This is a genomic window from Haloferax gibbonsii, assembly GCF_001190965.1.
Taxonomy (GTDB): Archaea; Halobacteriota; Halobacteria; order Halobacteriales; family Haloferacaceae; genus Haloferax; species Haloferax gibbonsii.
Window position 1 is genome coordinate 2,490,768 of record NZ_CP011947.1, and the last position, 107,405, is coordinate 2,598,172.

A 107,405-nucleotide genomic window follows, 5' to 3' on the forward strand; every position below is an offset into this window, starting at 1 on the left:
AGTTCGTCGGGGACGAGCGGCGCGTCGCCGACCGCGACGCCGCGAACGTCGTCGGTTTCCTCGGCCAGTTCGCCAAGCGGGCCGAGGTTCCCGTTCTCGGCGAGTTCCCTGATGGCGTCGCTCGCCGGGTCGCCGACGGCGAACAGTTCCACGCCGGCGCGGTGGGCGACCACCGCGGGCGGGGTGAACGGCTGTCCCGTCGTCAGGTTCGCCACGGTCACGCGGTAGGTTCGCGCGGACTGGCTGTTTCCGTTTCCGGCCGATTGGCCCGGCAGGCTCGCACTACCCAAACAGCCGGCGAGGGCGGCCAGCACGCCCGCGCCGGTCAGTCCGAGTACGGTTCGTCGCGTCGTCGGAGTCGTCGTGTCCGTCATTGGTCTCACGTGTGGTCGATGCCACGACAACGAAGACGCGAGACCGGCTAAAGGCGGTTTTTCGAGATTCGGGGTGACTCCGTGACGAATCGGGGTCGACTCTGTACCAAATTCGGACCGGGCGAGGGCCGAAGGTCGAGACCGCCGGGCGCTCACCGGACCGTCACGTAGGTCAGGAACGCCAGCGCGACGAGTTGGAGGCCGCGGAGGACCAACACGGCCTGCTGGACGTGGGGGTCCCCGGAGTAGAGGCTCTGCATGGTGAAAAAGAAGTAGAGCGCGACGGCGTTCTCGACGAGCATGACGACGGCGAACGCGAGCAGGCCGAGGACGAGCGAGGTGCGGAACGTCCGGTAGTTGCGAATCCACACGGCGGTCAGCGCCGCGAGGAAGACGATGTTCGCGCCCGAGAGGGCGCTGGCCGCCATGATTTGGGTGTCCATTGCCATGGTCATTCGAGGTGTGTCGTGATTTCTTCGAAGGTGTCGCGGTACCGTTCGAACTGGTCGGTGAGGAAGTACAGCCGTCCGTACTTGTCGCCGCCGGCCTCGACGACCCCGTGGGATTCGAGGGCGTCGAGGTGGTGTCTGACGGTCTTGTAGCCCACGTCGAGCTCGTCGGCGAGGCGGTTCGCGTTCTGCGGGCGCTCCGAGAGGGCGCGGATGATGCGGACGCGGTTCTCACCGCCGCGAGTCGCCGTGAGCAGATACCAAAGCGCCTTCTCCATCGACTGTTCGTTTAGTTGATTGGTCGAGCGCGGTAATATTCTCGCGGGTGCCGTTCGACGCGACGAGTTCGACTCGGCGACGACCGTACATGAGCGTTGTTCCAGTTCCGTACCAAATTCGGGTGGAGTCTCCGGACGCGTCGAGTCGGTCGGTGCCGCCGCCCCGACGGCGCTCGCCGGTGTCCGAGACGGAACCGACTCGGCCTCACCGGCGGACCGACTCGAACCGGCAGGACCCCCCGACGGCAGTAAGGGATATGTCGGTCGCGTCCTACGAAAACTCGTATGGACGACGACACCGGACGGAACGCGTGTGCCATCGAGTCCCCGAAGGGACGGCCCTGTCCCTTCTGCGGCACGTCGATGGACCACCGCCACTGCAAGTACGTCTGCCCGGAACACGGGGTCGTCTACGACTGCAGCGACACGTTCTGGTAACGAAACCTGACAGGAGACGCCCGCGCTGGTACCACTGCGAAGTCGGCGGGTTCGCGGGTTGATTTCACGACAGCACGAAGCGTTATGTCGGCGGAGACCTAACGAATGACTGTCCTCCCCGGTCAGCTCAGTTGGTCCCGAGACGGATGCGGCCACGTACACGAAACGATGCTCAACGAATCACAGGTCGAGGCGGGAAAAGACATCCAACAGCGGACGGGAAAGACGTTTTACTTCGCGACGCGCCTCCTCCCGGAGCGCGTCAGACACGCCACGTACGTGCTGTACGCGTTCTTTCGGGTCGCCGACGAGGTCGTCGACGCCGAGGAGACCGCGCCGCCGGCACAACAGCGCGAGCGTCTCGAACGCCTCCGCGCCGAGGCGCTCGGCGAGGTCGAGACCGACGACCCCGTCCTGTCGGCGTTCGCCGAACTCAGAGAGCGCTACGGTATCGACCCCGACGACGTGAACGTCTTCATCGACGCGATGGAGTCGGACATCGAGAAGGACCGCTACGAGACCTACGACGAACTTGAGACGTACATGGACGGGTCGGCCTCGGCGGTCGGTCGGATGATGACCGACGTCATGCGTCCCGACGACCCCGAGGCGGCGCTCCCGCACGCGACGGCGCTGGGACAGGCGTTCCAGATGTCGAACTTCCTGCGCGACGTGGGCGAAGACGTGGTCGAGCGCGACCGGGTGTACCTCCCGCGGACGACGCTGGACCGCCACGGCGTCGACGCCGAGCAGATACTCGCCCTCGAGTTCGACGAGCGCGTCGCCGACGTGATGCGCGACGAACTCCGCCGAACGGAGTCGCTGTACCGCGACGGCGTCGCCGGCATCGAGTACCTCCCGGCGGACTGCCAGTTCCCGGTACTCCTCTCGGCGGTGCTGTACGCCGACCACCACCGTTCGATTCGGAACCTCGGCTACGACACGCTCGCGACGACACCCGAACTGAGCTTCGGGCGGAAGCTCACGCTCCTCGCGAAGACCGCGGCGTACTGGGCCGTCTGGCGCGACCCCGTGGCCGTGTTCAAGGCCGTCAGCGTCGTCCCCTACCCGGACGACGACGACCTCGACGCGGAGTTCGGCCCCGGTTCGACGCGGGCCACCCGCCCCCGACGCAGCGGGCGCGTCTCCGGCTGGCTCCGGTCACTGAACCGCTGGGGCTCGGACTGAGCGACGCGCGATTTTTCCGCGACTGAAAGATTTAGTGGGCGGCCGAGAGAGCCCTCGGCATGCATCGCGTCACCCTCGACACCCGGTTAGACGACTGTCCGCTGGGACGGGTGACCGCCGCGCACGACGTGACGCTGACCACGCCGTACTGGAATCTCTCGCCCGAAACCGGCCAGTGCGACCTCTGGGTCGAAGCCTCGTCGCCGGGGCGGTCGCAGTTGGAGGCCGGCATCCGCGCGCTCAGAGACGCCGACGGCGTGCGCCGCTTCGAACTGAAGTGGAAGCGCGGGTCGCACGCGACGGCCCACGTCGTGCTCGAAGAGACCGTCGCCATCGAGACGGTCATGGCCAACGGCGGCGCTGTCATCGCTCCGTTCCGCGACAGGGACGGCTGGGAACGGTGGCACCTCGGGTTCGCCGAGCCGGATGCCGCGGCGGCCACCCTCGACTCGCTCGACCGCCGCTACGAACTCACCGTCGTCGAGCAGACGCCGCTCACGGACTCGGGTGCGGCCGCCGTCTTCCGGAACTTCCACGAGGCCGCGACGCTCCTCGACGGCTGTGAGCGACTCACCGAGACGGAGGCGCGGGTGCTTCGAACCGCGGTCGAACACGGCTACTACGAGACGCCGCGGGGCGAGTCGCTCGCCTCCCTCGGCGACCGCTGTGGCGTCTCCGACGTCGCCATCTCGAAGACGCTCCGCCGCGCGGAGCGAAAGCTCCTCGGGGCCGCCGTCTCCGCGCTCGCCGGTCTCGACGCCGACCGCGACCCGCCGACCGGGCGGCCCGGCGACGGGGGTTAGCATCCTAACCCTCCGGTTCTCCCGGCTCGCGGGCGTAGGTCACGGTGATGAGCGCACACGCCGACGCATCGCTCTCGACCGCCGACGAGCCGAGATCGATTCTCGACACGCCACCGCGAACCGCTGACTCGACCGCGCCCGCGACCCCGGGGGTCCCCGATCAGCCGCCCCATGGTCGGTGACCAACTCCTCCCCGGTCGGTACCGAAACGCCGTCCTGTTCGTTATTCTGGCGGCGCTGTGGGGCGGGACGTACCCCGCGGTGACGCTCGGGCTGGGGTCGTTCCCGCCGATTCTGTACGCCGCGTTCCGACTCGACATCGGGGCGGCGCTCCTGTTGCCGTACGCGGCGTGGCGCACCGACTACTGGCGGCCCCGCACGCGAGGCGACTGGGCGGCCGTCTCGGTCGCCGGTCTCCTGACGCTCGCGGGCTACGGGGTCCTCCAGAACGTCGGCCAGCAGACCGTCCCGAGCGCGGTCGCGTCGGTGCTGGCGGGGCTGATTCCGATACTGACCGTCGGCTTCGCGAAGCTGTTTCTCCCCGACGAGCGGTTCGGCCCGGTCGAACTGCTCGGCGTCGTCGTCGGCTTCCTCGGCTTAGTCGTCATCACCGACCCGGACCCGTCGAACCTCCTCGGGGCGAACGCCGCGGGGCAGGTGATACTGGTGCTCGCCGCCGCGTCCTTCGCGCTCGGCGGTGTACTCGCCCAGCGAATCGAGACCGAGATGCCGTTCGCCGCCCAGACCGCGTGGGCGATGGTCGTCGGGGCCGCCGCGACCCATCTCGCGAGCGCGGCGAGTCCGACGGAGTCGCTGGCGGGGGTCGATGTGTCGGTCGCCGGCGTCGTCGGCCTCGTCTACCTCGGCGTCTTCGCGAGCGCGGTCAGTTACCTGCTGTACTTCTCGCTTCTCCCCCGACTCGGCTCGGTCGAGCTCAACCTCGTCACCTACGCCATCGCCGGCTTCGGGACGGTGTACAGTTGGCTTCTGTTCACGGAGCCCGTCACCGCGGCCACGCTCGTCGGCTTCGGGTTCATCCTCCTCGGCTTCGGCCTGCTCAAGTGGAAACGGCTCGGAGCCGCCTATCGGGGCCGGCGTCGCGGCGTCGAATCCGACTGAGAGACAGCGCTGGGGTCGCGACAGACGGGCGCGAGCGCGAGCGAACCCCGCCGCTCAGGAGCGCCACGGCAGCCGCCGCGGAAGCCGCAGAAGCCGCGAGTCGAACCGGTCCGTCTTGAGCAGTCCGACGCCGAACAGCGCCGCGACCGCGACGGGAATCCAGTTGCCGAACCACGCGTTGATGCCGCCCCAGAGGATGACGAAGCTCACCAAGTCGTCGAGCATGAACTCCGTGCGGTCGAGCCGCGCGAGGAGCGCCTCGCGGTCGAACGACCAGTCGAGCGCGACGACGGCGACGGTCGCGCTGACGACCCAACCGGCGTAGTTCGAAAGCGGGACGCCGTAGAACAGCACCGCGTCGTCGGCGAGGCGGTAGTACTCCCAGAAGCCGAGCGCGACCGCACCGGGGTCGAGCACCACGTCCATGGCGAGGACGGCCGCGATGACGACGCCGAGGCGGACGGCCCCGTTGCGGGCGCGGTCGCCCAGCAGGAGCAGACACAGCAGGTAGGCGTTCATCACGAGCGGGATGAAAAACACCGGCAAGCCGATCGGAACGCCGGCGACCGTCGGCCCGAGGTCGACGCCGTAGTGGAACCAGCCGTACGGCCAGCCCGTGGTGACGCCGGTGTACTCGATGGCGTAGGCGTACGCGGTGAGCGCGCCGACGCCGAGGGCGGCCCGCCGGGTCACGAGCGGGAGGACGCCCACGATGAGCGGCGAGCGCATCACGAACGTCCCGAGGAGGATGAGAAACGCGTTGAACGCCAGCGGGTCGGGGAGCCAGCCCATCGCGCTGGCGACGAGGAGCACCGCGCCGTTCAGCGGGAAGAACACCGAGATAGTAAAGCGGTTGTCGCGCACGAGTCGGTCGAGCGCCGCCTCCGCTTCACCGCGGGTAGACGGCAGCCGCGCTCGCAGGTCGCTCGCGCTCACGGCCGCACCTCCGGTTCACCCATTGACGAGTCTCCAGAGAGCCCCGAGGGTGATGAGCATGCCGACGACGGTGTTGATGACGGGGTACCACCAGTACGCCCGGTCCACGTCGACGCCGGAGGTGGCGATGCCGAGGACGACGACCGGATAGGCCGCCAAGAGCGCGCCGAGTCGGAGGTCGACCGCGGCGAAGGCGACAGCGGCGAGACCCCACGTCGCGGCGCAGTACCAGTAGGTCCGGCGCTCGCCGAGAGCCGTCGCGGTCGTTCGAATGCCGGCCTCGCGGTCGGGCTCGATGTCGGGAATCGCGGAGAACGTGTGCATCCCCATCGTCCAGAGCCACGCGCCCGCGACGGCGAGCATCGGGGGGTTCGACCCCGAAACGGCCGCGTAGGCGGCGACGCCCGGCAGGACGTACAGGCCGTTCGAGACCGAGTCGAGAAGCGGCGTCGTCTTGAACCGAAACGGCGGCGCGCTGTACTCGACAGCGAGGAAGAAGTGCGCGGCGAGCCACGGCCACGCCACCCGCGGAACGACGGCGAACAGGCCGACGCCGAGCAGGCCGCTCGCGGCGACGACGGCGGTGTTGACGGGGTCGCCGCGCCAGCGGGCCTCGCGGTCGTCCTTCTTCGGGTTCGCCTCGTCCACGTCGGCGTCGAACACGTCGTTGACGCCGTAGAGAAAGACGTTCGCGGGGACGAGGAAGTACGCGAACAGGGCGACCGGTTCGAGGCCGAACAGGTCGGCGGGGGCGCTCGCGGCGGCCGCCACGCCGACGACGACGGGGCCGGCGAGGTAGAGCCAGAAGCGGGGCCGCGAGAGGACCGCGAGGTAGACGAGCCGGTCTCGGAGACCGCCGTCTGCTCCCCCGTCGTCGCCGCCTTCGCCGGACTCGGTCTGTGCGGCCATGTCGGCGCTCATCTCGCGTCGTCGGCCATCTCCTCGGCGGTGAGTTGACCGCTGATGAGGCACATCGGGACGCCGATGCCCGGCGTGGTAAACGAGCCGGTGAAGTAGAGGCCGTCGACCGCCTCGGAGCCGTGGGGCGGGCGGAGGAGGGCCGTCTGGAACAGCGTGTGCGCGAGGCCGAGGGCGGTGCCCTGCGTGCTGTTGTAGCGCTCCTTGAAGTCGTTCACGCAGAACGACTCCTCGACGACGATTCTGTCGCGGAGGTCGACGCCGGTGTTGTCGGCGATGTCGGCGAGGACGAGGTCGCGGTAGCTCTCGCGGAGTTCCGGCGTGTCCTCCAGCCCGGCCGCGATGGGGACGAGCGCGAACAGGTTGCTGTGGCCCTCCGGAGCGACCGTATCGTCGGTCTTCGAGGGGACACAGAGGTAGTACGCGGGGTCGTCGGGCCACGCGGGGTCTTCGAATATCGTCTCGAAGTGGTCGTCCCAGTCGGTGGGTAACACGAGCGTGTGGTGGGCGAGTTCGTCCACGTCGCCCTCGACGCCGAGGTAGAGCAGGAACGCCGAGGGGGCGTAGGTCCGAGAATCCCAGTAGTCGGCGTCGTACTGGCGCTTCTTCTCGGGGAGGAGCTCCTGTTCGGTGTGGGCGTAGTCGGCGTCGGAGACGACCTGGTCGCAGAGGAACTCGCGGCCGTCTTCGGTGCGGACGGCGAACCCGCCGCGGCGACCCGCGATTTCGGCCACGGGGGAGTCGGTGTGGAACTCGACGCCCAGCTCCTCGGCGAGGTCGACGATGGCGTCGACGACGCCCGCGAGACCGCCGTCGGGGTAGTAGACGCCCATGTTGAAGTCCACGTGGCTCATCAGGTTGTAGAGCGCCGGGGTGTTGTTCGGCGCGCCGCCGAGGAACACCAGCGTGTACTGCATTATCTGCTGGAGCTTCGGGTGGTCGAAGTACTTCTCGACGTGGTCCTGCATCGAGCCGACGAGCGACAGCCCCCACGAGTACCGGAACACGTCGAGGTCGATGTAGTCGGTCAGCTCCGGGCGGTCGGTGTAGACGAAGTGCTCCATCCCGATGCGGTAGTTCCGCTCGGCCTTCCGGAGGTAGTCGTCGAGCCTGTCGCCCGCGCCGGGCTCGTAGGACTCGAAGGTGGCCTTGTTGGCCGCGACGTCGGGAAGCATGTCCACCCGGTCGCCGTCCTTGAAGAAGATGCGGTAGTGCGGGTCGAGTCGGGTCAGCCCGTAGTAGTCCTCGGGCCGCTTGCCGAAGTAGGCGAAGAAGCGCTCGAACACGTCGGGCATGAGATACCACGACGGCCCCATATCGAACCGGAAACCGTCGCGTTCGAGCGTGCTGGCTCGGCCGCCGAGCTGTTCGTTCTTCTCCAACAGCGTCACGTCGGCACCGGCGTCCGCGAGGTAGCACGCCGTCGAGAGGCCGCCGAACCCGCCGCCGACGACGACGACGGACTCGCCGGCGAGGGAGTCGAGAGCCGAGACAGAATTCATGTCCGTTCGTAAGGACGTAGAGGACATAAATCGACTGACCGAATCGACCGCCGTCGGGGGGTAGCTTTAGGCTCGGTCCCTCCTTACGGCCCCGCATGAACGACACCACCGCGGTGGTCACGGGTGCGAGTTCGGGAATCGGCGCGGCGGTCGCGCGCGCCCTCGGTCGCGCCGGCGCGACGGTCGTCGCCTGCGCCCGCGACGGCGACGCCCTCCAGTCGGTCGTCGACGACATCGAGGCCGGCGGCGGGACCGCGAGCGCCGTCCGAGCCGACGTGCGCGACGAACTCGACATGGAGCGCCTGATGGAGACGGCGGCCCGCGCCGGTGGGCGCATCGACGTGCTCGTCGCCAACGCGGCGGTCGCCCACGGCACGCCCGGCGAGATGCCCGCGCCCGAGGAGTCCTACGCGGCGTTCGACGACACCCTCCGAACCAACGTCCGCGGCGTCTTCGCGGCGGTCAAAGAGGCGCTCCCGCACATGGCCGACGACGGTCGAATCCTCGTCCCCTCCGGCTCTATCGCCCGCGAGGCGAAGCCGGGAATGGGGGCGTACGCCGTCTCCAAGGCGGCCGCCGAGGCGCTCGTCCGGCAGTTCGCCGCCGACTGCGACCGGACCGTGACGGTCGTCGACCCCGGCCTCGTCGCCACCGACCTCACCGGCGGGCAGGGCCGCGACCCCGACGACGTGGCCGACCTGTTCGTCTGGGCGGCGACCGACGCCGACCCCGCCGAGTTCGACGGCGACATCGCGGACCTCAGAGCCTGGAAGAAAGCGACGCGGTGAGGGTTCTTGCCGCTTCGACTCCCCCATCCCGCCGGAACCGCGCCCCTTATTAATCAGAACCAGTTCGTTCACAATATGAACCGTTCGACGGCCATCGGCGTGGGGAGCGTCGTGGCACTCGTCGCGCTCTCCGCGTACGCCGCGAGCGCCGAGGCGCGGAACCTCCTTATCGTCTCGTGGGCCGCTTTCGGCGCGATGGCCCTCGCCGCACCGTTCGGCGCGCGCAGCCGGGCCGAACACGCCGAGGGGCTCGTCTGGGGCTACGGTCTCGCCAGCGGCGCGATGGTGACGAGCGCCGCGGTGTTTCTGGTCCCGCAGGCGCTCGGTCACCACCCCCAGTTCGGTGGCTTCGGCATCGCGTTCGGTATCCTCGTCGGCTTCGCCGCCCACACCGTCGGCCACCGCTTCGCCCACATGGACCTGCCCATCGACCGCACCGTGGCCGAACTCTCGGCGCACGCGGTGTCCGCGGGCGCGATTATCGGCATCGTCTACGGGAACATCGACGTTGGCGTCGGTCTCGGCCTCGCCATCGTCTCGCACAAAGGGCCGGCCGGCTACGCCGCCGCCCGCCGGCTCTCGGGACGAGGTGAGTCGGTCGCCCCGCTTCTCCTCCCCGCGGCGGGCCTCGGCATCGCCGCCATCGTCTCAAGCGCCGTCTCGCTTCCGGCGACCGGCGCCTTCCGCGGGCTCGTCTTCGGCTTCGCTTCCGGCGTCTTCCTCCACGTCGCCATGGACTTCCTCCCGCGCTGTGAAATCGGTAGCGAGATACACGAGCTGCTGTCAGTCGAAGACGACCACGCCCACGCGATACTCGACCGCCTCCGGGTCCACGCCGCGCTGAGCACCGGCGTCGGCGGCCTCGCCGTCTTCGCCGCGTGGCTGGTGCTCAACTAATCGACTCCCGACGAATCGACTACTCGCCGGCCGGCCCGAGGTAGCCCCACGCGAGCAGTCGGTCGCCGTCGCCGTCTACCCAGCGCTCGCCGATGTCGTCGCGGTAGTACAGGTTCGGGATGACGATGTCGTCGACGCGGTCGTACGCCCGTTTTCTCGCCTCCTGCATCGTCTCGCCCTTCCCGGTGACGACGAGCGGGATGCCGCTTTCGCCGGCGGCGCGCCACTGCCCGTCGACGAGTTTCGCGTCCTCGATGTGGACGCCCTCGCGGCTGTCGGTCTCGAAGACGACCGCCGCGTTCCGCGAGTTCTCGTCGTAGGTCTTCTCGTCGGTGAAGGGAAACGGCGGCAGGACGATGCGGACCGCGATTTGGTAGCCACCGTGGACCGATAGCTCGGGGTCGTTGCCGTGGGCGAGGTCGTAGAAGAACTGCGCCGTCGACGACTCGAAGGACTCCTCTTGGAGCGTAATCGTCGGGTAGCCGAACCGCGGCGTGAACTCCAGCGGATAGATGCCGTGTTCGTTGACGATGCAGTTGATGTCGATGCTCCCGACGTAGCCCTCCTCGGCGAGCCACGGTTCGAGCCGACCCAGCGTCTCCTCGAACAGCCGGTTCCGCCCGGCCCAGAACATCGACGTGCCCATCTCGCCGGTCGAGGGGCCGATGTTGCCCGGAAAGAGCTTCTTGTGCTCGAAGTTGAAGTTCACCGGGTCGACGAACGTCTCCCCGTTGAAGAAGCCGCAGACGGCGATTTCGACGCCTTCGACCTTCCGCTGGAGCTGAAAGCCCTTCATCCGGTGGCCCCACGCCTGCTTGTACGCGCGGAGCACCTCGACCACGTCGCTCCCGTCGTCTTCGTTGCCGACGTAGAGGAGTCGCTTGACGTTCTGCACCTCGCCGAGCGGCTTGATGACGTACGGGGCGCGGTTCTGCCGGACGTACTCGATACCCTCGTCGAAGTCGTGGAAGACGCGCTGTTCGACCGTGTTCACGCCGTGGGACTCCAGTACGTCCATCGCGTAGCCGCGGTCCTCTTCGAGGCGGTCGGTGTTGGGCGTCCCGCCGACGACGGCGTGTCCCTCCTCGCGGAGTTCCTGCGCCAGCGCGCCGGTGCCGATGTCGGAGCCGACCCAGATGTCGTCGAAGACGGTCACGTCGGCCCACTCGACCTCCGCGCGCCAGTCGTCGGTCTTCGGGACGAAGCCGTCGCCGATCTCTTTGTCGCGCTCGGCCTCGATGTAGTACCGAACGTCGTGGCCCTCCCTGTGGACCTGCCACGCGAGGTCGGTGATGAGCGCGGCGTCCGCCGACACGAAGAGAAAGTTCATATCCCACGACTCGGGCGGCGGCCTGAAAACTGTGTGTGTGGTGAGAGGTAGCTCGGCAACCGCTCAGTCGCTCGCCAGTCGGCGAAGCTGGACCGAGACGCCGAGCGCCGCCCCGAGGAGCAACACGAGGTTGAACGCCGCTTGGAACGGCGCGCGGTACTCGGGGTTCACCCACGTCGTGATGGTCTGGCTGGCGTTGAAGTAGAACTGTAACGCCGCGATGAGCGCGAGCAACAGCAGCCCCGCGAGGACCGCGTAGTCGAGGTAGCGTCGCATCCGCTCCGCGAACTCTCGGTTCTCGCTTTCTTCCTCGTCGGTCGGCTCCGGGGTGGGCTCTCGAAGCCTGTCCACCCCCGACGCGTCATCGTCGGCCGTCGGTGGCTCGTCGGTCGTCGACTGCGCTGTCTCCGTCGGCGTCTCGTCGCTCATTTCGACCACCTCCGGGCGGCGAAGACGGCCGCGAGCAGTCCCACGACCGCCACTATCGGCCCGAAGCCGGGTGCCTGCGAGGAGGTCTCGGTCTGCTCGTAGTCGGTTCGCTGCGGCACGTCGCCGTCGCCGTTCTCGAAGTCTTCGACGCGGAGTTCCACGTCCTCTCTGGTCTGGTTCACGCTAATCGTCCTCGTTGGGTTCAGGTTCGCCGCGCCGCGGGCGGTGTCGATGACGACCCCGTCGCGGAGCAACACGGCGTCGATGTAGTAGTTGTAGTCGTTCGGGACGCTCGCCGACGCGTCCACCGTCTCGGTTCGGCCGGCCGCGATGGTCCCCGCGTCGACCGTCGTCCGGGAGGCCACGATGTTCGATTCGGCCTGCCGGAGGACGAACATCACCGAGAGGTCCTCGGCCGGGTCGTCGCCGGCGTTCGTCAGCGTCGCCGTCAGGTCGAGCGTCGTCCGGTCCTCGCCGGCCTCGGCGACGGCGAAAGAGACGGGCGGGAGCGCCTCGCTGTCGGTGAACGAGGTGGTCGACCGGAGGTACGGCGGCTTGATGGCCGAGACGCCGCGGACGCTCTTTCGCGCCTGGTCGACCCGCTCGTCGTCGCTGTAGAGGACGACCTCGATGTCGTAGCCGCCCTCGCGGGGGACCGTGAGGTTGGTCGTCGTCGCCACCTCACCCGTCTTCGAGAGCGTCCCGACGTCGAGTTCCTGCGTCGTCGTCAACAGCCCCGACTCGGCGTCGACGGCGCGGACGAGGACGCTCACGTTCTGCGTGGGATTTCCTCGGTGGTCGATGCGCGTCTCGATTTCGAGCGTGACCGTCTCCCCCGTCGCCTGTCCGGCCGCGATGGAGACGCCGGCGACGTCTACCGGTCCGGGACGGACGGGCCCGTCGTCGGTCGGGTCCGCGACGACCCCCGGAACCACGGCGGCGGCGACGAGCGCCACGACGACGACGCCGACCGCCCCGGCGGTGAGGAGGGCGTTTCTTTCCATACCCGACTGACATTTACGGCCGGGTATATGTTTTGTCCCCGATAGGTCGGCGGAGCGGGCGACACAACGGCGACGCCGCGGCCATAGAGACACCGCGGCCGTGGGGACTCGCCCGTCAGCGGGAGTGTCACGACGAGTGTGAACACACGCTTTGCTCTCGGGGCGCCTATCTCTGCTGCCATGTCGAAGGCGATGCAACAGGCGACGTGTTCGTGCGGGTTCAGCGTGACCTCCGAGAACAGAAACGAGGTCGTGAAAGTGATTCAGGAACACGCCCACGACGAGCACGGGAAACAGATGACGAGAGACGACGTGCTGGCGATGATGAAGCAGGCCTGACGAGCGCGGTCGGGCGTGGATTTTTATAGGACGGCGTAGCGATATGTGGCATGGCAACATACGTTATCGGGACGAACTCGGTCCACACCAGCGCCGAAGTCTGCGACTATCTCTCCCGGCGAATCGACGCCGGCGACGTGCTCCACGTCGTCAACTCCCACCGCGGCGGCGACGAGACCGACAGCGAGGACGTTCGCGACGGCGAGGACGCCCTGAACGTCGTCGTCTCCCGTCTCGGCGACCTCGTGGACGTGGAGACTCACCAGTACATCCGCGGTAACGACGCCGCCGACGACATCCTCCAGTGCGCCGACGAACAGGACGCGGACGAAATCGTCATCGGCGTCCGAAAGCGCAATCCGACCTCGAAAATCGTCTTCGGCAGCACGGCACAGGACGTGCTGTTGAACTCGAACATCCCGATGGCGGTCGTCCCGCTGGAAAAAGTCTAATCGTCGCGTCCGAGGTCGACCGCGGCCGCGTTAGTCTCCGGCTCGGTACTCGACGAGTACCATCTCGAACGCGGGCTCTTCGTCGCCTTCCTCCTCGTAGAACGCCATGTAGCCCGGCAGCGGGCTCTCCGGCGTGACGCAGCTCTCCCAGAAGACGCTCCCGTTCGTCCGGACGACGAAGTTCGCGCACTCCAGGCCGGCGTAGGTGGATATCTCCTCGACTTTGAAGCTCACGTTGCCGTTTTCGCCCGAGGCTTCCCAGCCGTCGCCGACGCGGAGCGTCTCGCCGTCGACCCCGCTGTAGTACGGCGAGTCGAAGCCGATGGTAGCGACCGAGCCCGACGGGCTTCCGGCGAGTTCGCCGTAAATCTCGTCCGGCGGCGCGCTCACGGTCTGCTCGCTCGTCGTGTTGGGCGTGACCAGTTTCGTCCGAATCGTCACCTCGTCGTCGGTCGCGGAGACGACCTCCCACTCGTAGGTGGCGGTGCCGTCGATGCTCGGACTCGTGATGTCGTAGCGGTAGTACTGCCCGGTCCGGTACCGCTGGTCCCACGTCCCGTTGAACGAAAACGAGGACCGTTCGGCGTCGCCGTCGCCGCTCTGGTCGGCCGATTCGCCGTCGGTGGCTGTCGCGGTCGCGTCTGTCGCACCCGTCGATGCGTCGGTCGCGGTCGTGGCGTCGCCGCCGACGCCGCCCCCGCACCCGGCGAGGAGAACCATGAGTGCCGCGAGAAGCACTCGCGCTGCTGTGGGTTGCATACAGGACAGAGAGGCCACCCGGGGTCATAATAGACACGTCAGACGGGGCGGCGCGGGGCGAACCGCGAGCGACCCGTTCAGTTCTCGCCGTCGGCTTCGAGCACCTTCTCGGCGAGCGTCGGCACGAACGTCCCGATGTCCGTGACCATGCCGATGGCCTGCGAGGAGCCGCGGTCGAGCAGTTGCGTGACGGTCGCGGGGTTGATGTCCACGCAGACGGTCTTCGCCGTCGAGGGCAGGCAGTTCCCGACGGCGACCGAGTGCAGGAGCGTCGAGAGCATGAGCACCATGTCGGCGCGGTGGGCCTGCTCGCGGATGGCGTTCTGCGCCTCGATGGTGTCGGTGATGGTGTCGGGAAGCGGGCCGTCGTCCCGAATCGACCCCGCGAGGACGTACGGCACGTCGTTTTTCACGCACTCGTACATCACGCCCTCTTTGATGAGTCCCTCCTCGACGGCCTCGGCGATGCCGCCGGCGCGGATGACCTCGCTGATGGTGTAGATGTGGTGTTTGTGGCCCTTTCGGGGGTGTTCCATCGTCTCCATGTCCATCCCGAGTGAGGTGCCGTACAGCCCGCGTTCGATGTCGTGGGTGGCGAAGCCGTTGCCGGCGGAAATCATGTCCACGTAGCCCTCGCGGACGAGTTCTGCGAGCGCGTCGCCGCCGCCCGAGTGGATGAGCGCCGGCCCGGCGACGACGAGGACGTTCCCGCCGTCTGCCTTCGTCTCGCGGAGCGCGTCGGCCACCTCGCCGATGAGCGATTCCGAGGGTCGCTCCGAGGAGACGCCGCCCTGCATGAACCCGAAGGGACCGGAGGCGTCGCGGGGCCGTTCCGGCGGCTTGACGCGAATCCCCGCCTCGTCGGTGACGACGAGGTCGCCCTCCTCGATGCCGTTGAGTACCTTCGTGTAGGCGCGCGGCCCGGTTTCGGTCTCCTCGATGACTATCGCGCAGTCCATCTCGATGTCCTCGACCGGGAGCCACTCGCCTTGATACCGAACGTCGGTCGGGTGGTTCGTCGTCGAATAAAAGCCCACGGGGACGACCCGGTCGGCCGGCGAGGCCTCGACGCGGGCGTCGACGGGGTCCGTGAGGTTCGCGCCGATTTGGTGGAGTTCGTGCAGTATCTCCTGGAGCGTCTCGCGGTCGTCCGCGGACACCGACATCCGGCAGTAGGAGGTCTCGTCTTTCTGCCGGCCGACGTCGAACTGCTCGACGTCGAAGTCCCCCCCGAGGTCCATCACGATGCCCATGGCCTGTTGCATCATCCCCGAGTCGATGATGTGGCCGTCGAGTTCGACCGTTCGCGTGAACGTCATCGACGGAGAGACGGGAGAGGCGGCAAAGTGGGTTACGGACGCGATGACGCGGAGAAAAGACGGAGTCGGACGGAGTCGGACGGAGTTCGGTTCGGCCCGTGTTCAGAGGAAGAAGCCCTTGAACGTGTTGGCGACGGTCCAGACGACCTGGTCGACGGGGTGGCCCTTCTCGCCGGAGACGCGGATGCGGTCGTCGGCGAGGGCGTCTTGAACCTCCGCGAGCGGGTCAGGCGAGTCGGCGATGGTTTCGAGGGTCTGTCGGTCCGTCGTGATTCGGGTCGACGCCTCGTCGTTGGGGCCGGTGGAGATGTCGTCGATGCGCATGTCGTCTTGCACCGACGCCGAGAACACGTGGGTCTCGTCGCCGTCTTCGACGTAGACGTTCACCGTCTTCCCGGCGATGAGGCTCCGCGCGAACGAGACGTCGAGCTGTTCGACGTTATCGTTGTACAGCGCGACGCCCTCTTCGAGGAGCTGTTGCATCTCCTCGTCGCTCGGCGTCTCGGACTGTGCGAACACCGGGGCGGACGCGGCCACCGCGACGAGCGCGACGGCGAGGAACAACGAGACGAAACGTGTGGATGTGGACATTTCTGTGTGGTATAGGCCGGGCGAGGACATAATGGTTCGCGCGAGCGTTCAACGAGGTGACTCGTCCCCGTCAGCGAACCGTTCGGAGGAACGACAGGAGGTGGCCGAACGTCTGTTCGAACGCCCGGTCGTAGTGGTCGAAGTGACCGGCGGGGAGTTCGACCAGCGTCGACTCCGGTAACTCGTCGGCGAGGGCGGCGACCGCGTCGGCGGGCGCGAGGTCGTCGCGCGTCCCCGAGACGAGGAGCGCCGGGCAGGTGACGGCCTCCGGGTCGGGGAGCGCACGGTAGCGGAGCAGCGAGAGGAACAGCCGAGCGGGTGTCTCGTCTCGCCACGCGCTCCCCGGGGGCACGAGGTCGCGGTAGGCGGCGCGCACGCCGGGGTCCTCGAAGACCGCCATCGACGAACCGTCGCCGACGACGGGGACGCGATACGGGCCGAGGAGCCGCGACTGGAGTTTGTCGCGGACGGCGGCGGCAACCGCCGCGAGCGTCCCTTTGACGCCTCGGCCCCGCGTGACCCCCTTCCCGTCGAGCATGGGGTTCTGGGCGACGACCGCGGCGACCCGACCGTCTTCGGCCGCCGCGCGGAGCGCGTAGCCGCCGGAGAGCCCCGCCCCCCAGAGGACGAGCGAGCGCGAGTCGATTTCGTCGCGCCCGCGGAGTCCGTCGAGCGCGGCGTGCCAGTCGGCGACCTGCGAGTCGGGGTCCACGAGATTCCGGGGTTCCCCGTCGGAATCACCGGTGTTCCGGTAGTCGAAGAGGAACGCCGCGTAGCCCGCCTCGGCCAGTCGCTCGGCGTAGGGGCGGAGACCGAAACGACGCTCCGCGGCGAGTTCGCCCGCCATGACGACCACCGGCGGCGACTCGACGCCGTCGGGGCGGTAGAGCCAGCCCGCGCAGTTCGTCCCCTCGCTCTCGAAGGTCAACGCGACGCGGGAGTACTCGAAGTGGGAGGGTCGGCGCGGACCGCGCGCGGCGGGCGGCTCGCCGCGGTGACGCCACGCGCTCACGCGTCTCCCTCCTCGTAGAGGCTGTCGAGAACGCGTTGGGACAGTTCCTCGTCGTCCAGCGAGTAGTCGTTGTACGCGCGAATCCAGTCGGCTTCGAGCGTCCACGTCGCCTGCACGTCGCCCTCGCTTCGGAGCACCGTCGCCTCGACGGTCCTCGGGTTGAACTCGTCGTCGCGAGCGAGGTCGAGGAAGGCCGTGACGGCCCGCCCCACTTCGCCGTGGTCGGGTTCGACGTCCGGAAACGCCGTGAGATAGGTCAGCGAGACGGCGTCGTCGAGCGAGACTGACTCGACGCTGATACCGTTGCCGCGGAGCGCCTCCTCGACGGCGGCCGTCGGTTCGAGGTCGTTCATACCACGCGATACGACTGCCGGCGGCTAAACGTTTGCCGCGAGACAGGACGACGCGCGGGTCCGACCGACGGTGTCGAGCCGGGTCGGCAGGGGGAAACGATTCAGTCCGCGGTCGCGCCGGCCCGGCGGAGCGCGTCGTGGAGCGAAAACAGCGGTTCGATGTCGCCGGCGGCGTAGTCGACGAGGAGCCGAGTGAGTTCGGCGTGCGTCCGCGTGTGTCCGAGCCCCGCGACCACGCCGTCGACGTACGCCTCGCCCAACGCCTCCCCGACGTGGGCTCCCTTGACGTGGCCGTCCTCGATGCCGAGGCGTTCGAGGTAGCCCGCCGGGAGGTCGTAGTCGTCGTACCAGACGGTCGGCTGGTCGACGCCGGCTTCCTTGCACGCCTTCCACAGCGCCGGAATGTCGCGGTTCGGACGGACCGCCTCCGGGTACGCGTCCGCGGCGAGGGTTCCGAGGTCGACGTGGTCGGCGAACAGCGCGTCGATTCGACGCGGCGCGTCCGCCCAGACGCCGGCGTCGGCGACTCGGTCGGCCCACGCGCGGAGGTGGTGTTCGTCGAAGTACTCGCCGTTGTAGGTGACGACGCCCTCGTCGCGCGCCTCGCACCACTCGACGACCCGTCGGAGGAGGTCGGCGGTGTGTTCAAGCGACCAGTCGCCGTCGCGGAGGAGCACTTCGACTTCGACCTCGGGGTCGTCGCCGTCGCCCCGGTGGCCGAGGCCGACGGCGACCAACTCGAAGTCGTCGGTGTTCCGGAAGTCGCTCGGCGGGCCGTTCGGGCTGGCCGTCTCGATGTCGACTGCGAGTCGCCCCTCGTGCATACCCCGCTGTTCCGGCGGCGGCAGTCAAAAGTGGCCGGATTGTCCGGCGGTACGGTGGTTCGAGGCGGTCGCGCCGCTCTCGGTGCGAGCGCGTCAGAAATGAGGTGATGTGGAAGTGACGTTCGCCGCGAGCGTGCGGCGGCAGTCGAGCGCGTCGGTGCTCGCTATTCGGAGCCGAACATGTTGCGCATCATCGGGTGCATCTCCATGAGCTGTTCCTCCGCGATCTCCTCGTACAGCTTGTACGTGATGGAGACCGTAAGGAGCAGCCCCGTCCCGGAGACTGCGCCGATGGTGCCGAGCATGTTCGCCATGACGGCGAGCAGGCCGACGAGCGCGCCACCGATGACGGTCACTTGCGGGATGTACCGCTCCATGACCTTCTCGATGACCTGCGGATTGCGTCGGAACCCGGGAATCTGCATCCCGGAGTTCTGAATCTGTCGCGCGGTCGATTCCGGACCCATGCCCGTCGTCTCGACCCAGAATATCGCGAACACCGCGCCACCGACGATCATGAAGACCAGGTCGATGAGCACGCGGATGGCGATGTCGAGCGGGTCGGCCGACGTGAGCCCGAGGAACCACATCCAGTCGGACCGCGACTGGATGGGCGCGAGGTAGTAGAACAGGCCACCGGTGACCTGCCCGCTCGTGTACTGGCCGAGCCACGCTGGCATGGCGGCCCACGAGTTGTTGAGGATGCGCCCGAGGAACTGGATGTTCGCCTGCAGGGCGCGGACGAGGATCATCGGCAGGACGCTCGCGTAGATGAGCTTGACCGGGAAGCGACCGCGGGCACCCTTCACGCGGGCGTGCGAGAGGGGAATCTCGACGCGGACGCTCTCGGCGTAGACGACGATGCCGAAGATGAGCACCGTCGTGACGAGCGCGAGCAGCTGTCCCTGACCGAGGAATATCGTCGACAGCAGGTCGGTCGGCGAGGCCGGCAGTTCGATGGCACCGGTGACGATGCCGATCCACGTCGGGAAGAACCCGGACGCGCCGCCGAGGCCCTCCCAGCTGAACAGCCCACCGACGAGCTGCTGGCTGACGCCGGCGATAATGAACAGGCCGACCCCGGAGCCGACGCCCCACTTGCTGACGATCTCGTCCATGAACAGGATGAGGACACCACCGACGGCGATCTGCGCGAAGATGAGTCCCTTCACGCCGAGCGTACCGATGCCGAGCGACGCCGCTACGGCCTGGTCGGCCGGCAGGAAGTTGCCGGCGAACACCATCGGTAGACCCGTCAGGACGATCATGACCCCGACGAGCAGCTTCTGCAGACCCTGATAGAGGATCTGGTCGCGCGGGTTGTTGTCCGTGTCGAGCCCGAGCAGGTCAGCACCGCCAAGCAGTTGTAGGACGATGCTCGCCGTGACGATTGGACCGATACCCAGTTGGAGCACCGAGCCCTGCTGGCCGGCCAAGATGGACCGGAACTGACCGAACAGGTCGTTCGCGGTCGCGGCGTCGACGCCGAACAGCGTCACGTTCGTCAGGAAGAAGTACAGAACGAGGATACCGCCAGTCCACCCGAGCTTCCGGCGGAACGGTACGTGTCCCTCCGGTCGGGCGACTGCGGGCATCCGCGCCAGCACTGGTTCGGCGGCGTCCTTCCATCCCATGATTTATTCCTCGTCGTCCTCGTCGGCGTCGGCCGATTCCTCGGCCTCCGCCGCTTCTTCGGCGCGTTCGGAGAGTTCGGCGTTGCCGCCCGCCTCTTCGATGAGTTCGACGGCACCGGCGGTGAAGGCGTCGGCGACGACGTGCAGTTCGTTACGAACCTGCCCGCCACCGAGCACCTTCACGACGTCCGCTTCCCAGCCGTCCTCGGCCACGTCGCGGGCGTCGATGGTGTAGGTGTCGCCGTCCTTCTCGGCGACTCCGTCGGCCGCGAGGAGCGCCGCGTCCTCGTCGAGCTTCTGGATCTTGACTTCGGCGACGTCGTCCTGCAGGACGTCAGGTCGCTTGAAGCCGTGCTTGCCGAGCGGCTCGTAGTTGTGGAACTCGTGTTTGTCGCGTCCGGCGCGGCCGCGACCGCCGCGGTGACCGGCACCGCGTCGGTTCTTGTGCGTACCGCCGCTGTGCGTGCGGGAACCGCGTTGGCGTCGCTTCTTGGACGTCATCGCATGTCCTCCAGGAGCTCGTCGATCTGTTCGGTGCTGTGCTTTCCGAGTTGGCCACCTTCCTTGGTGACGTGCTTCTGTCCGCGGTGACCGCCGCGCGGCGGGTGCAGACGGAGCACGGGGGAGACGCCCTGCTTTCGCAGCGTCGTCTCCTCGTCGACGATGGCCTGCGCGAGCGCGGCCACGTCGTCGTAGTCGGTGTTCTCGGAGACCCACTCGTCGGTGATGTCGCCGTCGCCCTGCTCGGGCTCGGCGCGCGTGCTGATGAGGGTCTCGACGACGTCGACGCTCGGCTCGCCGTGCGCGACGAAGTCGTTGACCTTCGAGATCATCCCGCGGTAGGCGTCCGTTTCCGGCACGAACGTCGCGTGGTTCACGCGGTGGATGTTGAGCATCGAGAGCGTGTCGCGGACGTCCTGTGCGATGTTGACCTCACCGCGAAGCTGAACGATAGCCTGCATTATTCGCGCACCTCCTGACGCACTTCACGAGCGCGCTGCGGCGTACGAGACTGCGACGCGTTCTTGAGCGCGTTGTAGGTCGCCTTCGCGAGGTTGACCGTGGTCCGGGTGTTCCCGTCGCTCTTGGTCCAGGCGTCCTGGATGCCGGCGAGTTCGAGGATGTTCCGGACGGTCTCTGCGGCCGCGAGGCCGAGACCCTGCGGGGCGGGGATGATGCGGACCGTCACGGAGCCGGCCTTGCCCTCTGCCTTGCGCGAGAGGGAGTTGAGGCCGCCTGCGCGGTCTTCCCACGACCCCGAGCCGCGGTCTACCTTGATGATGTTCAGTTTCGCCACCTCGATGGCTTTCTGGATGGCACCGCCGACCTGGTCGTCGCGGGCCTCAGCGTAGCCGAGGTAGCCGTCACGGTTCCCGACTGCGACGACACACCGGAACTTCACCCGGCGGCCGGAGTCGGTCATGCGCTGGACCATGTTGATGTCGAGCACCTCGTCGTCCAGTCCGGGAAGGAGCTGGTCGACGAGCTGGGGTTCCTTGAGCGGAAGTCCCGTCTCGAGCGCCTGGTCCATCGACGTGACGTCGCCGTTCTGCACCATGCGGCCGAGCCGCGTTCGCGGCTCCCAGCCGTTGTTATTTCTGCTCATTCGTCCTCCTGAAGGTTCCCGAGCACTTCGTCGAAGTGGTCGGGGAGGTTCGTGGCATCGAAGTCTCCACTGTAGAGCGGCTCGTCGAGCTGCTCTGCGTACTCGGCGATGTGGACACCGCGGTTGCGGTCCCAGTCAGCGAGTACTGCATCGTTGTGGGGGATTTCGAGGCCAGCGTCGATAGCACCCTCCTGCACCGCGAAGACCTTGTTTCCGGGCGTGGCCGTGTTGAGGCCGATGTCGAGGACCGCTTCCTCGACGCCGGCGGCCAGCGCCCGCTTACCTGCCAGATACCCCGTGAGGTACGCGCTCGGGAGGTTGCCCGTGGGGGCTTCCCAGCCGTACTCGTCGAGGTCGGCAGAGGTCGCTGCAGCGTGGGTCTCGTCGCCCTGCGGGCCCGGAGTGACCAGCTGCGCCCTGACGTGCTTGTTGCTCACGCGAGCAACGAGGCGGGGCTTGCCCGATTTCAGCAGGCGCAACCTTTGATGGTAATCGGTCCGGACTTCGCGGCGACGCCGCATCGGAACCTTGTATCGTGGTCCGGTCGCCATTATTGAATCTCCACCTGGTAGTTGTTCTGAATGTACGCTTCGAGCCGGTCCACGCTATCGAATTCGCCACCGGACGCCTTGTTGTAGAGCGTGCGGTACTGGGAACGGTCGAGCGTTCCGTCCTCGCGAAGCTCCTTCAGGCGACGGCGCTGGGCGCGGATTCGGCTGACCCATGCGTCTTTCTTGTTCTGTCGAGCGCCGGAACGGCCCTTGCGGGAGCCGGCACCCTTGCGGTGACCGTAGGAACGCTTGGCGGCGCGCTCGCGTGCGCGACCCTTCGAGTTGCCCTTGGCGTCCTTGGCGCGAATCGTGCCCTCGTCGACGAGTTCACGGATGTCTTCGCGCGTGATGGCCTCCGCGATTTCGGCCTGTTCCTCTGGGTCGAACCAAACTCGACCCTTGCCGACGTCGAGGACGTCGGCCGCCATTCGCTTCTGCGCTTTGAGGTCCGTCATCAGTTGTCCACCTCGACTTCGACGTAGGTGGGGTTGAGGACGCGAATCTCGCGGTCCTCACACGCTTCCTCGATGCGCTCGCGCTTGCGCGCGCCGACCGAGGAGGCGATGCGAACTGCCTGCGTATCGCCGTCGATGCCTTCGAGGTCGTCCGTGTTGAACACGCGGACCTCCTCGAAGCCCGACGGGTGCAGGCCGCGGGCGGCCTTCGGCGTGCGGTAGCCCGCCTCGACCTTGGGGCCCTTGCCCTTGATGCCGATACGCTGTTTGGAGAGCCCACCACGGGGGCGACGCCACGACGTGGGCGTGCGCTTCTTCTTGTGGTGGTCCTGCCGGTTGAACTGCGGCTTGCCCTCGCGGCGCTTCTGCGCCAGGGCTTCCGCGGTTTCCTCGTCGAGCTGGGGCTTCTTGTCCGCGTGACCGCGGGGCTGAAGCTCCGTCTCGACCTCTTCGGCTTCCTCTTCCTCTGGCTCGGCTTCGGACTCGTCTTCGACTTCGGCCTCGGCCTCGTCGGAGACCTCGAGGCCACCGACGTCGGCTTTGATACGCGCGGCGAGCGCGTTACCGATGCCGTCGACCTCGGCCAGTTCGGACTGGCTCGCGGCCTGTACGTCGTCGACGCTCTCGAAGCCGGCTTCGCGGAGTGCGTCGGCCTTCGACGGGCCGACGCCGCTGATGTCTTCGAGTTCGGTGATTTCTTCCGACATTAGGCATCACCAGTCTGCGGTTTCTGGGTGATGTACACGCCGTCGGTGAACACGCGAGTGTCCTTGTCCTTGACGCGGGTGAGTTGTTCGATGTCGGCGGCGGTCTGCCCGACGTCCTCCTTGTTGGAGCCCGTCAGGGTGAGTTCTTCGCCGTCGACCTGTACGTCCGTGTCGCCGCGAATCTGCGCTCGTCGCGGGGACTTCTCGCCGAGGAAGTTCTTGATGACCACGTCGCTCCCTTCGACACTAACCTGCATCGGGAAGTGAGCGTAGTGGACTTCCATCTTGTACTCCCACCCCTCGGTCGCGCCGTGAAGCATGTTGTTCACGTGGCTCTCGAAGGTACCGATGGTCGCGTTGGTCTTCGCGTTCTCGACGTCGCTCTCGATGACGATTGCGTCGTCTTCGGCGGAGACCGAGACGTTCGGGTACCAGAGGCGCTTGGTGACGCTTCCGTTGGGGCCCTCGATGGTGAGCTCGAGGTTTTTGACCTCGGCGGATACCTCGTCCGGGATTTCGATTTCTATTCGGCTCATTGTTCTAGTAGACGTAGGCGATGATCTGGCCACCGATGCCCTTCTCGCGGGCCTCGTAATGGCTCATGACGCCGTGGCTCGTCGTGACGATGAGCGCGCCGTAGTCACGGGCGGGGAGGAATCGCTTCTCCCATTTCTCGAAGTCGTCGGCTCCGGCGGAATACCGGGGCTTGACGACGCCACAATCGTTGATTGCGCCTTTCAGTTCGACCTCGAACAGACCGGCCTTGCCGTCGTCGACGAACTCGAAGCCGTCGATGTACCCGCGGTCGTAGAAGACCTCGAGGACGGAGCCGATGATGTTGGAGGCGGGCTGGATCTCGTGGGACAGATGTCCGACGCTCTCGGCGTTGTCCACACCGGAGAGAGCGCTACTGAGTGGGTCGTTGTCAGCCATTGCTTATCGGTACTTCTTGAATCCCATCTCGCGGGCGATCTCTCGGAAGCACTGGCGGCACAGGTTGATGTCGTACTTGCTGACAAGTCCCTGCTTTCGACCGCAGCGCCGGCACTCGTTCTCCTGGCCGGTACGGCGGGATGCGTGCTCGCCCGTCTGTTCTGTTTCGCTATCGCTCATTCTTCAACCTCCACGTCGAACGTGGACTCGATGAACGCGACGGCGTCCTCGACGGTCATCCGGTGGGACGACGGAATCTGGCGGGAACGCTTGTCGCGCTTTTTCACTCGGTAGCCGGGGCGGACGAGGTTGACCGTCACGTCCAGCCCGTAGATACCGATCTGCGGGTCGTACTCCTGGCTCGGGAACTCCGTGTGCTCTTCGACGCCGAAGCCGAAGTTGCCCGTCTGGTCGAACGACGAGACGGAGAGGTCCGCGATGGGGAGTGCGGTTTCGAGGAACTCGACGGCGGTGTCACCACGGAGGGTGACCTTCGCGCCGACGGGTTCGCCGCGGCGGACGCCGAAGTCCTGCGAGGCGCGGCCGGAGATCGTGCGAACGCTCTCCTGACCGGTGATCTCCTCGAGGATGTCCTCGGCCTTCGCGAGTTCGCGACCACCTTCGCCGACGCCCATGTGGACGACGACCTTCTCGATGCGCGGGTCGCGCATCGCGTGGAAGTCAGCCTCGCTCATTCGTCATCACCCGTGAAGTTCTCGTCGATGACGACGACGTACTGTTCGACCGTCTCGAACTCGCCGTCTTCGGTCTCGACGACAACGGAGTTGTTCCCGCTGCCGGGCGTGACGATAATCTCGGTGATTTCGCCGATCTCGCCGGAGTGCCGTCCGTTGACGGCCGTGACGAGCGCGCCTTCCTCGTAGGGGAAGTGCGCGACGACGTCCTTCGTCTCGTTGTCGACGACGATGGAGTCCTTGCCGCTGTACTCCGAGGCGTCCTCGACGATGAGGGTCGCCCCGTCGTGGAGCGTCAGCTGGAAGTCGCCACCGCCGACCTGCGTCTTGTTCACGATCTTACCGAGACGGCTGGATGCCGAGTCGGCGTCGATGGGGGTCAGCGCCAGGCGGCCTCCCTCGTCGGGGAAGACGCGGTAGTACTCCTCTCGCTGGACGAACGCCAGGATGTCGAACATCCCGATGGGACGGCGGACGTCGGAAGCCACGTCGCCGTTGACCAGAATGCTCTGGTGGTTGAGGGCGTACTGGGCCTCCTTCTTCGAGTCCACGTAGCCGAGCACGTCGCGCAGGACGATGAGGAGGGGAACCCCCTCTTCGCCGTGCGGACCCGCTCCGGCCTTGACCGTGAACGTGCCTGTCTTGCGCTCGACCGGCCAGGACTTCGGTACGGACAGTCGCTTCTGGTGTCGAGTCATTCGTTATCCTCCTTGAGTCGGGCCTCGCGCACGTCGTCTTCGAGGTCCAGTTCCGTCACGCGGACGTTACTGGCCTGAAGGGGGCGTGGGACCTCCTCGCCGTCGGCTTTCTCAACGGTGACGCCGTCGACGTAGATGACGGCGTCGGTGAGGTCGACCTCGGTGACTTCGCTTTCTTCGCCGGCGAAGTCGCCGCGGAGCACCTCGACCGTGTCGCCCGCGTTGACGCGGACGTTACGGCTGCCGTACTCCTCGCTGAGGTCGTCCGACAGCGGTGCGCGGACCTGCTTTTGCCGCTCGTGGAGCGGCGCGTCGCGAATCTGGGTTCGCTGTTTGCGCGGTTGTCGAGTCATACTATACAATCATCGTAGCCGTCGATGCGATACTCCCGAAGCGCTCGGCGACTTCGCGTGCGACGGGACCCTTGATTTCGGTCCCGCGAGGCTCTTCCATCTCGTCGATGATGACGGCGGCGTTGTCCTCGAACTTCACACGCGTGCCATCGGGCCGGCGGATGGATTTCCGCTGGCGGACGATGACCGCTTCGAGCACCTGGCGGCGCATCTCGGGGGTACCCTTGGTGACTGAGACGGTCACCTTGTTCCCGATGCCTGCCTTGGGGTGGCGGTTCTTCGTGCCGGAGTAACCCGCGACGCTGATAATCTTCAGTTCACGAGCGCCGGTGTTGTCGGCGCACGTGACCAGCGAGCCACGGGCGACACCCTTGGTGATGTCCGCTTTGAGCGCTTCCATCACTCGTCACCTCCGATAATCTCGACGACGACGTGGGATTTCGTCTTCGAGAGAGGTCGGGTCTCCGCAATCGTTACTTCGTCACCGACAGCGACGTCGTCGAGCACGCCCGGCACGTGTGCCGGGATGCGGGAACGTCGCTTCATGTAGCGGTCGTACTTCGGAACGAATACGTCGTACTCCCGCTCGACGATGACGGTCTTTGCCATGTCCGTCGAGACGACTGTCCCCTCCAGGGTCTGACCCCGGACGGAGAGCGAGCCGTAGAACGGACATTTTTCGTAGTCGTAAGCCTCGGAATTGTCTGGTTCCGGAGGCATTGGAACGTCAAGTCCTATCGCCATTTCGAGTCACCTGTAGTTTCGGTGCGCAGGGCGGGTCGTGAGAGCAGTTGTGCGCCATCCACCGTAACGTAGGCCGCGCCCTCGCAATTCCCGGGACGGGAAGCCGCCGATGATGAGTCGGCGAGCCGATCAGACTGACTGGCATCAAATCCGCCAGTAGTATCCGACCGAAGTTTGGACGCGGTCCCCGACGCCTTCGCGGCGCCGGCGGCTTCATCTGTACGCGGAATCTCGAATTCGAAGGTCGCCCCTCGTTTCGGCACCTGCCGCACCCGGGACCCGTCGTCGACCATGAGCGTGTGCATCGTCTCGACGACGATGCGACCGGCTATCCCGACGAGGTCGGGGTTCGCCGCGTCGACGACCTCCACGTGGAGGCCGTTGAGCTCGTGTCGCGTGAGGGTCTCGGGTGTGAGTGGCATTTTATTCTTCGTCGAGGTCGCCTTCTTCGCCCTGAATCGTCTTGATTCGGGCGATGGTCTTCTTCAGTTCAGAGACGCGGCCGGGGTTCTCCGGCGCGCCACCCGCGGCCTGCACGGCCTTCGCGTTGAGCAGCTCCGTCTCGAGCTCTTCGAGCTCGGCGGTGCGCTCTGCGGGCGTCATGTCGCGAATCTCTTCGGTGTAGAGGATCGCCATTTATTCTTCCTCCGTTTCTTCGTCGTCGTCTTCCATCTCCGCGACGAGGTCGGCCGCCTCTTCGGCGACGTCTTCGTCGAGTTCTTCGTCGTCGTCGACGACTTCCTCGACCGCTTCGTCGTCCTCGTCGTCGGCTTCGTCGACGACTTCTTCTTCGACCGCTTCGACGGCCGCTTCCTCGACGACGTCTTCGTCGACTGCGTCCGTCTCGGCGTCGGCCTCCTCGGAGACGTCCGGAACTTCCTCCGGCTCCTCTTCGAGGAGGTCCTCGACGCTCTCGGTCTCTTCGATCTGTTCGACCGCTTCGGGGTTCGCGTCTTCCTCGACTTCGAAGTCGTCGGGGAGCTTCGCACCCGGCGGGATGATCTTGACCGTCACGCCGATGGTGCCGAGCTTCATGACTGCGACGCCCTGGCCCTCGTCGACGATCTCCTGTGCGGGCTCGCCGTTGTGCTTGATGTAGCCGCGGTTGAACTTCTCGACGCGGGAGCGAGCGCCCGTGACCTTACCGGAGAGGACGATTTCGGCACCGAGGGCGCCGGCGTCCATGATGCGGTCGATGGTCGTGTGGCCCGCCTTACGGAAGTACCAGCCGCGCTCGAGCGCGTTGGCGAGGCGGTCGGCGACGATCCGGGCGTTGAGGTCCGGCTCGTCGACTTCCTGCACGTCGATCTGGGGGTCGTCGAGGTTGAATCGCTCTTCGAGTTCGCGGGTGACCTTACGGATGTTCTTCCCGCCTTTCCCGATGACCATCCCGGGCTTTTCGGCCTTGAGCACGATCTGGGTGCCCATCGGCGTCTTGGCGACGTCCATGCCGCCGTAGCCCGCTCGGCCGAGCTCTTCGGCGAAGAACTCGTCGATCTGGGACCGCTGCAGTCCGTTCTCGATGAATTGGTGTTCGTCAGCCATTATTCCTCGACCTCTTCGATGATGAGTTCGACGTCACAGATTGGGGTGTTCCACGGGTCCGCCCGACCGAAGGCGCGGGGCTTGCGACCCTGACGTTCGCCGACCTTGTGGGCGGCGACGTGCTTGATCTCCATGGCCGGTCCGTCGAACCCCTGTTCGGTCGCGTTGTTGCGAACGTTTTCGAGGAGTTCGAGGAACGCCTTGGACGCCTTCTCGGGGTACCGTCCCGCGTCCCAGCCGTCGATGTCGCTTCGGTGACCGACACCGGAGTTGTGCTGCTTGAACGGAACCGACCGCTCGCCGTCGATGACGGCTTCGAGGTACTCCTCTGCGTCGGCGACGGGCATCCCCTTGATGGCTCGGGAGATGGCCTTGCTGTGCTTGATGCTGATGGGCCGGTCCCGGAGCATACCCTTGGCCGTGGTGTCCGGGTCGGCCTCGACGCTGTAGTTGATTCCCATGGTTTACTTGAGGGGCACGAACTTCGAAGACCGGGTCGCGCCGATACCGGCCTGACCGTGCTCGACCGAGCTACGGGTCAGCTGGAACTCGCCCAGGTAGTGACCGATCATCTCGGGCTGAATCTGGGTGCGTTCGAACTCCTGGCCGGTGTAGACGGCGAAGGTGAGACCGACGAATTCGGGGAGAATCGGCATGTCACGCAGGTGCGTTCGAATCGGCGTGTTAGCCGTCTCCTCTTCCGTCTTGTCCTGAGCCTTCGCGAGCAGTTTCTCGTGCTCGGCCGACAGGCCTCGGGTGATGGTTCGCCGCTGACGAGCGGGGAGCAGTTCCGCGACCTCGTCGAGCTCCATGTCCTGCAGCTCGTCGAGCGTGTAGCCGCGGTAGGTGAACTCACCTTCGCGGCCGGTGCGGTATTGCGTACTCATGGTTACTTACCTCCCTTGCCACCGCGACCGGTGCGTTTGGAGGCGATGTCACCGACCTTCCGGCCCGGCGGAGCGTTCCGCGAGACGGACTTCGGCTGACCGGGGTGCTGCCGGCCGCCGCCACCGAACGGGTGGTCGACGGCGTTCATAGCAACACCACGCACGCGCGGCCACTTGATACCGCGCGCTTTCATCTTGTGGTACTTCTTGCCTGCCTTGACGAACGGCTTCTCCGTGCGGCCGCCACCGGCGACGACGCCGATGGTGGCTCGGCAGTTGGGGTTGAGGCGCTTGACCTCGCCCGACGGGAGCTTCACGATGGCGACCTTGCGGTCGTGCGAGAGAAGCTGCGCGCTCACGCCGGAGGCGCGGGCGAACTTCCCGCCGTCGCCGGGCTGGTGCTCGACGTTACAGACGGGGACACCCTCGGGAATCTCGGCGAGCGGCAGCGTGTTGCCGGGCTTGATTTCGGCGGAAACGCCGATCTGAAGCTCTTCGCCGACGGTGACACCCTCGGGCGCGAGAATCATGCGCTGTTCGTCCTCGAACTCGACGAGGGCGATGGGCGCGCTGCGTGCGGGGTCGTGCTCGATGCCGACGACCGTGCCCGTGATGGTGTCTTTCTCCTCGGACTTCTTGTGCGACAGTTCGGCCTTGTAGCGGTGCGACGGCGCCCGGAAGGTGGACGTACCGCGACCACGACGCTGGCCCTGAATTCGGCGTCCCATGGTTAGAACACCCCGATACGCGACGCGACTTCCTGCGCGTCGTCGTCTTCAGAGAGACGAACTGTTGCTTTCTTCTTGCCTTTCATCGTGACCTGCGTGTTGACCTTCTCGACGGTCACGTCGTAGCGCGACTGGACTTCGTCCTTCACGTCGGACTTCGTCGAGTCGATGTGGACGATGAACTGGAGCTTGTTGTCGAAGTCCATCTGGTTCATCGCCTTCTCCGTGACCAGCGGGTGTTCGATGATGCTCATCGTTCTGCGACCTCCTCGAGCGCGCTCTCGGTGAAGAGCGTGAGGCGACCGGCGTGGGTGCCGGGCGCGAGGTCCTCGGCGGAGACGTTCGCCGCGGTGGCGACGTCGACGCCGGCGAGGTTGCGAGCGGCCTTCGAGGGCTCCTCGGCCGTCACGAAGAGAATGGACTTCGGACGGGTGTACTTGCGACCGCGGAGCTTGCCCTGGCCGCCTTTGACCTTCTTGTTCTCCTCGGAGCGCTCGATGTCGTCGTAGACGCCGAGCGACTGCAGGAGGTCGACGACCTCCTTCGTCTTGACGAGGTCCTCGAAGTCGTCGGAGACGACGAGGGGGAGCTCGACGTCGTCGTCGAAGCGGTGACCGCGCTCGGCGACCAGCTCGGGGTCCGTCGTGGCGGCGAGCGCCGAGCGGACGGCGAGCTTACGCTCCTTCGTGTTGATCTCCTTCCCCTGGTCCTTCTCGGCCTTCGGCGGGTGAGCGCGACGGCCGGAGACGGCGTGCGGGACGCGTCGGGCGACGCCGTTCTGGCGTGGGTCGTGGGACATCCCACGGCCGCTGCCCATGGACTCTGCCGGGGTTCGAAGTCCGGCGTAGGGGTCGGCACCGTACGGCTGTTTTCGGTTTGCCTGCGCGGCGATGACGGCACGCTTGATGAGGTCGGGACGGTAAGCCGTCTCGAAGACCTCGGGCAGGTCGATGCTGCCCGCGTCGTCGCCGTTCAGGTCTCGGATAGTTGCCTGCATGGATTATCCCTGGTTCGATGCGGTAGAGACGTAGCGCACCTCGGGGTCGAGGCGCGGCTGGTCGTTCGGCCGGATGGCCGGGCGGAACCGCAGAAGGCGCTTGTTGGGGCCCGGCAGCGAGCCCTTGATGAGCGCGTAGGAGCCGTCGACCTCGCCGTAGTTGACGAAGCCACCTTCGACGGAGGCCTCGTCACCCTCACCGAGGTCGATGAGGCGCTTGTTGAGCTCGGTGCGCTGGTGGTAACCAGTCTGACCGAGCTGCGGAACCGTAGAGCGGACACGGGACGGGTTCCAGGGGCCGAGGTTGCCAATACGGCGTCTCCAGCCCTGGCGGGCGTGCTTGCCCTTACGCTTCTGGACGCCCCATCGCTTGACGGGACCCTGCGTACCCTTACCCTTCGTGACACCCGCGGCGTCGAGGTACTCGCCGGCGCGGAACACGTCGGACATCTCGTGTTCGCCGCCCTCGGCAACGAGGTCGAGGGCGAAGTCGGCGCGCTCCACCATGGAGCCGCCACCGACGCGAGTCTCCATCACGTCGGGCTTCTTCTTGGGCACGTTCGCGAGCTCGGCGGGCACCGTGTGCGTGATGACGCGGAGGTCATCGACTTCGCCGGCCTCGACGGCCTCGCGAAGCGCGTCGGCGTCCGAGTCGAACGTGTTCTCTGCCGGCAGGTCGAGGACGCGGTCGAGTTCGTCGTGGAACTCGTCCGTCCAGACCTCGGTCTGCGGCTTCATACCGTACGGCGTCTGCTCGTAGGCGCGAAGGGCGACGGCGCGCATCGGCGGCGTCTCGACGACGGTCACCGGGACGGACTCCTCCATTCCCTCGCGGGGGGAGTCGGCCTCGTCGTTGACCATCATGACGTGGGTCATACCGGCCTTGTAGCCAGCGAATCCCTGCAGTGCAGGGGAACCGTCGTCACTTGGCCACGACTTGATACGCGGGACCTCTTTGGTCACACGCTTGCGGGGGCTGAAGCCCATCGAGCCTTTTCGTGGTCTGCTTGGTTGTGGCATGGATTCACTCCGTGAGTGTCAGGGAGGCGAGGGAGGCGAACATCGCTTCTTCTGTTCGCACGACCTCGCTGCCCTGTCGCGGAATCGTATTGAGCCAGAGGTCGAACCCCGGACCAACGGAAGGTTCGACGTCTGCAACATCCTCGGGAGACATCCCGAGCATGTCCGGAAGCCCACGGCCCGGCGACCCGAAGACGACGGTCATGCCGCCGGCATCGGTGATGCGGGCCGTCAAGTCGCCCAATGTGGGGACCGACAGCGGTTCGCCATAGCGAGACGTGGCGATTCGCACGCCCGCATCTGGCCTGCCGAGTGCTTCCGTGAGGTCCATGCGGGATACGTCGAAGCCCGGGAGGGGCTCGTCGACGATCCGCGCACGGACCGGTTCTCGCGAAGAGATCCTGACAGCGACGCGCTCTCCCTCTGTGAGGTCCATCCCGGGAGGGACGAACAGGGAGATCGGGTGTTGCATTCCGCAATTGACCCGAACGCGGTCGTCAGGTCCGACCTCGGTCACGATTCCTTCTCGCAACGCGGGCGACTCGTCAGAGTCGTCCGCGGTCGTAGACGCCACGAGAACGGGCGGCAGGATACCAGCGTAGCGGAGTTCGTCGCGCTTGCCCCAGACCTCCTTGCGGAGGTAGGGGGGCGTCGCGGCGTACCGAAGTACGGTTTCGACGAACTCGCCGCCCCACTTGTTCTCGCCGTCTTCGTCGGGGAAGACGACGAGTTCGTTCGCCCGGAAGACCGCCGCCGCGCGGGCGACGTAGCCGAGTTTGCGAGTTGCCTCGCGTTGATCTTCGGCTTCCCGGACGAGTGAGGACGGCACGAGTACGCTGAGTTTCATGCCGGGTTCATCCTCGTCTCGTCTAGACTGTGGCGTTTGTACCGGGGGCCTACCTAAAAGAGTAGCGAATCCGTTCTGGGGTGGTAGAGCGTCCCACGACCCAGTTTGTGGACGATTGGCGAATGACGCGTGGTACGTAATTACACGGTCGACGACAGGTCGGCGAAGGCGAATCTCACGTGGTAGCAGGTGGCGCGCCGTCGCCCGATTTCTCCCCCGTTTCGCAAGTCTTATTTATCAACCCGACACTATCGAGTAACGCAGCAGCACGCCACGATACACGCGGAATGCGCTGGTAGTGTAGTGGTATCACGTGACCTTGCCATGGTCACAACCTGGGTTCAAATCCCAGCCAGCGCACTTCCACCACATGCGTCGGTAGTGTAGTGGTATCACGTGACCTTGCCATGGTCACAACCTGGGTTCAAATCCCAGCCGACGCACTTCTACAACGAATCTACCTTCCGAGCGACCGCTGTGCGTGTCGCTCGGACTGTGAGTTGTGAATGCGGGACGCTGGGATTTGAACTAGCGAGCGAACGCGAGTGAGCGAGTGGAGTTCAAATCCCAGCCGACGCACTTCTCTGAACGAAACTCAGTCACCGACGCGTCCCCGAGAACTCACGTTTCGTCCCGCGCCCGCCACCACCAGACCATCGCGGCCACGCCGACGACGAGGACAACGACGGCGAGCGCGTCGAGGGCGTAGTTGAGCGGCGTTCCCGTCGGCACGGTCCCGGACTGCGTCACCTGTAAGAGGGCGTACGAGAGCCACGTGAGACACATCCCGACGAGGAGAACCGCCCGCGGAGCGGAGAGCGTTCCGCGCCGGTACTGCACGGCCGTGCCCGCGAGGAGCAACAGGTACGCGACGAGCAGGAAAACGCCCCCGAGTTCGGCGAGCACGCTCATGAGTCGATCGGAACCGTCACGAGGACGATAGCGGCCGCGAACACGACGAGTAGCGCGCCGAATTCGAGCGGCGACCGGGTGGCGAGGCGTGTGATGAGCGAGGCGGGCGCGGTACTCTCACGGAGTTCGATGCCGAACTCGCTGGCGGAGAGCGCGGCGGACGCGCCGACGGCGGCGGCGACGACGCCGACCACTCGCGTGACGCGGGAATGGAGGGAGACCATACGGAACGTCCGCAGAGAATACACTAAACAGTTGACAACAGTCGCGGTTCTGGCCTCGCACGCGTGGGCGAAGAATCAGTAGCCGAGCGTGTCGACCGTCTCGATTCGCTCGATACCGTCGAGTTCGCAGAGGTCGGTGACGGCCGACTCGGCGAGCGAGACCACGACGCCGCCGAACCGGAGTTCGCGTTCGAGGCTGCCGCCGAGCGACTCGACGCGGGTTTCGAGCGCGGCGCGGGCGTCGTCGTCCGCGGGTTCGACGCGGAGTTCCGCGACCTCGTCGTCGAGGGGGTCGTCGCGCATGCGACGGACGGGGTGAGAGAGATACATATCCGGGGGTCGTCGGCCGGCGGGAAAACGGTCGCGGTCGGCCGGTGGCGGACCGCGCTCGACCGAGGCGTCAGTCCTCGGTGAAGTAAAACAGCGCCTCGCGACCCGCGCCGCAGTCGGGACACCCCGACGGGAACGAGGTCAGTGAGCCGAGTTCGCCGCAGTCGTCACAGCGCCAGACGAGCCGCGCCTCGCCGAAATCCTTCTCGGGCAGTCGCCGGTGTTCGACGACGGTCGGAGGCCGAACCGCGCGGGAGGCGGTCTCGGCGGTCGTCTCCACGGCCTCCCACCTCGTTCGGTCCCCTTCGAGCGGTCGCGCCGGCTGAGTCGGTCGGGCAGGGGTCTTTATTGCCATAGTGTCGCATACGCACGCCAGCCTCATAACGCCCGTCGTCACTCCTCCTGACTGTCAGGCCACGAGGACCATCGGAGTTCCAGTCTGACAGGCCCCTCCGGCAGGAACCGACTGGTTTCGGTGTCGGCGACGACCCGTTCGGGCCGGGGGAGCGTGACGGACTCGTCGCCGACGCGAACCGTCAGGTCCTCGTGCGGCGCGGCCGCCACGAGGTGGTCGAGTCGTTCGATGGCCGCGGTCACCTCGCCGCGAGTCACCGCGTCGGTCTGCGAGTCGAGGGGGACGCCGCCGAACAGCGGGCGGACGTTCACGTCGCGCGAGCGGTTCGACAGCACCGCGTTGACGGCCGCGCCGAGGAGGATGACGAGCCCGCTGAAGTAGAGCCACGTCAGGAGGACGAGGATGCCGGCGACGACGCTCGACTCGGGCGCGCGGCTACTGAACTCGACGTAGAGCCGGAACAGCGATTCGAAGGTCGTCAGCCCGACGGCGGCGACGAGGGTCCCGGGAACGACTTCGAGGTAGGTCACGTCCTCGTCGGGGAAGATGTAGTACATCGGGTAGAACGTCACGAACAGGACGACCACGAGGAGCCCGCGGTAGACGGCCCACCCGAGCGCCCCGTCGAGCGCCGGGAGCGCGGACTCGATGAGCGCGCCGGCGACGACGGCGACGGCGACGGTGACGAGCACGACGATGCCGTCGGAGAGTTGGTCGGCGAAGGTGTTGGCCGCCTCCGACTCGTAGATGTCCGAGAAGGCGGTGTCGAGGCCGCGGAAGATGCGAAGCGTCCCCCACACCAACACGAGCACCCCGACGACCGAGAGGCTCGCCAGTTGGGTCGACGACTCCAGTTCGGCGATGATAACGTCGCCCGCGCCGGGAGTCAACACGGACTGGATGACGGCGATGACGCCCTCGCGGAGGCCGCTGTCGCCGGTGGCGGAGACGGCCGCGAGGACGAGCAGGAACAGCGGTAACAGCGAGACGAACGCCCCGTAAGCGATGCTTCCCGCCATGAAGGTGAGCCGCTCGGTTCGCACCTCGTAGACGATGGCCCGGCCGAGCGTGAGCGCTCTCGTGACACGTGGATTCATGAACGCTGATACGTCGGCCGACGAGAAAAGCGCGATGCGCCGCCAAGTCGGGGATGCGGAGGCGGCTATCGCCGGGCGGCGAAGACGGCGACCGCCAGCCCCAAGATGGCTCCTGTCGCGGTCCACTCCGCCGCGTAGCCGACCGTTCCGCCGATGGCCGAGCCGAGGGTCACCCCGCCGACGACGTTCGCCCCCGCGACGAGTGCCACCCGAGTGAGTTCGCTCTGGAACATATCGGAATCTGTGGCTGTTCGAGGAGATAGCCTCGTCGGTTCCGTCATCGAATCGGCAGCCTCGGGCCACTCCGTTTTACTACCGCGTGGCGCGTGGGTTCGACCATGACAGTCATCGCGATGCTGAGCGTCGCACCGGTCGTCGAAGGGAGCATGTCGGGCGAGGTCGCCAAGGCGGTCGCGGCTCTCGACGACTTCGAGGTGTCCTACGAGACGAATCCGATGGGGACGGTCATCGAGGCCGACGACATCGACGAACTGCTCGCGGCGGTCGGCGCGGCCCACAAGGCGGTCGACGGCGACCGCGTGAGCACGTTCCTGAAGATAGACGACAAGCGCACGAAGGACCAGACGGCCGCCGACAAGGTCGACGCGGTCGAAGCCCACCTCGGTCGGGAAGCGAGAAGCGACCGCGAATAGTGTCGCACGGGGGTGCGGCGACCCGCCGGGCATTCCCGCGACGCGCCCCACGTGGCACGTCCACGCGCCCCGGAGCGGTGGGTGACTGACAAACCCTTTAGCCGAAGGCGCGCAATCGCCTCGCATGGACAGCATCAATCGGATGGCCATCGAACTGGTCGACGAGGCGCTCGATTTCGCCGGGGAACTCGGCATCGAGGGCTACGAACTCGACTCGGGCGCGACGGTCATCGACTTCGGCGTCGACGCCGACGGCGGTGTCGAGGCGGGGATGCTCCTCGCGGAGATTCAGACCGCGGGTCTCGCCACGGTACAGACGCGGATGGGCGAGGTCGCCGGCACGCCCCGCCCGCACGTCGAACTCTCCACCGACCGCCCCGCGCTGGCCCTCCTGTGCTCGCAGAAGGCCGGCTGGGAGCTCACCTTCGACGACTTCGACGGCCTCGGCTCCGGCCCCGCACGCGCGCTGGTCGGCGAGGAAGAGGAGTTCCACCACCTCGGCTACTACGACGAGTTCGACCTGACGGTCCTCTCCGTCGAGAGCATCGACCTCCCGACCGACGAGGTCGCGGAACACGTCGCGGAGACGACCGGCCTCGAACCGAGCGCCGTCTTCCTGCCGACCTACGCGACCGGCTCGCTCGTCGGGAGCGTCACGGGCGCGGCCCGCGCGGCCGAACTCGCCGTGTTCAACCTCTTCGAGGCGGGCTACGACCCGACGAACGTCCTCTCTATCAACGGTTCCGCCCCGCTCGCCCCCGTCAGCTACGACGAGAGCGTCGCCATGGGACGGACGAACGACGCCGTCGCCTACGGCGGGCGCGTCCACGTCACCGTCAGCGAGGACTTCGACGACTTCGACCGCGCGATTTCCACGGCCGGACCCGACTACGGCGTGCCGTTCGAACAACTGTTCGAGGACGCCGACTGGGACTTCGGCGAGGTCGACCCCGACGTGTTCGGCCCCGCGCAGGTCACCGTCGACGTGGTCGACGGCCCGACGTACGCCCTCGGCGAGACCGACGAGGACGTGCTCGCCGACTCGTTCGGACTGTGAGGCGCAAACCGGTCCCGCCCGCGCCGGACTCCCTCGACCGACTGTGGGACGCCCACCGCGCCGTCCCGCTGATTCCGGGCTCCGAAGACGACTGCTGCGGCCGGGTGGCGAACCGACTCAACGTGACGCCCGACGAGGGCCGCGACTGGCTCGTGTTCTGCCAGTCGCTCGCCCTCGCCCGCGAGGTGAGCCGCGGCTTCGAGCGCGTCCGCGAGGACCCGACGCGGGACGACTTGCGGGCCGCCTTCGAGGCGAACGTCTTCGGCGCGAGAGAGGTCCTCGACGCCCTTGGCGACGAGCCGAGGTCTGCGGACGCGGTCTTCGACGCGTTCGAGCCGACCGTCCCGAACTGGGAGCGCCACCGCGACCCCGACGGGTGGGAATCGCGCTGGCGAAACAGGGTCGCGCGGCTGCTCGACTGGGCGGTGCTGTTCGGCGCGGCGGCGAGAAAACCGGACGGCTACGTCGCGGTCGAGGAATCAGCCTGACCGCCGGCGGGGACGAACCCGCGTCGCCGCCCGTGTTACGTTAGTCGACCTTGGTCACGGTCCCGACGCCCTTGGACCGGCCCTCGCGGAAGACGAATCGCTGGCCCTCCTCGACGAAGTACGGTCGGAACTTGAACTCCACGCGGGTCGTGCCGGTGTCGCCCGGCAGGAGCCGCCCCCCGTCGGGGTGGAAGACGGCCGCCTCGGAGATGGTTTCGAGGTGGACCACGGGCTCGTAGCCCTCCTGAATCCGCGTCGGGTGGTTGAGTACCATCACGTCGGCCTCGAACTCGCGGACGGCGGTGGGCTCCGAGTCGGCCGGGAGGAGCACCATCCCCCGTTCGATTTCGGACTCGCGGACGCCCTTGAGGGCGATGCCGACGATGCGGCCGGCGTTGGCCCGGTCGACCCGGTGGTAGTGCATCTCGATGGAGCGGACCTCGACCTCGCGGAACTCGCCGTCGGACATCGGTCCCAAGAGCAGTTTGTCACCGGCCTCGACCGCCCCGGAGTTGACCGTGCCCGAGGCGACCGCGCCGACGCCAGTGACCGAGTAGGTCCGGTCGATGTACATCTTGAAGTCGCCCTCGGCGGCGCTGCGCTTCGGGAGCGACTCGAACAGCCGGTCGAGGTCGTCGAGGCCGTCCATCGTGACCGCGCTCGTCAGGAACAGCGGGACGACCGACTCGCTTATCTCGTCGACTGCGGCGTCGACGCCGTGGCGCTCGACGCTCAGGGGCGTCCGGCCCACGTCGCGGAGGAGCCGCTCGACCTCGCGTTCCACCTCGGCGGCGCGCTCCTCGGAGACGGCGTCGACCTTCGTGATGGCGACGACCGTCGGTAGCTCCATCGCGAGCAGGATGCCGAGGTGTTCGCGGGTCGTCCGCGTCGGGCCGTCGTCGGCGGCGACGACGAGCAGGCCGTAGTCGAGACGCTGACCGACGAGGCCGCGAATCGTCGTCCGGAGCCACGGCTCGTGGCCCACAGTATCGACGAACGAGACCAGCCGGTCGGCCTCCTGAACGATTTGCGCCCGGTCGGACTTCCGGTGGGGGTTTCGCATGTGGACCAGGCCGTCGTCGGAAAAGCCGTAGACGGCGTACGAGAGGTCCGCAGACAGCCCGCGTTCGACCTCGTGGGGCTGCACGTCGAGGAACGACCGCGTGCCGCCGTTGCCGTTGTCGGCCTGCCCGGTCACGAGCGAACCGACGAGGGTGGACTTCCCGTGGTCGACGTGGCCCGCGGTGCCGACGACGATGTGGTCGTCGTCCACGTCGAGCATCGCCCCCTCGCGGATGGTCGCGACGCCGACGAGGCCGCGCTCGGCCGAGTCGCCGACGCCCCACGTCTCCACGTCTTCGATGTGCGCGCCGGCCTCCTCGGCCAGAAGCGACAGCACGTCCATGGTCTCGGAGAAGTCGTCCGGCGGGATGCCGGCGATGCCGCCGTCGTCGGTGACGCCGACCACGTAGGTCGCCACGCCGTCGCCGGAGAGCACCCGGTGTCGGAGCTGAGCCGCGAGCGACTCCATCCGGCCGTCGGACAGGTGAACGGCGCGGGTGAGGCGTTCTTTGAACTCGACGTTGCCGCCTTCTTCCTCACCGCGCTCGAGGGCCTCGTCCAAGAGAGCCCGATCCGCGCTCATGGAAGCGGGTAGGAAACCGACCGTGAAAACGCTTTCCGCGGTAGCGATTACCATGAGAACGTACCGCAATCGAGACGGAACCGACGCGGGGGCGCTCGTCGAGGCTCGTGCCGGTCGAATGCGGGTGAAAAGGAAACCGCGTTACTCGGTCAGGCGCTCGTAGGCGCGGTTGACGCGCTTGAACGCCTCCTCGTCGCCGGTCTTCGAGTCCGGATGGGTCTCCTTGACTCGCTTCCGGTAGGCCGCCTTCACCTCGTCCTCGGAGGCGTCGTCGTCGAGGCCGAGCGTTTCGAGGGCTTTCTGCCGACTCATGCCGCGCCGCGGCGGGCGGACCCGCGTCCCGCTTCCGTCGCGGGCGCGCCGTCTCCGCCGACCGCCGTCGAATCCGCCGCCGGGGCCGGCGTTCGGGCCGAATCGACCGGTTCGCGGTCCCTCTTGGGGGTCGTCGCGGGGACCCGCGCCGAAGCCGCCGGTCTCCCGGCGGTCGCCCCGCCGCCGGTCCGACCGGAAGCCGAACCCGCCGCGCCCGGCGTCGGCGCGGACGCGGGTCCTGCGGAACCGCTCTTCGAGGCGGCCGCTGACGTGGGCGTACATGAAGTACGTCGTCGCGCCGAAGGGGACGGCGACGAACAGCAACAGGAGCTGTTGGTAGGCGAACGCCAACACGACGAGGAGCATGGTGATTCCCGCGAACACCGCCGCGAGCCCCATGACGAGTCGGTCTCGGTCCACGAGCGCAGTTAGGGGCGCACGGTGGTAAACGTCTCGCCGGGGAGTCACCCGCCGAAGAGTCACCCGCCGAAAATCGAGCGCCCGCGCCGACTCAGCGGTACTGGTTCAGCCGCTTTTTGAGGCGCTTGGCCGCCTGTCCGGCGGCCTTGTCGAAGTCCTCGCCGTCGTCCTCGCCGGCGAAGATAATGCCGCGCGAGGAGTTCACGAGGCCGACGCCGTCGGCGAGGCCGAACTCGACGGCGGCCTCGGCGTCGCCGCCCTGCGCCCCCACGCCGGGGACGAGGAAGGGCAGGTCGGGCACCTGTTCGCGGAGGTGTTCCAGTTCGTCGGGACCGGTCGCGCCGACGACGAGACCGACGTTCCCGTGTTCGTTCCAGAGGTCGCAGAGCGCCGCGACGCGCTCGTAGAGGGGTTCGCCCGAATCGAGTTCGAGCGACTGGAGGTCGGAGCCGCCGGGGTTCGAGGTCCGACAGAGGACGAACACGCCCTTGTCCTCGCGGGCGAGGAACGGCTGGATGGAGTCGCGGCCCATGTAGGGGTTGACCGTGATGGCGTCGGCGTCGTCGAGCAGGTCGGCGTACTTGCGGGTCGTGTTACCGATGTCGGCGCGCTTGGCGTCCAGCAGGACCGGCACGCCCTTGCCGTGGGCGTAGGCGACGGTCTCGCGCAGGGAGCGCCAGCCGTCTTCGTCCTCGTAGAACGCCGCGTTCGGCTTGTACGCCGCGGCGTGCTCGTGAGTCGCGTCGATGATGCGGCGGTTGAACGCCCACCGCGGGAGGTCCTTGTCGAGGAGGTGGTCGGGGATGCGGTCGATGTCGGCGTCGAGGCCGACCGAGACGACGCTGTCTGTCGCCTCGATGCGGTCGCGGAGGTCGTCGAAGAAGCCCATTGCCCGCGAGTGCGACGACCGGCAGTAAGGGGTTTTCCCTTCGCTCCGGGTGGACCGGCCGGCTCACCCGGTCCGGAAGGAGAAGTCCGAACTCGGCGCGCTGTGGGTGAGCCAGCCCATCGACACCACGTCGACGCCGGTGTCGGCGTAGGCGGGGAGCGTCTCCGGCGTGATGCCGCCGCTGGCCTCGGCGATGACGCCCTCGGGGAGCCGGGAGACGCCCTCGCGGACCGCCTCGGGCGGGAGGTTGTCGAACAGGACGATGTCGGCTCCGGCGGCCGCGGCGCGCTCGCCCATCTCGGGCGTCTCGACTTCGACTTCGAGCTTCGTCGCGAACGACTTGCGCTCGGCGAAGCGGCGGACGGCTTCCTCAAGCCCGAGTTCGGCGACGTGGTTGTCCTTGACCATCACCATCCCCGAGAGCGTGAGGCGGTGGGTGTCGCCGCCGCCGGCGACGACGGCGCGCTTTTCGACGCCGCGGAGGCCGGGCGTGGTCTTGCGGGTCGCGGCGACCCGGACCGAGTCGGAGACCTCGCGGGCGGCGGCGACCGCCTCGCGAGTCGTGGTCGCGACCCCGGAGGCGTGGCCGACGACGTTGGCGGCGACGCGCTCGCCGCGGAGGACGCTCCGGGCGTCGCCGTCGACTCGCAGCACTTCGTCGCCGGCTTCGACCGCGTCGCCGACTTCGACCGCTCGCTCGGCCTCGACGCCGAGGTAGTCGAAGACGGCGACGGCGGCGTCGAGACCGGCGGCGACCGCCGGCTCCTTCGCCACGAGTCGCCCGGTGGTGTCGCCGGGCACGTCGTTCGTCACGTCGCGGTGGCCGACGTCCTCGGCCAGCCAGCGCTCGACGGTCTCAGTCGTCAGCACGCGGGGTCACCCCCCGTCCGGCGTCGTCGCTCTCCTCGCTTTCCTCGCTTCCGTCCGGGTCGACCAGCGAGTGACAGCCGGCCGACGGCGCGTCGGCGGCCGCGCGGGCGACGAGGAGCGACGAGACGCAGGCGTTCCGGAGTTCGTAGATGGACCGCGAGACGCGGGTGCGGGCGTAGGCGTCGACCTCGCCCTTCAGGCGGCGGAGCCGAGCCCGCGCGGTCCCGAGCCCGTCGGGGGTGCGCTCGATGCCGACGAACTCGTCCATCGTCCGCCCGAGGCGGTCGAACTTCGTGTCGGCGAAGGCGTCGGGCAGCGCCGGGTCGGAGTCGCGCGGCGGCGCGTACTCGACGGCCTCGGCGTCGCCGCGGCCCCGGTCGGCCGCGGTCTCGCCGGCGCGGACGCCCCAGACGAGCCCTTCGAGCAGGCTGGTCGAGGCGAGTCGGTTCGCGCCGTGGACGCCGGTGCGGGCGCACTCGCCGGCGGCGAACAGGCGGGACAGCGAGGTCCTGCCGCGGTCGTCGACGGCGACGCCGCCGCAGAGGAAGTGCTCGCTCGGGGCGACGGGGATGCCGGCGTCGAGGTCGACGCCGCGGTCGTCACAGAGCGCCGCGAGGTCGGGGAACTCCTCGCGGAAGTCGAGGTCGGACACGTCGAGGACGACGCGGCCGGTTCGGTCGCGAGCGCGGGAGACGGCGCGGGCGACCACGTCTCGGGGGGCGAGTTCGGCGTCTTCGTGCACGTCAGGCATGAATCGGCGGCCGTCGGCGTCGCGCAGGGCCGCGCCCTCGCCGCGAACGGCTTCGCTGACGAGGAACGGTTGCGCGTCGTCGTCGGCCTGGGGGTCAGTCCGGGGGTCGTACGCCGTCGGGTGAAACTGGACGTACTGCATGTCCGAGACGGTCGCGCCGGCGAGCGCGGCCATCGCCACGCCGTCGCCGGTCGCGCCCGCGGGGTTGGTCGACCGGGCGTAACAGTCGCCGATGCCGCCGGTGGCGAGGACGGTCGCCCCGGCGAACACGGGTTCGACCTCGCCGTCGGCGAGGATGGTCGCGCCGCGGACGGTTCCCTCCTCGGTCAGGAGGTCGAGCGCCGTCGCGTCGTCGACGATGCGCACGCCGTCGCGGGCCGAGAGGTGCTGAAGGAACGGCCGGAGGACGTGCGCGCCGGTGCTGGCGTCGACGTGGAGGATGCGGCGGCTGGAGTGGCCCGCCTCGCGGGCGAGGTCGAAGTCGGCGGCGTCGGTGCTGTCGGTGCTGTCGGTGCCGTCGGCGCCGCCGCCCACCGCGTCGAACTCGACTTCGAGCGTGTCCAAGAGCACGTCCTCGACGACGGCTCGGGACTCGGAGACGAGCGTCTCGACCGCCTCGGGGTCGGCGGTGTCGTCGCTCGCGCGGCGGATGTCGGCGGCGAACTCCTCGGGCGCGGACTGGGTGACGGCGATGCCGCCCTGCGCCCAGTCGGACGCGGCGTCCTCGGGCTCGGTCGCCTTCGTGACGACGAGCACGTCGGCCCCCTCGCGGGCGGCGGCGAGGGCCGCGGCGCAGCCGGCGATGCCGGAGCCGACGACGAGCACGTCGGCCTTCATAGTTCGAGCATGCGGTCGAGCGCGACCGCGGCGAGTTCCTTCTCCTCGGGCGCGACCTCGACGACGTTGGGTTCGCGGCCCGCGGCGAGTTCTTCGAGCACCCACGTCAGGTAGTTGGGGTCGACCTGCCGCATGGCGTTGCAGTCCATGCAGGCGTCGCCGCAGAGCGGCCGCACGTCGACCTCGGGGTGCCAGCGCGCGAGGTGTCGCGCGAGGTGGACTTCGGTGCCGATGGCCCACGTCTCGCCGGGGTCGGCGTTCTCGATGACGTCGCAGATGTGGCTCGTCGAGCCGACCTCGTCGGCGGCCGCGACGACGCTCGGGCGGCACTCGGGGTGGGCGACGACCTTCGCGCCGTCGGCCTGCGCCTCCTCGACGTGATCGACGCGGAAGCGCTCGTGGACCTGACAGTAGCCGTCCCAGAGGATGACCTCGGCGTCGCCGAGGTCGGGAATCTCGGGGTCGACCTCGCCGGCGGCGCCCATCGACTCGGCCACGTCGCCGGCCCACGGGTCCCACTCGACGACCCCGTCGATGCCGAGGTCGTCGGCCGTGTTGCGCCCGAGGTGCTTGTCGGGCAGGAACAGCACGGCGTCGCCCCGTTCGAAGGCCCACTCGAAGGCGTCGGCGGCGTTCGAGGAGGTGCAGATGAGCCCGCCGTGGGAGGCGCAAAAGGCCTTCAGATCTGCGTAGGAGTTCATGTACGTCACGGGGATGATGTCCTTGCCGCCGGACTCCTCGACGAGCGTCTCCCACGCGGAGTCGACCTGCACGGCCTCGGCCATCCCGGCCATCGGACACGACGCCTCCATCGACGGGAGAATCACCGTCTGGTCGTCGTCGGTGATGATGTCCGCGCTCTCGGCCATGAACGTCACGCCGGCGAAGACGACGTACTCGGCATCGGACTCGGCGGCGCGCTTCGAGAGTTCGTAGGAGTCGCCGATGAAGTCCGCGTGCTCGACGATTTCGCGTCGCTGGTAGTTGTGTCCGAGCACGATGACTCGGTCGCCGAGCTCCTCGCGGGCGGCGGCGATTCGCCGGGAGCGGGCGGCCTCGTCGAGGTCGCGGTGGCTCTCCGGAAGCTGTTCGAGCGTGTCGTATTTGAACAGGCTGAGCTCCGACTCGAACCCGACCGACTGTAATTCAACCACGATTGGTCACCACGGTGGAAGTCCAATCATCGGACCTTATTGAAAAATATTTTTCTTCAATACTCGCCACCTACCCGTAAAGATTCTCTACAGCCCCGATTGGTCGGTGGTACTTTCGTCTGATTGGATTCAGAACCCGCGAACGTCGTCTACTCGGTTGAAGAATAATTTTCTTCGAATGTACTCCCCCGTCGATGGCGATTGTTCGCTCAGTCGCGTTCGAAGACGACGCGACCGTCCACGACGGTCATCGAGACCGCGACGTCGCGAATCGAGTCGGTTTCCCACGGCGACTCGTCGAGGACGACGAGGTCCGCGGCGGTGCCGACCGCGACGGTTCCCAGTCGGTCCTCGTCGAAGCCGGCGTAGGCCGCGCCGGACGTGTACGCCCGGAGCGCCTCGGTGACGGTGAGCGACTGGTCGGGGTTCGGGTGGTCGGTGGCGAGGTCGACGCCGAGAAGCGGCCCGAGCGGCATGCAGTCGCTTCCGAACGCGAGGTCGACCCCGGCGTCGAGCAGGTCGCGGTAGCGGTTGGTCCGCAGGCGTCGCTCGCCGAGGCGGGCGTCGTAGAGGCCGCCCTCGTCGGCCCACTTCAGGAAGTTCGGCTGGACCGAGGCGACGACGCCCAGTTCGGCGAAGCGCTCGATGGCCTCGTCGGAGGCGAGTTCGACGTGTTCGACCCGGTGGCGGGCCGAGCCGGGGTCGTCGGTCTCCTCGTACGCCGCGAGAACCGCGTCGATGGCCGCGTCGCCGATGGCGTGCGCGGTGAGCTGGTAGCCCGACCCGTCCGCGTCGGCGACGAGTTCCCGGAGTTCTTCGGGGTCGACGACCCACTGGCCCGTCTCGTCGTCGGCCGCGTCGGGGTCACCCGCGGCGTCCGCGTACGGTTCGGTGAGCTTCGCGGTCCGGCCGCCGAAGCTCCCGTCGGTGAACGTCTTTATCGCGCCGACGGCGACGAGATCGCCGCGGCTCCCGCCTCCGTGGTTCGTCCGCAGACCGACCTCGCGGAGCGCGTCGAGGTGGTCCGACCAGTAGTTGATTCGGACGCGGAGGTCCAGTTCGCCGGCTTCGTCGAGGTCGCGGTAGACCTCGGGCGCGCGGGAGCCGCGGACCATGTCGTGGACGCCGGTGACCCCGCGGGCGGTCGCGTACGACTGCGCGGCGCGGACGAGCGCCGCCATCTCCTCGCGGCCCGGTTCGGTCGCCTCGCGGAGCACGTCGACCGCGCCCTCGACCACGACGCCCGTCGGCTCGCCGGCGGCGTCGCCGTCGACGACGCCCTCGGAAGCAGCGTCTCCGCCGGCGGTCTGCACGCCCGAGTCGGGCATCTCGTCGGCGTAGCGGTCGAGGACGACCGAGTTGACGCCGGCGGTGTGGAGGTCCTCGCGGAAGGCGACCACGGGAAGCGACTCGGAGACGGCGTCGAGGTCGTCGCGGGTGAGATATCTGGATTCGTCCCACGTGCTCTCGTCGTAGCCGTAGCCGAGCACCCAGTCGGTCTCGTCGCCGGTCCCGTCGCCGCTGGCCCCATCACCGCCGGCTCCGCCATCGTCGGCTTCGACTTCGGCGGCTCGCTCGCGGAGCAGTTCGACCGCCTCCGCCGGGGAGTCGGCGGCCGAGAGGTCGGCGTGGACGAGCGACCGGCCGACCATCGGGAGGTGCGTGTGGGCGTCGATGAAGCCGGGGAGGACGACGCGGCCGCCGCAGTCGACGACCCGCGTCTCGACGCCGACGAGCAGTTCCACGTCGAACGCGCGGCCGACGCGGACGACCTCGCCGTCGCGGACGGCGACGGCTTCGTGCGTCTCGTCGGGCGAGCCGAGCGTGTGTACCTCCGCGTTCGTCAGTACGAGGTCCGCTGCCGCGGTCATACGTTCGACCCCGACGCGGGAGGGCAAAACGGTTCGGGAGGCGGCGGGGTGGCCGGGCGGTGGCCGGGTGGTCTCGGACGGGGACAGACGGCGACCGTTGAAAGAACCGGAACGCGTTAGGGCCGGCGCGGGAAACGTCGGGGCATGACAGACGCCGCGTCCCTCGCCGACCGCGTTCGGGAGGGCGAACTCCGCCTCCACGAACTCGAAGCGCACGCCGACGCCGACACCGCCGCCGAGGCGCGCCGGCTGCTCGTCGAATCGCAGTCCGGCGCGTCGCTCGACGCGGTTGGTAACTACGGCTTCCCCGCCGAGGCCGCCGAGTCGGCCATCGAGAACATGGTCGGCGCGATTCAGGTGCCGATGGGCGTCGCCGGCCCCGTCAGCGTCGACGGCGGCTCCGTCTCCGGCGAGAAGTACCTCCCGCTCGCGACCACCGAGGGCGCGCTCCTCGCGTCGGTCAACCGCGGCTGTTCGGTCATCAACAGCGCCGGCGGCGCGACCGCCCGCGTCCTCAAGTCCGGGATGACCCGCGCGCCCGTGTTCCGCGTCGCCGACGTGGCCGAGGCCGAGGCGCTCGTCTCGTGGACCCGCGACAACTTCGCGGCGCTGAAGGAAGCCGCCGAGGAGACGACGAACCACGGCGAACTCCTCGACGTGACGCCGTACGTCGTCGGCAACTCGGTCTACCTGCGGTTCCGCTACGACACCAAGGACGCGATGGGGATGAACATGGCCACCATCGCCACCGAGGCCGCCTCCGGCGTCGTCGAAGAAGAGACGAGCGCCTCGCTCGTCGCCCTCTCGGGCAACCTCTGTACCGACAAGAAGCCCGCCGCAATCAACGCCGTCGAGGGCCGCGGCCGGAGCGTCACCGCCGACGTGCGCATCCCGCGCGAGGTCGTCGAAGAGCGCCTGCACACCACGCCTGAAGCGGTCGCCGAACTCAACACCCGCAAGAACCTCGTCGGCTCCGCGAAGGCCGCGAGCCTCGGCTTCAACGCCCACGTCGCCAACGTCGTCGCCGCGATGTTCCTCGCCACCGGACAGGACGAGGCGCAGGTCGTCGAGGGCGCGAACGCCATCACGACCGCCGAGGTGCAGGACGGCGACCTCTACGTCTCGGTCTCCATCGCCTCCCTCGAAGTCGGCACCGTCGGCGGCGGCACGAAGCTCCCGACGCAGTCCGAGGGCCTCGACATCCTCGGCGTCAGCGGCGGCGGCGACCCCGCCGGCTCCAACGCCGACGCCCTCGCCGAGTGCATCGCCGTCGGCTCCCTCGCGGGCGAACTCTCGCTCCTTTCGGCGCTCGCCTCGCGGCACCTCTCCAGCGCCCACGCCGAACTCGGTCGATAACTCGAACCGGGTTTCAGTTTCACCGGCACCGGACACAGCTGAACTGCTTTTCTCAGCACACTCCCGCACTATACTAGCGTATTCGCATCTCTCTGTTCACTTTCACTTTCACCCCGCACCCGTGGCTCGCGTTTATTCCGTTTCCGCGGAAACGATGAAAACGCGCCCGTCGGGCAGCACCCGCGGGCGTGTCCACACCCCATCCCCTCCCATGCCACTCTCTACACGCAGTACCGACCCCGAATCGCCCGACGAGTACGACGACGCGCGGCGGTTGGCGCTCGCGCTCAGGTTGGTGAAGTTGGCCCTCGGCGTCGTCGCCTCCGCGCTGACCGTGGCGAAGTTGCTCGGCGCGCTCTGAGGTGCTCGCGCTCGCGGCCCCTTCCTACCGGTCGCCCGCCGCGACGCTCAGACCAGTCGGTGTCGGCCCCGCGACTCCGACACCTCGCCGCGCCGCCGGAGTTTGTCGAGCAGGTCGCGGGCGCGGTCCTCCGGGACGCCGCGTTCGACCGCGGTCGCGACGATTTCCTCCTCGGTCGGCCGGTCGCCGTCCCGAACCGCCTCGCGAACGACCGTCAGGCGGTCGGGCGACCCCGACGACGAGTTCCGACCGCGAGAGGCGGCCTCGCCCGCCTCGAACACCTCGTCGGCGTCGAGCCCCGAGCCCTCGAGGTACTCGCGGTCGTCGACGCCCGACTCCTCGACCCGCCGGTCGAGTTCCGAGACGTGTTCGACCTGCGCGAACGCCTCGCTGTCGCCGTGTTTCTTCGCCAACAGCGCCGAGCGCGCCTGCCGCGCGGCGTCCCTGTCGTCGGACTCGAAGAAGCGCCGGAGCTTCTTCGTCTGGTGTCGCCTGCCGCACCGCGGACACGTCGCCGTCTTCGACCCGTCGGGGTCCGAAAGCAGCCACATGTTCGCGCAGTCCGTACACCCTACGACCGCGTACATACGCCGATGTTCCGCGGCGTCGGATTTGAACGTTCGGGAGCGGGAGCGACCGCGGGCCCCTCGCGGGTGACGACCCCCGCCGCGCCTCCCCGGCGGATTTATCCCCGTTCCCTGTGGCTTGCCACCATGGACCGAGTTTCACTCGACGACGCGCCGTCCGCCGAGGCGGCCGACGGCGTCTCCCTCTCGCTCCTCGCGGGCGGGGAGAAGATGAACGTCCAGCACTTCCGCATCGAACCCGGCGCGGCCGTCCCGGTTCACGACCACCCGCACGAGCAGGTCGGCTACATCGTCGCCGGCGAACTGACGTTCCTCGTCGGCGACGAGGGCGAGGAAGTCGCCGTCGGTCCCGGCGACGCCTACTCGCTCGCGGGCGGCGAACTCCACGGTGCGGAGAACCGCGGCGACGAGACCGTCGTCGGCATCGACGTGTTCTCGCCGCCGCGGGAGAATCCGCCGTGGCTAGACTGACGCCGAGTGCGACCCCCCGTTAGAACCTCTCTTACGGGCCGCCGGGGTGGGGTCTCTCGAACGAGTCACGGAACGTTTCGTTCGAAACACATGAGGAGAAAGCATTTATCAGTCCGGTGTCACCATCCGGTAGACGGTAGTCCCTAACTATGCCCCTCCCCCGCGTACTTCCTCCATGGATAGCGCCCGGCGCGCCGAACACCCCGGATACCCCGCCGAGCAGCGGGCGACCATGAGTCACTCGAAGCTCGCACGCGAGCCGTGGCTGTGGGTGTTCGTCGGCGTCTGGGCGGCGGTCGTCAGCGCGCTCCACTTCGGCGGGCTCGCCTACGACATCTACACGCGTATCTGGTGGTGGGACGTGCTCACCCACTCGCTCTCGGGCTTCGGCGTCGCGGGCGTGTTGTTCCTCGTGTTCCCCCGGACCTTCCGGGGCGCTCGCGCCCCGGTGGTCGTCGGTGGCATCATCCTCGCCATCGGCGCGGGGTTCGAGGTGTACGAGTACCTGTTCAAGGACTTCTGGTGGGGCTGGTCGATGGCCTACTACGTCGAGGACACCGCGATAGACCTCGTGGTCGACGTGGTCGGCGGCCTCGGCTTTTTCGCCCTCGTCGAGGGCGTCCTCAGGTCGCGGACGCGGGCGGATAGCCCCCGCGGCGACTCGCCGCCCTCCTCCGGTCACCTCCGCTCAGACGGCGGCGAGAAGGCGGACGACGACTCCTCATCGGACCGCTGACTCCGGACGCGATGCTCCCGTCGGGAGGGTTAATTTAACCCCAAACGTGTTGCTCCGTCGGGATAACGTACATATCGATGATGTCCTATCTCTCGTCTATGCTTCCGCTCGCAGCAGGCCCGGCACCGACCCTCCTCACCGTACTCGGCGCGACTCGCGCATCCCCCCGCGCATGCTGAGGCGCACCTGGGACGAGATGGTGCTGGCCGGGTGGGAAGAACGCCCCCGAGAGATGGCCGCCGTCGCGGTGTTCGGGAGCGTCGTCACCGCGACGCACTTCACCAGCATGGCGCTGTTTCTCTACACCCGCATCTGGTGGTGGGACATCCTCGTCCACGCCGCCTCCGGGTTCGGCGTCGCGGCGGTCCTCTACGTCCTCAACCCCCGCCTGCTCCACTCGCGGGTCGCGCTCCTCGTCGTCCTCCCGATGGCGGTCGCCGCCATCGGCACGTGGTTCGAGGTGTACGAGCGCCTGTTCACTAGCTTCTGGGTCGAGTGGCCCCGCTCTGTCTACTTGGAGGACACGGGCGTCGACATCGTCGCCGACACCGCCGGCGCGGTCGTCTTCGGGTTCGTCAGGCCCCTGTGGAACCGGATTCAGCGCTGGCGGGACCCGAATCGACTGTAGTCGGCGCGAAAGAACTGCGGCGTCGATGCCGCGAGAGAGAAGTGGTGTGTTCGTTTACGCGAGTTCGTTGATGTTCTCGACGACCTTGTCGGCGTACTCGCTCGTGGCGAGCTTGTTGCCGCCCTCGATCTGGCGTTCGAGGTCGTAGGTGACGTCGCCGTCCGAGATGGTCTTCTCGACGGCGTCGCGGATGAGCTTGCCGGCGTCCTTCCAGCCCATGTACTCGAACATGAGACGGCCGGAGAGAATCATCGCGGTCGGGTTGACCTTGTCCTCACCGGCGTACTTGGGCGCGGAGCCGTGGACGGGCTCTGCGAGACAGAGACCCTCGCCGAAGTTCGCGCCGGGGGCGATGCCGAGACCACCGATCTGCGCGCCGGCGGCGTCGGACATGTAGTCGCCGTTGAGGTTCATCGTGGCGATGACCTCGTAGTCGGCGGTGCGGGTGAGAAGCTGCTGGAGCATGTTGTCGGCGATGCGGTCCTTGACGACGACCTTGTCCTCGGGCTTCTCGCCGTCGTACTCCTCCCAGAGCTCGTCTTCCGTGATGGTGACGTCGCCGAACTCCTCTTCGGCGAGTTCGTAGCCCCAGTCGCGGAACGCGCCCTCGGTGAACTTCATGATGTTACCCTTGTGGACGAGGGTGACGGAGTCGCGGTCGTTTTCGAGGGCGTACTCGATGGCCTCGCGGACGAGTCGCTTCGTCCCGAACTCGGTGATGGGCTTGATGCCGATGCCGACGGGACCGTCGTGGATGACGCCGTCCGCGCCCATCTCGTCTTCGACGAACTCCTTGACCTGCTGGACCTCGTCGGTACCGGCTTCCCACTCGATGCCGGCGTACACGTCTTCGGTGTTCTCGCGGAACGTGACCATGTCCATCGCCGAGGGGTTCTTCACGGGCGACGGGACGCCGTCGAGGTGGTAGGTCGGGCGGACGTTCGCGTAGAGGTCGAGCTTCTTGCGGAGCGCGACGTTGAGCGAGCGGAAGCCGGCACCGACGGGCGTCGTGAGCGGGCCCTTGATTGCGACGCGGTGGTTGCGGATGGCGCTTACCGTGTCCTCCGGGAGGTTCTCGTCGTACTTGTCGCGGGCGGACGAACCGGCGTAGACGCGCATCCAAGAGACAGAGCGGCCGGTCGCCTCGGCGGCGGCGTCGAGGACCTTCTGTGCGGCGGGGCCGACGTCCGTTCCGATTCCGTCGCCGTGGATGATCGGAATAATCGGGTTGTCGGGGACGGAGAGCTCGCCCGTCTCCTCGTCGACCGTGATCTTCTCGCCGTCGTCCGGAACCTCAATCTGGTCGTAGCTCATGAACAATTTGGGTTTTCCAGTGCGGTGTAAAAGTCCTGCCGTTATCGACGGCGAAGTGCAAGTATCGCTCCATTCATCGGTCGATACGTTTAGGACCACGCTCCGAAGACACCCTCGTATGCGAATTATCCTCCACGGCGGTGCCGGCGGTATCCCCGGCGAACCGGAACCCAGACAGGCCGTCTTGGACGACGCGGCCGACGCGGGCGCGAGCGAACCCGACCCGCTTTCGGCGGTCGAGACCGCGGTCCGCGTCCTCGAATCCGACCACCGTTTCAACGCGGGCGTCGGCGGCGCGGTCCAGTCCGACGGCGTCGTCCGCACCGACGCGGGCGTCATGCTGAGCGACCGACGCGCCGGCGCGGCCTCCGGCATGGAGGGCGTCGAACACGCCGTCTCCGTCGCGCGGGCGGTCCTCGAAGACACCCCGCACGTCCTCCTGACGGGCGAGCCGGCGGTCGACTTCGCCGCCGACGCGGGCGTCGAGACCGGCGTCGATCTCTTCACCGACGAGACCCGCGAGCGCTGGGAGAACGCGGACGCGCCCGAGGGGTCGCCGACGGAACACCTCGCGTGGCTCGCGGACCGCTTCGGCGGCAGCACGAGTGACCCGACGGCCGAGGCGGGTGACGGCTACCTGCCGGCCCGCGAGGAGACCTCAGCAAGCAGTGACCGCTCGGCTCACGATGTTCGCCTTCCCGGTCACGACACGGTCGGCGCGGTCGCCACCGACGGCGAGACGTTCGCCTCCGCGACCTCGACCGGCGGCCGCTGGTTCGCCCTCGCCGGCCGTGTCGGCGACGTACCCCAAATCGGCTCGGGTTTCTACGCCTCCCCCGCGGGCGGCGCGTCGACCACGGGAGCGGGAGAAGACATCGCGCGCGTGACGCTCGCACGTCGCGCTGTCGGCCACCTCGAACGCGGCTGCGACGCCCAGACCGCGGCCGACCTCGCCATCGAGGAGTTCGGCGAACTCACCGGGTCGTCGGCGGGCATCATCCTCCTCGACGACGAGGGCTTCGGCTCGGCGTACAACTCCGACGGGATGCAGACCAGCACCGCGTCGAAGTAGTCCCAATCGGGCGTCTACGACCGTTCGTCCGGCCGCGCCGGCGGTCGCCGCCACGGTTTACTCGGTTCGGTCCTTGGAGTTCCCCATGAGCGATTGGACCGCGGCCGACGCCCCCGACCTCTCGGGGAAGACCGTCGTCGTCACCGGCGCGAACAGCGGCCTCGGCTTCGAGGCGACGCGCATGTTCGCAGAGAAGGGCGCGCACGTCGTCATGGCCTGCCGGAGCCTCGACCGCGGCGAGGACGCCATGGCCGACGTCCGCGACTCGGTGCCGGCGGCCTCGCTGACTCTCTCGGAACTCGACCTCGCCGACCTCGACTCAGTCCGGGGGTTCGCCGACGAGTTCGCCGCCGAGCACGGGGCGTTACACGCCCTCTGCAACAACGCCGGCGTGATGGCGATTCCCCGGCGGGAGACCGCACAGGGCTTCGAGACGCAGTTCGGCGTGAACCACCTCGGTCACTTCGTCCTGAGCGCCCGCCTGTTTCCGACGCTCCGCGACACGCCCGGCGAGACGCGGCTCGTCACGATGTCGAGCGGCCTCCACGAGCGCGGCCGGATGGACTTCGACGACCTGCAGGGCGAACGCGACTACGACGAGTGGGACGCCTACGCCCAGAGCAAGCTCGCGAACCTGCTTTTCGCGTTCGAACTCGACCGCCGGCTGACCGCCGCGGGCATCGACGACGTGCTGAGCGTGGGCGCACATCCCGGCTACGCCGACACGAACCTCCAGTTCCGCGGCCCCGAGGCGTCCGGGTCGACGCTCCGGTACTGGATGAGCAAACTCGGCAACGCGATATTCGCCCAGTCGGCCGAGATGGGCGCGCTCCCGCTCCTGTACGCCGCAACCTCGCCAGCCGTCGAAAGCGGGGAGTACGTCGGCCCGCAGGGGCTGTTCGGCATGCGCGGCACCCCCGGCATCGCGGAGTCGAGCGACCGCGCCAGAGACCCGGAGACTGCCGCACGGCTCTGGGAGGTCTCGGAGGAACTCACCGACACGCGGTTCCGACTGGCCTGAACCGCGCCGGGCCGAGCGGCGCGGCGACCGGGTGGTGGGAGAGGCGAGACGGCCAAATACTGTGGCGTGCTATCTACCCCCGTGACCGAATCAACGCCGACAATCACCGGGAGCGTCGCCGACGCCCTCGTCTCCACCTGCCGAACGACCCTCGGGGACGCTCTCCGAAGCGTCGTCCACTTCACCCGCGACGACTTCGACGTGCTGTACGTCCGGCGGGACCTCTACGGCGGCGACGAGGCCGCGGCGCGCGCGGCCAAATCCGAACTCGTCGAGAGCGAGCGCACCGGGTTCGGACCGCAGGAAACCTACAACGCCGGCAGGAACGGCGAGCGTCCGGAGTTCGGCGAGTACGAGTTCACCCTTCGCGTCTTCTCTGCCGGGTTCGTCGGCCGCGTCGTCGCCGGAGACCGCGGCGTCATCGTCACTACCGACGAACTCGAACTCTCGGAGTTCGAGGAGATGGAAGTCGCGCTCCGTCGGATGCTCGAAACGAACACCGCCGGGTGAACCGACTCGCCGGCGGGTGCGACGACCCTTCGAGCGCTGTCGGTCTCGTTGGTCGCTCGTCCGGCCCTACACGCCCTCGACGAGTCGCTCTAGCTGTTCCGGCGGAACCGCACCTCTCGCGGCGTAGCCCTCGTACGCGAACGTTGGGACGCCGGTGACGCCGTGTTGCTGGGCCTCGCTGAATCGTTCGCGCACCTCGCTCCGAAGCGTTTCGTCGCCGAGCGCGGACGTGACTTCCTCGCCGTCGACGCCCACCGATTCGGCGAGTTCGACGAGTACCGCCTCGTCGCCGATGTCTTTGCCGTCCTGCCAGAGCGCCTCGAAGACCGACTCGTCGAACGCGAGCCACGTCTCGTAGTCGGCGTGTCCCTTCAGGTAGTACGAGACGACCTGCGCCGGAAGCGAGTCCACGTCGGTCCCGAGTTCCAGGTTCATCTCGACGCCGTACCGCTCTTGTAACCGGCGGACTCCCTGCTTCGCCTGCTCGTAGTAGTCTTCGTCTTTTCCGTCGTCGACCGAGAAGTCGATGCTTCCGTCGGGGCGACGCTTCTGACTCCGCAGGTCGAACGGATGCCAGTCGATGTCGAGTTCCTCGTCTCTCGTCTCTTGGTACTGCGACAGGGACTGCCTCCCGAGGTAGCAGAAGGGACACACGTAGTCCGAGTAGACCGTTATCGCCTGGTCGGCGTCTGAGCTCATACGCATTTGTCTCTCCTACGGTTACAAAAACGGCGCGGTCGCCGGCGACCAGTTCGAATGCCGACGCTACTGAGTGGCAGAGAGCGAACGGCCGCGAGGAGAGTAGCCGACCGCCTCAGCGTCCGAACAGACGCTGTCTGAGGCTTCGGTCGGTGGCGCGCTCCACCAGGAGAACCGCGTGGTCGGTGTCGTTGACCACGTCGAGGTGCAGCGAGTCGGTCAGGAGTCGAGTGAGAAGGCCCTGTTCGGTCGCTCCCATCAGCACCATCGAGTGGCTGTCGGCCCGGTCGGCGATGGCTCGTTCGATGTCGCCGGAGTCGTCGACGATTCGCGCCGCGTCCTGCAGGCCGTGTTCGGTCGCCCAGTCGGAGAGGAACGCCTCGCCCCGTTCGCGGTCGTCCGGGCCGTCGACGACGTGAAGGAGCGTCACCTCCGACCCGACGGTCGAGTGGAGGGACTTCGCGACCTCGGCGCTCAGCGCCGAGTGGGCGCTATCGACCGTCGGCAAGAGGAGTCGGCTGGTGTCGTAGTTCCGGTCGTTGAGGACGAGGAAGTCGCAGGGCAGGCGACTCGTCAACTCGCTCATCGTCCGCTCTGCACGTCCTCCCGCCCAGATTCGGTCGTTGCTCCAGCCCATGACGACGAGGTCCGCGTCTTTGCGGCGGGCGACGGTGAATATCTCCTCGAACGAGCGGTGTGAGACGACGGTCGACGTGCGGGCTTCGATATCGTAGCCGGCAGCGCGTTCGCGGGCGTCTTCGAGCTGCTCGTTGGAGTGTGCGATAATCCGCTGGTTCTGTGCGGCACCGTAGCGTTGCGAGACGCGCGAGGGGACCTGCACCACGTGGACGATGTCGACGATGGCGTCCTCTTTCGACTTCGCGAGCGCGCAGGCGAGTTCGACGACGTGCGACTCGGTCCGCGGGTTCGCGATGGGGACGACGACCCGGTAGGAGTCCGGGTGGTCTTCGGTTCCCTCTTCGGTCTCGATGAGCGGGACGTACGACCGTCCCGCGAGTCCACCCAGCACCCACTCGCGAATCGAGAGCTGCCGTTTCGCCCCCTCGAAGCGAGCGGATTCCAACCGGTTTTCCGTCGTCTGGAAGTAGTTGACGACGGTGACGAGGACGACGCCGCCGAAGGTGTTGCCCAACAGGACGGGGACGACGAACTCGGTCAGGCCGACGAGGAACGCCAGCTGGCCGTTCATCACGAGGTAGACCATCTCGGTGTAGGAGACGACGACGTGGAAGAGGCCACCCAGCGGGACCGCGAGGAACGCGAGGTAGACGACGACGAGACGAGAGATGGTGTCGCGGGCGGCGAAGGTGACCCAGACGACGCCGGCGACGATGAGGCCGGCGAACGCGGCCTTGAAGAAGAGACTCCACCATGGCGTCTCGACGCCCTTCTGAGCGAGTTCGAGCGCCGCGTTCGCGGCTTCCGGCGAGAGGACGCCGCCGAAGGCGAGAGCGGCCGCACCGAGCGTCCCGCCGAAGAGGTTCCCCGCGAGGACGACGACCCAGTTACGCAAGAGCGCGGGGATACTGGCCAACCGCTCCAGCGTCAACGCGACCGGCGGGAGCGTGTTCTCGGTGTAGAGCTGATAGCCCCCGATGATGATGTAGATGAACCCGAGCGGGTAGAGCATCGCACTTAACACCGGGTCGCCGCCGGTGGACGCCTTCATCGAGACGTAGAGGAGGAACGTGATCGTAATCGCGAAGCCCGCGGCGAGGGCGCTGAAGAACAGTTCCCGCGCCCCGGAGGTTATCTCCTCGTCCGCGGCCGCGACGATGCGCTGGAACACCTCGTCGGACGAAAACCGGTCGCGAACCACCGAACCGACCGCCGGCGCGCCGCTTCGTGACCGTTCGACGGCCTCGCGAACGGATTCGTCGAGCTCCGTCGACTCGGGTTCTGTCATTGAGCGGTGTTTTTCGAATAAACCGTTCTAAACGTACCGGTTCAGGCCGTCTACAACAGTTCGGTCGCGTCGGAAGCGGCCACCCATGTGTGTCGAGTATCATCTACGACGTATCCGTACCCACGACCAACAGACGCCACCGCTGCAACCGCTGCGGCCGCGGTTTCGACTCCGGGGGCGACTCGACGAACACGTCGAGCGCCGCCACCCGAAGGAGGACGTCCGCTGGTGGGTCGTCGTCGAAGACCCCGCGAAGGACCGCAAGTTCTCGCGCTGACCGTCCCGACCCCCCGCTCCGCGGTCGCCGGCGACCGCAGGCGACGCCCTCAGCCGAGGTGGCTCTCGAACCAGTCGGCGGCGAGGTCGGCCACCTCGTCCAGTTCGTCCGGCCCCTCGAACAGGTGGCCCGCGCCGGCGACGACCTCCAACGACTTCTCGCAGTCCAGTCGGGCGAACGCGTCGCGGTTCAGGCTCAAAACCGGCTCGTCGGCACCGCCGACGACGAACAGCGTCGGTGCCGTCACGTCGCCGAGCCGCGACTCCGCGAGGTCGACGCGCCCGCCGCGAGAGACGACCGCGCCGGCGTCGTCGCCGAGGTCGGCCGCCGCGAGGACCGCCGCCGCTGCGCCGGTGCTCGACCCGAAGTAGCCGTAGTCGAGGGCCGCGACGTCGTCGCGGCCGCGGAGCCACTCGGTCGCGCCGAGCAGTCGCTCGGTCAGAAGCGAGATGTCGAACCGCGTCTCGTACGTCTCGTCTTCCGCCTCCGTGAGCAGGTCGAAAAGGAGCGTCCCGAGCCCGCGGTCGCGGATGACCTCGGCGACGAAGTTGTTCCGCGGGCTCTTCCGACTGCTGCCGCTGCCGTGGGCGAACACCACGAGCCCCGACGCCCCGGACGGAACGCGGAGGTCGCCCTCCAGCACCGCGTCGCCGACGGGTATCGAGACGAGGTTCGTCGTCGTGTCGTTCATACGAGACAATACGCTCGAACCGGGCTTAGACCTGTCTCGACCCGTCGCTTCGCGTGAATCCGCAGTCCGTTCGTTCTGATGGTCATGACTTACACAATTAATGTTAATAGATACTCGGGAGTACACCCGCACGCCAACTATGGTGAGTGTTACCGACCTACAGACGATGTACGAGCAGATGGTGACCGCTCGGCACTACGAGGAGCGACTGGTGGACGAGTACCTCGTCGGCAAGCAGCCGGCGTTCGACATCTCGGCGGGGCCGATTCCCGGCGAACTCCACCTCGCGGCCGGCCACGAGGCGTCCGGAGCGGGCGTCTGCATGCACCTCCGTGACGACGACACGGTGACCGCGCCGCACCGACCGCACCACATCGCCATCGCGAAGGGCGTCGACCTCAAGCGCATGACCGCCGAGATTTTCGGCCGGAAGACGGGGCTCTGCCGCGGGAAGGGCGGGCACATGCACCTGTTCGACCCCGACGTGAACTTCGCGTGCTCGGGCATCATCGCGCAGGGCTGTCCGCCGGCGGTCGGCGCGGCGATGGCGGCGAAAAAGCGGAACACCGACGCCGTGGCCGTCGCCTTCCTCGGGGAGGGCGCTATCGACCAGGGCGGCTTCCTCGAATCGCTGAACCTCGCGGCGGTCCACGACCTCCCGGTCGTCTTCGTCGTCGAGGACAACGACTGGGCCATCAGCATGCCGAAAGACCGCGTGACCGACGTGCAGAACGGCGCACAGCGCGCCGCCGGCTTCGACCTGCCCGGCGTCCGAATCGACTCCGACGACGCCACGGCGGTCTACGAGGCCGCGGGCGAGGCCGTGATGCGCGCCCGCGACGGCAACGGGCCGACGCTCATCGAGGTACAGGTCCACCGCCGGATGGGCCACTTCATGGGCGACGCCGAAGCCTATCGACCGGAGGCCGACATCGACCGCGCGAAGCAGCGCGACTCCATCGAGCGACTCGCCGAGGACCTCCGCTCGCACGGCGTGACCGACGACGAACTCGACGAAATTCGAGAGCGCGCCCACGAGCGGGTCGAGGAGGCGATTTCGTGGGCCAAAGAGCAGCCCGAACCGGCCCCGGAGGAGGCGTACGAGAACGTGTTTACGAACCCGCCGGCGCAGGCGGCGACGGACGGCGGGAGCGCGACAGACGCGCCGGACGACGCCGGCGAGACGGGAGGTGACAACTGATGGCGACCGAGTCACGAGACTACACGGAAGCGACCGAGACGGACCGCGAACTGACCATGAGCAGGGCGATGGTCGAGGCCATCGCGTGGGAGATGCGCGAGAACGAGGAGGTGTTCTACATGGGCGAGGACGTCGCCGACTACGGCGGCATCTTCTCCAGTACGACCGGCCTCTTGGACGAGTTCGGCCGCGACCGCGTGATGGACGTGCCCATCAGCGAGACGGCCTACCTCGGCGCGGCCGTCGGGGCCGCACAGGCCGGCATGCGCCCGATTGCCGAACTGATGTTCGTCGACTTCTTCGGCGTCGCCATGGACCAGATCTACAACAACATGGCGAAGAACACCTACATGAGCGGCGGGTCCTTTTCGGTCCCGATGGTGCTGACCACGGCCGTCGGCGGAACTTACAACGACGCCGGCCAGCACTCCCAGACGCTCTACGGGACCTTCGCCCACCTGCCGGGGATGAAAGTCGTCGTCCCCTCGACGGCCTACGACGCCAAGGGCCTGATGCACAGCGCCATCCGCGACGACGACCCGGTCGTCTACATGTTCCACAAGCGCCTCATGGGCCTCGGTTGGATGCCCTCGCCCTCGGGCCCGAAGACCGGGGTTCCCAAGGACGACTACACGATTCCGTTCGGCGAGGCCGACGTGAAGCGCCCCGGCGACGACGTGACCGTGGTCACCCTCGGCCTGCACGTCCACCGGGCGATGGAGGCCGCGGAACAGCTCGACGACGACGGCATCGACGCCGAGGTCATCGACCTCCGGACGCTCGTGCCGCTCGACACCGAGACGGTGCTCGACTCGGTCCGCAAGACCGGGAAACTCCTCGTCGTGGACGAAGACTACCAGTCGTTCGGCGTGACGGGGGAAATCATCGCGCGGGCCGCCGAGGGCGCGCTGGACGACCTCTCGGCCGTCAAGCGCCTCGCCATCCCCGACGTGCCGATTCCCTACGCCCGCTCGCTGGAAGACGAGGTCAACCCCGGCACCGACGATATCGCGGCGGCCGTCCGCGAACTCCACGAATGAGACGAGCGCCCGAAACAGACGGGGACGGAGGCAGAGACGGGAACGGAGGCGGACGATGAGCGACGCCCTCGACGTGAACTCGGCGGACTCGTGGCCCGACGACGCCGACGACGTGGCCGAGGGCTACCTCGCCAACTGGTTCGTCCGCGAGGGGTCGGCGGTCGACGAGGGAGAGACGCTCTGCGAGATACAGGTCGAGAAGGTGAGCATCGACGTGGCCGCGCCGACGACGGGGACGGTCACGGAGATACTCGTCGCCGAGGGCGGCGACTTCGACCGCGGCGACGTGCTCGCGCGGGTGCAACCGAGCGCCTGACGACGGCTATTTTTCGGCGGTACGCTGTTCGGGTCAACAGGGAGAGACGTCGTCACCGCTGGTGCGTTCGACATCCGTCTCGGTCACGAGGTAGAGCGCCTCCGAGGACGAGTCCGCTTCTTCGCCTTCTTTGCCGTACCAGTACGGATGCGTCACGTCGACGACGACGCCGTCAGCAGAGCGTTCGACGACCATCGCTTCTTTGCTCGCCGTCGTCGGTGTCGTTCCCCAACTCAGGAGACAGGTGGCGTTCTGCAAACGGGTTTCGAGATAGGCTTCTTCGGCGGCGAGCGCTCGGGCTTTGGCGTCCTCGTCTGAAACTTCGGTGAGTGGAACTGCAGTTTCAGATTCCGGTGTTGCCGTCTGGTCATCGGTCGTCTCGGGGTGAGTCGTGGTGGGTGAGCCATCACCAGTCGGTGTGTCGGCGAGACATCCTGCGAGACCGATTCCGAAGACGAGAACGATGCCGGTACGCTGGAGGATACGTCTTCGGTGGTGAGGAGAGTCCATAGACTCGTCTGCAACGTGGACCACAATATGTCTTCTGTCCAACTAAACGTGCGGGCCAGTCGTGTCGGGCACGCTACGACTCGTGGTCGCCGTTCTTCGACCGGTGGGTCTCCGCCAGCGCCCGGTTCATCAGGACAGTATGCGCCTCGACTTCCTGTGCGTCGTCTGTCGGGCGTAGTTGCTGGTACCGACCGTCGGCGTCCATCACCCAGCGCCGGCGGTTGTCCGACAGGAGCGCGTCGAGGACGGCGTCGAGTTCGGCGCGGTGTTCCGGGTCTTCGACGGGCGCGACGGCCTCGACCCGGCGGTCGAGATTGCGCGTCATCCAGTCGGCAGAGCCGACGTAGTAGTCGGGGTCGCCCGCGTTTTCGAAGTAGAAGATACGCGAGTGTTCGAGGAACCGACCGACGACGCTCGACACCGAGACGTTCTCCGAGAGCCCATCGATGCCGGGCCTGAGCCGGCAGATTCCCCGGACCACGAGGTCGATATCGACGCCCGCCATCGACGCCTCGTAGAGTTCGCGGACCATCGCGGGGTCCTCGAGGGAGTTCATCTTGGCGACGATGCGGGCGTCGCGGCCGGCGCGGGCGTGGTCGGCCTCCCGGCGGACGAGTCGGGTCATCTCCTCGCGGAGACTCGTCGGCGCGACCAGCAGTTTCCGGTAGGTCTCCTGGCGCGAGTGGCCGGTGAAGAAGTTGAACAGGCGAACGAGGTCGTGACCGATGTCGGGGTCGGCCGTGAACAGCCCGAGGTCGGTGTAGAGCTTCGCCGTCTGGGAGTGGTAGTTCCCGGTGGCGACGTGGGAGTACAGTCGCACCTCGTCGTCCTCCTCGCGGACGACGAGCGCCGTCTTCGAGTGGGTCTTCAGCCCGATAGTGCCGTAGGCGACGTGGATGCCCTCCTCTTCGAGGCGGCGGACCCACCGGAGGTTGTTCTCCTCGTCGAACCGCGCTTTGAGTTCGACCATCACCGCGACCTGCTTGCCGTTCTTCGCGGCCTCGATGAGCGTCTCGATGACCTCGGAGTCCGGCGCGGTCCGGTAGATGGTGGCTTTGATGGCCAGCACGTCCGGGTCGGCCGCGGCGGCCGCGAGGAACGTTCCCACCGTGCCCGTAAACGAGTGGTACGGGTGGTGGACGAGCACGTCCTTCCGGGCGATTTCGGCGAACACCGACTCGGGGTCGTCGGCGGAGCGCCCGGCGAACCGCGGGTGGGGCTGCGGCGTCCACGGCTGGACTTCGAGCTCCGGGCGGTCGAGGTCGAAAAGCGACGTGAGCGCCCCGTAGTCCAGCGGTAGGTCGCGCTCGAACACCTCGGGGTCGTCCACGTCGAGTTGTTCCGCGAGCAGGTCGCGGACCGCCTCGGGCGTGCCCGACTGGACTTCCAGCCGAACGACCGTTGCGAACCGGCGCTGGCGGAGCACGTCCTCTATCGTGGCGATGAGGCCCTCGGCGACCTCCTCGTTCCGGCGGACTTCGGCGTTCCGCGTCACCCTGAACGCGGAGGTGTCGATGACCTCGACGTTCGGGAACAACAGGTCGATGTTGCGCTCGATGACGGCCACGAGCGGGACGAACCTGACGGGGGCGGCTGAGCCGGCGGATTCGGAGGTGGAGGCATCGGCGTCGGTCGCCTCGTTTGCGTCGCCGACGCGCTCGTCGACGTTGACGAGTCGCGGGCGGTTGCCGGGGACCTTGACCCGCGAGAACTTCGTCGGCTCGTCGTCGCCCTCGGTCGTTCGGACCGCGAGCGACAGCGAGAGGTTCGAGATGAACGGGAACGGGTGCGCCGGGTCGAACGTCAGGGGCGTGAGCGTCGGCAGGACCGACGCCTCGAAGTAGTCGCGGAGCGCCGCCCGCTCGTCGGGCGCGAGGTCGTCGTAGCCGACGATTTCGATGCCCGCGTCGGCGAGCGCGGGACGGACGAGGTCGTGAAAGCAGGCCGACTGCCGGTCGAGCAGGTCGCGAGCGCGGTCGAGGACGAGCGACCACTGTCGGCTCGGCGTCCGACCGTCGGGCGACAGTTCGCTCACGCCGGCGGCCATCTGCTGTTTCAGGCCGCCGACGCGCTTCATGAAGAACTCGTCGAGGTTCGAGGTGAGAATCGAGAGGAACTTGACGCGCTCGAAAAGCGGGTTGCGGTCGTCGACCGCCTCGTGGAGGACGCGCTCGTGGAAGGCGAGTTCGCTGAGTTCGCGGTTGAGGTACAGCGCGGGGTCAGTGAGGTCGGCGTCGGCTGGAGTGGACTCGCCGTCTCCGCGCTCGCGGACGCGGACCGGCGCGGTCGTCTGACTGTCCTGCCGGGCCTGCGAGTCGCCGCTGCGAGCCTCGTCGTCGGACATGTGCTGAGAGGAGATGGTTCGGCGGCGACCTTTAGTTCGCCGCCTCCGACTCGGCGCGGCTCAGACCAGCGCGGGCTGGCGCGGTTCGAGAATCTTCGAGTCCTTGCGGGACTCGTGGGTGACATCGGACTCGACGGCGACGAGTTCGTCGGCGCGGAGGTCGTAGGCGGTGAGCGCGCCGCCGTAGACCGCGCCCGTGTCGAGCCCCATCGCGTGCTCGAAGACGGCGGGGTGGGCCATGACGGTGTGGCCGAAGAAGACGCGCTCGGGGCCCTCGTAGTGCTCGAACCAGAACGGGCCGTCGTAGCTGTCGCCGGGGTTCATCGCCCGGGTGTTTTCGAGTTCGTCCACGTCGTGTTCGTCGAGCGGCTTTTCGGGGTGGATGCCGCCGTGGACGACGATGGCCCCGTCCCACGTGATAGCGACCGGGAGGTTCGAAATCCACTCGAGGTCGTCGTCGGTCAGCGCGTCTATCTCCTTCGTGCCGCGGATGAGTTTCTCCTCGTTGTTGCCGCGGACGGTCAGGAAGTTGTCGCGCTCGCGGACGTAGTCCACGACGCCCTTGCTGTCCGGCCCCTTCCGCACGAGGTCGCCGACGAAGACGACGAGGTCGTCCTCGGACGGGTCGAGCCGGTCGACGAGGCGTTCGAGCGCCGGCAGACACCCGTGTACGTCGCCGACGACGTACACGTCGTCCCAGTCGTCGATGTCGACTCGAAGGTGTTGCTCGGCGACGTCGGGGTGGAAGGATGGGACACTCATTGGAAACGTTCTCTCCTATTCCAGAACATCCCTGCCTAAGAAAGGGTTGCTAGTTTCGGAATGTTGTGCTATATAGACGTGGGAGCGTTTGTCTCGCACGGTATCCGAGTCGGCTGCGGCGGCCCGCGCTCAGTCGCCGGCCATCCCGCAATCGCTTTCCGGCGCGGCCGCGAAGTCGCGGCCATGAGCATCGGACCCCTCGACGACGAGACGGTCGAGAAGTATCGAGAGGCAGGGGAGGTCCTGCGCACGGTGCTGGACGAGTCGGCCGAGATGGTCGAACCCGGCGTCACCCACCTCGAAGTCGCCGAGTACGCCGAAGGTCGCATCCGCGAACTCGCCGACGGCTGCGCCTTCCCGGTCAACATCAGCGTCAACGAGGAGGCCTCGCACGCCAGCCCCGGCCGCGACGACGACACCGTGTTCGGCGAGGACATGGTCTGTCTCGACGTCGGCGTCCACGTCGACGGCTACATCGCCGACTCCGCCGTGACCGTCGACCTCTCGGGCAACGACGAACTCGTCGAGTCCGCCGAGGAGGCGCTCGACGCCGCCCTCGACATGGTCGAAGCGGGCGCGCACACCGGGAAAATCGGCGCGGAAATCGAGGACGTGATTCGCGGCTACGGCTACACGCCCGTCCTCAACCTCTCGGGCCACGGCGTCGAACAGTGGGACGCCCACACCGACCCGACCATCCCGAACCGCGGCGCAGAGCGCGGCGTCGAACTCGAAGTCGGCGACGTAATCGCCATCGAACCGTTCGCCACCGACGGCTCCGGCAAGGTCACCGAGGGCTCGAAAAACGAGATTTACAGCCTCGTCAACGACCGCTCGGTCCGCGACCGCATGTCGCGCAAACTGCTCGACGAGGTGCGCGAGAAGTACAAACTGCTCCCCTTCGCGGGTCGCTGGTTCGAGGGCGGCCGCTCCGAGATGGCCATCCGCCGGCTCGAACAGCAGGGCATCCTGCGCGGCTACCCCGTCCTGAAAGAAGAGGAGGGCGCGCTGGTCGGACAGGCCGAAGACACCATCATCGTCACCGAAGACGGCTACGAGAACCTCACGCGGTAATCGGACGAAGTCGGGGTCGGCATCGAGGTCGACACCGACCGCTCCGAGACCGAAACGGCTTGCACGTCCGGTCCCGTTGGGCCGCCATGGACCAACTGTTCGCCCCGTGGCGCATCGAGTGGGTCGCCCGCGACGACGACCAAGACGCGGCCGACGCCGACGACCCGGACGACGACCGCTGTCCCTTCTGTGCGCTCCCCGAACGCGACGACGACAGAGAGAGCAAAATCGTCGCTCGCTCCCCGCACTCGTTCGTCCTCCTGAACAACTACCCCTACGCGCCGGGCCACGTCATGGTCATCCCGTACCGCCACACCGGCGAGTTCGCCGCCCTCTCCGACGAGGAACTCCTCGACCACGCGCGGCTCAAATCGAAGACGCTCGCCGCGTTAGACGCCGCCTTCGACCCCGACGGCTGTAACGCGGGCGAGAACCTCGGCGGGTCGGCCGCCGGCGGCTCCATCGACGACCACCTCCACACCCACGTCGTCCCGCGGTGGAGCGGCGACACCAACTTCATGCCGGTCATCTCCGACACGAAAGTGCTCGTGCAGGCCCTCGACGACTCCTACGACCAACTTCGCGAGGCGTTCGCCGGCCTCGACGGCGCGGTCGTTGACGGCGACGACGACGCGGTTTACTTCGAATTAGACTGACTCTAAAACTCACGTCGAGTGCGTCTAATAGGCCGCTCCGGCCCGAAGCGCATTTGAACCCCACTCCCGAAAGCCACGGTAATGGAGCGAAAGCGGGCCATCCGTCGAGTCGGATTCGTCGTCCTCGTGGCGAACCTGCTTCTCGTCATCGGGAAGGGCGGCGTGTGGTGGACGACCGGGAGTCTGGCCCTCGGGTCCGAGGCGGTCAACAGCCTCTCGGACGTGGTCTACAGCACCATCATCCTCGGCGGCCTCTACCTGACGACGAAGCCGCCGGACTGGGAACACCCCCACGGCCACGAGCGCATCGAGCCGTTCATCTCGCTTTTCGTCGCGGTCGGCATCTTCGCCGCCGGCGGGGCGATTCTCTGGCAGAGCACGTCCAGCATCCTCGCCGGAAGCTACGGCGGGTCCGCGGGGATGCTCGGCGTCGTCGTCCTTGTCGTCGCGGCGGCGGGGAAGTACGTCCTCTACCGCTACTGCTACTCGGTCGGCCGCGAGCAGAACTCGCCCGCGCTCGTCGCCGCCGGCGTCGACAACCGAAACGACATCCTCACCGCGGGCGCGGCGCTCGTCGGCGTGGTCGGCGGCCAGTTCGGCTACCCAATCTTGGACCCGCTGGCCGCCATGGTCGTCTCCATCGGCATCGTCTACACCGGCTACGAAATCGTCCGCGACAACGTGAACTACCTCGTCGGGGCCGCGCCGCCGGAGTATCTCCGGGCGCTCATCGTCCAGACCGCCCTGTCGCACCCCGACGTCTACGGCGCACACGACGTGGTCGCCCACTACGTCGGCCCCGAAATCGACGTGAGCCTCCACATCGAGGTCGAAGGCGACATGACGCTCGCGGAGGCCCACGACATCGAGACGTGGGTCGTCCAGGCGATTCGGAACATCGACGAGGTCGACGACGTGTTCGTCCACATCGACCCGCGAGAGCTCGGCGAGTGGAAGGAAGACGACGAGACGGACCGCTACACCATGTTCTCGCCCGACGGCGGCAACAGTCGCTGACGCGTCGGGAGGTGTTCAGAACAGTTTCTGCGCTTCCAGTCGGAGCGCTCCGAGGTGAGGCACGTGGAACTGGCCTTTCGCCCGCACCCAGTCGGGTCGGACCGGCGAGGCGATACCCTGCGCTTGGTCGTAGTAGTCGTTGTTGTCGCCGCGGGTGACGTAGCCGGCGTGCGGCGCGGGACAGTTCAGAAGCTCCGCACAGGAGTCCGCGCCGCTCGCGTAGGACTCGTTGGCCCGGTCGTACCAGTTCTCGCCGTCCTCGACCCAGAAGACGGCGCGGTGGATGATGGGCGTGGGGTGCGACGGCGCGTCGTAGACGACGACGTCGCCCGGCCCGCCGAGCCGCCCGTAGCCCTCGCTCTCGTTGGCCGTGACGACGCCGTAGTCGTCGGCCGCGGGGCCGCCGTAGCGACCCTCCGCGGTCACGACGACGAGGTCGCCGCGTTCGAGGGTCGGTTGCATGCTCCCGCTCTCGATAGCGACCATCGGGGGCCACACGCCGCTCACCGCGAAGAGCACCGCGCCGACCGCGGCGACGATAGCGACCGTCTCCAGCGCGTCTCTCGCGAACGTTCGGGGCTCCGATGGGCTGTCGTCGGACACGGGTGCTGTCACCCCGCGAGTCGCTATCAATCTGTTGATGGGTTCGGCGGAGAGAAACCGTTAGGACCGGGCGGCTCGACGGTCGACTCGTGACCGACGACTACCGTCTCGTCCCCGAGTTCCCCGACCCCGAAACGTACGTCTCTCTCCGCGACGCCGCCGGGATGCCTCCCCGGTCTCTCGCGGCCGCCGAGCGCGGCGTTCCGAACACGATTTTCGGCGTGCGCGTCGTCTTCGAGGGAGCGACCGGGGGCGACGACTCGGACGAGCGCGTCGTCGGCATGGGTCGGCTCGTCGGCGACGGCGGCACCGTCTTTCAGGTCGTCGACGTGGCGGTCCACCCCGACCATCAGGGCCGCGGGCTCGGCACCCGCGTGATGGACGCGCTCGTGGACTACCTCGACCGCGAGGCCCCGCCGTCGGCGTTCGTGAACCTCCTGGCCGACGTGGACGGCTACTACGAGCGCTGGGGGTTCGAACCGACCGCGCCAGCGTCGAAAGGGATGTTTCTCCGGGTCGGTGAGGACGGCGTTCGGGGGCGCGACGAGAACTGAGAAACGAGCGTGAACCGGTTCGGGGGGTTCGGACCGGGTCGGGTCGGTCCGGGTCGGTCCGGGTCGGTTCAGGGGGTGCTGGTCCGAAGCGAACCCGACCGCTCAGGCGGCGGTGGGCTCGCGCGGCTCGGGCTGTGCCTCGACCGGTTCGGCGAAGGCGTAGACGGTCTGGTGGGCGGTCACCTTCACGCGGGCGAAGTCACCGGGTTCGAGGCCGTGTTCGGTCGCGTTCTGGACGATTATCTGGCGGTAGGCCTCGTCGCGGCACTTCACGGAGTCGCCGGTGCCCTCTTGGACGACGAGCACCTCGCACTCCGTGCCGACCATCTCGTCGTAGGCGGCGGCGACGATGTCCATCTTCGCCTCGGACATCTCCTTGGAGCGCTCCTTTTTGAGCGTCCCGCCGAGGCCCTTCAGGTCGGCGGCGTCGGTGCCGGGGCGCTTCGAAAAGCGCGTGACGTTGACCTTCTCGGGGCGAATCTCGCGGAGCAGCTCCATCGACCGCTCGTGGTCCTCGTCGGTCTCGGTCGGGTAGCCGACGATGAAGTCGGTCGAGAGCGTCCAGTACGCGAGCTCCCGGTCGAACGTCTCGACGATTTCCCTGAACTTGTCGACGCGGTGCTGGCGGCGCATGTGTTCGAGCACCTCGTCGGAGCCGGACTGCACCGGCGCGTGGATGAAGTTGTAGAGCTTGTCGTGTTCGGCGAACACCGCGGCGAGTTCCTCGCGGATGCCGTGGACGCCGCCGGGGTTGGCCATGCCGACGCGAACGCGGAACTCGCCGTCGATTTCGGTGCAGATGCGGTCCAGTAGCTCGGGGAGCTTCCGGTCGCCCTTGTCCCAGCCGTAGACGCCGGTGTCCTGTCCCGTGATGCGGAGTTCCTTCGCGCCGGCGTGGACGAGCGCCCGCGCCTTCTCGACGTTTTCGTCGACCGAGGGGGAATCGACCCGACCGGTGGCGAACTTCGTGATGCAGTACGAGCAGTTCGACATACAGCCGCGGGCGATTGGCAGGATGCCGACGACGCCGTCCAAGACGGGTTCGACGCCGGGACCGGGAGTCGGGCACTCGCCGTTGGTGACGGCGGTCGGCACGTCGTCCCAGTGGAGAATCTGGGCGTCGATACCCTCCTCGCGGAAGTCGTTGCCCTGCGCGAGCGCCATACAGCCCGTGATGATGAGGTCCGCCGTCTCCGCCTCCAGCTCTTTGGCCCGACGGAGCATGTTCCGCTCCGTCTTCTCCACGACCGTACAGGTGTTCATGATGGCGACATCGGCCTCCTCGGGCCCGTCGACGCGGTAGTGACCGGCGTCGCGGAGCGCGCTCTCGATGGCGCGGCTCTCGCCGCGGTTCGAGGTGCAGCCGTATGTCTCGATGTGGTATCGGGCCATTCGGTTATCCCACGTACCGGGTCAGCGGGCAAAAACGCCGCGGTCTCCCGCGAGACCGCCGGCGTCCGCGGGCCGTGATAGCGTCCCCCGAGTGCTTCGCCCGCTCGACGTGGACGCCGACGCCGACGAACACGGCGGGCGGAGCGTCGCACCGACCGGACGCTCCGTCGCCGAGGAGTCTCGCGCCGGCCGTATCATCCGCCCGAGGACGAATATAATTCATTACCTCAAGCGTTGTATTTAGATTCGCTATGAAGTTCAACATGCGCGCCATCGCCTACGGGTTCATCGCGACCGTAGTCGTCGGCATCCTCAGCGGCTTCGCGGTCCCCTTCACGAACGTCACCCTTCCCACGGTCGGCTACGTCCTCACGGGCATCATCGGCGGCCTCGTCGCCGGCTACCTCGTCACGACCGGCATGGCCGACGGTGCGCTCAACGGCCTCGTCGGCACGACGCTGGGCGCGATTATCGTCGCCATCGGCCTCGTGATTATGAACGTCCTGTTCGCGGGCGCGTTCTTCGGCCTGACCGTGTTCGCCGCGGCCGTCGTCATCATCGCCCTCGCGGGCATCCCCGGCGCTATCGGCGGTGCGGTCGGCAGCATGCTCCACGACCGCTCGGCCGCCCGCCGCACCAGACCCGCGGCCTGAGCCGACTCGGCCCCGGTTCCTGTTTTTCGCCCGTGTTTCGCCTTCCGCCCGAACCCTCACGCGTCCTCTCAGTTCCTCTCGCCCCCTCTCACTTTCGCGCCCTCGCCACCGCTCCCGGCGAAAAGTTACTTGTCACGGTGTTGTGCAGTTGTGGTAGATGCGTTCCCGCAGGATACCGCCCGGTTCGCCCTCCGACCACGACTCGGGCTCGACCGACAGCGACGCTTCGTCCGCCGCTCACAGTCCGTCTTCCGTCGGTTCTCCACGCCGCCGCGACGTACTCCGGCTCCTCGGGTCGGGTGCGGCCGTCGGCCTCGCCGGGTGCCTCGGCGGCGACGAACAGACCGACGACGACTCCGCCGAGGGTGTCCGCTTCGAAAGCGGCTGGCGGACCTACGCCCACGACGACGCCAACACCGCGTTCCTCCGCGAGGGAACCCCCATCTCCGAGCCGACCATCGAGTACGAACCCGATTTCGGGATGGACTCCACCGAGCCCGTCGTCGCCGACGGAGTGGGCTACACGCCCGGCGACCCGATGCGAGCAATCGACCCGGCCGCCGGGGAGGAGTTGTGGGCCGCACAGGGCGAGAGTTGGACCGCTCCCGTCGTCCTCGACGGCGTCGTCTACTCGCTCGGAACGACGGTTCACGGGCCGAACCGACTCGCGCTCTACCACGCCCGTTCGGGTCGGCTGTTCCGAACTATCGAACTCCCGGGCCGTCCGCAGACGCCGCCGGCGTTCTCCAACGACCGCGAGACGCTGTTTCTCGGCCTCGACGACGAGCGCGTCTGCGCGGTCGACATCGACGCCGGAGAGGTCACCTGGACGCGGTCGCTGTTCGGCGCGGTCCGGCGTCCCCTCGCGGTCAACCTCCACTCGGTGTTCGTCGTCACCGAGGGACAGCGGCTCTACTGTCTCGGTACTGACGGGAGCGCCTACTGGCAGGCCCCGACCGAGACGGTCGAGGCCGTCGCGCCGGTCGTCGGCGACGAGCGGGTGTACATCGCGGGCTGGGACCGAATCGCCGCGCTCGAACGGCGGAACGGCGACGTGGTCTGGGAGGACGACCGCGGCGTCCACAAGCGCCTCGCGTTCGACGGCAAGCGCCTCTACGCCGCCCGCGGGTCGCTCCGGGCGCTCGACAGCGCGACCGGCGAAGAACGGTGGAAGTACGACCCGCGAGAGACCGTCTCCGCCGCGAGCGTCGTCGGCGACACGGTCTACGTCGGCACCGGACACGGTGAACTGGTCGCCCTGAATCGAACCGGCGGCGGCGGCCTCTTCGGCGACCGCGAGCGCTGGTCGATTTCGCTCGGCCGCAACGTCGGCCACTCGCTGGCCGCGACCGACCGCCGGGTGTTCTGTCCGGTCGTCCGCGACGACGGCCTGTTCAGCCTGACCGTCGTCGGCGACGCCGACCCCGACGCGTCGACCGCGGGAACGACCGCTGCTGCGGGGACGAACGCGACCGCGGGGACAGCCGCGGACGCCGGAGGTTCGGGGTCGTGACGGGACCCGGCGCGGACCTTTCCAGACGAACGTTCCTCGGTGCCCTCGGAACCGGCGCGGTCGCCGGTCTCGCGGGCTGTGTCGGCGGCGACGAGGGCTCTACGGGCGACGGTCGCGCCGACTGGCCGCACCCGTACTTCTCGCCCGAGGGGACGGGCTACAACCCCCGCGCGACCGGTCCGGCTTCGAAGCCGAGCGAATCGTGGGGCGTCGAGGTCAACGGTATCGAACTGGCGCGCCCGGTCGTGTTCGGCGAGACGGTCTACCTCGCGACCAGCGAGCGCCTCCGGGCGTTTTCGGTCGGCGACGGAACCGAACTGTGGTCGGTCGAAAGCGACCCCCAGAGCGGCTTTCGCTCGTCGGTGACGGTCGATTCGGAGCGCGTCTACGTCGGCCACGTCGGGACCAGAACCGGCGTGCTCGCGTACACCCACGACGGCGAGGAGGCGTGGCACGCGCCGACCGAGTCGAGCGTCTGGGCACCCGTCGTCCGCCCCGAACCGGACCGCGACCGCCTCTACGCCTCCGACACCGCGGGGAACCTCTACCGCGTCCGCGCCAGCGACGGGACCGTCGAGTGGCGCGAGGAGGTGTTCGGCCCGGTCCGGTCCCTCGCGGCCCGATACGACACCGTCGTCGCGGGCACGGAGGGCGGCGAAGTGTTCTCGTTCCGTGACGAGGGCATCGAGCGCGGCCCGACCGGAGAGTGGCGAACCAAACACCCCGGCGGCGTGCAGTCGCTCGCAGTCGCCCAGTCGAACGACGTGTTCGCCGGCTTCTTCGGCGCAGGCGTCGCGCGGCTCAGAGGCGGCCTCCGCGCCGGTGCCGTAGACTGGCACCGCGAGGATCCCTCGCCGCACGGTTCGGTCGTCGTCGGCCCCCGGCGCGTCTTTTCGACCGACGGGACCGGCCTCGACGCCTTCGACAAGCGTACCGGCTCCCCCTCATGGGCGGCCGGCGACGACTTCTTCGCTCCGCCCGCCGGTGCCGGCGACACGATATTCGTCTCGGACACGAGCGACGACGGCGGCGTCGTCGCCTACGACGCCGGGGGCGGCGTCGGCCTCGACGACACCCGAATCGGGGCCGAGCGCTGGCGATACGAACTCGCGGGCGGCGCGCTGACCGGCCCGACGCCGGCGGGCGACGCGCTGTTCGTACTCGAATCCGGCGGCGACGACGGGTCGCGACGGCTCGTCGCGTTGCGAGCCGAGTGACAAACGCGTGCGAGGGCGGTCGTCCGAGAGAACCGCATCGAGGGACCCCCGCGGCCCTCAGATGAGCCCCAGTATCCACCGGGTGACCTCGGAGGTCGCGAAGAAAGCGCCCTCCAAGCGCGACAGGACCCGCCCCGTCCAGAGCGCGCCGACTATCAGGAGCGTGACCGCGACGAGCCACGCGAACGTCCCGAGCGCCGACCCGCTCACCGCGAGGGGGCTGGCGACCGCCGCGACGCCGACGATGCCCGTGATGTTGAGGATGTTGCTGCCGACGACGTTGCCAACCGAGACCCCGAGACTCCGCTGTCGGAGCGCGACCAGCGAGACGGCGAACTCCGGCGTCGACGTCCCCGCCGCGACGATTGTCCCGCCGATGACCCACTCGGAGACGCCGGCACCGCGGGCCAACTCCGACGCGGCGAGCACCATGTAGTCGCCGCTCACCAACACCAGCCCCAACCCGCCCAAGAGGAACACGGCGTCTCGTCCGGGGAAGTCGATTCGTTCGGTTATCGGGCGGGTCACGCCGCCGTCGCCGAGCGACTGGTCTGTCGCGCCGTCCCCGTCTGACTGGGACCCCCGGAGCAGGTACGCCGTGTAGGCGACGAACGCCCCGACCAAGAGCGCGCCTTCGAGCCTCGTGACCCGGAGGTCGAACAGGACCAGTCCGCCGAGGAGCGTGCTCGCCAGCAGTGCGAGGCCGTCCCGATAGACGAGCGACTCCGCGACCGGAATCACCCGGAGTAGCGAGATGACGCCCAACACGAACGCCAGATTGTAGATGTTCGAACCGAGGACGTTCGCGACCGCGATGTCGCCCAACCCCTTGTACGCGGCGTCGACCGCGACCGAGAGCTCCGGCGTCGAGGTCCCTATCGCGACGATTGTCAGCCCGATGGTGAGTTCCGAGAGCCCGAACCTCCGAGCCGACCGGACGGCGGCGTCGACCAACAGCCGCGCGCCGACCCAGAGCCCCAGTACTGACACGAAAATGACGCCGATTTGAACGACCGGCCCGCCTCGGAGCATGGTACTGGGTTCTCGGGAGTCGAGTAATCAATGTTGGGCACCGGCGACCGCGCGATGCCGACCGGCCGACGACCGACCTATTCCTCGGGCGCGCCGGCGACGATGTCGACGCCCGACGACGCGCCGATGCGCTCCGCGCCGGCTTCGAACATGGCGACCGCCTCGTCGTAGGAGCCGACCCCGCCGGAGGCCTTGACGGGCAGGTACTCGGCCATGAGCGCCACGTCTTCGACCGTCGCACCGCCGTCGGCGAAGCCGGTGGCGGTCTTGACGAAGGCGGCGTCGGCCTCGACGGCGGCCTCGCAGGCGCGGTGCTTCTCTTCCTCGGTGAGGAGCGACGTCTCGATGATGACCTTCACCGGAATCGGGACGGCCGCGACGACCTCGGAGATGTCCTCGGTCACGAGTTCGTCCTCGCCGGCTTTGAGCCGGCCGACGTTGATGACCATGTCCAGTTCGTCCGCGCCGGCCTGCCACGCGTCGACGGCCTCCTCGCGCTTGGCCGTGGTCGTGTGCTGGCCGTGGGGGAAGCCGACGACCGTCGCCAGCAACACGTCCGGAGCGTACTCGCTCGCCTCGCCGACGTAGCACGGCGGGATGCAGGCGTTCATCCCCCACTCGTCGGCGTCGTCGAGGACGGCCTCCACGTCGGCCATCGTCGTCTCGGGTCCGAGGACCGTGTGGTCGATTCGGGCGGCGAGGTCGGCTCGGTTCATACCCTGTCGAGGCGACCCGAGGCTAAAGAACGTAAGGCTTTCACGCCGCCCCGCCGCGCCTCCTGCATGGCCATCCTTCCCGAGGGGTTCGCGCTCCCACCGCTTCCCTACCTCGTCGCCCTCGTCGCGGGACTCGTCGGCGTCGGCGTCGGACTGAGCCGCACGCGCCCGACGGTCACACCCGCCCACGTCGCCGCACTCGTCCCGTGGATGGTGTCGGGGTCGGCGCTGCACGTCCTCTACGTCATCGACGCGCTCCCGCCCGCGGTCGAACCGCTCGCCGGCACGCCCTCCGTCTACCTCTCCGTGGCCGTCGCCGCCGGCGCGACGTGGCTCGCGCTCGACGCGGCCGACCTCGCCTCCCCGACGGCGCTCGCGGTTCCCGGACTGCTCGTCGCCGCCGGACTCGCGGGCTTCGCGCTCTTTATCGGTCTGGCCGCCGGGACGCTCTCAGTCGTCTGGCCCGGCGTCGCCCTCGTCGCCGCGCTCGCGGTCACGCCGCTGACGTGGCGCGTCGTGACGCGAATCGACACCGACGCGGCCGCCGCGGGGTCGCTCGGCCTGCTCGCCATCTTCGGGCACGCCCTCGACGCGCTGTCGACCGCCGTCGGCATCGACGTGCTCGGCTTCGGCGAGCGGACGCCGCTGTCGCGCATCATCCTCGAAGCCGCCGCGGCGCTCCCGACCGCCGAGGTCATCGGCGTCGGCTGGCTGTTCGTCCTCGTGAAACTCGTCGTGGCCGGCTTCGTGGTCGCCCTGCTCGCCGACTACGTCCGCGAGGACCCGACGGAGGGGTCGCTCCTCTTGGGTCTCGTCGCCGCCGTCGGCCTCGGCCCCGGCGTCCACAACCTCCTGTTGTTCGCCATCGCCGGCTGAGACCGCGATTCTGCTCGGACGCGCCCACACTCCATTTTCTCGACACCGTAGTCGCCCGACCCGGGAGAGTTATCCCACCGGCGAACCGACCTACGCGGACGCATGTCCCGTGTCATCTGCGCCGGCCACGTGAACTGGGACGTCACCCTCCGCGTGGACGCGCTGCCGGAGCCCGACGGCGAGGCGACCGTCGAGTCGCGGGTCGGCGCGGGCGGCGGGAGCGCCGCCAACGTCGCCAGCGGCCTCGTCGGCCTCGACGTGCCCGCCGCGCTCCTCGGGAGCGTCGGCGACGACGAACACGGCCACGCCGCCGTCGCCGAACTCGCCTCGAAGGGCGTCGACTGCCGCCACGTCGTCAGCGTCGACCGCGGCCCGACCACGGTCAAGTACATCGTCGTCGACGCCGCGGGCGAGGTGTTCGTCCTCGGCTCCCCCGGCGTCAACGAGGCGTTCGAGGCGACCGACCTCCCGGCCGCCCCGCTCGCGGCGGCCGACCACCTCCACCTGACGAGCCAGTCGCCCGACACGGCCGCGACGCTCGCCAGACGGGCCCACGAGGTGGATACGACGGTCAGCTTCGACCCCGGCCGGCGCGTCGGCGACCGGGGCTACGCCGACGCCCTCCGCGAGGTTGACTACGTGTTTCTCAACGACCGCGAGGCCGCCACCGCGCTGGGCGAGGCGGCGGTCGAGCGCGGCCGAAGCGCCGGCTCGGAGCCCGCGTCCGAGGTCGCCGAGGCGCTCGCGCGGACGACGCTCGTCCTCAAACACGGCCCGCGCGGCGCGGAGGTCAGAGACGGCGACGACCGACACGTTCACCCCGGCTACCCCGTCGACGCGGTGGACACGACCGGTGCGGGCGACGCCTTCGCCTCGGGCTTCATCGCCGCTCGCCTCGACGGGGCCGCCTACGAGCGGGCGCTGGCGGTCGCCAACGCCTGCGGCGCGCTCACCGCGGCCGAGCCGGGCGCGCGGACGCAACTCAGTTGGCGACGGCTGGACGACCTCGTCGAGGGCTGAACCGGCCGCGCGACCGTTTCGACGCCGCCCGAACCCGGGCCGACCCCGACCCGACAAATTTTATCCCCACCAGTCATTCGTCGGGACGATGTTAGACCAGCTCCCGGTCGCCGTCGCCGCCCTCGACGCCGCGTCGAGCCTCGGTGCGGTCGCCGGGCGACTGCTCCTCGGCGCGATCGTCGGGGTCGCGGCCGCGGTCGTGATGGCCATCCCGATGTGGCGACAGGACGAGGGCTTCACCCCCGCCTACGTCGCCGCGTCGGTCGTCCGACGGACGACGCCCGACGAGGTGAGCTTCGGCGACGCCAACGTCGTCCACCACGCCGCCGGCGCGCTCGCCGGCGTCCTCTACGCGTTCGTCTACCTCGCGACCGACGCCGTCGCGCCGGACCTCGGGGTCGCCGGCGTCGACCTCCCGTCGCACCTCGTCGCGACCGCGGTCGTCGTGGCGTTCATCTACGTCGCGTTCGCCCGCCTCGTCCTCCCGCGCGCCGGCCGGCGCATCTACGAGGAGCGCGCGACGGCGGTCCGCGGGCAGTGGCTCCGCTCTTCGCTCGTCTTCGGCGCGACGCTGCTGGTCCTCGCGCCGGCGCTTTTCACCGGGTTCGCGTGACGGCGACCCGGTCGGTTGGCTGGTCGTTCCAGCCGACCGCACCCGCCCCCGGTCGAACCGCGTCGTTTTTGCCCGCGACCCGAGTGGGTCGGAACATGGCGAAACAGCCCCATCTCCTCGTCGAAGAAGGCGACGTGAACGACATCGCGCTCATCCCGGGAGACCCCGGGCGCGTCGACCGCATCGCGAAGCAGTGTGACAACGTCGAGGAAGTCGCGCAGAACCGCGAGTACAAGGTCGTCAACGCCGAGTACGAGGGCGTCCCGCTCACCATCTCCTCGACCGGCATCGGCTGCCCGTCGGCCGCCATCGCCATCGAGGAACTCTCCCGCGTCGGCGTGGAGACGTTCATCCGCGTCGGCACCATCGGCGCGCTCCAGACGGACATCGAAGTCGGTGACATGATCGTCGCCACGGGCGCGGCCAAGGAGGAGGGAACCTCGAAGCGCTACGAGTCCGAGGTCTACCCGGCCGTCCCCGACTACGACGTGCTCACGTCGCTCGTCGACTCGGCGGAGGCCAACGACGAAGACGTGCACGTCGGCCCCATCGTCTCCGACGACGCGTTCTACAACGAGTCCGACGAGTACGTCGACGACTGGAACGACGCCGGCCTGCTCGCCATCGAGATGGAGGCCGCGACGGTGTTCTCGCTCGCCCGCCGGAAGGGTCTCCGCGCCGGCGCTATCTGTACCGTCGACGGCAACCTCGTCGCCGGCACTCAGAAGGGAGCCGACTCGGACGAGGAACTCCCCGAGAAGGCGAAGAACAACGTCGAGCGCGCCATCTCCATCACGCTCGACGCCGTCACCGACCTCGCGTAACCGAGCCGTGGACCTCCGCCACCTCGCGGCCCGAGCGGTCGCACGCGCCGGCGCGCTCCGCGCCCGGCTCCGCCGGATAGAGCGGCGCGAGATGGTGGCGTTCGGTCGGTGGATAGAGAACACGAACAACCTGCTTCACCTCTCGATTCTCCTCATCATCCCCGTGCTCATCGCCGGGGTGACGTTCATCTCCAACTCGGTCAGCACGCTCTCGTTCCTGCTTTTCCCGCCGCTCGCGTCGGGGTCGTACACGCTGTTTTCCGACCCGGAGGGGCGGTACTCGTCGCCGGTGAAGTTCACCGTCTCCCTCACGGTCGGCGCGCTCTGCGGCCTCGTCGCGGTCGGGTTCACCGGGTGGACCTACGGCCCGACGGGGACCGCAATCGTCCACCCGTCGGCGGCGGCGCTCGCCATCTTCCTCGCGGGGGTCACGACGTGGCTCCTCGACGTGGAAGCCCCCTCCGCGTTTTCGACGGCGCTCCTGACGCTCGTCACGGGCGACGTGAACCCCGAGGAGTACGTGGTGAGCATCTTCTTCGCCAGCGTCGTCATCGCCATCGCGTTCACTATCTGGCGCGAGCAGTTCTACGAGCGCCGCGCGGAGTACCTCTACGGGACCGTCCGCGGCGACGACCACGTGCTCGTCCCGATGCGCGGGGAGGCGGCGACCCAGACGGCCTTCTTCGCCGCCCGACTCGCCGCCGCCCACAGCGCCGGCAAGGTCGTCCTCCTCGACGTGCTCCCGCCGGCGGCGACCGCCGAGGGCGGCGCGGACGCGGCCGCGGAAGCCGACGGCGAACTCGACACCGACGCCGACGCGTCGGTCGAGCGCCTCGAATCCTGCGCGCACCAACTGCGGACCCGACTTGGCGTTCCCGTGGAGGTCGCGGTCGCCCGCGGCGACCCGTTGACCGCGACGACCGAGGCCGCGGCGAACACCAATTCGGACCTCGTGGTGGCCCCCTACGAGGAGGACCGCGGTCTGCTTTCGGACTACATCCGCGGCCTGTTCGGCGGGTCGTACGACACCGTGGCGTTCCGCTCGACCGGCGAGACCTACCGCTGGCGGCGCGTGCTCGTCCTCGTCTCCCGCCCCGGCGACGCCGCTCACGCGATGATAGACTTCGCGACCCGCCTCGCCGGGAAGACCGGGAGCGTGAGCGTCACGACCTGCATCTCCACGGAGGTCGAACGGCGGCCCGCAGAGTCGAAACTCGCCAATCTGGTCGAAACCGCGGACGGGAACATCGAGACGCGGGTCGCCCGGTCCGACGTGACTAGTTTCATCGCCTCGAACGCCGCCACCTACGACCTCGTGGTGCTCGGGTCCAGCGGCGACCGGTCGCCCGCCTCGCGGTTCATCTCGCCGCCGACGTTCGAGCGAATCCGCGAGATAGACTGCGACGTTGCGGTGTTCGACCGCGGGCACTGAGCGGCGAGACGCAGAGTCGGAGTCGCTTGCGTTTACGAGCGGTTCGTCTCGTCGGTGTCGTCGGCCGCACCCGACCCGTTCGTCTCGGCCGTCTCGTCTACGGGCGGGTCGGCGGGCTGTTCGTCGAGCAGTCGTTCCTCGATGGTTTCGAGGCCGCTCCCGCCGACGGCGGACTCGGCGAGGAAGTGACCGCCGAGCGCCGCCGGGCTGATGACGGTGTTGGCCCCGGCGCGGCGGAGCTTTCGCTCGTTTTCGCGCTGGGTCGCCGCCGCGACGATGTGCACGTCGGGGTTGAGCTGTCGCGCCGTGAGGATGGCCAGCGCGTCTTCGGCGTCGTTGTTGGTGGCGACGACGACCGAGCGGGCGGCGTCCACGCGGGTCCGCTGGAGCGCCTCCTCGTCGCTCGGGTCGTCGGTGACCACGTCGTAGCCGCGGTCGGTGAGGCGCTTGGCGCGGCTCTCGTCGGGCGTGACGATGACGACGCGGGCGCGGTCGCCGAGCTCTTCGAGAATCGGTTCGGTCAGCTCGCCGTAGCCGAGGACGAGGACGTGGTTCTCCAGGATGTCGAGTTGTGATTCGGTCATGCGTCCGAGTGCTTTGGTGAGTCGCGCTTCGATTGCGGGCGTGAGCAGGACACCGAGCGCCACGGCGAACGTCGCCACCGTGATGAGGAGCGCCGATATCCCGAACAGTCTGGCGATGGCGGTCCGCGGGTAGATGTCGCCGTAGCCGACCGTGCTGCCGGTGACGACGCCGAAGTAGAACGCGTCGAACAGCGTCTCGATGCCGTTGAACTGCTCTCTGAGCGCCCACGCGCCGGCGGTCGCGTAGGTCTGTGCGCCCGCGATGGCGAGCAGGGCCGACAGCTGTGTCGCCGTCAGGTCGAGGTCGCGGTTGAACGCCCTGTGGTTGAAAAGCAGGAGCGCGAGGCTGATAAGCGAGAGGCCGACGAGCGGTGCCGCCCGTTCCGGCGACTGGACGAGCCCCTGCGCGGCGGTCACCGGGAGCAGCACCGCGGTCGAGTACCACGCGGCGCGGTAGCGTCGGCGGAGCCCGAAGACGCTCGCGAGGAGCAGAAAGCCCGTCAGCGTCCCGGTGAAGCCGGCGGTGATGCGGACCGCTTCCGGGATGTACGGTGCCAACACGCCGCCGGTGACCGGGGAGCTGATGTTGAGGATGCCGATGGCGACCGACAGAACGGCGGCGAAGAACACCGTCCCAATCGTCGCGCGGGCACCGACCCACTCGCGTACCGAAGCCATGTCTCTCCCAGTTCTGGCGTCCGAGGCCAAAAACGGTCGGGTATCGGCCCGTCACGGGCGCGTCGTCACGTCTTTATCCCGTCGGCGAGTGTACCGGTCCATGGCTTCACTCCCCGTCGAAGTCGTTTACGGGCTGTACTTCGGCGTTCTCACCGGGCTCGTTCCGGCCGCCGTCGCGTGGCTCCTCGGCTTCGGCTTCCGCTACGTCACCGGCGTCACCGTTCCGGGCCTCGCCGTCGTCGTTCTCAGCGTCGCCATTGCGGGCGCGAGCGGCGGTCTCATGGCGCTGGCCGACCCGACGATTACCCAGTCGGAGAGCCAGGTCAGGCTGACGGTCGCGCTGCTTGTCGTCTTGATGGGGGCGCTGTACGCGCACAACCGCGGGGACGCCTTCGCCAACGACATCCCGCGGAAGATGTCGCTGCGAAAGCTCACCGAGCGGTCGCTCTCGACCGACGTGGTCGAACTCGTCGGCGGCCGCGGGCAGGTCAGCGTCACCGTCACCGGCGAGGTCGGCGACATCGAGGGCTACCCGCCGGTCCCGCTCGACATCCGTACCAGTATCCGAAACGGCGAGTGGACGTTCCCCGCCGATATCCCGCTCGTGGAACTCGAATCGCGGTACGCCGACCGCCTGCAAAACGAGTTCGACCTCGCCGCCGTCGAGGTCAGACTCGACGAGCGAGCCCGCGCGACCGTCTCCGCCGCGGCCCCGGTCGGCGGCCTCTCGAAGCGCCTCCCGACGGGCAAGCGCGCGGTGTCGGTGACGGCGCTCGTCCCGACTGGACTCGCGCGCGGCGACGAGGTGGTCGTCGTCACCGACGGCGGCACCGTCTCGGCGAGCGTCGCGGGGGTCGAATCAGTCGTCGAGACCCCGAGCGACGCCGACGAGGACGAGGACGACGCGGACGCCCCGAAGGCCGCGCCGCGCGCGCCGACGGCCGTCGGCGGCGAGGGCCGCGTCACGCTCGCGGTCGACCGAGGCAAGGTCGAATCGCTCCTCGGGAGCGACGCGGAGCGATTCATCGTCACCTCCCGCGGCGTCCGCCGGGAGTTCGAACTCGTCTCCCTGCTCCGCCGCGCGGGCAAGCGCTTCTCGCGGCTCTCGGTCGGTGCAGAGGGGCCGCTCGACGGGGTAACACTCGGGAAGGCCGGCGTCCGCGACGCCTACGGCGTTGCGGTCCTCGCGGTCCGCCACGGCGGGAACTGGACGATTGCGCCGCGGGGTGACCAGGAGGTTTCCGCCGGCGACACGCTCTACGCGGTCGGGTCGAGAAGCGACCTGACAGCCTTCGAGGGGGCGGTCGCGTGATGTTCGCCGCCCTCGCCTCGGCCGCCGGGTCCGCTTCGGCCGCACCCGCAGCCGACCTGCTCGCGGCGGTCGGACAGTCGGCGACCGCCGGACAGGTGTCGATTCCGCCGGTGGACGACTCGCTCGTCCTGCAGATTCTCCGGTTCGTCGGACTCGTCGTCGGCGCGTTCGTCGTCTCCGCGATCGCCTCGCTGCTCTACCGGTGGTACACCCGGGAGATAATCCCGCGGGCGCTTTCGGTCCTCTTCGGCGGGGCGGTCGTCGCGCTCTACCTGAACACGATCGGCCTGTTCGGCGCGTTCACCACCGGCACCGAGACCGAGGTGTTCCAACTCGACACCGTCCTCTTCAACACCGCGTCGCTCCTCGGCGGAGCGCTTATCGCGCCGGTCGGCCGCGTCGCCGGCGACCGGCTCACGACCGACGTGTTCGCCGTCGCGGGCGCGAAGGAACTCGACGCCGACGTGAGCCGGCTGGTCCGGACCGTCGGCCGCGTCACGTCGGTGACGCTCCCCGAGGACATCGCCGACATCGAGGGGTACGACCCGGTCGGCGAGGCCGTCAAGACCCAACTGAGCGGGAAGACGCTGCTGTTCCCCCGACGGCTCAGCGAGGCCGAACTCCGCGACCGACTCGCGACGCGCATCAAGGACGACCACGGCGTCGGCCACGTCGACGTGGAGTTCGAAGCCGGCGGGAACGAGGTGTCGTACCTCGCGCTCGGCAGTCGCGCGGCCGGCCTCGGGCCGACGCTCGCACCCGGCACCGTCGCGGTCGCCATTCGCGGCGACCCCGGTTCCGGCGCGGCCGCCGGCGACCCCGTGCAGGTCTGGTCGGTTCCGAAGCCGGCGGCGGACGACGAGAACGACCCGTCCGACGACGCCGTCGCGGGAGCGACCGACGCGACTGAACCGGCCCAGTCCGCCGAACCGACGGCCGAGACGCCTCCCGGCGGTTCGGGGTCGCTGTCCGACGGCGGCACCGACGCGCCGGCCGCACCGGCCGCACCGGCCGCACCCACCCGCGTCGCCTTCGGCGAACTCCGCGGCGTCGCCGACGACGTGGCGACCGTCGCCCTCGACGAGGAGGACGCCGACCGCCTGACGAGCGGCGAGCAGTACCGACTCGTGACGCTCCCCGCGGACCCCCACGTCGACCGCGAGTTCGCGTCGCTCCTCCGGAACGCCGACGAGACGATGGCGGTCACGACCGTCGCCCCGGGTGCCGACCTCGACGGACTGTCAGTTTCGGACGTAGACACGACTGTCGTCGCCATCCGGTCGGCGAACCGTCCGGTGGACGCGATTCCCGGTCGGGGTCGCGAACTGGCCGCCGGCGACACGCTCTACGTCGTCGGCCGGCCGGAGGTCCTCCGGAAGGTCGAACGCCGGGCGACGACCGACACGAGCCGAACCGACGGCGGAGACGACGGAGACGGAGACGGAGACGAAAACGGCGACTCCGACGGCGACGGGCCGCGGTCGTCGGGGGCGCAATCCTCATGAGCGCCGGGCGACGAGACGGGAGTATGGAGTGGAAGCTGTTCGCCGACCTCGCGGAAGTCACCGGCACGCGGACCGTTCGGGTCGACGTCGACGGCGACGCGACCGTCGGCGACGCGCTCGACGCCCTCGTCGGGGCGCACCCGGCGCTCGAATCGCGGGTGTTCGGCGACGACGGCGAACTGTACGACCACATCAACGTCCTGCGGAACGGCGAAGCCGCCGCGCTCGGCGAGGAGGCCGCCGCCGGCGACGAACTCGCGCTCTTCCCGCCGGTCAGCGGCGGCTAGCGCGTCGGAGCGCCGCGCGAACCGGAACCGTTCTCGAATTCGACTCACACCCCGCGAGCGACGGGTCCGTCGGCACTCGGGCGCGGGAGACGGAGATGGTGCTGAAGACGGAGACGTGACCACGGGCTCGAAACGGGCGACTCGTCGGGGCGGAAACGGGTCGTTCGGGGGGTCTGAAAAGAGAAAACGGCGGGAACGCGTCGCGGTCGAACTCGAAACGGGAGGGCGGCTTCGTGGGTCGTTACTCGCTCGGGCGCGGCAGCGCCGTAAACAGCGTCTGGACGATGGAGAAGGGGTCGTAGACGGACTGGTGGCACTGGCAGTAGACACCGTTTTCGCCGCCGAACGTGGCGGAACTGGCCGCCTGCTTGTAGCCGGGGACACAGCAGAAGTGGGTACACTTGTTGAGCCACGCGATGACGCCCTGGTCCGTCGAGGCGGCGAGCCACTCGTTGTCCTGTGCGGCTTCCTCGATGCGCGTCGAGCGGAGCACCTGAATCGGCATCGTGTTCTCGGCGCCCTCGGAGCGCCAGGTGCCGGTCGCGGGCATCCCGATACCGGCTCGCCCGATGCCGTTGCCCCACGTCTCGTACTCGTCGAAGTCGTTGACGTTCAGGCGGTCGCCGGAGCTGTACGTCTCGGACTGCCAGTCGTATCCGCCGCTGTCGGAGCGGAAGTAGTTGTCAGACTCGTAGGTCGGGTTCAGGCCCTCGTAGGTCTGCACGCCGCAGTACTGGAACCAGTCCTGCGAGTAGGTGACGCCCGTCCCCTGGTAGTCCTCGGTGAGGGCGAGGTCGACTTCCACACCGTTCTGCGTGACGGTCTGAACCTCCGGCCAGACGCCGCGGATGTAGCCCTCGTCGTCGATCTCGATCGGTATCTGCGGCATGCCGCGCGGTGCGGGACCGGCGGTGTTCTCGATGGCGTACGCCTGCGTCGGCCCCCCACCGGTACCGGTGGATGACGTTGCGCTGTTGATGGCGGCCGCGCCTGTCGTTCCCACGCCCGCGAGCGTCGCTCCCCCGACGACGCCCTTGACGAACCGACGGCGACCCGAGTCGGCGGGGTACTTGTCGCTATCGCTCATACTCTCACCTTCGAGGCGGCCAGTAAAAGCGTGACGAATCCACCGTGGTAGTACGCCCCACGAAACGGCCGCCAGCGAGGGGGTTCGACCGCTCGAACGCGCGGAATTCGTCGGTCGTCGAAAACTGGACGAAAACGTGCGTAACGTTCGTTTAGAACCGACTTCCGGGCAAATTTTCGACGTTACTCGTGGCCTTTTAGAATGTGCTACTCGTATCCGAGTACGATGCGATTGCACACCAGAGACGTGCGGCAAGATGTTCGCGAGCTCGGGGCGTTGCTCGGGGACGTGCTCGAAGCGCAGACGTCGACGGCGTCGTTCGAGACGGTCGAAGAGCTTCGGCAGGCGGCCATCGCCTACCGGAAGGGCGAGTCCGGGTCGCGCGAGCGGCTCTACGACGTGGTCGGCGACCTCGAACCGGAGCGCGAGAGCGTCGTCGCCCGCGCGTTCACCACCTATTTCGAACTCATCAACCTCGCCGAGGAGCGCGAGCGCGTTCGCGTCATCCGCGAGGCGTCCCAGGAGGGGACGCTCGAAGACGGTATCCTCGACACGCTCGACGCGCTGGACGACGAGGAGGTCGACGAGGAGCTTCTGGGACGGGTCCTCGAAGACGTGCTCATCGAACCGACGTTCACGGCGCACCCGACCGAGGCACGCCGCAAGACGGTGAAATCGAAGCTCCGCTCCATCGCCAACCGGCTGGAGACGCTCGACGAGCGCCGTCTCACCGACCTCGAACACGACCAGGAGTGGCGGCACGTCGTCGCCGAGGTGACGAGCCTCTGGCAGACCTCGCAGGTCCGCGACCGCCGCCCGGAGCCGACCGACGAGGCCCGCAACGTCCAGTGGTACCTCGAAAACACCCTCTTCGACGTGGTCGGCGAGGTGTACGAGGAACTCGAAGAGGAGCTTCGGGCCGAGTACCCCGGCCTCGACGTGCCGAAGCTGTTCGAGTTCCGGTCGTGGGCCGGCTCCGACCGCGACGGCAACCCGTTCGTCACGCCCGAGGTGACAGAGGACACGCTCGAACGCCAGCGCAGCGTCGCCCTGGAAAAGTACAGCGACTCGCTCAAGCGTCTCTCCGGTGTGCTGAGTCAGGACGCGACGCGAATCGACCCCGGCCACGAGCTCGAACGCTCGCTGAAGGCCGACCGCGAACTCCTCCCCGTCGTCGCCGAGGAGGCCGACGAGCGCTACCCCAACGAGCCGTACCGCCAGAAGCTCAAACTGATGCGCGAGCGACTCCGCCGCGTCGAGGACGTGCGCCCGAACGGCTACGCGGACGAGAGCGAGCTCTTGGCCGACCTCGAAGTCATCGACGCCAGCCTCCGGCGGACCGGCGCGGCGCAGGTCGCGGACGTGTACGTCGAGCCCCTGATGCGGCAGGTCGACACGTTCGGCTTCACCCTCGCCAGCCTCGACCTCCGCGACCACCAGGAGAACCACACCGAGGCCGTCCACGAGGCGCTCGCCCACGAGGGCCTCGACTACGAGGGTAGCTCGGAGGCGGAGCGCGTCGAACTCCTCACCGACGCGATTCTGCAGGAAGAGCCCGTCGTCGACCTCGAAGACCCCGGCGACATCTCCGAGACGGCCGAGCGCGTCCTCCGCCGGTTCCGCAAGCTCGGCGAGTGGCAGCGCGAGTACGGCGTCGGCGCTATCGACACCTACTGCATCTCGATGACCGAGGAACCCTCGCACGTCCTCGAAGTGCTGTTCCTCGCCGACCAGGCGGGCGTCGTCTCTCTGCCCGACCACTGCGGCATCGACGTGGTCCCGCTCCTCGAGACCGAGTCCGCGCTCAACGGCGCGCGCCGCATCATGGGCACGCTGTTCGAGAACGAGGCCTACGGGACGGCGCTCGCCGCCCGGAACGACGTCCAGGAGATTATGCTGGGCTACTCCGACTCCAACAAGGAAAACGGCTTCCTCGCCGCCAACTGGGACCTCTACAAGAACCAGCGCCGCCTCGCCGACATCTGCGACGACTTCGACGTGACGATGCGGCTGTTCCACGGCCGCGGCGGTTCCATCTCCCGCGGCGGCGGTCCGATGAACGAAGCCATGCTCGCGCTCCCGAACGAGACCGTCACGGGGCAGATTAAGTTCACCGAGCAGGGCGAGGCCATCGCCGAGAAGTACGCCAACCCGCGCATCGCCGAGCGGAACCTCGAACAGATGCTCAACGCCCAGATTCGCGCCCGCCTGCAGGCGATTCGGACGCCCGAAGAGGAGGTGCCCGACCGCTGGGTCGACGCCATGGACACCATGGCGGCCGCCGCCCGCGAGGAGTACCGGAACCTCCTCGAATCCGACGGCTTCGTCTCCTACTTCGAGCAGGCGACGCCCATCACCGTCATCGAGGAACTCAACCTCGGCTCCCGGCCGGCCTCTCGGTCCGACGAGCGCAGCGTCGAGGACCTCCGCGCCATCCCGTGGGTGTTCTCGTGGACCCAGTCGCGGTGTATCCTCCCCGGCTGGTACTCACTGGCCGCCGGCGTCAACGCCTTCCTCGAAGACGGCGGCGACATGGACGACCTCCGCGAGATGTACGACGAGTGGGCGTTCTTCCGGAGCACGTTCGACAACGCCGCGATGGCGCTGGCGCGCACCGACCTCGAAATCGCCACGGAGTACGCGAACCTCGCCGACGAGGAGCTCCGCGAGGAGTTCTTCACCCGCCTCACCGAGGAGTACGAGGACGCCGCGGACCTCATGCTCGACATCAGCGAGCGCAGCAGTCTCCTGAAGCGCGAGTGGCTCGAAGAGAGCCTCCGCCGCCGCAACCCCTACGTCGACCCGCTGAACCTGCTGCAGACGCACCTGCTGTCGCAGACCCACCGGACCGACGAGGAAGAACAGACCCTGCGGCTCACGGTCAAAGGTATCGCCGCCGGGATGAAGAACACGGGATAACGCGAACGCGACACCGACGCCGACGCCCTCGGCCACCCGCCGAAGTCGTCACCGTCACCGTCGCCGCGCCGTCGGAGCGACTTACGCCCGACGGAGGTCGTACGGATTCGAACAGACCGGACAGGTCTGCCGCGCGACGCGATACTCGCTTTTTAACCGCTGTCTGACACCGTCGAAGTCGGCGTCGCCCTCGTATCTCGATTCCACTTGCTGTCCGCAGTGCGGGCACACCACCACCACCGTTGCCATATTCGGCAGTACGGCCGAGTCCATCATATATGTTCACCCTGTTTGTGGCGGGGTCCCACGGCCCGCTCTGTCAGGGATTCGTCGGCGACGAAGACGACGCACAGCGGGGCGCTCGCGGCGAAAATGAGGGTTCTCAGCGTCCCGGCATCGGCCGGGTCGGCTCGACTCAGGTCAGGCGTGGTTCCACGGCGCTTCCTCGAAGTCGACGATGCGGTGAGTCGAATCGAGGTCGTCGATGGCGGCCACGTCCTCGTCGTCGAGGTCGAGGTCGAGCGCGGCGAAGTTGTCGCGGATGTGGTCGGGCGAGGCGGCCTTCGGGATGGGCGTCGCGCCCTTCTCGATGAGCCACGCGAGGGCGACCTGCGCGGGCGAGGCGTCGTGCTTCTCGGCGATGTCGACGATGACCTCCTCGTCGGCGACCTGGTTGCGCGCGATGGGCGAGTAGGCGACCAGACGGTGGCCGCGTTCCGCGGCGAGCTCGCGGAGTTCGGCCTGCTGGAGCATCGGGTGCATCTCGACCTGGTGGGCGAACACGGGCGCGTCGAGCGTCTCGATGGCCGATTCGAGCTGGTCGGGTCGGAAGTTGCTCAGGCCGACGTTGGCGACGACGCCCTCCTCGACGAGTTCGTCGAGGGCCGCGAGCGTCTCGTCCTCGTCGTAGCTGTCGAGCGGCCAGTGAACGTACAGCAGGTCGATGGTGTCGACGCCGAGCTTTTCGGCGGACTCGCGGGCGGTCTCCAGCACGTCGTCGGAGCCGAGGTTGTCGGTGTCGAGCTTCGTCGCCACGAACACGTCGTCGATGTCGACGTCGGATTCGGCGAGTCCCTCGCCGACGAACTCCTCGTTGTGGTACATCTGGGCCGTGTCGACGTGGCGGTAGCCAACGTCGAGGGCGGTCTTGACGGCCTCGACGCACTCGTCGCGGTCTTCGAGCTTGTACGTCCCGAAGCCGAGTCGCGGGAAGTCCTTCATGCACGGGTGGTCGTGGGCGGGCGAGTCAAATCCTGCGGTTGCGGAAGTCGTGCGTACACTTACCACCGCTCCCCCGGTCATCGAGGGTATGCCCTCCGAGAAGGAGAAGATGCTCGCGGGCGAACTGTACGACGCGAGCGACCCGGAACTCGTCGCGGAACGAAAGCGCGCGCGGCGGCTCACGCGCCTGTTCAACGAGACCGACGAGACCCAAACCGAGCGCCGCGAGGAACTGATTCGGGAACTGTTCGGGGAGGTCGGCGAGTCGTTCGAAATCGAGCCGACGTTCCGCTGCGACTACGGCTACAACGTCAGCGTCGGCGAGAACTTCTTCGCCAACTTCGACTGCGTCTTCCTCGACGTGTGTCCAATCACGCTCGGCGACAACTGCCAGCTCGCGCCGGGCGTTCACATCTACACCGCGACCCACCCGCTCGACGCCGCGGAGCGAATCAAGGGCCCCGAGTCGGGGGAGCCGGTGACCGTCGGCGACAACGCGTGGCTCGGCGGCCGGGCGGTCGTCAACCCCGGCGTCACCATCGGCGACGACGTGGTGGTCGCCTCGGGCGCGGTCGTCACGAAGGACGTGCCCGACTCGGTGGTCGTCGGCGGCAACCCGGCGCGAGTCATTAAAAGGCTGGACTGACCGGGGACGCGCCGCCGAGTCGGCGTCATCGTCGCGTCGCCGTCGCGCGATTCTCGCGGATTCGGGAGCGTGCGGTGCTCTGGCACACGATGTTCCCTCCGAAATGGTTTTGAAGTACGCTCGCACACGGTCAGTATGCCGACGGACGAATACGACCCAGAGATGGGGCGCAAGTTCATTTTCGTAACCGGGGGTGTCATGTCCGGCCTCGGGAAGGGTATCACGGCCGCGAGCACCGGCCGACTCCTGAAGAACGCCGGGTTCGACGTCACCGCGGTCAAGATAGACCCGTACCTGAACGTCGACGCCGGGACGATGAACCCCTACGAGCACGGGGAGGTGTACGTCCTGAAAGACGGCGCTGAAGTCGACCTCGACCTCGGGAACTACGAGCGGTTCCTCGGCGTCGACATGACCGCCGACCACAACATCACGACGGGCAAGACCTACCAGCACGTCATCCAGAAGGAGCGCGACGGCGACTACCTCGGGAAGACGGTCCAGATTATCCCGCACGTCACGGAGGACATCAAGCGCCGCATCCGCGAGGCGGCCGAGGACACCGACGTGTGCATCGTCGAGGTCGGCGGCACCGTCGGCGACATCGAGTCGATGCCGTTCCTCGAATCGCTCCGCCAGTTCGCCTCCGAGGAGGAAGACGGCGACGTGCTGTTCACGCACGTCACGCTCGTCCCCTACTCGAAGAACGGCGAGCAGAAGACGAAACCCACCCAGCACTCGGTCAAGGAGCTTCGGAGCATCGGCCTCCAGCCGGACATCCTCGTCGGCCGCGCCGACGACAAGCTCGAACCGGCGACGAAGACCAAAATCGCGCAGTTCTGCGACGTGCCGGACGCCGCCGTGTTCTCCAACCCCGACGTGCCGGACATCTACCACGTCCCGCTGATGGTCGAAGAGGAGGGCCTCGACGAGTACGTCATGGAGCGGCTCGGCATCGCCGACGAGGCGCTGCCGAAGGAAGACCGCGACAACCGCTGGCGCGAGCTCGTCACGGCCGACCGGACCGGCTCGGTCGACATCGCGCTCGTCGGCAAGTACGCCCTCGAAGACGCCTACATGTCCATCCACGAGGCGCTCAAGCACGCGGGCATCGAGTGCGGCGTCGACGTGAACATCCTCTGGGTCGACTCCGACGAGATGCTCGACAAGCACGAAGAGCGACTCAAGGACGCCGACGGCGTCGTCGTCCCCGGCGGCTTCGGCTCCCGCGGAACCGGCGGCAAAATCGAGGCCATCCGCTACGCCCGCGAGAACGACATCCCGTTCCTCGGCCTCTGTCTGGGCTTCCAGATGGCCGTCGTCGAGCAGGCCCGGAACGTCCTCGGCCACGAGGACGCCCACTCGGCCGAACTCGATCCCGACACGCCGTACCCCGTCATCGACCTCCTGCCCGAGCAGTACGAGGTCGACGAGATGGGCGGCACGATGCGCCTCGGCGCGCACGACACCGACATCGACGCCGGCACGCTCGCGGAGGCGGTGTACGGCGACACCTCCTGTACGGAGCGCCACCGCCACCGCTACGAAGTGAACCCCGAACTCATCGACGAACTCGAGTCCGAGGGGCTCCGCTTCTCCGGCCGCGCCGAAAACCGCATGGAGATTCTCGAACTGACGAACCACCCGTTCTTCTTCGGAACGCAGTTCCACCCCGAGTTCCGCTCTCGACCCGACCGCGCGAGCCCGCCGTTCCTCGGCTTCCTCCGCGCGGTCCTCGGCGAACTCGACGCGCGCGAACTCGGCAACGAAGAGGTGACAGCATAATGGTAAACGTAGACGAATTCATCGAAGACGCGACCGCATCGATTCGTGACCAAATCGGCGACGAGCACGCCATCATCGCCCTCTCGGGCGGCGTGGACTCCTCGGTCGCCGCGACGCTCGCCTACGAGGCCGTCGGCGAGCAGCTCACCCCGGTCTACGTCGACACCGGCCTGATGCGCAAAGGCGAGACCGAGCAGATCGCGGACACCTTCTCCTTCATGGAGAGCCTCCGCGTCGTCGACGCCCGAGACCGATTCTTCGACGCCCTCGAGGGCGTCGTCGACCCCGAGGAAAAGCGCAAGGTCATCGGCGAGCAGTTCATCCGCGAGTTCGAGCGCGAGGCGAAGGAGACCGACGCCCAGTACCTCGTGCAGGGGACCATCTACCCCGACCGCATCGAGTCCGAGGGCAACATCAAGTCCCACCACAACGTCGGCGGCCTGCCGGACGTGGTGGACTTCGAAGGCATCGTCGAACCCGTCCGCGACCTCTACAAGGACGAGGTCCGCGAGGTCGCCCGCGCGCTCGGCCTCGAATCCATCATCGCCGAGCGGATGCCGTTCCCGGGGCCGGGCCTCGCGGTCCGCGTCCTCGGCGAAGTCACGCCCGAGAAGGTGCAGGTCGCCCGCGACGCGTGTCACGTCGTCGAAGACGAGACCGAAAAGCACGAGCCGTGGCAGGCGTTCGCCGCCGTCATCGGCAAGGGCACCGGCGTCAAGGGTGACAACCGCGTCCACGGCTGGATCGTCTCGGTCCGCTCCGTGGAGTCGCGCGACGGCATGACCGCTCGCGCACAGGAACTGCCGTGGGACACCCTCCAGCGCATCCAGTCGCGCATCACCGGGACGAACGAGAACGTCGCCCGCGTCGTCTACGACGTGACCCACAAACCGCCGGCGACCATCGAGTACGAATGACGACGGCAGTCGTCGCGGGGACCGACCCCGACGGACTCGGCGAGGCGCTCGAAACCGAGGGCGCGACGGTCGTCCGCGTCAGCGGTATCGCCTCCGCCGACTCGCTCGGCGAGGCCGGCATCGAGGACGCCGACCTGTTCGTGCTCACCGATATGGACGACGCGACGGCCATCTCGGTGGCGAAGGAGCTGAACCCCGACGTGCGCGTCGTGACCTACGCCTACGACTCCCTCCCGGAGTTCGCCACGGCGCAGGCCGACCTCGCAATCGACCCGAACCTGCTCGCGGTCGACGTGGTCGCAGAAGAACTCGTCTGAGACGGTCAGGAACGCCTGACTGTCTCGACGCGAAGATTTTCTTTCAAGAATTGTTTTGTAGAAATATTAATCTCTTTATGGACCTTCATGACGGTTGCAAATGTCGTCTTTCTCCCGACGAACGATGCTGAAGAGCCTCGGCGCAACTGGACTCCTCCTCGCCGGGGGTGTGACCACAGCGGCGGCACGCCCCGGCGGCGTCGCCGCGGGTGACGCGCGGTTCCGAGTCGGCCACTTCTCGCCCGACGCGCCCCCCGTAGACGTGTACGTGAACGGCGACCCCTTCCCCGGCCTACAGGGCGTCCCGTTCGGCGTCTTGTCCGACTATTTCACCGTCCCGGCGGGGACGTATCAGGTCGAGGTGACGCCCGCGGGTGACCCCTCGACGGTCGTCATCGACGCCTCGGTCACGCTCCGACGCAACCGCGATTACACCGTCGCGGCGACCGACGTGCTCGACGACATCACGCCAGTCGTGCTCACGGACACGAACCGGCCGGCACCGTACGGCAAAGCCAGAGTCCGCGTCGCGCACTTCTCGCCCGACGCGCCCGAAGTCGACATCGTCGTCAAGGACGGCCCGACGCTGTTTTCCGGACTTGCGTTCGGCGACGTCTCGCACTACGAGACGGTGCCCGCCGGGACGTACGACCTGCAGGTCGTCCTCTCGTCGGACGAGAGCGTCGTGCTCGACCTCCCCGGAACGACGCTCGAAGGCGGCCGGACCTACTCGGTGTTCGCCATCGGGTTCGCCCTCGGCGGGTCGCCCGGCTTCAGCGTCCTCCCAGTCGTCGACGCCGTCTCGCCCGCGCGCGAGCGACCGTCCAACGGGAACCCGTCAAACGGGAACGTCTGCCGCGTGCGCTGAGTCGAACGCCGGTCGCCGCCCTCCCGTGCGGTCGGCGGCGGACCCACCCCATTTTCCGACGAAACTCGGCGAAATTCGGCGTCTTTCGAGCCGAATCTCGCGCCAACGACCGCAAGCCGGTGCGTCGGTTTCCACCCTTCAATACCGCGGCGTGCAGAGCGAGCGACGTCGCGGGGCGACGGCGGTTCCCCACCAGTCATCGCGCGGACCGCCCGGTCGCGCCGCGACGCCCCGCAGACACACGGACACCTACCAATGACACGCACCAGACGACGCTTCCTCACGTCCGCCGCTGGAATCGCCGCCGCAACCACCGCCGGCCTCGCCGGCTGTCTGGGCACCGCGTCCGCGACGACGGGGACGCTCTCGGCCCGCGTGAGCGACAAGCCCGGCGACATCGCCGACTTCGAGTCCTGCGTCGTGACGGTCTCGACGGTCCGCGTCAAGCCCGATGACGGCGAGGCGGAGTCGCTCGACGCGGGCGACGCGGAACTCGACCTCGTCGAACTACAGGGCGACGCCTCGGCGCTCGTCGAGGAGTTCGAACTGGAGAGTGGCACCTACGAGTCCCTGCAGGTCGAGGTGTCGGAGACCGACGCGACCCTCACCGACGGGTCCTCGGCGACCGTCGAGGTGCCCGGGTCCGCCCCGCTGAAGTTCGAGCGGTCCTTCGAGATTCGCGCCGACGAGACGACCACGTTCACGGCCGACTTCACGCCCGTCAAGGCCGGCAACGCGGGCAAGTACGTCCTCCAGCCCGTCGCCGACGAGGTGACGGTGACGTACGAGTCAACGGAGACGACGGCGAACGAGACGGAGACGAACGGGACGACGACCGATTCGACCGCCACCGAAACGACGACGAACGAGACGACCTCGTAACGCGGCTCCTCTCGCCTGTCACTCCCGCTGAGGCGACGCTCCCCCGGTTTCAGTTCGCCCCGCTTTCGTTCTTCCTGCGCCTCGGCCCACCCCCTTTCGACCACCGCCCCGAGAGTCGAAACCGACCGACAGCGGCGGGTAACCCCGGCCCGCGTTGCCATGGTCGAAACCCCCTTTTGGCGTCCCCGCCGATAGCCGGTGACATGGTTCGGGTCTCGACCGGCGCGCGCATCCACTTCGGCTTCCTCAATCTGAGCCTCGCCCGCGACCGCCTCTACGGCGGCGTGGGCGTCGCGCTCGACGAGCCGCGGGTGGTCGTCGCCGCCGAGCCCGCGTCCGACGTTCGGTGTCGGCATCCCGCCGCCCGCGAGTACGCCGAACAGGCGGTCGACCTCCTCGGAGCCGACGGCGTCGACCTCTCGGTCGAGCGCACCCTGCCGCGACACGCCGGCCTCGGGAGCGGGACACAGCTCGCGCTCGCGGTGTTGCGGGCGGTCGGGGCCGCGACGGGCCGTGAGGCCGACGTGCGCCGACTCGCCCCCGAGATGGGTCGCGGCGGCCGCTCCGGCGTCGGCGTCGCCACCTTCGAAGCCGGCGGGGCCGTCCTCGACGCGGGCCACCCGACCGCGCGGTTCACCACCGACCGACCGGAAGACGGTTCGTGGTCGGTGCCGGCGGTCGCCGCCCGACACGAGATACCCGACCGCTGGCGGTTCCTGCTCGTCGTCCCCGACGCGGACCCCGGCCGCAACGGCGCGTCCGAGGAGTCGAGCATGCGCTCCGTCGTCGAGCGCGCGGACGCACAGACCGGCGACCGAATCGCCGGCATCGTCACGCGCCGGCTCCTCCCGGCGCTCGCCGAGGGGTCCGCCGAGCGCTTCGGCGAGGCCGTCGAGTCCGTCGGCCGGCTCAACGGGACGTGGTACGCCGACGAGCAGGGGGGCGTCTACCGCCCGCCGGTCGGCGCGCTCGTCTCGTCGCTGTCCGAGTCGCCGGTCGTCTACGGCGCGGGTCAGTCGTCGTGGGGGCCGACCGTCTACGGCGTGACCGACGCCGACCACGTCGACGAGGCGGTCGACGCGGGGCGAGCAGCGCTGGCCGACGCCGACATCGACGGGAGCGTCTCGGTCGCCCGCGGGCGGAACCGCGGCGCGAGCGTGGAGTGAGCGCGCGGGACGACGGGACGGGAGCGCCGGCGGCGGAACCTCGCGTCGCGCTCCCCGAAACGCCTAACCGACGCGGCCGAGTCGGATTCGATATGTCTCAAATCCCCTTCGGCGTCCCCCGCCTCGACAGCATCATCGGCGGCGGCGCACCCCCGGGGAACGTCGTGCTCCTCGCGGGGGAGTCCGGCGCGGGCGCTCGGGAGTTCCTCTACACGAGCGCGACGATGAACGCCCTCTCGCACACCGACGAGGAGCTGTTCGACCTCCACTACGGCTCGCTCGCGGACACCGCGACGCCGCCGCCGGAGATTCACTACGTCTCCTTTACCGCCGGCGAGGAGTACCTGCGCCGGGAGATGGGTTACACGATGGACGACGAACTCGTCGAGTCCGCGGTCGAACACATCGAGTTCCACGACCTCTCGCCGGAGTACTTCCAACTCAGTCCGATTCCGCGCGAGTGGTACCTCGGCCAGCCGACGAAGTTGGAGGACCTCGGCCACCGACACAACCGCGAGTCCGTGCTGGGCGCGTTGGGGACCACCCTGAGTCAGCACGCGCCCGGCAACCTCGTCGTCATCGACTCCCTGACCGACCTCGTGGCGAGCCAGTCCGACGAGATGACGTGGTCTGACATCGCGATGGTCATCAAGGGACTGGAGAAGGCCTCCTACCAGTGGGGCGGACTCATCCTCGTGCTCGTGAGCACCGAGGCGCTCTCGAAGACCGAACTCGGCGTCCTCAAGGGCGCGACCGGCGGCTCGCTGCTCTTCGAGTGGGAGTCCGGGGGGTCGAAGCGCGCGCGGACCATGGTCGTCCAGGAGTTCCGCGGCGTGCTCGCCCGGTTAGAGAGCGAGAACATCGTGCAGTTCGAGACCGAGATCAACGAGAGCGGCCTCGACGTGAGCGACGTGCGGAAGATTCGCTGATTCGACTGTCGGACCACCGAACAGTCGCGAATCCGGGGATAGTTCTTAAGGCTGCGTAGACAAACTGGAAACGAAGATGGAAGGGGAAGACGGGGTGTCGCTCCCAGACGACCTCCGCACGTGGGTCGAGGCGCGCGCCGACGAGGAGGGCGTCGACCCGGAGACGGTGCTCGCACGGGCCCTCGGGACCTATCGGCTCGCCGTGAGCGACGCGGGCGAATCGCTCGACGACGCGGACGCGGTCTCGGACCGCCTCGGCGGGGTCGAAGCGCGCGTCGATGAACTCGAAGGCGAACTGGACGAGAAGATATCTGACGTTCGGATGCGCGTCGTGCAGGTCAAGCGCGAGGCGGACGAGAAGGCACCGCGCGACCACACCCATCCGGAGTTAGACGCCGAACTCGACCGACTGGCCGACGACGTGCGCGCGGCTCGAAACCGCGTGACCGACCTAGACGAGCGGGTCGACGCCGGCTTCGAGAACTTCGAGGAGATTCTCACCTACCTCGACGAGACGACCGCGACGCTCGACGAGAACCTCCGGACGGTCGCGCGGACGCTGCTCGACCTCCGCGGTCGGGCGGCCGACCTCGAAGCCGCCGACCTCGAACGAAAGGCGCTCGCCGAACTCCTCCGCACCGCGAATGCCACCGGCGAGAAGAAAGCGCGATGCGAGGAGTGCGACGAGACCGTCCACCTGGACCTGCTCGCGGAGCCCCGCTGTCCGTCGTGTCGGTCCCCGTTCCGCGAGCTGTCGTCCTCGCCCGGTTTCTTCGGGTCGGCGACGCTCCACACCGGCCGGCTCCCCGCGCTGGAATCGGCGGACGACGCCCGCGCGACCGACGAGGTCGCCGACCTCCTCGACGAGGCGGTTACCGGCGTGGTCGACGACGCGACCGACGGCGACGACGACCGATACGCCCCCCGGGAGGAGGAGAGGGAGTCGGCTCAGCAGGGTGCCGCGCCGGGGAGCGAACACGGCGACGACTGAAGACTCACGAGGACGATGACCGACGACAATTCAACAGACGACGCGGCGGAGGGCGAGCCATCCGTCTCCGGCGACCGCGACGACTCATTCGGACGCGCCGACCCGGGAGACGACAGCGCCGAGGCCGCCCGCGCCCCGGACGGAGGCCGCGACGGGCGAAGCGACGACGCCGACTCGGCCCCGCTTTCGGACCTCGCCGGACGCGTGGCCGAGCGCCGCGCACGCTCGCGCATCACCGACCAGCGCGACGAGACGGACGAACTGTTCGAGTCGGTCGAGGTCGGCGAACTCGACCGCGAGGACGTGTGGACGGCGCTCGTCGAAGGCGGGGACGACGAGCGCGCGGCGGGCGTCGGCGTCGGAGCCGAGGCCACCCCCGTCGACGACGGCGACGGCGTCTCGGACCACGTCGTCCCCAAGACCGAGTTCTGCCAGCGCTGCGAGCACTTCGGCGAGCCGCCGGAACTCGCGTGCCACCACGAGGGAACGACCATCGTCGAACTCGAAGACAGCGACCACTTCCGGGTGCGGAACTGCCCGATGGTCGAGAAGGACGACTGACGGCGGCGGGACGGCGGGTCGGTTCGGATTCTCCCGACGACGCCGCGGAGTGACAGCTTCTTTGCCCTCGGTCCGCTACCGCCGGGTATGCAGTTCTGCGACGAGTGCGGTTCGATGATGGTGAGCCAGAACGGCGCGATGACCTGCACGAACGACGACTGCGGGGGGACCGCCGAGCGCGACGAAGAGCTCGCGGCGGAGTTCGTCTCCACCGAGGCGCAGTCCGGCGACGAACTCATCGAGACCGAAGAGGGCGCGGAGTTCGAGGGCAAGCCGACCGCGAAGGACGTTCACTGCGACGACTGCGGCCACACGAAAGCGTGGTACACCATCAAGCAGACCGGGTCGGCCGACGAACCGCCGACGCGCTTCTTTAAATGTCAGGAATGTGGGTATCGGTGGCGGGAATACAACTGAGAGACTGACTGCCTATTTTACACATTCTATTTTGAAGATGTTTTTGCTTTACTGCCTGTTTGTGCGTTTGTTAGATATGGGTGTGATTTAAATTGCTACCCTGATTATGAAATATAAATGTCATTCCATGAGTTCGTTGGAATCGGGCTTTCAATAATTGCTGTTGGAATCTCGCTTCATACGAAATACCAGCAACGGCAGAAAGACAAACTGAGAGAGTTGGCGAATAAGCTGAAACGAGTGCAAGATGACCTTCAGTGTATAGAGAGAGAAGTAACTAATCCCCGTACACATGAGGATATTGAACTGAGCCTTACAGATATACCCAGAGAGATGCTTGCTTGTAAACACGAACTTGGAAAAGATAATATTTCTATATTTACAGAGGTAACAACTGGATTTAGAAGCGATTCGAACGATGTTCCTGACCCGGACAAATTGTCAAATAAAATCAGATCTGATGAGCCTTACTTGGTAGAAGTGAAAATTGGGGATCGAAGTGAAATGTATCTTTCTGAGAGAAATTTTATGATCGACGACCCATTTCGGTATTCCTCAAGAGCACTCACAGAGTTGTCTGATATCGAAGAAGAATTTGGCACAACCATAGACGAATTCAACGACTCACTAATACCAGAGTTAAAGTCGCGATTGGAATCAATCATTCGGCGACACTCTGAACATATTATCCACAATGATGAATTTACCTTGCAAGTATCCCAATATGAATCGACCGAAGAGATGGGAACAGCCGTTTTTGAACAAATCTACTACTATGATGGAATAGAAGAGGACTTAGAAGGTCTGAGTGAGGTCTATGATGAAGTCGAGGATCTTCGGACCACAATATTACAGACAAGCTATTCGTAGACTATTTTATTAATATTCACAACACCACCCCCTCAAAGAGTCGAATCACCCCTCTCCCAACTCCGCGGCCGTCACCGCCCCCGGCCCATCCTCGACTTCGTCTTCGGCGTCAGCCGCGAGCGCGTAGCCGTAGGGAAGGAGCAACAGGCTCCCGAACCAGCCGACGACGAGCCCCAGAGCGCCGAAAATCGTCCCGACGACACCGATGGCGACGGCGTCGGCCGCGATGACGACCGCGACGAGCGCGACGCTCCAGCCGACGAGCGACTTCCACGACCCGCGGCGGATGCAGAAGCCGGCGAACAGGCCGAAGGCGGTCACGGCGCCGATGCCGGGGACGAGGACGTAGCGCATGCCGAGCGACCCCGTGTTGGTGAGCGTCGTCGCCAGCCACATGGCGACGAGCGTGCCGGGAACGACCAGTAGGGCAGTTCGGCGGTCCAGCGGGCGGGCGCGGCCGTGAATCCGGAACGCGCCGAGGAGGCCGAGGCCCGCGACGGTGTACGCCCAGCCGATGGGGTTGAACAGGAACCCGCCGACGATGGCGAGGAAGTTCCCGATGACTTCACCCGGGTTCGCGGGGGAGACGAGGTAGTGCGCGCCGCCGCGCTCGTAGAGCCCCGGCACGACGAACGTGCTGTTGGTGACGGTTCCCTCGTCGATGGCCTCGCGCACGTCGGCGCTGGCGTTTGAGGCGGGCGACGACGCCGCGGCGGAAACGGTCTCCCAGTCAGTCGGGTCGAGTTCGATGGTCGCGCGGACGGGGTCGCCTGAGACGTTCAGCGAGAAGCGATAGTACCGACCGTCGTAGACCGCGAACTCGGCGTCTTCGTTCACGTCCGAGAGAGTCATGTACGCCTCGGGTTCGATGTCGCCGCTGTACCGGCCGGTGCGGGCGGCGGTCGCGACCGGCTCTCGGAGTTGCGGCGTCTCGTTCACCGTCTCGTCGAGGTTGACCACGTCCGAGTCGTGGGAGGCGACGAGACCGGGCGGCGAGTCGGCTGTCACTTCCTCGGCTTGGTACGTCGATTCGATGGCCGAAGTGGAGGTGGCGACGGCGAACGACTGGCTCAGCGCGACGCCGACGAGGAGGAGGGCGACGACGGCGGCGAGTCGCTTGCGAGGGACCATGCACCCGGCTTCGGAGCCGAGCCAAAAATGTCGTTCGGTCGAATTGTCGTAGGTCGTTTCGTCACGGGTCGATGGCGTCGAAAGTGACCCCGTCGCTCACCCCCGCTCTCACTCGACGCCGAGGTTCGGGATGAGGAAGTCGGCGACGGCGGCCGCGACCTTCGCCTCCTGTCCGACGAAGAAGTGGTCGGCGGCGAACTCGACGACCGGTTGGTGGTACTCGCGGGCGCGCTCGACGACGGGTTCCCAGTCGGCGACGTCGTCGCGGGTGCCGTAGACGACCTGCACGGGCACGGGGATGCGGTCGAAGGCCGCGACAGCGTCGAGGTCGTCGGCGAGTCGCCCGGCGGGTCCGAGCGCGGAGACGGCGTCCACGGCCGCGCCCTCGGCGGCCGCGAGGAGCGCCATCGCGCCGCCGAACGAGAAGCCGAACAGGCCCACGCGGTCGTAGCGCTCCGCGGCCCACTCGACCGCGCGGAGGGTGTCGGCGCGCTCGCCGTAGCCCTCGTCCCACGCGCCGTAATCGAAGCGGAGGCAGTCGACGCCGCGGGCGGTGAGCGCGTCGCTGACGGCGACGAGGCGGCCGTCGCCGCGGTGGCCTTGGTGTTGTGGATGGGGCGGACAGGCGACGACGACGGCGTCGCTTCGGGTCGCCCGGTCGTCAGTGTCGTCCGCGCCGTCTCCGCGGGCGCGGTCGAGGGTCGCCCGCACGTCGCGCCCCCCGGGAACGAGAATCGTCTCGGTCATAGAGACAGGTTGCGCTGGTGAGGTTTTAAGCCGAACGTCGCGTAGTAATTGGGTATGGGAATTCTCTCTCGCACGTCGTACGTCATCCGGTCGAAGATAAACGCCCTCCTCAACCGTGCGGAGGACCCGACCGAGACGCTCGACTACTCCTACGAGAAGATGCGCGACGAGCTACAGCAGGTCAAACAGGGCATCGCCGACCTGACGACCCAGAAGAAGCGACTGGAGATACAGAAGCGCCGCCTCGAAGAGAACGTCGAAAAGCACAACGACCAGGCCCGCGAGGCCGTCCAGCAGGACCGCGAGGACCTCGCGCGCAAGGCGCTCGAAAAGAAGCAGGCCAAGATGAGCCAAATCGAGGAGCTGGAGACCCAAATCGCCAGCCTGCAGGAGACGCAGGACCAGCTCGTCAACAAGAAGGACGAACTCCAGAGCCGCATCGAGGAGTTCCGCACGAAAAAGGAGACGATGAAGGCCCGCTACGAGGCCGCCGAGGCGTCGAGCCGCGTCTCCGAGGCGATGTCCGGCGTCGGCGACGAGATGGCCGACGTGGGGCGCGCGCTCGAACGCGCCGAGGAACGCACCGACGAGATGGAGGCCCGCTCGGCCGCGATGGACGAACTCATGGACTCCGGCGCGTTCGACGACGCCCTGTCGGACAAGGACTCCATCGAGCGCGAACTCGAAGCCGGCCGCTCCAGCGCCGAGGTCGACACCGAACTCGAGACGCTCAAAGCCGAGATGGGCAAGTCGTCCGGGTCGTCGGACGCCGAAAGCGAGAGCGCGGCCGACGCCGACGTGGACGTCGAGACCGACGTGGCCGACGAGGAGGTCGAAGCCGAACTCGAAGAGCTGAAGAACGAAGACGACTCCTCCTGAGCGCGCCCGCCGACCCCGCCGTCTCAACGTCCCTCACCGCCTCAACCGCCTCAACTGCCCCGCCGCCCTACCGCCTCCGCCGTCCCGTGACTCGCGCGTCTCTGCGACGAATCGCCAGTACGCACTTCAACCACCCCCGCGATAGCTTCGTCCATGTCGAACACCGGCGGCCCGTCGGCCGGCGAGCCCGACGACACGATGCGGGAGCGCGGGACGACGAGCCGCGCGAAGCTCCGCGCCCTCCTCGACGCGGACCGTCGCGTCGTCGCCGCGGCCCCGCTCCTCGTCGTCTTCTGTAGCGTCGTCGTCCTCGGCCAACTGGACCCGACCCCGCTCCGGGTCGCCGTCGAGGCCTCGGACCCCATCGAGACGCTGGCACAGGGGCTTCTCACCGCGATTATCACGGGGGTCACGCTCGTCGTCACCATCAATCAGCTCGTGCTCTCGCGCGAACTCGGCCCGCTGGGCGACCAGCGCGACCGGATGGAGGGGTCGATGACCTTCCGCGAGGACGTGGCGGACCTGCTGGACGCGCCGGTCGCGCCGCCGGAGCCCTCGGCGTTTCTGCGCGCGCTGGCCGAGGGCATCGCGTCGCGGGCGCGGGCGGTCGAAGACACGCTCGATGTCGATGGTGACGCGGGCGAGAGCGGCGACGCCGACGCGAGCGACGACCCGACGACCCGCGTCCGCGAGTTCGCCGAGGAGGTCGAGTCCAACGCCGAGGCGGTCGCGGGGCGCTTGGAGGGCCGGCAGTTCGGGACGTTCGAGGTGCTGTCGGCGGCGCTGGACCTGAACTACTCGTGGAAAATCTATCAGGCGGCGCGGCTCCGCCGCGTCCACGACGCCGACCTCTCGGCGGAGACGAAGACGGCGCTGTCAGAGCTTCGCGACGCGCTCGAACTGTTCGGCCCCGCCCGCGAGCACGTCAAGACGCTCTACTTCCGGTGGGAACTGGTCGACCTCTCGCGGACGATGTTCTACGCGGCGGTCCCCGCGCTCGTGGCGAGCATCGGCGCGATTCTCTTTCTCGACGACCCGACGACGATTACCGGCGCGACGCTCGGCGTGTCGAACCTGCTTCTCACCGTGGCGTTCGTGGTTGCCGTCTCGCTCGCGCCCTTCGCGGTGCTCGCGGCCGCGGTTCTCCGAATCTCCACGGTCGCAAAACGAACGCTCTCTATCGGGCCGTTCGTGCTCCGGTCGGAGACCCGCGAAGACGACCTCGACTGGGAGTCCTGAGGGGCGTTCAGCGTCGGCGTCGCGGCGTCACCGAGCCGCCGATTCTCCGCCTCACCGACGCTGCGCGCCGGTTCCCGGGCGGTCGAGCGCGTCGAGGTCGATTTCGCCGTTCGGCATCGGAACGCCCTCGTAGGGGTCGTCCGCGAGGAGGAGCGAGCCGTCGAGGTCGGCGTAGTCGAGCAGCGGCGCGAGGTGACAGCCCGCCGCGATGGCGGCGTTCGTCTCTATCATGCAGCCGAGCATGACTTCCAGCCCGTGGGCCCGGGCGGCGTGGATGGCGCGTTTCGCCTCCGTGAGGCCGCCGCACTTCATCAGTTTGAGGTTCGCGATGTCGACGCGGTCGGCGATGCGCGGGATGTCGTCGGCCGTGATACAGGACTCGTCGGCCGCGATGGGGAGCGCGCCGTGGTCGTAGACGAACTTCAGCCCCTCGTAGTCCTCCGCGGGGACCGGCTGTTCGACGAACTCGACGCCGTGGTCGGCGAGGAACTCGGTCATCTCGACGGCCTCGCGGGGCGTCCACGCCTCGTTGGCGTCGACTCGGATGGTCACGCCGGGGGCCTCGTCGCGGACGGCCTCGACGATGGCCCTGTCGCGGTCGGTGCCGAGTTTGACCTTGAGCACGTCGTAGCCGGCCTCGTAGGCCTCTTTGGTCTTCTCGCGCATCGTGTCGAGGTCGTCGAGGCCGACGGTGTACGACGAGGTTGGCGTCCGCGACGAGTCGAGCCCCCAGAGGCGGTACAAGGGGACGCCGAGGCGCTTGGCCGCGAGGTCGTGGAGGGCGATGCTCACGGCGGTTCGCGCGGCCGGGTTGCGGCGGACCGTCTCGGCCAGTCGGCGCTCGATGCGGTCGATGGCGTGGGCGTCGCCGACCTCCTCGACCACCGAGAGCAGGTCCGGAAGCACGGCCTCGACGGTGTCGGCGGTCTCGCCGTAGTGCGACGACGGGGCGGCCGCGCCGACGCCCGTCATGCCGCCTTCGTCCTCGATGCGGACGACGACGTTCTCGGCTTCGGTCTGGACGCCGCGGGCGATGCCGAACGGCTCGGCCAGCGGCATCGAGACGCGCTCGAACTCGGTCGCGAGCATCTAGAACACCTCGTCGACGAGGTCGGCCGAGCCGAACCGGACGGGGTCGACCGCGGGGACGCCGAGTTCGTCGGCGAAGGCGTCGACGGCCTCGGCCGCCTCCACGTCGTCGTCGACGTGCGAGGTGTTGAGCATCCCGGCGACCACGTCGGCCTCGTGGACCGGGTCGGCGAGGTTCTCGTACAGCGAGACGTACTCCGAGAGGTCGGGCAGGGCGAACTCCTCGTAGCCGTGAATCGCCTCGCGGGTGGCCTCGTGACAGAGCACGAGCTTGTCGGCCATCGAGCCGTGGAGGATGCCGCAGGTGACCGCGGAGTACGCAGGGTGGACGATGCTCCCTTGGCCCTCGACAAAGAGCACGTCGTGTTCGTCGCCCTTCTCCAGAATCATCTCCTCGACCGCGCCGGCGGTGAAGTCGCTCACGACGCGGTCGACGGGGTTGCCCCAACCCGCGATCATGATGCCTGTCTGGCCGGTCGGGATGAAGCCCGCGTCGATGCCCCGCTCGCGGGCGGCCTCGACGAGTTCGAGCGTCGCGGTCATCTTGCCGACCGAGCAGTCGGTGCCGACGGTGAGGACGACTTCCGCGTCCACATCGGCGGATTTGCCCTGCGCGACGCCGAGGTCGTCGTGGGGCTTGCGGACGTCGTTGATGTCGCAGCCGTGTTCGTCGGCGAGTCGGACGAACTCCTCGTCTTCGGTGAGGAAGTAGTGGAGGCCGGAGATGAGGTCGCAGCCGCGTTCGAGGGCGGTGCGAACGTCGTCGCGCCACGTCTCGTCGAACGCGCCGCCGATGGGCGAGATGCCGATGAGGAGGGCGTCGGCGTCGGGCGCGTCGGCCATCGAGGAGACGACCGGCACGTCGGGGAGGTCGCGGCGGTGGTCGGCGGCGGAGGTGCCGGGGTTGTCGCGGTCGAGGACGGCCACCACGTCGTAGTCGGCGTACTTCAGGACGCCCGTGGCGGTCTTCGCGCGGTCGGGGAACTTCTCGTGTGCGAGGACGACGACTCGCTGTGGGTCGCTCATACTGGGTGACACTACGTGCCACCCTAAAAGGTGGGACGGTTCGGCGGCGACCGTCGGGTCGCGTCGCCGAGTCGTCTGCGACTATTCGGGACGACAGGGACCGCACCGCGGCGTCGCCGCCGGCTCAGAGCCGGTAGAGCCGCGTCGTCCAGAACTCCCTGGACGCCTCCGCGAGCGCCGCTTCGGGGTCGCCGCTGGCGTCCACGGTCGCGGTCAGCGCGGCCCGGTCGCGGAACTCGCCGAGGACGGTCCGCTCGCCGAGGACGACGAGGTCGGCGTCGGCGTCGCCGCCGGCGGCACCCGCACCCGCGCCGGAACCGTCGCCGAGGAACTCGTCGAGCGCCTCGTGACAGCGGTCGAGGTGGTCGTCGATTTGGCCCTCGCGGATGCGCTCGAAGCGAGCCTGCGAGAACCCGCCTTTCGAGTGGGCGGACTTCACGTCGCTCTCGAAGCCCTCGACGAATTCGAGGTCGGCGTCCTCGTAGCGGCCGAGAGCGAACAGGTCGCCGCGGACGAGCGCGACGACGGTGGTCTCGGTCGGGTGGAACCACGCCGGGTCGAGGTCGAAGCCGTCGCTCCACGCGTCGAAGCCGTCGGGTTGGCGCGGGGGCGAGAGCGCGACGCTCACCAGTCCGGCGTCGTCGGTGAGCGCGACGCAGGGCGCGGCCCGTCGGACGAGCGACGCCCGGTCGCCGAAGGCGGACTCGACGGCCGAGGGGAGCGAGCGGTCGTCGGCGACGGCGGCGGTGAGCGCGCCCTCCGCGTCGGTCGAAAGCGAGTCCAGCCGGGACAGCACCTCGCGGAGGCGGTCGCCGCGGAGGTCCTCGGTGCCGCGGTAGTCGAGGGAGTCGTCGTCGCCCGAGAGGCGCTCCACGCGGTCTTCGAGTTCAGTGATGCGGTCTTCGAGGCGGTTGACCTCCTTCTCGGCTTCCTGTCGCGCGCGGGCCGCCTCCGTTCGGCGCTCGGACTCGCCCTCCAGACGCCCGGCTAGCGCGTCGCGTTCGTCTTCCAACTCGGCGATGCGCTCTTTGAGTTCGGCTCGACCCAACAACTCGTCCAGCATACACGGACGCGTGCGGGCCGACCACTTGAGCGTTCGGACGCGAGGCGGACGGCGCGGGAACCCGCTCGCCGCGGCGGCTGCGGGGCCTCAGGCCAGCCTGTCGTCGGGTCGGTCCGGGCCGGAGCCCTCGGTCCCGCCGGGACCGCCGGGCGCGAGGTCGTCGAGGTCGTAGCCGGCGTACCGGAGTAACTCGGCGGCCCGCGGGGCGTCGGCGAGAAGCACCGGTCTGTCGTCCGGAAGCGCGTCCGCGTCCACGGCGTCTCGGGGAAGCGCGAGCGTTCCCGAGGGCACGCCGTCGTCGCCGACGACGGGGAAGTGGGCCGTGTCGAGTTTCATCACGAGCGGGTAGTCGACTCGCTCGACGCCGCGGCCGTCCGTGTAGACGCACTCGTTGAGTCGCTCGTGTTCCGTTCGGTGAATCGCCGCCTCGGCTCCGTCGTACGGTTCGACGTACAAGCGGCCGAGGAAGTAACTGCTGGAGAACCGTTCGAACATCTGTGCGTGTGAATGTCACCCACGGAACGGGATAAGCCTTGTCGGAACCATTTATATCGGCACGCAATTCCACCGCTGAGAATCGGCGGCCGGGTTCGACACCGGCAGCCGAGAGCGCGGCTCGGGTGCGAGAGAATCGGGGGTGAAAACGAAAACGGGCGTCGCGTCTCGACCACCCGAAAGAGCGGTTTCGACGGGTCGAACGGGTCGATTCAGTCGCCGCCGCGGGTCGCCGCGGTCATCGACCAGACGGCGACGAGGCCGAGCGCGAGCGCCGGGAGCATCGGCAGGGCCAGCATGGCCGCGAGGTACGGCAGGCCGGCCATCGCCGGGAGCGACGGCACGAGGTACACCGCGCCGGGGATGACGAGGAAACAGAGCGCGACGACGCCGACGAGCACCCAGCCGCGGT

The 107,405-nt window shown here is 68.0% G+C and carries 129 protein-coding genes and 2 tRNA genes (2 of these 131 cut by a window edge); 55 read left to right on the forward strand and 76 right to left on the reverse strand.

Annotated elements, in window-relative coordinates; genetic code table 11:
- The 3 genes from ABY42_RS12590 to ABY42_RS12600 form a co-directional block, all read right to left on the reverse strand.
- A protein-coding gene (locus ABY42_RS12590) for a spondin domain-containing protein (protein WP_004975003.1) crosses the window boundary here: on the reverse strand, positions 1–374 show its 5' end (the start). It extends 409 nt beyond the left edge of the window; 374 of the gene's 783 nt are visible here — the first part of the coding sequence; its start codon is at positions 372–374; its stop codon lies off the left edge, out of view.
- Between the two features lie 152 nt (positions 375–526).
- Complete coding sequence (locus tag ABY42_RS12595) at positions 527–823, reverse strand: hypothetical protein (RefSeq protein WP_049905074.1); 297 nt, start codon at positions 821–823, stop codon at positions 527–529.
- A gap of 2 nt (positions 824–825) precedes the next feature.
- On the reverse strand, positions 826–1,101 hold the full coding sequence (locus ABY42_RS12600) for an ArsR/SmtB family transcription factor (RefSeq protein WP_004975000.1): 276 nt from the start codon (positions 1,099–1,101) through the stop codon (positions 826–828).
- 285 nt (positions 1,102–1,386) lie between these two features.
- Between ABY42_RS12600 and ABY42_RS19875 the strand changes: the two genes are divergently transcribed.
- From ABY42_RS19875 to ABY42_RS12615, 4 genes are all read left to right on the forward strand, one after another.
- Positions 1,387–1,539, forward strand: coding sequence for an HVO_2523 family zinc finger protein (locus tag ABY42_RS19875; protein ID WP_004974999.1), 153 nt, complete (start codon positions 1,387–1,389; stop codon positions 1,537–1,539).
- Positions 1,540–1,707: 168 nt separating this feature from the next.
- The gene (locus tag ABY42_RS12605; RefSeq protein ID WP_004974998.1) at positions 1,708–2,727 is read left to right on the forward strand and encodes a phytoene/squalene synthase family protein; all 1,020 of its coding nucleotides are present in this window, start codon (positions 1,708–1,710) and stop codon (positions 2,725–2,727) included.
- A 59-nt stretch (positions 2,728–2,786) separates the two neighbouring features.
- Positions 2,787–3,530 (forward strand): helix-turn-helix domain-containing protein, encoded by a 744-nt coding sequence (locus tag ABY42_RS12610; RefSeq protein ID WP_004974997.1) that lies wholly within the window; start codon positions 2,787–2,789, stop codon positions 3,528–3,530.
- A 171-nt stretch (positions 3,531–3,701) separates the two neighbouring features.
- A complete protein-coding gene (locus ABY42_RS12615; RefSeq protein ID WP_004974989.1) occupies positions 3,702–4,649 on the forward strand; it encodes a DMT family transporter in 948 nt (315 codons plus the stop codon).
- A 54-nt stretch (positions 4,650–4,703) separates the two neighbouring features.
- Here ABY42_RS12615 and cruF read toward each other — a convergent pair whose 3' ends face one another.
- Genes cruF through ABY42_RS12630 form a run of 3 tightly spaced genes read right to left on the reverse strand, consistent with a single transcriptional unit; the run spans position 4,704 to position 8,005 of the window.
- On the reverse strand, positions 4,704–5,585 hold the full coding sequence (gene cruF, locus ABY42_RS12620; RefSeq protein ID WP_008095371.1) for a bisanhydrobacterioruberin hydratase: 882 nt from the start codon (positions 5,583–5,585) through the stop codon (positions 4,704–4,706).
- A 15-nt stretch (positions 5,586–5,600) separates the two neighbouring features.
- Positions 5,601–6,506: a prenyltransferase gene (locus tag ABY42_RS12625; RefSeq protein ID WP_004974982.1), complete on the reverse strand. Its 906-nt coding sequence runs from the start codon at positions 6,504–6,506 to the stop codon at positions 5,601–5,603.
- Positions 6,503–8,005, reverse strand: a complete 1,503-nt coding sequence (locus tag ABY42_RS12630; protein WP_004974981.1) for a phytoene desaturase family protein — start codon at positions 8,003–8,005, stop codon at positions 6,503–6,505. The genes ABY42_RS12625 and ABY42_RS12630 overlap by 4 nt, the downstream gene beginning before the upstream one ends.
- A gap of 95 nt (positions 8,006–8,100) precedes the next feature.
- On the opposite strand from ABY42_RS12630, the gene ABY42_RS12635 reads away from it, so the two are divergent.
- Positions 8,101–8,793: an SDR family NAD(P)-dependent oxidoreductase gene (locus ABY42_RS12635; RefSeq protein WP_050459667.1), complete on the forward strand. Its 693-nt coding sequence runs from the start codon at positions 8,101–8,103 to the stop codon at positions 8,791–8,793.
- A 75-nt stretch (positions 8,794–8,868) separates the two neighbouring features.
- The gene (locus ABY42_RS12640) at positions 8,869–9,690 is read left to right on the forward strand and encodes a ZIP family metal transporter (protein WP_004974979.1); all 822 of its coding nucleotides are present in this window, start codon (positions 8,869–8,871) and stop codon (positions 9,688–9,690) included.
- Positions 9,691–9,709: 19 nt separating this feature from the next.
- On the opposite strand, the gene ABY42_RS12645 is transcribed toward ABY42_RS12640, so the two are convergent.
- The 3 genes from ABY42_RS12645 to ABY42_RS12655 form a co-directional block, all read right to left on the reverse strand.
- Positions 9,710–11,020, reverse strand: coding sequence for a phosphoribosylamine--glycine ligase (locus tag ABY42_RS12645; protein ID WP_050459668.1), 1,311 nt, complete (start codon positions 11,018–11,020; stop codon positions 9,710–9,712).
- Between the two features lie 63 nt (positions 11,021–11,083).
- Entirely contained in the window at positions 11,084–11,458 is a 375-nt protein-coding gene (locus ABY42_RS12650) for a hypothetical protein (protein WP_115805068.1), read from the reverse strand.
- Complete coding sequence (locus ABY42_RS12655; RefSeq protein ID WP_004974975.1) at positions 11,446–12,453, reverse strand: DUF7490 domain-containing protein; 1,008 nt, start codon at positions 12,451–12,453, stop codon at positions 11,446–11,448. The genes ABY42_RS12650 and ABY42_RS12655 overlap by 13 nt, the downstream gene beginning before the upstream one ends.
- A 180-nt stretch (positions 12,454–12,633) precedes the next feature.
- Between ABY42_RS12655 and ABY42_RS19080 the strand changes: the two genes are divergently transcribed.
- Positions 12,634–12,792, forward strand: coding sequence for a DUF1059 domain-containing protein (locus tag ABY42_RS19080; protein ID WP_081605197.1), 159 nt, complete (start codon positions 12,634–12,636; stop codon positions 12,790–12,792).
- Positions 12,793–12,842: 50 nt separating this feature from the next.
- Positions 12,843–13,244, forward strand: coding sequence for a universal stress protein (locus ABY42_RS12660; RefSeq protein ID WP_008095356.1), 402 nt, complete (start codon positions 12,843–12,845; stop codon positions 13,242–13,244).
- 30 nt (positions 13,245–13,274) lie between these two features.
- Here the strand turns inward: ABY42_RS12660 and ABY42_RS12665 are convergent, their stop codons facing one another.
- The 31 genes from ABY42_RS12665 to ABY42_RS12815 all read right to left on the reverse strand — a co-directional run bounded on the left by ABY42_RS12665 (position 13,275) and on the right by ABY42_RS12815 (position 32,502).
- Positions 13,275–13,964, reverse strand: coding sequence for a hypothetical protein (locus ABY42_RS12665; RefSeq protein WP_004974969.1), 690 nt, complete (start codon positions 13,962–13,964; stop codon positions 13,275–13,277).
- 116 nt (positions 13,965–14,080) lie between these two features.
- Complete coding sequence (locus tag ABY42_RS12670) at positions 14,081–15,322, reverse strand: ornithine cyclodeaminase (RefSeq protein ID WP_004974966.1); 1,242 nt, start codon at positions 15,320–15,322, stop codon at positions 14,081–14,083.
- Positions 15,323–15,424: 102 nt separating this feature from the next.
- Positions 15,425–15,913, reverse strand: a complete 489-nt coding sequence (locus tag ABY42_RS12675) for a hypothetical protein (protein ID WP_050459670.1) — start codon at positions 15,911–15,913, stop codon at positions 15,425–15,427.
- A 70-nt stretch (positions 15,914–15,983) separates the two neighbouring features.
- Positions 15,984–16,925: an alpha/beta hydrolase gene (locus ABY42_RS12680; RefSeq protein ID WP_050459671.1), complete on the reverse strand. Its 942-nt coding sequence runs from the start codon at positions 16,923–16,925 to the stop codon at positions 15,984–15,986.
- Positions 16,922–17,278 (reverse strand): hypothetical protein, encoded by a 357-nt coding sequence (locus ABY42_RS12685; RefSeq protein WP_050459672.1) that lies wholly within the window; start codon positions 17,276–17,278, stop codon positions 16,922–16,924. The genes ABY42_RS12680 and ABY42_RS12685 overlap by 4 nt, the downstream gene beginning before the upstream one ends.
- A gap of 101 nt (positions 17,279–17,379) precedes the next feature.
- Positions 17,380–18,102 (reverse strand): hypothetical protein, encoded by a 723-nt coding sequence (locus ABY42_RS12690; protein ID WP_050459673.1) that lies wholly within the window; start codon positions 18,100–18,102, stop codon positions 17,380–17,382.
- A gap of 164 nt (positions 18,103–18,266) precedes the next feature.
- Complete coding sequence (gene secY / locus ABY42_RS12695) at positions 18,267–19,736, reverse strand: preprotein translocase subunit SecY (protein ID WP_004974957.1); 1,470 nt, start codon at positions 19,734–19,736, stop codon at positions 18,267–18,269.
- 3 nt (positions 19,737–19,739) lie between these two features.
- Positions 19,740–20,237: an uL15m family ribosomal protein gene (locus ABY42_RS12700; protein WP_004974953.1), complete on the reverse strand. Its 498-nt coding sequence runs from the start codon at positions 20,235–20,237 to the stop codon at positions 19,740–19,742.
- A complete protein-coding gene (locus ABY42_RS12705; RefSeq protein ID WP_004974952.1) occupies positions 20,234–20,698 on the reverse strand; it encodes a 50S ribosomal protein L30 in 465 nt (154 codons plus the stop codon). Before ABY42_RS12705 ends, ABY42_RS12700 begins: the two co-directional genes overlap by 4 nt.
- Positions 20,698–21,342, reverse strand: coding sequence for a 30S ribosomal protein S5 (locus ABY42_RS12710; protein WP_049905066.1), 645 nt, complete (start codon positions 21,340–21,342; stop codon positions 20,698–20,700). The genes ABY42_RS12705 and ABY42_RS12710 overlap by 1 nt, the downstream gene beginning before the upstream one ends.
- Complete coding sequence (locus ABY42_RS12715) at positions 21,339–21,893, reverse strand: 50S ribosomal protein L18 (RefSeq protein WP_004969595.1); 555 nt, start codon at positions 21,891–21,893, stop codon at positions 21,339–21,341. Before ABY42_RS12715 ends, ABY42_RS12710 begins: the two co-directional genes overlap by 4 nt.
- On the reverse strand, positions 21,893–22,348 hold the full coding sequence (locus ABY42_RS12720; protein ID WP_004974946.1) for a 50S ribosomal protein L19e: 456 nt from the start codon (positions 22,346–22,348) through the stop codon (positions 21,893–21,895). Before ABY42_RS12720 ends, ABY42_RS12715 begins: the two co-directional genes overlap by 1 nt.
- The gene (locus ABY42_RS12725) at positions 22,348–23,055 is read right to left on the reverse strand and encodes a 50S ribosomal protein L32e (RefSeq protein ID WP_004974943.1); all 708 of its coding nucleotides are present in this window, start codon (positions 23,053–23,055) and stop codon (positions 22,348–22,350) included. The genes ABY42_RS12720 and ABY42_RS12725 overlap by 1 nt, the downstream gene beginning before the upstream one ends.
- Positions 23,055–23,591, reverse strand: a complete 537-nt coding sequence (locus tag ABY42_RS12730) for a 50S ribosomal protein L6 (protein ID WP_004974940.1) — start codon at positions 23,589–23,591, stop codon at positions 23,055–23,057. Before ABY42_RS12730 ends, ABY42_RS12725 begins: the two co-directional genes overlap by 1 nt.
- Positions 23,592–23,595: 4 nt before the next feature.
- Positions 23,596–23,988: a 30S ribosomal protein S8 gene (locus ABY42_RS12735; RefSeq protein WP_004042581.1), complete on the reverse strand. Its 393-nt coding sequence runs from the start codon at positions 23,986–23,988 to the stop codon at positions 23,596–23,598.
- A gap of 3 nt (positions 23,989–23,991) precedes the next feature.
- On the reverse strand, positions 23,992–24,168 hold the full coding sequence (locus ABY42_RS12740) for a 30S ribosomal protein S14 (RefSeq protein ID WP_004042587.1): 177 nt from the start codon (positions 24,166–24,168) through the stop codon (positions 23,992–23,994).
- The gene (locus tag ABY42_RS12745) at positions 24,165–24,683 is read right to left on the reverse strand and encodes a 50S ribosomal protein L5 (protein WP_004974920.1); all 519 of its coding nucleotides are present in this window, start codon (positions 24,681–24,683) and stop codon (positions 24,165–24,167) included. The genes ABY42_RS12740 and ABY42_RS12745 overlap by 4 nt, the downstream gene beginning before the upstream one ends.
- Positions 24,680–25,381, reverse strand: coding sequence for a 30S ribosomal protein S4e (locus ABY42_RS12750; RefSeq protein WP_004974919.1), 702 nt, complete (start codon positions 25,379–25,381; stop codon positions 24,680–24,682). Before ABY42_RS12750 ends, ABY42_RS12745 begins: the two co-directional genes overlap by 4 nt.
- Positions 25,378–25,734: a 50S ribosomal protein L24 gene (gene rplX, locus ABY42_RS12755; RefSeq protein ID WP_004974918.1), complete on the reverse strand. Its 357-nt coding sequence runs from the start codon at positions 25,732–25,734 to the stop codon at positions 25,378–25,380. The genes ABY42_RS12750 and rplX overlap by 4 nt, the downstream gene beginning before the upstream one ends.
- A 1-nt stretch (position 25,735) precedes the next feature.
- Positions 25,736–26,134, reverse strand: a complete 399-nt coding sequence (locus ABY42_RS12760; protein WP_004974917.1) for a 50S ribosomal protein L14 — start codon at positions 26,132–26,134, stop codon at positions 25,736–25,738.
- Positions 26,134–26,478: a 30S ribosomal protein S17 gene (locus ABY42_RS12765; RefSeq protein ID WP_049905065.1), complete on the reverse strand. Its 345-nt coding sequence runs from the start codon at positions 26,476–26,478 to the stop codon at positions 26,134–26,136. Before ABY42_RS12765 ends, ABY42_RS12760 begins: the two co-directional genes overlap by 1 nt.
- On the reverse strand, positions 26,469–26,900 hold the full coding sequence (locus ABY42_RS12770) for a ribonuclease P protein component 1 (RefSeq protein WP_049967753.1): 432 nt from the start codon (positions 26,898–26,900) through the stop codon (positions 26,469–26,471). Before ABY42_RS12770 ends, ABY42_RS12765 begins: the two co-directional genes overlap by 10 nt.
- A 1-nt stretch (position 26,901) precedes the next feature.
- Complete coding sequence (gene rpmC, locus ABY42_RS12775; RefSeq protein ID WP_004062417.1) at positions 26,902–27,114, reverse strand: 50S ribosomal protein L29; 213 nt, start codon at positions 27,112–27,114, stop codon at positions 26,902–26,904.
- The gene (locus ABY42_RS12780) at positions 27,115–28,023 is read right to left on the reverse strand and encodes a 30S ribosomal protein S3 (protein WP_004974914.1); all 909 of its coding nucleotides are present in this window, start codon (positions 28,021–28,023) and stop codon (positions 27,115–27,117) included.
- The gene (locus ABY42_RS12785) at positions 28,023–28,484 is read right to left on the reverse strand and encodes a 50S ribosomal protein L22 (RefSeq protein ID WP_004042608.1); all 462 of its coding nucleotides are present in this window, start codon (positions 28,482–28,484) and stop codon (positions 28,023–28,025) included. Before ABY42_RS12785 ends, ABY42_RS12780 begins: the two co-directional genes overlap by 1 nt.
- 3 nt (positions 28,485–28,487) lie before the next feature.
- Complete coding sequence (locus tag ABY42_RS12790; RefSeq protein ID WP_004974913.1) at positions 28,488–28,910, reverse strand: 30S ribosomal protein S19; 423 nt, start codon at positions 28,908–28,910, stop codon at positions 28,488–28,490.
- Positions 28,911–28,912: 2 nt separating this feature from the next.
- Complete coding sequence (locus ABY42_RS12795) at positions 28,913–29,638, reverse strand: 50S ribosomal protein L2 (RefSeq protein WP_004974912.1); 726 nt, start codon at positions 29,636–29,638, stop codon at positions 28,913–28,915.
- Between the two features lie 2 nt (positions 29,639–29,640).
- A complete protein-coding gene (locus ABY42_RS12800) occupies positions 29,641–29,892 on the reverse strand; it encodes a 50S ribosomal protein L23 (protein WP_004974911.1) in 252 nt (83 codons plus the stop codon).
- A complete protein-coding gene (rpl4p, locus tag ABY42_RS12805; protein ID WP_004974910.1) occupies positions 29,889–30,635 on the reverse strand; it encodes a 50S ribosomal protein L4 in 747 nt (248 codons plus the stop codon). The genes ABY42_RS12800 and rpl4p overlap by 4 nt, the downstream gene beginning before the upstream one ends.
- Before the next feature lie 3 nt (positions 30,636–30,638).
- Positions 30,639–31,655 (reverse strand): 50S ribosomal protein L3, encoded by a 1,017-nt coding sequence (locus tag ABY42_RS12810; protein ID WP_004974909.1) that lies wholly within the window; start codon positions 31,653–31,655, stop codon positions 30,639–30,641.
- Between the two features lie 4 nt (positions 31,656–31,659).
- Positions 31,660–32,502, reverse strand: coding sequence for a putative RNA uridine N3 methyltransferase (locus tag ABY42_RS12815; RefSeq protein ID WP_004974908.1), 843 nt, complete (start codon positions 32,500–32,502; stop codon positions 31,660–31,662).
- 289 nt (positions 32,503–32,791) lie between these two features.
- Here ABY42_RS12815 and ABY42_RS12820 point away from each other — a divergent pair.
- Both ABY42_RS12820 and ABY42_RS12825 read left to right on the forward strand, forming a co-directional pair.
- Positions 32,792–32,862 (forward strand) — tRNA-Gly (locus ABY42_RS12820).
- Positions 32,863–32,874: 12 nt separating this feature from the next.
- Positions 32,875–32,945: transfer RNA gene (locus ABY42_RS12825), tRNA-Gly, on the forward strand.
- A 178-nt stretch (positions 32,946–33,123) separates the two neighbouring features.
- Here the strand turns inward: ABY42_RS12825 and ABY42_RS12830 are convergent.
- From ABY42_RS12830 to ABY42_RS12855, 6 genes are all read right to left on the reverse strand, one after another.
- Entirely contained in the window at positions 33,124–33,414 is a 291-nt protein-coding gene (locus ABY42_RS12830) for a hypothetical protein (protein WP_004974907.1), read from the reverse strand.
- Positions 33,411–33,638 (reverse strand): hypothetical protein, encoded by a 228-nt coding sequence (locus tag ABY42_RS12835; RefSeq protein ID WP_004974906.1) that lies wholly within the window; start codon positions 33,636–33,638, stop codon positions 33,411–33,413. Before ABY42_RS12835 ends, ABY42_RS12830 begins: the two co-directional genes overlap by 4 nt.
- Positions 33,639–33,713: 75 nt before the next feature.
- Positions 33,714–33,968, reverse strand: coding sequence for a PIN domain-containing protein (locus ABY42_RS12840; RefSeq protein WP_050459674.1), 255 nt, complete (start codon positions 33,966–33,968; stop codon positions 33,714–33,716).
- Between the two features lie 70 nt (positions 33,969–34,038).
- Positions 34,039–34,323 (reverse strand): DUF7130 family rubredoxin-like protein, encoded by a 285-nt coding sequence (locus ABY42_RS12845; RefSeq protein ID WP_050459675.1) that lies wholly within the window; start codon positions 34,321–34,323, stop codon positions 34,039–34,041.
- A 38-nt stretch (positions 34,324–34,361) separates the two neighbouring features.
- Positions 34,362–35,420, reverse strand: coding sequence for a YihY/virulence factor BrkB family protein (locus ABY42_RS12850; protein WP_004974900.1), 1,059 nt, complete (start codon positions 35,418–35,420; stop codon positions 34,362–34,364).
- 65 nt (positions 35,421–35,485) lie between these two features.
- On the reverse strand, positions 35,486–35,653 hold the full coding sequence (locus ABY42_RS12855) for a hypothetical protein (protein ID WP_231608287.1): 168 nt from the start codon (positions 35,651–35,653) through the stop codon (positions 35,486–35,488).
- Positions 35,654–35,758: 105 nt separating this feature from the next.
- On the opposite strand from ABY42_RS12855, the gene ABY42_RS12860 reads away from it, so the two are divergent.
- The 3 genes from ABY42_RS12860 (at position 35,759) to ABY42_RS12870 (ending at position 37,618) form a co-directional block, all read left to right on the forward strand.
- The gene (locus ABY42_RS12860) at positions 35,759–36,073 is read left to right on the forward strand and encodes an MTH1187 family thiamine-binding protein (RefSeq protein WP_004062408.1); all 315 of its coding nucleotides are present in this window, start codon (positions 35,759–35,761) and stop codon (positions 36,071–36,073) included.
- Positions 36,074–36,197: 124 nt separating this feature from the next.
- Positions 36,198–37,130, forward strand: a complete 933-nt coding sequence (mch, locus tag ABY42_RS12865) for a methenyltetrahydromethanopterin cyclohydrolase (RefSeq protein ID WP_004974899.1) — start codon at positions 36,198–36,200, stop codon at positions 37,128–37,130.
- The gene (locus ABY42_RS12870; protein ID WP_050459676.1) at positions 37,127–37,618 is read left to right on the forward strand and encodes a hypothetical protein; all 492 of its coding nucleotides are present in this window, start codon (positions 37,127–37,129) and stop codon (positions 37,616–37,618) included. Before mch ends, ABY42_RS12870 begins: the two co-directional genes overlap by 4 nt.
- Positions 37,619–37,658: 40 nt before the next feature.
- Here the strand turns inward: ABY42_RS12870 and ABY42_RS12875 are convergent, their stop codons facing one another.
- The 7 genes from ABY42_RS12875 to ABY42_RS12905 all read right to left on the reverse strand — a co-directional run bounded on the left by ABY42_RS12875 (position 37,659) and on the right by ABY42_RS12905 (position 46,367).
- Positions 37,659–39,263 carry a GTPBP1 family GTP-binding protein gene (locus ABY42_RS12875; protein ID WP_050459677.1) on the reverse strand — a complete coding sequence of 535 codons (1,605 nt, stop codon included), beginning with the start codon at positions 39,261–39,263 and terminating at the stop codon, positions 37,659–37,661.
- Positions 39,264–39,404: 141 nt separating this feature from the next.
- The gene (locus ABY42_RS12880) at positions 39,405–39,995 is read right to left on the reverse strand and encodes a J domain-containing protein (RefSeq protein ID WP_050459678.1); all 591 of its coding nucleotides are present in this window, start codon (positions 39,993–39,995) and stop codon (positions 39,405–39,407) included.
- A 91-nt stretch (positions 39,996–40,086) separates the two neighbouring features.
- Entirely contained in the window at positions 40,087–40,884 is a 798-nt protein-coding gene (pyrF, locus tag ABY42_RS12885; protein WP_004974893.1) for an orotidine-5'-phosphate decarboxylase, read from the reverse strand.
- A gap of 63 nt (positions 40,885–40,947) precedes the next feature.
- Entirely contained in the window at positions 40,948–41,754 is an 807-nt protein-coding gene (gene nadC / locus ABY42_RS12890; protein ID WP_050459679.1) for a carboxylating nicotinate-nucleotide diphosphorylase, read from the reverse strand.
- Positions 41,741–43,342: an L-aspartate oxidase gene (locus ABY42_RS12895; protein WP_050459680.1), complete on the reverse strand. Its 1,602-nt coding sequence runs from the start codon at positions 43,340–43,342 to the stop codon at positions 41,741–41,743. The genes nadC and ABY42_RS12895 overlap by 14 nt, the downstream gene beginning before the upstream one ends.
- Positions 43,339–44,496: a quinolinate synthase NadA gene (nadA, locus tag ABY42_RS12900; RefSeq protein ID WP_050459681.1), complete on the reverse strand. Its 1,158-nt coding sequence runs from the start codon at positions 44,494–44,496 to the stop codon at positions 43,339–43,341. The genes ABY42_RS12895 and nadA overlap by 4 nt, the downstream gene beginning before the upstream one ends.
- 209 nt (positions 44,497–44,705) lie before the next feature.
- Positions 44,706–46,367, reverse strand: a complete 1,662-nt coding sequence (locus tag ABY42_RS12905) for an amidohydrolase (RefSeq protein ID WP_050459682.1) — start codon at positions 46,365–46,367, stop codon at positions 44,706–44,708.
- A 144-nt stretch (positions 46,368–46,511) separates the two neighbouring features.
- On the opposite strand from ABY42_RS12905, the gene hmgA reads away from it, so the two are divergent.
- Both hmgA and ABY42_RS12915 read left to right on the forward strand, forming a co-directional pair.
- On the forward strand, positions 46,512–47,723 hold the full coding sequence (hmgA, locus tag ABY42_RS12910; protein WP_004974879.1) for a hydroxymethylglutaryl-CoA reductase (NADPH): 1,212 nt from the start codon (positions 46,512–46,514) through the stop codon (positions 47,721–47,723).
- Between the two features lie 211 nt (positions 47,724–47,934).
- A complete protein-coding gene (locus tag ABY42_RS12915) occupies positions 47,935–48,084 on the forward strand; it encodes a hypothetical protein (protein ID WP_156224407.1) in 150 nt (49 codons plus the stop codon).
- Positions 48,085–48,131: 47 nt separating this feature from the next.
- On the opposite strand, the gene ABY42_RS12920 is transcribed toward ABY42_RS12915, so the two are convergent.
- A complete protein-coding gene (locus ABY42_RS12920) occupies positions 48,132–48,671 on the reverse strand; it encodes a DUF5817 domain-containing protein (protein WP_050459684.1) in 540 nt (179 codons plus the stop codon).
- 126 nt (positions 48,672–48,797) lie between these two features.
- Between ABY42_RS12920 and ABY42_RS12925 the strand changes: the two genes are divergently transcribed.
- From ABY42_RS12925 to ABY42_RS12935, 3 genes are all read left to right on the forward strand, one after another.
- Positions 48,798–49,142, forward strand: coding sequence for a cupin domain-containing protein (locus tag ABY42_RS12925; RefSeq protein WP_004974876.1), 345 nt, complete (start codon positions 48,798–48,800; stop codon positions 49,140–49,142).
- A 232-nt stretch (positions 49,143–49,374) separates the two neighbouring features.
- The gene (locus tag ABY42_RS12930) at positions 49,375–49,878 is read left to right on the forward strand and encodes a hypothetical protein (protein ID WP_081605199.1); all 504 of its coding nucleotides are present in this window, start codon (positions 49,375–49,377) and stop codon (positions 49,876–49,878) included.
- 172 nt (positions 49,879–50,050) lie between these two features.
- Positions 50,051–50,506, forward strand: a complete 456-nt coding sequence (locus ABY42_RS12935; protein ID WP_049905062.1) for a hypothetical protein — start codon at positions 50,051–50,053, stop codon at positions 50,504–50,506.
- Positions 50,507–50,560: 54 nt separating this feature from the next.
- Here ABY42_RS12935 and icd read toward each other — a convergent pair whose 3' ends face one another.
- Positions 50,561–51,820: an isocitrate dehydrogenase (NADP(+)) gene (icd, locus tag ABY42_RS12940; RefSeq protein WP_050459685.1), complete on the reverse strand. Its 1,260-nt coding sequence runs from the start codon at positions 51,818–51,820 to the stop codon at positions 50,561–50,563.
- Positions 51,821–51,938: 118 nt separating this feature from the next.
- On the opposite strand from icd, the gene ABY42_RS12945 reads away from it, so the two are divergent.
- The 3 genes from ABY42_RS12945 to ABY42_RS12955 all read left to right on the forward strand — a co-directional run bounded on the left by ABY42_RS12945 (position 51,939) and on the right by ABY42_RS12955 (position 54,423).
- Complete coding sequence (locus ABY42_RS12945; protein ID WP_050459686.1) at positions 51,939–52,892, forward strand: isoaspartyl peptidase/L-asparaginase; 954 nt, start codon at positions 51,939–51,941, stop codon at positions 52,890–52,892.
- A gap of 85 nt (positions 52,893–52,977) precedes the next feature.
- The gene (locus ABY42_RS12950) at positions 52,978–53,913 is read left to right on the forward strand and encodes an oxidoreductase (RefSeq protein WP_050459687.1); all 936 of its coding nucleotides are present in this window, start codon (positions 52,978–52,980) and stop codon (positions 53,911–53,913) included.
- An 81-nt stretch (positions 53,914–53,994) separates the two neighbouring features.
- The gene (locus ABY42_RS12955; protein WP_050459688.1) at positions 53,995–54,423 is read left to right on the forward strand and encodes a DUF7522 family protein; all 429 of its coding nucleotides are present in this window, start codon (positions 53,995–53,997) and stop codon (positions 54,421–54,423) included.
- 66 nt (positions 54,424–54,489) lie between these two features.
- Here ABY42_RS12955 and ABY42_RS12960 read toward each other — a convergent pair whose 3' ends face one another.
- Both ABY42_RS12960 and ABY42_RS12965 read right to left on the reverse strand, forming a co-directional pair.
- Positions 54,490–55,122 (reverse strand): DsbA family oxidoreductase, encoded by a 633-nt coding sequence (locus tag ABY42_RS12960; protein WP_050459689.1) that lies wholly within the window; start codon positions 55,120–55,122, stop codon positions 54,490–54,492.
- A 115-nt stretch (positions 55,123–55,237) separates the two neighbouring features.
- Positions 55,238–57,049, reverse strand: a complete 1,812-nt coding sequence (locus ABY42_RS12965) for a formate/nitrite transporter family protein (RefSeq protein WP_050459690.1) — start codon at positions 57,047–57,049, stop codon at positions 55,238–55,240.
- A gap of 85 nt (positions 57,050–57,134) precedes the next feature.
- Here ABY42_RS12965 and ABY42_RS19880 point away from each other — a divergent pair, with 85 nt between their 5' ends.
- A complete protein-coding gene (locus ABY42_RS19880) occupies positions 57,135–57,326 on the forward strand; it encodes a hypothetical protein (protein ID WP_197092936.1) in 192 nt (63 codons plus the stop codon).
- Between the two features lie 49 nt (positions 57,327–57,375).
- Here ABY42_RS19880 and ABY42_RS12970 read toward each other — a convergent pair whose 3' ends face one another.
- Positions 57,376–58,017: a dienelactone hydrolase family protein gene (locus ABY42_RS12970; RefSeq protein ID WP_050459691.1), complete on the reverse strand. Its 642-nt coding sequence runs from the start codon at positions 58,015–58,017 to the stop codon at positions 57,376–57,378.
- Between the two features lie 166 nt (positions 58,018–58,183).
- Here ABY42_RS12970 and ABY42_RS12975 point away from each other — a divergent pair, with 166 nt between their 5' ends.
- From ABY42_RS12975 to ABY42_RS12985, 3 genes are read left to right on the forward strand one after another with little or no spacing between them, the layout of a single operon-like run.
- Complete coding sequence (locus ABY42_RS12975) at positions 58,184–59,218, forward strand: thiamine pyrophosphate-dependent dehydrogenase E1 component subunit alpha (protein WP_004974850.1); 1,035 nt, start codon at positions 58,184–58,186, stop codon at positions 59,216–59,218.
- A complete protein-coding gene (locus ABY42_RS12980; RefSeq protein ID WP_004974849.1) occupies positions 59,218–60,258 on the forward strand; it encodes an alpha-ketoacid dehydrogenase subunit beta in 1,041 nt (346 codons plus the stop codon). Before ABY42_RS12975 ends, ABY42_RS12980 begins: the two co-directional genes overlap by 1 nt.
- A 55-nt stretch (positions 60,259–60,313) precedes the next feature.
- The gene (locus tag ABY42_RS12985; protein WP_050459692.1) at positions 60,314–60,574 is read left to right on the forward strand and encodes a lipoyl domain-containing protein; all 261 of its coding nucleotides are present in this window, start codon (positions 60,314–60,316) and stop codon (positions 60,572–60,574) included.
- Positions 60,575–60,607: 33 nt separating this feature from the next.
- Here ABY42_RS12985 and ABY42_RS19460 read toward each other — a convergent pair whose 3' ends face one another.
- From ABY42_RS19460 to ABY42_RS12995, 3 genes are read right to left on the reverse strand one after another with little or no spacing between them, the layout of a single operon-like run.
- Positions 60,608–61,108 (reverse strand): hypothetical protein, encoded by a 501-nt coding sequence (locus tag ABY42_RS19460; protein WP_156224409.1) that lies wholly within the window; start codon positions 61,106–61,108, stop codon positions 60,608–60,610.
- A gap of 49 nt (positions 61,109–61,157) precedes the next feature.
- On the reverse strand, positions 61,158–63,428 hold the full coding sequence (ppk1, locus tag ABY42_RS12990; RefSeq protein ID WP_050459693.1) for a polyphosphate kinase 1: 2,271 nt from the start codon (positions 63,426–63,428) through the stop codon (positions 61,158–61,160).
- Positions 63,429–63,488: 60 nt separating this feature from the next.
- The gene (locus tag ABY42_RS12995) at positions 63,489–64,190 is read right to left on the reverse strand and encodes a metallophosphoesterase family protein (RefSeq protein ID WP_050459694.1); all 702 of its coding nucleotides are present in this window, start codon (positions 64,188–64,190) and stop codon (positions 63,489–63,491) included.
- A 183-nt stretch (positions 64,191–64,373) separates the two neighbouring features.
- On the opposite strand from ABY42_RS12995, the gene map reads away from it, so the two are divergent.
- The 3 genes from map to ABY42_RS13010 all read left to right on the forward strand — a co-directional run bounded on the left by map (position 64,374) and on the right by ABY42_RS13010 (position 66,937).
- Entirely contained in the window at positions 64,374–65,264 is an 891-nt protein-coding gene (gene map / locus ABY42_RS13000; RefSeq protein ID WP_050459695.1) for a type II methionyl aminopeptidase, read from the forward strand.
- An 86-nt stretch (positions 65,265–65,350) separates the two neighbouring features.
- Entirely contained in the window at positions 65,351–65,920 is a 570-nt protein-coding gene (locus ABY42_RS13005; RefSeq protein WP_050459696.1) for an HIT family protein, read from the forward strand.
- Between the two features lie 81 nt (positions 65,921–66,001).
- Entirely contained in the window at positions 66,002–66,937 is a 936-nt protein-coding gene (locus ABY42_RS13010; RefSeq protein WP_050459697.1) for a cation diffusion facilitator family transporter, read from the forward strand.
- 15 nt (positions 66,938–66,952) lie between these two features.
- Here ABY42_RS13010 and ABY42_RS13015 read toward each other — a convergent pair whose 3' ends face one another.
- Complete coding sequence (locus ABY42_RS13015) at positions 66,953–67,540, reverse strand: S26 family signal peptidase (protein WP_004974830.1); 588 nt, start codon at positions 67,538–67,540, stop codon at positions 66,953–66,955.
- An 89-nt stretch (positions 67,541–67,629) separates the two neighbouring features.
- On the opposite strand from ABY42_RS13015, the gene ABY42_RS13020 reads away from it, so the two are divergent.
- Positions 67,630–68,094 carry a GNAT family N-acetyltransferase gene (locus ABY42_RS13020; protein WP_050459698.1) on the forward strand — a complete coding sequence of 155 codons (465 nt, stop codon included), beginning with the start codon at positions 67,630–67,632 and terminating at the stop codon, positions 68,092–68,094.
- Positions 68,095–68,196: 102 nt separating this feature from the next.
- Here ABY42_RS13020 and ABY42_RS13025 read toward each other — a convergent pair whose 3' ends face one another.
- Positions 68,197–69,486, reverse strand: a complete 1,290-nt coding sequence (locus ABY42_RS13025) for a tRNA (N(6)-L-threonylcarbamoyladenosine(37)-C(2))-methylthiotransferase (RefSeq protein WP_050459699.1) — start codon at positions 69,484–69,486, stop codon at positions 68,197–68,199.
- A 251-nt stretch (positions 69,487–69,737) separates the two neighbouring features.
- Here ABY42_RS13025 and ABY42_RS13030 point away from each other — a divergent pair, with 251 nt between their 5' ends.
- The 3 genes from ABY42_RS13030 to ABY42_RS13040 all read left to right on the forward strand — a co-directional run bounded on the left by ABY42_RS13030 (position 69,738) and on the right by ABY42_RS13040 (position 72,869).
- On the forward strand, positions 69,738–70,139 hold the full coding sequence (locus ABY42_RS13030; RefSeq protein WP_004974825.1) for a DUF5518 domain-containing protein: 402 nt from the start codon (positions 69,738–69,740) through the stop codon (positions 70,137–70,139).
- 157 nt (positions 70,140–70,296) lie between these two features.
- Positions 70,297–71,652, forward strand: a complete 1,356-nt coding sequence (locus ABY42_RS13035) for a PQQ-like beta-propeller repeat protein (RefSeq protein ID WP_050459700.1) — start codon at positions 70,297–70,299, stop codon at positions 71,650–71,652.
- On the forward strand, positions 71,649–72,869 hold the full coding sequence (locus ABY42_RS13040) for an outer membrane protein assembly factor BamB family protein (RefSeq protein WP_050459701.1): 1,221 nt from the start codon (positions 71,649–71,651) through the stop codon (positions 72,867–72,869). Before ABY42_RS13035 ends, ABY42_RS13040 begins: the two co-directional genes overlap by 4 nt.
- A gap of 57 nt (positions 72,870–72,926) precedes the next feature.
- Here ABY42_RS13040 and ABY42_RS13045 read toward each other — a convergent pair whose 3' ends face one another.
- The gene (locus tag ABY42_RS13045; protein WP_004974821.1) at positions 72,927–73,901 is read right to left on the reverse strand and encodes a sodium:calcium antiporter; all 975 of its coding nucleotides are present in this window, start codon (positions 73,899–73,901) and stop codon (positions 72,927–72,929) included.
- Between the two features lie 77 nt (positions 73,902–73,978).
- Complete coding sequence (deoC, locus tag ABY42_RS13050; RefSeq protein WP_050459702.1) at positions 73,979–74,617, reverse strand: deoxyribose-phosphate aldolase; 639 nt, start codon at positions 74,615–74,617, stop codon at positions 73,979–73,981.
- A gap of 66 nt (positions 74,618–74,683) precedes the next feature.
- On the opposite strand from deoC, the gene ABY42_RS13055 reads away from it, so the two are divergent.
- From ABY42_RS13055 to ABY42_RS13075, 5 genes are all read left to right on the forward strand, one after another.
- Positions 74,684–75,493, forward strand: coding sequence for a DUF63 family protein (locus ABY42_RS13055; protein WP_050459703.1), 810 nt, complete (start codon positions 74,684–74,686; stop codon positions 75,491–75,493).
- Positions 75,494–75,595: 102 nt separating this feature from the next.
- Positions 75,596–76,513 carry a carbohydrate kinase family protein gene (locus ABY42_RS13060; RefSeq protein ID WP_050459704.1) on the forward strand — a complete coding sequence of 306 codons (918 nt, stop codon included), beginning with the start codon at positions 75,596–75,598 and terminating at the stop codon, positions 76,511–76,513.
- Positions 76,514–76,601: 88 nt separating this feature from the next.
- Entirely contained in the window at positions 76,602–77,126 is a 525-nt protein-coding gene (locus tag ABY42_RS13065; protein WP_050459705.1) for a hypothetical protein, read from the forward strand.
- A gap of 95 nt (positions 77,127–77,221) precedes the next feature.
- Positions 77,222–77,950 carry a nucleoside phosphorylase gene (locus tag ABY42_RS13070; protein WP_050459706.1) on the forward strand — a complete coding sequence of 243 codons (729 nt, stop codon included), beginning with the start codon at positions 77,222–77,224 and terminating at the stop codon, positions 77,948–77,950.
- A 7-nt stretch (positions 77,951–77,957) separates the two neighbouring features.
- A complete protein-coding gene (locus tag ABY42_RS13075) occupies positions 77,958–79,382 on the forward strand; it encodes a universal stress protein (protein ID WP_004974814.1) in 1,425 nt (474 codons plus the stop codon).
- Positions 79,383–79,414: 32 nt separating this feature from the next.
- Here ABY42_RS13075 and ABY42_RS13080 read toward each other — a convergent pair whose 3' ends face one another.
- A complete protein-coding gene (locus ABY42_RS13080) occupies positions 79,415–80,644 on the reverse strand; it encodes an NAD-binding protein (RefSeq protein ID WP_050459707.1) in 1,230 nt (409 codons plus the stop codon).
- Between the two features lie 100 nt (positions 80,645–80,744).
- On the opposite strand from ABY42_RS13080, the gene ABY42_RS13085 reads away from it, so the two are divergent.
- From ABY42_RS13085 to samp1, 3 genes are read left to right on the forward strand one after another with little or no spacing between them, the layout of a single operon-like run.
- Positions 80,745–81,956, forward strand: coding sequence for a potassium channel family protein (locus tag ABY42_RS13085; RefSeq protein WP_050459708.1), 1,212 nt, complete (start codon positions 80,745–80,747; stop codon positions 81,954–81,956).
- The gene (locus ABY42_RS13090; protein ID WP_082220679.1) at positions 81,956–83,461 is read left to right on the forward strand and encodes a cation:proton antiporter regulatory subunit; all 1,506 of its coding nucleotides are present in this window, start codon (positions 81,956–81,958) and stop codon (positions 83,459–83,461) included. Before ABY42_RS13085 ends, ABY42_RS13090 begins: the two co-directional genes overlap by 1 nt.
- A 23-nt stretch (positions 83,462–83,484) precedes the next feature.
- Positions 83,485–83,748, forward strand: a complete 264-nt coding sequence (gene samp1 / locus ABY42_RS13095) for a ubiquitin-like modifier protein SAMP1 (protein WP_004974807.1) — start codon at positions 83,485–83,487, stop codon at positions 83,746–83,748.
- A gap of 241 nt (positions 83,749–83,989) precedes the next feature.
- Here samp1 and ABY42_RS13100 read toward each other — a convergent pair whose 3' ends face one another.
- Complete coding sequence (locus ABY42_RS13100; RefSeq protein ID WP_004974806.1) at positions 83,990–84,835, reverse strand: Rieske (2Fe-2S) protein; 846 nt, start codon at positions 84,833–84,835, stop codon at positions 83,990–83,992.
- 225 nt (positions 84,836–85,060) lie between these two features.
- On the opposite strand from ABY42_RS13100, the gene ppc reads away from it, so the two are divergent.
- Positions 85,061–87,754 (forward strand): phosphoenolpyruvate carboxylase, encoded by a 2,694-nt coding sequence (gene ppc / locus ABY42_RS13105; protein WP_050459709.1) that lies wholly within the window; start codon positions 85,061–85,063, stop codon positions 87,752–87,754.
- An 81-nt stretch (positions 87,755–87,835) separates the two neighbouring features.
- Here the strand turns inward: ppc and ABY42_RS19465 are convergent, their stop codons facing one another.
- Positions 87,836–88,003: a hypothetical protein gene (locus tag ABY42_RS19465; protein WP_155821702.1), complete on the reverse strand. Its 168-nt coding sequence runs from the start codon at positions 88,001–88,003 to the stop codon at positions 87,836–87,838.
- A gap of 171 nt (positions 88,004–88,174) precedes the next feature.
- Positions 88,175–88,975 carry an aldo/keto reductase gene (locus tag ABY42_RS13110; RefSeq protein ID WP_050459710.1) on the reverse strand — a complete coding sequence of 267 codons (801 nt, stop codon included), beginning with the start codon at positions 88,973–88,975 and terminating at the stop codon, positions 88,175–88,177.
- A gap of 88 nt (positions 88,976–89,063) precedes the next feature.
- On the opposite strand from ABY42_RS13110, the gene ABY42_RS13115 reads away from it, so the two are divergent.
- From ABY42_RS13115 to ABY42_RS19470, 12 genes are all read left to right on the forward strand, one after another.
- The gene (locus tag ABY42_RS13115) at positions 89,064–89,621 is read left to right on the forward strand and encodes a maltose acetyltransferase domain-containing protein (RefSeq protein ID WP_050459711.1); all 558 of its coding nucleotides are present in this window, start codon (positions 89,064–89,066) and stop codon (positions 89,619–89,621) included.
- Positions 89,622–89,756: 135 nt separating this feature from the next.
- On the forward strand, positions 89,757–91,406 hold the full coding sequence (gene pyrG / locus ABY42_RS13120; protein WP_004974799.1) for a glutamine hydrolyzing CTP synthase: 1,650 nt from the start codon (positions 89,757–89,759) through the stop codon (positions 91,404–91,406).
- Positions 91,406–92,323 carry a glutamine-hydrolyzing GMP synthase gene (guaA, locus tag ABY42_RS13125; RefSeq protein ID WP_004974798.1) on the forward strand — a complete coding sequence of 306 codons (918 nt, stop codon included), beginning with the start codon at positions 91,406–91,408 and terminating at the stop codon, positions 92,321–92,323. The genes pyrG and guaA overlap by 1 nt, the downstream gene beginning before the upstream one ends.
- Positions 92,320–92,640 (forward strand): DUF7126 family protein, encoded by a 321-nt coding sequence (locus ABY42_RS13130; RefSeq protein ID WP_004974796.1) that lies wholly within the window; start codon positions 92,320–92,322, stop codon positions 92,638–92,640. The genes guaA and ABY42_RS13130 overlap by 4 nt, the downstream gene beginning before the upstream one ends.
- Before the next feature lie 124 nt (positions 92,641–92,764).
- Positions 92,765–93,508 carry a DUF4397 domain-containing protein gene (locus ABY42_RS13135; protein ID WP_050459712.1) on the forward strand — a complete coding sequence of 248 codons (744 nt, stop codon included), beginning with the start codon at positions 92,765–92,767 and terminating at the stop codon, positions 93,506–93,508.
- 255 nt (positions 93,509–93,763) lie between these two features.
- The gene (locus ABY42_RS13140; protein ID WP_050459713.1) at positions 93,764–94,390 is read left to right on the forward strand and encodes a DUF4382 domain-containing protein; all 627 of its coding nucleotides are present in this window, start codon (positions 93,764–93,766) and stop codon (positions 94,388–94,390) included.
- Between the two features lie 203 nt (positions 94,391–94,593).
- A complete protein-coding gene (locus ABY42_RS13145) occupies positions 94,594–95,556 on the forward strand; it encodes a beta-ribofuranosylaminobenzene 5'-phosphate synthase family protein (RefSeq protein WP_050459714.1) in 963 nt (320 codons plus the stop codon).
- Between the two features lie 92 nt (positions 95,557–95,648).
- Complete coding sequence (locus tag ABY42_RS13150; RefSeq protein ID WP_004974790.1) at positions 95,649–96,485, forward strand: RAD55 family ATPase; 837 nt, start codon at positions 95,649–95,651, stop codon at positions 96,483–96,485.
- A gap of 76 nt (positions 96,486–96,561) precedes the next feature.
- Positions 96,562–97,476: a hypothetical protein gene (locus tag ABY42_RS13155; RefSeq protein ID WP_050459715.1), complete on the forward strand. Its 915-nt coding sequence runs from the start codon at positions 96,562–96,564 to the stop codon at positions 97,474–97,476.
- A 15-nt stretch (positions 97,477–97,491) separates the two neighbouring features.
- Complete coding sequence (locus ABY42_RS13160) at positions 97,492–98,037, forward strand: hypothetical protein (protein ID WP_050459716.1); 546 nt, start codon at positions 97,492–97,494, stop codon at positions 98,035–98,037.
- An 87-nt stretch (positions 98,038–98,124) separates the two neighbouring features.
- Positions 98,125–98,454: a transcription factor S gene (locus ABY42_RS13165; protein WP_004042747.1), complete on the forward strand. Its 330-nt coding sequence runs from the start codon at positions 98,125–98,127 to the stop codon at positions 98,452–98,454.
- Between the two features lie 117 nt (positions 98,455–98,571).
- Positions 98,572–99,324 (forward strand): hypothetical protein, encoded by a 753-nt coding sequence (locus ABY42_RS19470; RefSeq protein ID WP_156224411.1) that lies wholly within the window; start codon positions 98,572–98,574, stop codon positions 99,322–99,324.
- A gap of 45 nt (positions 99,325–99,369) precedes the next feature.
- Here the strand turns inward: ABY42_RS19470 and ABY42_RS13170 are convergent, their stop codons facing one another.
- Positions 99,370–100,455: a hypothetical protein gene (locus ABY42_RS13170; RefSeq protein WP_050459717.1), complete on the reverse strand. Its 1,086-nt coding sequence runs from the start codon at positions 100,453–100,455 to the stop codon at positions 99,370–99,372.
- 108 nt (positions 100,456–100,563) lie between these two features.
- Positions 100,564–101,202 carry a dienelactone hydrolase family protein gene (locus ABY42_RS13175; RefSeq protein WP_050459718.1) on the reverse strand — a complete coding sequence of 213 codons (639 nt, stop codon included), beginning with the start codon at positions 101,200–101,202 and terminating at the stop codon, positions 100,564–100,566.
- A 54-nt stretch (positions 101,203–101,256) separates the two neighbouring features.
- Here ABY42_RS13175 and ABY42_RS13180 point away from each other — a divergent pair, with 54 nt between their 5' ends.
- Both ABY42_RS13180 and ABY42_RS13185 read left to right on the forward strand, forming a co-directional pair.
- Complete coding sequence (locus tag ABY42_RS13180; protein WP_004974776.1) at positions 101,257–102,081, forward strand: PspA/IM30 family protein; 825 nt, start codon at positions 101,257–101,259, stop codon at positions 102,079–102,081.
- Positions 102,082–102,234: 153 nt separating this feature from the next.
- Positions 102,235–103,320, forward strand: a complete 1,086-nt coding sequence (locus ABY42_RS13185; RefSeq protein WP_050459719.1) for a hypothetical protein — start codon at positions 102,235–102,237, stop codon at positions 103,318–103,320.
- Positions 103,321–103,371: 51 nt separating this feature from the next.
- Here ABY42_RS13185 and ABY42_RS13190 read toward each other — a convergent pair whose 3' ends face one another.
- The 5 genes from ABY42_RS13190 to ABY42_RS13210 all read right to left on the reverse strand — a co-directional run.
- The gene (locus ABY42_RS13190; protein WP_004974771.1) at positions 103,372–104,409 is read right to left on the reverse strand and encodes a dipeptide epimerase; all 1,038 of its coding nucleotides are present in this window, start codon (positions 104,407–104,409) and stop codon (positions 103,372–103,374) included.
- The gene (locus ABY42_RS13195; protein WP_004974769.1) at positions 104,410–105,435 is read right to left on the reverse strand and encodes a DUF1611 domain-containing protein; all 1,026 of its coding nucleotides are present in this window, start codon (positions 105,433–105,435) and stop codon (positions 104,410–104,412) included. It lies immediately after the preceding gene.
- Positions 105,436–105,559: 124 nt separating this feature from the next.
- Entirely contained in the window at positions 105,560–106,498 is a 939-nt protein-coding gene (locus ABY42_RS13200; protein ID WP_050459720.1) for a Vms1/Ankzf1 family peptidyl-tRNA hydrolase, read from the reverse strand.
- A gap of 87 nt (positions 106,499–106,585) precedes the next feature.
- Positions 106,586–106,993, reverse strand: a complete 408-nt coding sequence (locus ABY42_RS13205; protein WP_004974763.1) for a DUF5802 family protein — start codon at positions 106,991–106,993, stop codon at positions 106,586–106,588.
- 212 nt (positions 106,994–107,205) lie between these two features.
- A protein-coding gene (locus ABY42_RS13210) for a hypothetical protein (RefSeq protein WP_004974762.1) crosses the window boundary here: on the reverse strand, positions 107,206–107,405 show its 3' portion. The gene runs 121 nt beyond the window's last position; 200 of the gene's 321 nt are visible here — the last part of the coding sequence; its start codon lies off the right edge, out of view — the gene reads right to left on this strand; it ends in the stop codon at positions 107,206–107,208.

Coding starts and splice junctions, on each gene's coding strand:
- ABY42_RS12595 (WP_049905074.1), bottom strand. CDS start 823: ATGGCAATGGACACCCAAATCATGGCGGCCAGCGCCCTCTCGGGCGCG.
- ABY42_RS13200 (WP_050459720.1), bottom strand. CDS start 106,498: ATGCTGGACGAGTTGTTGGGTCGAGCCGAACTCAAAGAGCGCATCGCC.
- ABY42_RS12965 (WP_050459690.1), bottom strand. CDS start 57,049: ATGACAGAACCCGAGTCGACGGAGCTCGACGAATCCGTTCGCGAGGCC.
- ABY42_RS12950 (WP_050459687.1), top strand. CDS start 52,978: ATGAGCGATTGGACCGCGGCCGACGCCCCCGACCTCTCGGGGAAGACC.
- ABY42_RS12635 (WP_050459667.1), top strand. CDS start 8,101: ATGAACGACACCACCGCGGTGGTCACGGGTGCGAGTTCGGGAATCGGC.
- ABY42_RS12660 (WP_008095356.1), top strand. CDS start 12,843: ATGGCAACATACGTTATCGGGACGAACTCGGTCCACACCAGCGCCGAA.
- ABY42_RS12995 (WP_050459694.1), bottom strand. CDS start 64,190: ATGAGTGTCCCATCCTTCCACCCCGACGTCGCCGAGCAACACCTTCGA.
- ABY42_RS13175 (WP_050459718.1), bottom strand. CDS start 101,202: ATGACCGAGACGATTCTCGTTCCCGGGGGGCGCGACGTGCGGGCGACC.
- ABY42_RS13110 (WP_050459710.1), bottom strand. CDS start 88,975: ATGAAGGACTTCCCGCGACTCGGCTTCGGGACGTACAAGCTCGAAGAC.
- ABY42_RS12700 (WP_004974953.1), bottom strand. CDS start 20,237: ATGACGTCCAAGAAGCGACGCCAACGCGGTTCCCGCACGCACAGCGGC.
- ABY42_RS13140 (WP_050459713.1), top strand. CDS start 93,764: ATGACACGCACCAGACGACGCTTCCTCACGTCCGCCGCTGGAATCGCC.
- ppc (WP_050459709.1), top strand. CDS start 85,061: ATGCGATTGCACACCAGAGACGTGCGGCAAGATGTTCGCGAGCTCGGG.
- samp1 (WP_004974807.1), top strand. CDS start 83,485: ATGGAGTGGAAGCTGTTCGCCGACCTCGCGGAAGTCACCGGCACGCGG.
- ABY42_RS19875 (WP_004974999.1), top strand. CDS start 1,387: ATGGACGACGACACCGGACGGAACGCGTGTGCCATCGAGTCCCCGAAG.
- ABY42_RS13010 (WP_050459697.1), top strand. CDS start 66,002: ATGGAGCGAAAGCGGGCCATCCGTCGAGTCGGATTCGTCGTCCTCGTG.
- ABY42_RS12760 (WP_004974917.1), bottom strand. CDS start 26,134: ATGGAAGCGCTCAAAGCGGACATCACCAAGGGTGTCGCCCGTGGCTCG.
- ABY42_RS13045 (WP_004974821.1), bottom strand. CDS start 73,901: ATGCTCCGAGGCGGGCCGGTCGTTCAAATCGGCGTCATTTTCGTGTCA.
- ABY42_RS13080 (WP_050459707.1), bottom strand. CDS start 80,644: ATGGCTTCGGTACGCGAGTGGGTCGGTGCCCGCGCGACGATTGGGACG.
- ABY42_RS13185 (WP_050459719.1), top strand. CDS start 102,235: ATGTCGAACACCGGCGGCCCGTCGGCCGGCGAGCCCGACGACACGATG.
- ABY42_RS12930 (WP_081605199.1), top strand. CDS start 49,375: ATGAGTCACTCGAAGCTCGCACGCGAGCCGTGGCTGTGGGTGTTCGTC.
- ABY42_RS13195 (WP_004974769.1), bottom strand. CDS start 105,435: ATGAGCGACCCACAGCGAGTCGTCGTCCTCGCACACGAGAAGTTCCCC.
- ABY42_RS12935 (WP_049905062.1), top strand. CDS start 50,051: ATGCTGAGGCGCACCTGGGACGAGATGGTGCTGGCCGGGTGGGAAGAA.
- secY (WP_004974957.1), bottom strand. CDS start 19,736: ATGGGATGGAAGGACGCCGCCGAACCAGTGCTGGCGCGGATGCCCGCA.
- ABY42_RS12920 (WP_050459684.1), bottom strand. CDS start 48,671: ATGTACGCGGTCGTAGGGTGTACGGACTGCGCGAACATGTGGCTGCTT.
- ABY42_RS13165 (WP_004042747.1), top strand. CDS start 98,125: ATGCAGTTCTGCGACGAGTGCGGTTCGATGATGGTGAGCCAGAACGGC.
- ABY42_RS12835 (WP_004974906.1), bottom strand. CDS start 33,638: ATGGTCTCCCTCCATTCCCGCGTCACGCGAGTGGTCGGCGTCGTCGCC.
- ABY42_RS12615 (WP_004974989.1), top strand. CDS start 3,702: ATGGTCGGTGACCAACTCCTCCCCGGTCGGTACCGAAACGCCGTCCTG.
- ABY42_RS12625 (WP_004974982.1), bottom strand. CDS start 6,506: ATGAGCGCCGACATGGCCGCACAGACCGAGTCCGGCGAAGGCGGCGAC.
- ABY42_RS12675 (WP_050459670.1), bottom strand. CDS start 15,913: ATGTCCACATCCACACGTTTCGTCTCGTTGTTCCTCGCCGTCGCGCTC.
- ABY42_RS12645 (WP_050459668.1), bottom strand. CDS start 11,020: ATGAACTTTCTCTTCGTGTCGGCGGACGCCGCGCTCATCACCGACCTC.
- ABY42_RS12765 (WP_049905065.1), bottom strand. CDS start 26,478: ATGGCGATAGGACTTGACGTTCCAATGCCTCCGGAACCAGACAATTCC.
- ABY42_RS12705 (WP_004974952.1), bottom strand. CDS start 20,698: ATGCAGGCTATCGTTCAGCTTCGCGGTGAGGTCAACATCGCACAGGAC.
- deoC (WP_050459702.1), bottom strand. CDS start 74,617: ATGAACCGAGCCGACCTCGCCGCCCGAATCGACCACACGGTCCTCGGA.
- map (WP_050459695.1), top strand. CDS start 64,374: ATGAGCATCGGACCCCTCGACGACGAGACGGTCGAGAAGTATCGAGAG.
- icd (WP_050459685.1), bottom strand. CDS start 51,820: ATGAGCTACGACCAGATTGAGGTTCCGGACGACGGCGAGAAGATCACG.
- ABY42_RS12725 (WP_004974943.1), bottom strand. CDS start 23,055: ATGTCGGAAGAAATCACCGAACTCGAAGACATCAGCGGCGTCGGCCCG.
- ABY42_RS13160 (WP_050459716.1), top strand. CDS start 97,492: ATGACCGACGACAATTCAACAGACGACGCGGCGGAGGGCGAGCCATCC.
- mch (WP_004974899.1), top strand. CDS start 36,198: ATGGACAGCATCAATCGGATGGCCATCGAACTGGTCGACGAGGCGCTC.
- ABY42_RS12655 (WP_004974975.1), bottom strand. CDS start 12,453: ATGGAAAGAAACGCCCTCCTCACCGCCGGGGCGGTCGGCGTCGTCGTC.
- ABY42_RS12735 (WP_004042581.1), bottom strand. CDS start 23,988: ATGGCTGACAACGACCCACTCAGTAGCGCTCTCTCCGGTGTGGACAAC.
- ABY42_RS13030 (WP_004974825.1), top strand. CDS start 69,738: ATGAAGTTCAACATGCGCGCCATCGCCTACGGGTTCATCGCGACCGTA.
- ABY42_RS12740 (WP_004042587.1), bottom strand. CDS start 24,168: ATGAGCGATAGCGAAACAGAACAGACGGGCGAGCACGCATCCCGCCGT.
- ABY42_RS13035 (WP_050459700.1), top strand. CDS start 70,297: ATGCGTTCCCGCAGGATACCGCCCGGTTCGCCCTCCGACCACGACTCG.
- ABY42_RS13190 (WP_004974771.1), bottom strand. CDS start 104,409: ATGCTCGCGACCGAGTTCGAGCGCGTCTCGATGCCGCTGGCCGAGCCG.
- ABY42_RS19470 (WP_156224411.1), top strand. CDS start 98,572: ATGTCATTCCATGAGTTCGTTGGAATCGGGCTTTCAATAATTGCTGTT.
- ABY42_RS13060 (WP_050459704.1), top strand. CDS start 75,596: ATGTCCCGTGTCATCTGCGCCGGCCACGTGAACTGGGACGTCACCCTC.
- ABY42_RS13155 (WP_050459715.1), top strand. CDS start 96,562: ATGGAAGGGGAAGACGGGGTGTCGCTCCCAGACGACCTCCGCACGTGG.
- ABY42_RS13205 (WP_004974763.1), bottom strand. CDS start 106,993: ATGTTCGAACGGTTCTCCAGCAGTTACTTCCTCGGCCGCTTGTACGTC.
- ABY42_RS13170 (WP_050459717.1), bottom strand. CDS start 100,455: ATGGTCCCTCGCAAGCGACTCGCCGCCGTCGTCGCCCTCCTCCTCGTC.
- ABY42_RS12855 (WP_231608287.1), bottom strand. CDS start 35,653: ATGTTCCAGAGCGAACTCACTCGGGTGGCACTCGTCGCGGGGGCGAAC.
- ABY42_RS13135 (WP_050459712.1), top strand. CDS start 92,765: ATGCTGAAGAGCCTCGGCGCAACTGGACTCCTCCTCGCCGGGGGTGTG.
- ABY42_RS12970 (WP_050459691.1), bottom strand. CDS start 58,017: ATGAACGACACGACGACGAACCTCGTCTCGATACCCGTCGGCGACGCG.
- ABY42_RS12750 (WP_004974919.1), bottom strand. CDS start 25,381: ATGACTCGACACCAGAAGCGACTGTCCGTACCGAAGTCCTGGCCGGTC.
- ABY42_RS13025 (WP_050459699.1), bottom strand. CDS start 69,486: ATGGCCCGATACCACATCGAGACATACGGCTGCACCTCGAACCGCGGC.
- ABY42_RS12830 (WP_004974907.1), bottom strand. CDS start 33,414: ATGAGCGTGCTCGCCGAACTCGGGGGCGTTTTCCTGCTCGTCGCGTAC.
- ABY42_RS13145 (WP_050459714.1), top strand. CDS start 94,594: ATGGTTCGGGTCTCGACCGGCGCGCGCATCCACTTCGGCTTCCTCAAT.
- ABY42_RS12670 (WP_004974966.1), bottom strand. CDS start 15,322: ATGACGTTCACGCGAACGGTCGAACTCGACGGCCACATCATCGACTCG.
- ABY42_RS12840 (WP_050459674.1), bottom strand. CDS start 33,968: ATGTATCTCTCTCACCCCGTCCGTCGCATGCGCGACGACCCCCTCGAC.
- ABY42_RS12610 (WP_004974997.1), top strand. CDS start 2,787: ATGCATCGCGTCACCCTCGACACCCGGTTAGACGACTGTCCGCTGGGA.
- ABY42_RS12985 (WP_050459692.1), top strand. CDS start 60,314: ATGAGCGACGCCCTCGACGTGAACTCGGCGGACTCGTGGCCCGACGAC.
- ABY42_RS12895 (WP_050459680.1), bottom strand. CDS start 43,342: ATGAAGGCCGACGTGCTCGTCGTCGGCTCCGGCATCGCCGGCTGCGCC.
- ABY42_RS12795 (WP_004974912.1), bottom strand. CDS start 29,638: ATGGGACGCCGAATTCAGGGCCAGCGTCGTGGTCGCGGTACGTCCACC.
- ABY42_RS12975 (WP_004974850.1), top strand. CDS start 58,184: ATGTACGAGCAGATGGTGACCGCTCGGCACTACGAGGAGCGACTGGTG.
- ABY42_RS13180 (WP_004974776.1), top strand. CDS start 101,257: ATGGGAATTCTCTCTCGCACGTCGTACGTCATCCGGTCGAAGATAAAC.
- rpl4p (WP_004974910.1), bottom strand. CDS start 30,635: ATGCAGGCAACTATCCGAGACCTGAACGGCGACGACGCGGGCAGCATC.
- ABY42_RS12845 (WP_050459675.1), bottom strand. CDS start 34,323: ATGGCAATAAAGACCCCTGCCCGACCGACTCAGCCGGCGCGACCGCTC.
- ABY42_RS12770 (WP_049967753.1), bottom strand. CDS start 26,900: ATGCCACTCACACCCGAGACCCTCACGCGACACGAGCTCAACGGCCTC.
- ABY42_RS12800 (WP_004974911.1), bottom strand. CDS start 29,892: ATGAGCATCATCGAACACCCGCTGGTCACGGAGAAGGCGATGAACCAG.
- ABY42_RS13090 (WP_082220679.1), top strand. CDS start 81,956: ATGTTCGCCGCCCTCGCCTCGGCCGCCGGGTCCGCTTCGGCCGCACCC.
- ppk1 (WP_050459693.1), bottom strand. CDS start 63,428: ATGTCCGACGACGAGGCTCGCAGCGGCGACTCGCAGGCCCGGCAGGAC.
- ABY42_RS12850 (WP_004974900.1), bottom strand. CDS start 35,420: ATGAATCCACGTGTCACGAGAGCGCTCACGCTCGGCCGGGCCATCGTC.
- ABY42_RS12945 (WP_050459686.1), top strand. CDS start 51,939: ATGCGAATTATCCTCCACGGCGGTGCCGGCGGTATCCCCGGCGAACCG.
- ABY42_RS12730 (WP_004974940.1), bottom strand. CDS start 23,591: ATGAGCCGAATAGAAATCGAAATCCCGGACGAGGTATCCGCCGAGGTC.
- ABY42_RS12960 (WP_050459689.1), bottom strand. CDS start 55,122: ATGAGCTCAGACGCCGACCAGGCGATAACGGTCTACTCGGACTACGTG.
- ABY42_RS13130 (WP_004974796.1), top strand. CDS start 92,320: ATGACGACGGCAGTCGTCGCGGGGACCGACCCCGACGGACTCGGCGAG.
- ABY42_RS13150 (WP_004974790.1), top strand. CDS start 95,649: ATGTCTCAAATCCCCTTCGGCGTCCCCCGCCTCGACAGCATCATCGGC.
- ABY42_RS12980 (WP_004974849.1), top strand. CDS start 59,218: ATGGCGACCGAGTCACGAGACTACACGGAAGCGACCGAGACGGACCGC.
- ABY42_RS12710 (WP_049905066.1), bottom strand. CDS start 21,342: ATGAGCAGAAATAACAACGGCTGGGAGCCGCGAACGCGGCTCGGCCGC.
- pyrG (WP_004974799.1), top strand. CDS start 89,757: ATGCCGACGGACGAATACGACCCAGAGATGGGGCGCAAGTTCATTTTC.
- ABY42_RS12810 (WP_004974909.1), bottom strand. CDS start 31,655: ATGCCACAACCAAGCAGACCACGAAAAGGCTCGATGGGCTTCAGCCCC.
- hmgA (WP_004974879.1), top strand. CDS start 46,512: ATGACAGACGCCGCGTCCCTCGCCGACCGCGTTCGGGAGGGCGAACTC.
- ABY42_RS19465 (WP_155821702.1), bottom strand. CDS start 88,003: ATGGCAACGGTGGTGGTGGTGTGCCCGCACTGCGGACAGCAAGTGGAA.
- ABY42_RS13065 (WP_050459705.1), top strand. CDS start 76,602: ATGTTAGACCAGCTCCCGGTCGCCGTCGCCGCCCTCGACGCCGCGTCG.
- ABY42_RS13055 (WP_050459703.1), top strand. CDS start 74,684: ATGGCCATCCTTCCCGAGGGGTTCGCGCTCCCACCGCTTCCCTACCTC.
- ABY42_RS12640 (WP_004974979.1), top strand. CDS start 8,869: ATGAACCGTTCGACGGCCATCGGCGTGGGGAGCGTCGTGGCACTCGTC.
- ABY42_RS12690 (WP_050459673.1), bottom strand. CDS start 18,102: ATGCACGAGGGGCGACTCGCAGTCGACATCGAGACGGCCAGCCCGAAC.
- ABY42_RS12600 (WP_004975000.1), bottom strand. CDS start 1,101: ATGGAGAAGGCGCTTTGGTATCTGCTCACGGCGACTCGCGGCGGTGAG.
- rplX (WP_004974918.1), bottom strand. CDS start 25,734: ATGACTCGACAACCGCGCAAACAGCGAACCCAGATTCGCGACGCGCCG.
- ABY42_RS13070 (WP_050459706.1), top strand. CDS start 77,222: ATGGCGAAACAGCCCCATCTCCTCGTCGAAGAAGGCGACGTGAACGAC.
- ABY42_RS19880 (WP_197092936.1), top strand. CDS start 57,135: ATGTGTGTCGAGTATCATCTACGACGTATCCGTACCCACGACCAACAG.
- ABY42_RS12745 (WP_004974920.1), bottom strand. CDS start 24,683: ATGAGCGAGGCTGACTTCCACGCGATGCGCGACCCGCGCATCGAGAAG.
- ABY42_RS12860 (WP_004062408.1), top strand. CDS start 35,759: ATGACAGTCATCGCGATGCTGAGCGTCGCACCGGTCGTCGAAGGGAGC.
- ABY42_RS13085 (WP_050459708.1), top strand. CDS start 80,745: ATGGCTTCACTCCCCGTCGAAGTCGTTTACGGGCTGTACTTCGGCGTT.
- ABY42_RS12685 (WP_050459672.1), bottom strand. CDS start 17,278: ATGAACGACCTCGAACCGACGGCCGCCGTCGAGGAGGCGCTCCGCGGC.
- ABY42_RS12925 (WP_004974876.1), top strand. CDS start 48,798: ATGGACCGAGTTTCACTCGACGACGCGCCGTCCGCCGAGGCGGCCGAC.
- ABY42_RS12720 (WP_004974946.1), bottom strand. CDS start 22,348: ATGACGGACCTCAAAGCGCAGAAGCGAATGGCGGCCGACGTCCTCGAC.
- ABY42_RS12605 (WP_004974998.1), top strand. CDS start 1,708: ATGCTCAACGAATCACAGGTCGAGGCGGGAAAAGACATCCAACAGCGG.
- ABY42_RS12915 (WP_156224407.1), top strand. CDS start 47,935: ATGCCACTCTCTACACGCAGTACCGACCCCGAATCGCCCGACGAGTAC.
- pyrF (WP_004974893.1), bottom strand. CDS start 40,884: ATGGGCTTCTTCGACGACCTCCGCGACCGCATCGAGGCGACAGACAGC.
- ABY42_RS12815 (WP_004974908.1), bottom strand. CDS start 32,502: ATGAAACTCAGCGTACTCGTGCCGTCCTCACTCGTCCGGGAAGCCGAA.
- ABY42_RS12905 (WP_050459682.1), bottom strand. CDS start 46,367: ATGACCGCGGCAGCGGACCTCGTACTGACGAACGCGGAGGTACACACG.
- ABY42_RS19080 (WP_081605197.1), top strand. CDS start 12,634: ATGTCGAAGGCGATGCAACAGGCGACGTGTTCGTGCGGGTTCAGCGTG.
- ABY42_RS13005 (WP_050459696.1), top strand. CDS start 65,351: ATGGACCAACTGTTCGCCCCGTGGCGCATCGAGTGGGTCGCCCGCGAC.
- ABY42_RS12715 (WP_004969595.1), bottom strand. CDS start 21,893: ATGGCGACCGGACCACGATACAAGGTTCCGATGCGGCGTCGCCGCGAA.
- ABY42_RS12875 (WP_050459677.1), bottom strand. CDS start 39,263: ATGAGCGCGGATCGGGCTCTCTTGGACGAGGCCCTCGAGCGCGGTGAG.
- guaA (WP_004974798.1), top strand. CDS start 91,406: ATGGTAAACGTAGACGAATTCATCGAAGACGCGACCGCATCGATTCGT.
- ABY42_RS12630 (WP_004974981.1), bottom strand. CDS start 8,005: ATGAATTCTGTCTCGGCTCTCGACTCCCTCGCCGGCGAGTCCGTCGTC.
- ABY42_RS12665 (WP_004974969.1), bottom strand. CDS start 13,964: ATGGTTCTCCTCGCCGGGTGCGGGGGCGGCGTCGGCGGCGACGCCACG.
- ABY42_RS12785 (WP_004042608.1), bottom strand. CDS start 28,484: ATGGGAATCAACTACAGCGTCGAGGCCGACCCGGACACCACGGCCAAG.
- ABY42_RS13115 (WP_050459711.1), top strand. CDS start 89,064: ATGCCCTCCGAGAAGGAGAAGATGCTCGCGGGCGAACTGTACGACGCG.
- ABY42_RS12780 (WP_004974914.1), bottom strand. CDS start 28,023: ATGGCTGACGAACACCAATTCATCGAGAACGGACTGCAGCGGTCCCAG.
- ABY42_RS13100 (WP_004974806.1), bottom strand. CDS start 84,835: ATGAGCGATAGCGACAAGTACCCCGCCGACTCGGGTCGCCGTCGGTTC.
- rpmC (WP_004062417.1), bottom strand. CDS start 27,114: ATGGCGATCCTCTACACCGAAGAGATTCGCGACATGACGCCCGCAGAG.
- ABY42_RS12790 (WP_004974913.1), bottom strand. CDS start 28,910: ATGAGTACGCAATACCGCACCGGCCGCGAAGGTGAGTTCACCTACCGC.